This is a genomic window from Pseudoalteromonas sp. SWYJZ19, assembly GCF_015864375.1.
Lineage (GTDB): Bacteria > Pseudomonadota > Gammaproteobacteria > Enterobacterales > Alteromonadaceae > Pseudoalteromonas > Pseudoalteromonas arctica.
The window spans coordinates 57,672-173,014 of sequence record NZ_JADYXI010000001.1 but is presented as its reverse complement, the minus strand read 5'-3'; the positions used below and the strand labels follow the sequence as shown (position 1 = coordinate 173,014).

The 115,343-nt window shown below is 38.9% G+C and carries 104 protein-coding genes and 1 pseudogene (2 of these 105 cut by a window edge); 63 read left to right on the top strand and 42 right to left on the bottom strand.

Annotated elements, in window-relative coordinates:
* The 7 genes in view from I6F45_RS00805 to tcdA are tightly spaced (at most 60 nt apart) and all read left to right on the top strand, a layout consistent with a single transcriptional unit that may run on beyond the window.
* Positions 1–1,559, top strand: partial view of a DNA internalization-related competence protein ComEC/Rec2 gene (locus I6F45_RS00805; protein WP_197159440.1) — the 3' portion only. The gene continues 709 nt to the left of window position 1, outside the view; 1,559 of the gene's 2,268 nt are visible here — the last part of the coding sequence; the start codon falls outside the window, past its left edge; its stop codon occupies positions 1,557–1,559.
* A gap of 60 nt (positions 1,560–1,619) precedes the next feature.
* Positions 1,620–3,365 (top strand): lipid A export permease/ATP-binding protein MsbA, encoded by a 1,746-nt coding sequence (gene msbA / locus I6F45_RS00800; RefSeq protein ID WP_165740983.1) that lies wholly within the window; start codon positions 1,620–1,622, stop codon positions 3,363–3,365.
* The gene (lpxK, locus tag I6F45_RS00795; RefSeq protein WP_165740984.1) at positions 3,362–4,342 is read left to right on the top strand and encodes a tetraacyldisaccharide 4'-kinase; all 981 of its coding nucleotides are present in this window, start codon (positions 3,362–3,364) and stop codon (positions 4,340–4,342) included. The genes msbA and lpxK overlap by 4 nt, the downstream gene beginning before the upstream one ends.
* On the top strand, positions 4,332–4,529 hold the full coding sequence (locus tag I6F45_RS00790; protein WP_002961789.1) for a Trm112 family protein: 198 nt from the start codon (positions 4,332–4,334) through the stop codon (positions 4,527–4,529). The genes lpxK and I6F45_RS00790 overlap by 11 nt, the downstream gene beginning before the upstream one ends.
* Complete coding sequence (gene kdsB / locus I6F45_RS00785; RefSeq protein WP_010552668.1) at positions 4,517–5,278, top strand: 3-deoxy-manno-octulosonate cytidylyltransferase; 762 nt, start codon at positions 4,517–4,519, stop codon at positions 5,276–5,278. The genes I6F45_RS00790 and kdsB overlap by 13 nt, the downstream gene beginning before the upstream one ends.
* Complete coding sequence (locus tag I6F45_RS00780; RefSeq protein WP_165740985.1) at positions 5,275–5,955, top strand: TIGR01621 family pseudouridine synthase; 681 nt, start codon at positions 5,275–5,277, stop codon at positions 5,953–5,955. Before kdsB ends, I6F45_RS00780 begins: the two co-directional genes overlap by 4 nt.
* Positions 5,956–6,753, top strand: a complete 798-nt coding sequence (gene tcdA / locus I6F45_RS00775; protein WP_024603405.1) for a tRNA cyclic N6-threonylcarbamoyladenosine(37) synthase TcdA — start codon at positions 5,956–5,958, stop codon at positions 6,751–6,753. It begins immediately after the preceding gene.
* A 6-nt stretch (positions 6,754–6,759) separates the two neighbouring features.
* On the opposite strand, the gene I6F45_RS00770 is transcribed toward tcdA, so the two are convergent.
* The 3 genes from I6F45_RS00770 to I6F45_RS00760 form a co-directional block, all read right to left on the bottom strand.
* Positions 6,760–7,176, bottom strand: coding sequence for a SufE family protein (locus tag I6F45_RS00770; RefSeq protein ID WP_007586879.1), 417 nt, complete (start codon positions 7,174–7,176; stop codon positions 6,760–6,762).
* A 33-nt stretch (positions 7,177–7,209) separates the two neighbouring features.
* Positions 7,210–8,436: a SufS family cysteine desulfurase gene (locus tag I6F45_RS00765; RefSeq protein WP_165727882.1), complete on the bottom strand. Its 1,227-nt coding sequence runs from the start codon at positions 8,434–8,436 to the stop codon at positions 7,210–7,212.
* Between the two features lie 115 nt (positions 8,437–8,551).
* Positions 8,552–9,838 (bottom strand): citrate synthase, encoded by a 1,287-nt coding sequence (locus I6F45_RS00760; RefSeq protein WP_007586875.1) that lies wholly within the window; start codon positions 9,836–9,838, stop codon positions 8,552–8,554.
* Positions 9,839–10,258: 420 nt separating this feature from the next.
* Between I6F45_RS00760 and sdhC the strand changes: the two genes are divergently transcribed.
* The 8 genes from sdhC to sucD all read left to right on the top strand — a co-directional run bounded on the left by sdhC (position 10,259) and on the right by sucD (position 20,116).
* Positions 10,259–10,636 (top strand): succinate dehydrogenase, cytochrome b556 subunit, encoded by a 378-nt coding sequence (gene sdhC / locus I6F45_RS00755; RefSeq protein ID WP_076914908.1) that lies wholly within the window; start codon positions 10,259–10,261, stop codon positions 10,634–10,636.
* Positions 10,627–10,974: a succinate dehydrogenase, hydrophobic membrane anchor protein gene (sdhD, locus tag I6F45_RS00750; protein ID WP_007586873.1), complete on the top strand. Its 348-nt coding sequence runs from the start codon at positions 10,627–10,629 to the stop codon at positions 10,972–10,974. The genes sdhC and sdhD overlap by 10 nt, the downstream gene beginning before the upstream one ends.
* Entirely contained in the window at positions 10,975–12,747 is a 1,773-nt protein-coding gene (sdhA, locus tag I6F45_RS00745) for a succinate dehydrogenase flavoprotein subunit (protein WP_007375750.1), read from the top strand.
* Positions 12,748–12,757: 10 nt separating this feature from the next.
* Positions 12,758–13,474 (top strand): succinate dehydrogenase iron-sulfur subunit, encoded by a 717-nt coding sequence (locus I6F45_RS00740; RefSeq protein WP_007375751.1) that lies wholly within the window; start codon positions 12,758–12,760, stop codon positions 13,472–13,474.
* A 94-nt stretch (positions 13,475–13,568) separates the two neighbouring features.
* On the top strand, positions 13,569–16,388 hold the full coding sequence (gene sucA, locus I6F45_RS00735; protein ID WP_165727883.1) for a 2-oxoglutarate dehydrogenase E1 component: 2,820 nt from the start codon (positions 13,569–13,571) through the stop codon (positions 16,386–16,388).
* A 3-nt stretch (positions 16,389–16,391) separates the two neighbouring features.
* Positions 16,392–17,900, top strand: a complete 1,509-nt coding sequence (odhB, locus tag I6F45_RS00730; protein ID WP_165741166.1) for a 2-oxoglutarate dehydrogenase complex dihydrolipoyllysine-residue succinyltransferase — start codon at positions 16,392–16,394, stop codon at positions 17,898–17,900.
* Positions 17,901–18,077: 177 nt separating this feature from the next.
* Positions 18,078–19,244 carry an ADP-forming succinate--CoA ligase subunit beta gene (gene sucC / locus I6F45_RS00725; RefSeq protein WP_007586870.1) on the top strand — a complete coding sequence of 389 codons (1,167 nt, stop codon included), beginning with the start codon at positions 18,078–18,080 and terminating at the stop codon, positions 19,242–19,244.
* The gene (sucD, locus tag I6F45_RS00720) at positions 19,244–20,116 is read left to right on the top strand and encodes a succinate--CoA ligase subunit alpha (protein WP_010552674.1); all 873 of its coding nucleotides are present in this window, start codon (positions 19,244–19,246) and stop codon (positions 20,114–20,116) included. The genes sucC and sucD overlap by 1 nt, the downstream gene beginning before the upstream one ends.
* Before the next feature lie 59 nt (positions 20,117–20,175).
* Here the strand turns inward: sucD and I6F45_RS00715 are convergent, their stop codons facing one another.
* Complete coding sequence (locus I6F45_RS00715) at positions 20,176–21,246, bottom strand: DUF3083 family protein (protein ID WP_165741149.1); 1,071 nt, start codon at positions 21,244–21,246, stop codon at positions 20,176–20,178.
* A 218-nt stretch (positions 21,247–21,464) separates the two neighbouring features.
* On the opposite strand from I6F45_RS00715, the gene glnS reads away from it, so the two are divergent.
* Positions 21,465–23,123 (top strand): glutamine--tRNA ligase, encoded by a 1,659-nt coding sequence (gene glnS / locus I6F45_RS00710; protein WP_010552676.1) that lies wholly within the window; start codon positions 21,465–21,467, stop codon positions 23,121–23,123.
* A 109-nt stretch (positions 23,124–23,232) separates the two neighbouring features.
* On the opposite strand, the gene fur is transcribed toward glnS, so the two are convergent.
* The 5 genes from fur to I6F45_RS00685 all read right to left on the bottom strand — a co-directional run bounded on the left by fur (position 23,233) and on the right by I6F45_RS00685 (position 25,770).
* Positions 23,233–23,676, bottom strand: coding sequence for a ferric iron uptake transcriptional regulator (gene fur / locus I6F45_RS00705; protein ID WP_007586857.1), 444 nt, complete (start codon positions 23,674–23,676; stop codon positions 23,233–23,235).
* 186 nt (positions 23,677–23,862) lie between these two features.
* Positions 23,863–24,390 carry a flavodoxin FldA gene (gene fldA / locus I6F45_RS00700; protein ID WP_007586856.1) on the bottom strand — a complete coding sequence of 176 codons (528 nt, stop codon included), beginning with the start codon at positions 24,388–24,390 and terminating at the stop codon, positions 23,863–23,865.
* 14 nt (positions 24,391–24,404) lie between these two features.
* Positions 24,405–24,683 carry a LexA regulated protein gene (gene ybfE / locus I6F45_RS00695; protein ID WP_002962928.1) on the bottom strand — a complete coding sequence of 93 codons (279 nt, stop codon included), beginning with the start codon at positions 24,681–24,683 and terminating at the stop codon, positions 24,405–24,407.
* 2 nt (positions 24,684–24,685) lie between these two features.
* The gene (locus tag I6F45_RS00690) at positions 24,686–24,907 is read right to left on the bottom strand and encodes a DUF2788 domain-containing protein (protein WP_002962930.1); all 222 of its coding nucleotides are present in this window, start codon (positions 24,905–24,907) and stop codon (positions 24,686–24,688) included.
* A gap of 95 nt (positions 24,908–25,002) precedes the next feature.
* On the bottom strand, positions 25,003–25,770 hold the full coding sequence (locus tag I6F45_RS00685) for an alpha/beta fold hydrolase (protein WP_007586854.1): 768 nt from the start codon (positions 25,768–25,770) through the stop codon (positions 25,003–25,005).
* A gap of 220 nt (positions 25,771–25,990) precedes the next feature.
* Here I6F45_RS00685 and seqA point away from each other — a divergent pair, with 220 nt between their 5' ends.
* The 7 genes from seqA (at position 25,991) to I6F45_RS00650 (ending at position 33,972) form a co-directional block, all read left to right on the top strand.
* Entirely contained in the window at positions 25,991–26,587 is a 597-nt protein-coding gene (seqA, locus tag I6F45_RS00680) for a replication initiation negative regulator SeqA (protein WP_024589204.1), read from the top strand.
* Between the two features lie 9 nt (positions 26,588–26,596).
* The gene (gene pgm, locus I6F45_RS00675) at positions 26,597–28,234 is read left to right on the top strand and encodes a phosphoglucomutase (alpha-D-glucose-1,6-bisphosphate-dependent) (protein ID WP_165741148.1); all 1,638 of its coding nucleotides are present in this window, start codon (positions 26,597–26,599) and stop codon (positions 28,232–28,234) included.
* A gap of 121 nt (positions 28,235–28,355) precedes the next feature.
* Positions 28,356–29,408: a succinylglutamate desuccinylase gene (astE, locus tag I6F45_RS00670; RefSeq protein WP_165727887.1), complete on the top strand. Its 1,053-nt coding sequence runs from the start codon at positions 28,356–28,358 to the stop codon at positions 29,406–29,408.
* A 265-nt stretch (positions 29,409–29,673) separates the two neighbouring features.
* The gene (locus I6F45_RS00665; RefSeq protein ID WP_024596866.1) at positions 29,674–30,888 is read left to right on the top strand and encodes a thiamine pyrophosphate-dependent dehydrogenase E1 component subunit alpha; all 1,215 of its coding nucleotides are present in this window, start codon (positions 29,674–29,676) and stop codon (positions 30,886–30,888) included.
* Positions 30,888–31,865, top strand: a complete 978-nt coding sequence (locus tag I6F45_RS00660) for an alpha-ketoacid dehydrogenase subunit beta (RefSeq protein WP_197159439.1) — start codon at positions 30,888–30,890, stop codon at positions 31,863–31,865. Before I6F45_RS00665 ends, I6F45_RS00660 begins: the two co-directional genes overlap by 1 nt.
* An 8-nt stretch (positions 31,866–31,873) precedes the next feature.
* Positions 31,874–33,457: a dihydrolipoyllysine-residue acetyltransferase gene (locus I6F45_RS00655; RefSeq protein WP_197119331.1), complete on the top strand. Its 1,584-nt coding sequence runs from the start codon at positions 31,874–31,876 to the stop codon at positions 33,455–33,457.
* Positions 33,458–33,606: 149 nt separating this feature from the next.
* The gene (locus I6F45_RS00650) at positions 33,607–33,972 is read left to right on the top strand and encodes a DUF805 domain-containing protein (protein ID WP_197119332.1); all 366 of its coding nucleotides are present in this window, start codon (positions 33,607–33,609) and stop codon (positions 33,970–33,972) included.
* A 70-nt stretch (positions 33,973–34,042) separates the two neighbouring features.
* Here the strand turns inward: I6F45_RS00650 and I6F45_RS00645 are convergent, their stop codons facing one another.
* Positions 34,043–35,218, bottom strand: a complete 1,176-nt coding sequence (locus I6F45_RS00645) for a putative manganese transporter (protein ID WP_197119333.1) — start codon at positions 35,216–35,218, stop codon at positions 34,043–34,045.
* A 126-nt stretch (positions 35,219–35,344) separates the two neighbouring features.
* Positions 35,345–36,970, bottom strand: a complete 1,626-nt coding sequence (locus tag I6F45_RS00640; RefSeq protein WP_197119334.1) for a M28 family metallopeptidase — start codon at positions 36,968–36,970, stop codon at positions 35,345–35,347.
* Positions 36,971–37,083: 113 nt separating this feature from the next.
* Here I6F45_RS00640 and I6F45_RS00635 point away from each other — a divergent pair, with 113 nt between their 5' ends.
* From I6F45_RS00635 to I6F45_RS00620, 4 genes are all read left to right on the top strand, one after another.
* A complete protein-coding gene (locus I6F45_RS00635; protein ID WP_197159438.1) occupies positions 37,084–37,896 on the top strand; it encodes a DUF3025 domain-containing protein in 813 nt (270 codons plus the stop codon).
* Complete coding sequence (locus I6F45_RS00630; protein ID WP_007586825.1) at positions 37,893–38,681, top strand: ABC transporter ATP-binding protein; 789 nt, start codon at positions 37,893–37,895, stop codon at positions 38,679–38,681. The genes I6F45_RS00635 and I6F45_RS00630 overlap by 4 nt, the downstream gene beginning before the upstream one ends.
* The gene (locus I6F45_RS00625; protein WP_008171197.1) at positions 38,674–39,882 is read left to right on the top strand and encodes an ABC transporter permease; all 1,209 of its coding nucleotides are present in this window, start codon (positions 38,674–38,676) and stop codon (positions 39,880–39,882) included. The genes I6F45_RS00630 and I6F45_RS00625 overlap by 8 nt, the downstream gene beginning before the upstream one ends.
* A 326-nt stretch (positions 39,883–40,208) precedes the next feature.
* Positions 40,209–43,220 carry an ATP-binding protein gene (locus I6F45_RS00620; protein ID WP_442960970.1) on the top strand — a complete coding sequence of 1,004 codons (3,012 nt, stop codon included), beginning with the start codon at positions 40,209–40,211 and terminating at the stop codon, positions 43,218–43,220.
* A gap of 25 nt (positions 43,221–43,245) precedes the next feature.
* Here the strand turns inward: I6F45_RS00620 and I6F45_RS00615 are convergent, their stop codons facing one another.
* From I6F45_RS00615 to I6F45_RS00590, 6 genes are all read right to left on the bottom strand, one after another.
* Positions 43,246–44,079, bottom strand: coding sequence for a UDP-2,3-diacylglucosamine diphosphatase (locus tag I6F45_RS00615; RefSeq protein WP_165741799.1), 834 nt, complete (start codon positions 44,077–44,079; stop codon positions 43,246–43,248).
* 361 nt (positions 44,080–44,440) lie between these two features.
* A complete protein-coding gene (locus I6F45_RS00610; RefSeq protein ID WP_165741928.1) occupies positions 44,441–46,165 on the bottom strand; it encodes a proline--tRNA ligase in 1,725 nt (574 codons plus the stop codon).
* Between the two features lie 89 nt (positions 46,166–46,254).
* Positions 46,255–46,959: a tRNA (N6-threonylcarbamoyladenosine(37)-N6)-methyltransferase TrmO gene (tsaA, locus tag I6F45_RS00605; RefSeq protein ID WP_165741930.1), complete on the bottom strand. Its 705-nt coding sequence runs from the start codon at positions 46,957–46,959 to the stop codon at positions 46,255–46,257.
* A gap of 413 nt (positions 46,960–47,372) precedes the next feature.
* Complete coding sequence (locus I6F45_RS00600; protein ID WP_007586810.1) at positions 47,373–47,942, bottom strand: outer membrane beta-barrel protein; 570 nt, start codon at positions 47,940–47,942, stop codon at positions 47,373–47,375.
* A gap of 259 nt (positions 47,943–48,201) precedes the next feature.
* Positions 48,202–48,666: an acyl-CoA thioesterase gene (locus I6F45_RS00595; protein ID WP_007586808.1), complete on the bottom strand. Its 465-nt coding sequence runs from the start codon at positions 48,664–48,666 to the stop codon at positions 48,202–48,204.
* Between the two features lie 132 nt (positions 48,667–48,798).
* Positions 48,799–50,445, bottom strand: coding sequence for an electron transfer flavoprotein-ubiquinone oxidoreductase (locus I6F45_RS00590; protein ID WP_165741278.1), 1,647 nt, complete (start codon positions 50,443–50,445; stop codon positions 48,799–48,801).
* A gap of 221 nt (positions 50,446–50,666) precedes the next feature.
* On the opposite strand from I6F45_RS00590, the gene I6F45_RS00585 reads away from it, so the two are divergent.
* Together I6F45_RS00585 and I6F45_RS00580 are read left to right on the top strand one after the other, a co-directional pair.
* A complete protein-coding gene (locus I6F45_RS00585) occupies positions 50,667–51,416 on the top strand; it encodes an electron transfer flavoprotein subunit beta/FixA family protein (protein ID WP_165728683.1) in 750 nt (249 codons plus the stop codon).
* Complete coding sequence (locus tag I6F45_RS00580) at positions 51,417–52,343, top strand: electron transfer flavoprotein subunit alpha/FixB family protein (RefSeq protein WP_024589219.1); 927 nt, start codon at positions 51,417–51,419, stop codon at positions 52,341–52,343.
* Between the two features lie 140 nt (positions 52,344–52,483).
* Here the strand turns inward: I6F45_RS00580 and asnS are convergent, their stop codons facing one another.
* Positions 52,484–53,881, bottom strand: coding sequence for an asparagine--tRNA ligase (asnS, locus tag I6F45_RS00575; RefSeq protein WP_024612616.1), 1,398 nt, complete (start codon positions 53,879–53,881; stop codon positions 52,484–52,486).
* 297 nt (positions 53,882–54,178) lie between these two features.
* Here asnS and I6F45_RS00570 point away from each other — a divergent pair, with 297 nt between their 5' ends.
* A complete protein-coding gene (locus I6F45_RS00570; RefSeq protein WP_166419606.1) occupies positions 54,179–54,613 on the top strand; it encodes an AAA family ATPase in 435 nt (144 codons plus the stop codon).
* A gap of 218 nt (positions 54,614–54,831) precedes the next feature.
* Here I6F45_RS00570 and I6F45_RS00565 read toward each other — a convergent pair whose 3' ends face one another.
* From I6F45_RS00565 to bioA, 8 genes are all read right to left on the bottom strand, one after another.
* The gene (locus tag I6F45_RS00565; RefSeq protein WP_165728680.1) at positions 54,832–55,896 is read right to left on the bottom strand and encodes an HD domain-containing phosphohydrolase; all 1,065 of its coding nucleotides are present in this window, start codon (positions 55,894–55,896) and stop codon (positions 54,832–54,834) included.
* A gap of 40 nt (positions 55,897–55,936) precedes the next feature.
* On the bottom strand, positions 55,937–56,302 hold the full coding sequence (locus tag I6F45_RS00560) for a response regulator (RefSeq protein WP_010552738.1): 366 nt from the start codon (positions 56,300–56,302) through the stop codon (positions 55,937–55,939).
* The gene (locus tag I6F45_RS21560) at positions 56,277–57,467 is read right to left on the bottom strand and encodes a sensor histidine kinase (RefSeq protein ID WP_010552739.1); all 1,191 of its coding nucleotides are present in this window, start codon (positions 57,465–57,467) and stop codon (positions 56,277–56,279) included. The genes I6F45_RS00560 and I6F45_RS21560 overlap by 26 nt, the downstream gene beginning before the upstream one ends.
* A gap of 440 nt (positions 57,468–57,907) precedes the next feature.
* Positions 57,908–58,924 carry an ABC transporter ATP-binding protein gene (locus I6F45_RS00550; protein ID WP_182681269.1) on the bottom strand — a complete coding sequence of 339 codons (1,017 nt, stop codon included), beginning with the start codon at positions 58,922–58,924 and terminating at the stop codon, positions 57,908–57,910.
* Between the two features lie 14 nt (positions 58,925–58,938).
* Positions 58,939–60,438: an ABC transporter permease gene (locus I6F45_RS00545; protein WP_197159437.1), complete on the bottom strand. Its 1,500-nt coding sequence runs from the start codon at positions 60,436–60,438 to the stop codon at positions 58,939–58,941.
* The gene (locus I6F45_RS00540) at positions 60,438–61,478 is read right to left on the bottom strand and encodes an extracellular solute-binding protein (RefSeq protein ID WP_197159436.1); all 1,041 of its coding nucleotides are present in this window, start codon (positions 61,476–61,478) and stop codon (positions 60,438–60,440) included. The genes I6F45_RS00545 and I6F45_RS00540 overlap by 1 nt, the downstream gene beginning before the upstream one ends.
* On the bottom strand, positions 61,479–62,291 hold the full coding sequence (locus I6F45_RS00535) for a hypothetical protein (RefSeq protein WP_007586790.1): 813 nt from the start codon (positions 62,289–62,291) through the stop codon (positions 61,479–61,481). It abuts the gene before it with no gap.
* Between the two features lie 171 nt (positions 62,292–62,462).
* Positions 62,463–63,764 (bottom strand): adenosylmethionine--8-amino-7-oxononanoate transaminase, encoded by a 1,302-nt coding sequence (bioA, locus tag I6F45_RS00530; protein WP_197159435.1) that lies wholly within the window; start codon positions 63,762–63,764, stop codon positions 62,463–62,465.
* 95 nt (positions 63,765–63,859) lie between these two features.
* Here bioA and bioB point away from each other — a divergent pair, with 95 nt between their 5' ends.
* The 7 genes from bioB (at position 63,860) to I6F45_RS00495 (ending at position 71,180) form a co-directional block, all read left to right on the top strand.
* Positions 63,860–64,900, top strand: coding sequence for a biotin synthase BioB (bioB, locus tag I6F45_RS00525; protein WP_024594991.1), 1,041 nt, complete (start codon positions 63,860–63,862; stop codon positions 64,898–64,900).
* Positions 64,901–64,913: 13 nt separating this feature from the next.
* Positions 64,914–66,065, top strand: coding sequence for an aminotransferase class I/II-fold pyridoxal phosphate-dependent enzyme (locus tag I6F45_RS00520; RefSeq protein ID WP_197159434.1), 1,152 nt, complete (start codon positions 64,914–64,916; stop codon positions 66,063–66,065).
* Positions 66,062–66,925 (top strand): methyltransferase domain-containing protein, encoded by an 864-nt coding sequence (locus tag I6F45_RS00515; protein ID WP_197140614.1) that lies wholly within the window; start codon positions 66,062–66,064, stop codon positions 66,923–66,925. Before I6F45_RS00520 ends, I6F45_RS00515 begins: the two co-directional genes overlap by 4 nt.
* A gap of 28 nt (positions 66,926–66,953) precedes the next feature.
* A complete protein-coding gene (gene bioD, locus I6F45_RS00510) occupies positions 66,954–67,637 on the top strand; it encodes a dethiobiotin synthase (protein WP_197159433.1) in 684 nt (227 codons plus the stop codon).
* Positions 67,638–67,758: 121 nt separating this feature from the next.
* Complete coding sequence (locus tag I6F45_RS00505) at positions 67,759–69,342, top strand: FAD-dependent oxidoreductase (protein ID WP_197159432.1); 1,584 nt, start codon at positions 67,759–67,761, stop codon at positions 69,340–69,342.
* Between the two features lie 212 nt (positions 69,343–69,554).
* Entirely contained in the window at positions 69,555–70,418 is an 864-nt protein-coding gene (gene htpX / locus I6F45_RS00500; protein ID WP_007586783.1) for a protease HtpX, read from the top strand.
* Between the two features lie 246 nt (positions 70,419–70,664).
* Positions 70,665–71,180, top strand: coding sequence for a hypothetical protein (locus I6F45_RS00495; protein WP_197159431.1), 516 nt, complete (start codon positions 70,665–70,667; stop codon positions 71,178–71,180).
* Positions 71,181–71,248: 68 nt separating this feature from the next.
* Here I6F45_RS00495 and gloA read toward each other — a convergent pair whose 3' ends face one another.
* Positions 71,249–71,776, bottom strand: a complete 528-nt coding sequence (gene gloA, locus I6F45_RS00490; protein ID WP_165728670.1) for a lactoylglutathione lyase — start codon at positions 71,774–71,776, stop codon at positions 71,249–71,251.
* 253 nt (positions 71,777–72,029) lie between these two features.
* Here gloA and I6F45_RS00485 point away from each other — a divergent pair, with 253 nt between their 5' ends.
* Positions 72,030–72,572: a hypothetical protein gene (locus I6F45_RS00485; protein WP_165728669.1), complete on the top strand. Its 543-nt coding sequence runs from the start codon at positions 72,030–72,032 to the stop codon at positions 72,570–72,572.
* Positions 72,573–72,577: 5 nt separating this feature from the next.
* Here the strand turns inward: I6F45_RS00485 and I6F45_RS00480 are convergent, their stop codons facing one another.
* On the bottom strand, positions 72,578–74,167 hold the full coding sequence (locus I6F45_RS00480) for an MASE1 domain-containing protein (RefSeq protein ID WP_197159430.1): 1,590 nt from the start codon (positions 74,165–74,167) through the stop codon (positions 72,578–72,580).
* Positions 74,154–74,783 carry a response regulator transcription factor gene (locus tag I6F45_RS00475; RefSeq protein ID WP_197159429.1) on the bottom strand — a complete coding sequence of 210 codons (630 nt, stop codon included), beginning with the start codon at positions 74,781–74,783 and terminating at the stop codon, positions 74,154–74,156. Before I6F45_RS00475 ends, I6F45_RS00480 begins: the two co-directional genes overlap by 14 nt.
* 147 nt (positions 74,784–74,930) lie before the next feature.
* On the opposite strand from I6F45_RS00475, the gene I6F45_RS00470 reads away from it, so the two are divergent.
* From I6F45_RS00470 to I6F45_RS00460, 3 genes are read left to right on the top strand one after another with little or no spacing between them, the layout of a single operon-like run.
* Positions 74,931–75,383: a DUF302 domain-containing protein gene (locus tag I6F45_RS00470; RefSeq protein ID WP_197159428.1), complete on the top strand. Its 453-nt coding sequence runs from the start codon at positions 74,931–74,933 to the stop codon at positions 75,381–75,383.
* Positions 75,384–75,424: 41 nt separating this feature from the next.
* Positions 75,425–75,781 (top strand): hypothetical protein, encoded by a 357-nt coding sequence (locus tag I6F45_RS00465; RefSeq protein WP_231609580.1) that lies wholly within the window; start codon positions 75,425–75,427, stop codon positions 75,779–75,781.
* A gap of 34 nt (positions 75,782–75,815) precedes the next feature.
* Complete coding sequence (locus I6F45_RS00460; RefSeq protein WP_197159426.1) at positions 75,816–76,319, top strand: DUF421 domain-containing protein; 504 nt, start codon at positions 75,816–75,818, stop codon at positions 76,317–76,319.
* A gap of 92 nt (positions 76,320–76,411) precedes the next feature.
* Here the strand turns inward: I6F45_RS00460 and I6F45_RS00455 are convergent, their stop codons facing one another.
* Positions 76,412–77,029: a trimeric intracellular cation channel family protein gene (locus I6F45_RS00455; protein WP_197159425.1), complete on the bottom strand. Its 618-nt coding sequence runs from the start codon at positions 77,027–77,029 to the stop codon at positions 76,412–76,414.
* A gap of 445 nt (positions 77,030–77,474) precedes the next feature.
* Here I6F45_RS00455 and I6F45_RS00450 point away from each other — a divergent pair, with 445 nt between their 5' ends.
* From I6F45_RS00450 to I6F45_RS00425, 6 genes and pseudogenes are all read left to right on the top strand, one after another.
* Complete coding sequence (locus I6F45_RS00450) at positions 77,475–78,080, top strand: cold shock domain-containing protein (RefSeq protein ID WP_197159424.1); 606 nt, start codon at positions 77,475–77,477, stop codon at positions 78,078–78,080.
* Positions 78,081–78,262: 182 nt separating this feature from the next.
* A complete protein-coding gene (locus I6F45_RS00445) occupies positions 78,263–78,739 on the top strand; it encodes a YHYH domain-containing protein (RefSeq protein WP_197159423.1) in 477 nt (158 codons plus the stop codon).
* Positions 78,740–78,968: 229 nt separating this feature from the next.
* A complete protein-coding gene (locus I6F45_RS00440) occupies positions 78,969–80,150 on the top strand; it encodes a hypothetical protein (RefSeq protein ID WP_197159422.1) in 1,182 nt (393 codons plus the stop codon).
* 359 nt (positions 80,151–80,509) lie between these two features.
* Complete coding sequence (locus tag I6F45_RS00435; protein WP_197159421.1) at positions 80,510–81,190, top strand: tyrosine-type recombinase/integrase; 681 nt, start codon at positions 80,510–80,512, stop codon at positions 81,188–81,190.
* An 86-nt stretch (positions 81,191–81,276) separates the two neighbouring features.
* Positions 81,277–81,528 (top strand): annotated as a pseudogene (locus tag I6F45_RS00430) (transposase); the annotation flags it as partial.
* Between the two features lie 85 nt (positions 81,529–81,613).
* Positions 81,614–82,588 (top strand): transposase, encoded by a 975-nt coding sequence (locus tag I6F45_RS00425; RefSeq protein ID WP_197159420.1) that lies wholly within the window; start codon positions 81,614–81,616, stop codon positions 82,586–82,588.
* Between the two features lie 464 nt (positions 82,589–83,052).
* Here the strand turns inward: I6F45_RS00425 and I6F45_RS00420 are convergent, their stop codons facing one another.
* Together I6F45_RS00420 and I6F45_RS00415 are read right to left on the bottom strand one after the other, a co-directional pair.
* Positions 83,053–83,655, bottom strand: a complete 603-nt coding sequence (locus I6F45_RS00420; protein ID WP_197159419.1) for a thiamine biosynthesis protein ThiC — start codon at positions 83,653–83,655, stop codon at positions 83,053–83,055.
* A 346-nt stretch (positions 83,656–84,001) separates the two neighbouring features.
* Positions 84,002–84,703, bottom strand: coding sequence for a metal-dependent hydrolase (locus tag I6F45_RS00415; RefSeq protein ID WP_165728657.1), 702 nt, complete (start codon positions 84,701–84,703; stop codon positions 84,002–84,004).
* A gap of 226 nt (positions 84,704–84,929) precedes the next feature.
* Here I6F45_RS00415 and I6F45_RS00410 point away from each other — a divergent pair, with 226 nt between their 5' ends.
* On the top strand, positions 84,930–85,352 hold the full coding sequence (locus I6F45_RS00410) for a hypothetical protein (protein WP_165728656.1): 423 nt from the start codon (positions 84,930–84,932) through the stop codon (positions 85,350–85,352).
* A 31-nt stretch (positions 85,353–85,383) separates the two neighbouring features.
* On the opposite strand, the gene I6F45_RS00405 is transcribed toward I6F45_RS00410, so the two are convergent.
* The 3 genes from I6F45_RS00405 to I6F45_RS00395 are packed head-to-tail and all read right to left on the bottom strand — an operon-like array spanning position 85,384 to position 88,710.
* Positions 85,384–87,012, bottom strand: a complete 1,629-nt coding sequence (locus I6F45_RS00405) for a sensor domain-containing diguanylate cyclase (protein ID WP_197140652.1) — start codon at positions 87,010–87,012, stop codon at positions 85,384–85,386.
* Positions 86,999–87,445, bottom strand: coding sequence for a hypothetical protein (locus I6F45_RS00400; RefSeq protein WP_165728654.1), 447 nt, complete (start codon positions 87,443–87,445; stop codon positions 86,999–87,001). The genes I6F45_RS00405 and I6F45_RS00400 overlap by 14 nt, the downstream gene beginning before the upstream one ends.
* Positions 87,446–87,447: 2 nt before the next feature.
* On the bottom strand, positions 87,448–88,710 hold the full coding sequence (locus tag I6F45_RS00395; RefSeq protein WP_165728653.1) for a hypothetical protein: 1,263 nt from the start codon (positions 88,708–88,710) through the stop codon (positions 87,448–87,450).
* 473 nt (positions 88,711–89,183) lie between these two features.
* On the opposite strand from I6F45_RS00395, the gene I6F45_RS00390 reads away from it, so the two are divergent.
* From I6F45_RS00390 to I6F45_RS00375, 4 genes are read left to right on the top strand one after another with little or no spacing between them, the layout of a single operon-like run.
* Entirely contained in the window at positions 89,184–89,900 is a 717-nt protein-coding gene (locus I6F45_RS00390; protein ID WP_165726101.1) for an ABC transporter ATP-binding protein, read from the top strand.
* On the top strand, positions 89,900–91,348 hold the full coding sequence (locus I6F45_RS00385; RefSeq protein WP_197159418.1) for an ABC transporter permease: 1,449 nt from the start codon (positions 89,900–89,902) through the stop codon (positions 91,346–91,348). The genes I6F45_RS00390 and I6F45_RS00385 overlap by 1 nt, the downstream gene beginning before the upstream one ends.
* A complete protein-coding gene (locus I6F45_RS00380) occupies positions 91,345–92,658 on the top strand; it encodes a DUF3526 domain-containing protein (RefSeq protein ID WP_197159417.1) in 1,314 nt (437 codons plus the stop codon). Before I6F45_RS00385 ends, I6F45_RS00380 begins: the two co-directional genes overlap by 4 nt.
* A gap of 24 nt (positions 92,659–92,682) precedes the next feature.
* The gene (locus tag I6F45_RS00375; protein ID WP_197159416.1) at positions 92,683–94,794 is read left to right on the top strand and encodes a TonB-dependent siderophore receptor; all 2,112 of its coding nucleotides are present in this window, start codon (positions 92,683–92,685) and stop codon (positions 94,792–94,794) included.
* 84 nt (positions 94,795–94,878) lie between these two features.
* Here the strand turns inward: I6F45_RS00375 and I6F45_RS00370 are convergent, their stop codons facing one another.
* Both I6F45_RS00370 and msrA read right to left on the bottom strand, forming a co-directional pair.
* Positions 94,879–95,793 carry a 2OG-Fe(II) oxygenase family protein gene (locus I6F45_RS00370; RefSeq protein WP_197159415.1) on the bottom strand — a complete coding sequence of 305 codons (915 nt, stop codon included), beginning with the start codon at positions 95,791–95,793 and terminating at the stop codon, positions 94,879–94,881.
* Positions 95,794–96,019: 226 nt separating this feature from the next.
* Positions 96,020–96,619 (bottom strand): peptide-methionine (S)-S-oxide reductase MsrA, encoded by a 600-nt coding sequence (msrA, locus tag I6F45_RS00365; protein ID WP_166420300.1) that lies wholly within the window; start codon positions 96,617–96,619, stop codon positions 96,020–96,022.
* A 287-nt stretch (positions 96,620–96,906) separates the two neighbouring features.
* Between msrA and I6F45_RS00360 the strand changes: the two genes are divergently transcribed.
* Positions 96,907–97,101 carry a CPXCG motif-containing cysteine-rich protein gene (locus I6F45_RS00360; RefSeq protein WP_166420301.1) on the top strand — a complete coding sequence of 65 codons (195 nt, stop codon included), beginning with the start codon at positions 96,907–96,909 and terminating at the stop codon, positions 97,099–97,101.
* A gap of 61 nt (positions 97,102–97,162) precedes the next feature.
* On the opposite strand, the gene I6F45_RS00355 is transcribed toward I6F45_RS00360, so the two are convergent.
* Complete coding sequence (locus I6F45_RS00355; RefSeq protein ID WP_002962626.1) at positions 97,163–97,363, bottom strand: hypothetical protein; 201 nt, start codon at positions 97,361–97,363, stop codon at positions 97,163–97,165.
* 106 nt (positions 97,364–97,469) lie between these two features.
* Here I6F45_RS00355 and I6F45_RS00350 point away from each other — a divergent pair, with 106 nt between their 5' ends.
* The 3 genes from I6F45_RS00350 (at position 97,470) to I6F45_RS00340 (ending at position 99,643) form a co-directional block, all read left to right on the top strand.
* A complete protein-coding gene (locus I6F45_RS00350) occupies positions 97,470–97,952 on the top strand; it encodes a GNAT family N-acetyltransferase (RefSeq protein ID WP_197119842.1) in 483 nt (160 codons plus the stop codon).
* A 167-nt stretch (positions 97,953–98,119) separates the two neighbouring features.
* Positions 98,120–98,731, top strand: a complete 612-nt coding sequence (locus I6F45_RS00345; protein ID WP_024593948.1) for a MarC family protein — start codon at positions 98,120–98,122, stop codon at positions 98,729–98,731.
* Positions 98,732–98,761: 30 nt separating this feature from the next.
* Entirely contained in the window at positions 98,762–99,643 is an 882-nt protein-coding gene (locus I6F45_RS00340; RefSeq protein WP_010552777.1) for an alpha/beta hydrolase, read from the top strand.
* A 521-nt stretch (positions 99,644–100,164) separates the two neighbouring features.
* Here the strand turns inward: I6F45_RS00340 and I6F45_RS00335 are convergent.
* Positions 100,165–101,304 carry an MFS transporter gene (locus I6F45_RS00335; RefSeq protein ID WP_197152692.1) on the bottom strand — a complete coding sequence of 380 codons (1,140 nt, stop codon included), beginning with the start codon at positions 101,302–101,304 and terminating at the stop codon, positions 100,165–100,167.
* Positions 101,305–101,328: 24 nt separating this feature from the next.
* Positions 101,329–102,501 (bottom strand): MFS transporter, encoded by a 1,173-nt coding sequence (locus I6F45_RS00330; protein ID WP_197140664.1) that lies wholly within the window; start codon positions 102,499–102,501, stop codon positions 101,329–101,331.
* A 106-nt stretch (positions 102,502–102,607) separates the two neighbouring features.
* Between I6F45_RS00330 and I6F45_RS00325 the strand changes: the two genes are divergently transcribed.
* On the top strand, positions 102,608–103,531 hold the full coding sequence (locus I6F45_RS00325; protein WP_197159414.1) for a LysR family transcriptional regulator: 924 nt from the start codon (positions 102,608–102,610) through the stop codon (positions 103,529–103,531).
* Between the two features lie 87 nt (positions 103,532–103,618).
* On the opposite strand, the gene I6F45_RS00320 is transcribed toward I6F45_RS00325, so the two are convergent.
* Positions 103,619–104,827, bottom strand: coding sequence for a porin (locus I6F45_RS00320; protein ID WP_010552780.1), 1,209 nt, complete (start codon positions 104,825–104,827; stop codon positions 103,619–103,621).
* Between the two features lie 902 nt (positions 104,828–105,729).
* Here I6F45_RS00320 and I6F45_RS00315 point away from each other — a divergent pair.
* The 5 genes from I6F45_RS00315 (at position 105,730) to I6F45_RS00295 (ending at position 113,050) form a co-directional block, all read left to right on the top strand.
* Positions 105,730–107,319 carry an ABC-F family ATPase gene (locus I6F45_RS00315; RefSeq protein WP_076916407.1) on the top strand — a complete coding sequence of 530 codons (1,590 nt, stop codon included), beginning with the start codon at positions 105,730–105,732 and terminating at the stop codon, positions 107,317–107,319.
* A 161-nt stretch (positions 107,320–107,480) separates the two neighbouring features.
* Entirely contained in the window at positions 107,481–107,963 is a 483-nt protein-coding gene (purE, locus tag I6F45_RS00310; RefSeq protein ID WP_002962540.1) for a 5-(carboxyamino)imidazole ribonucleotide mutase, read from the top strand.
* Positions 107,964–107,965: 2 nt separating this feature from the next.
* On the top strand, positions 107,966–109,114 hold the full coding sequence (locus tag I6F45_RS00305) for a 5-(carboxyamino)imidazole ribonucleotide synthase (RefSeq protein WP_197159413.1): 1,149 nt from the start codon (positions 107,966–107,968) through the stop codon (positions 109,112–109,114).
* A 123-nt stretch (positions 109,115–109,237) separates the two neighbouring features.
* Positions 109,238–110,413 (top strand): endonuclease/exonuclease/phosphatase family protein, encoded by a 1,176-nt coding sequence (locus I6F45_RS00300; RefSeq protein ID WP_165728642.1) that lies wholly within the window; start codon positions 109,238–109,240, stop codon positions 110,411–110,413.
* Between the two features lie 132 nt (positions 110,414–110,545).
* Complete coding sequence (locus I6F45_RS00295; protein ID WP_197159412.1) at positions 110,546–113,050, top strand: S9 family peptidase; 2,505 nt, start codon at positions 110,546–110,548, stop codon at positions 113,048–113,050.
* 88 nt (positions 113,051–113,138) lie between these two features.
* Here I6F45_RS00295 and rrtA read toward each other — a convergent pair whose 3' ends face one another.
* Complete coding sequence (rrtA, locus tag I6F45_RS00290; protein WP_197119850.1) at positions 113,139–113,723, bottom strand: rhombosortase; 585 nt, start codon at positions 113,721–113,723, stop codon at positions 113,139–113,141.
* 97 nt (positions 113,724–113,820) lie between these two features.
* On the opposite strand from rrtA, the gene ggt reads away from it, so the two are divergent.
* Positions 113,821–115,343, top strand: the 5' portion of a protein-coding gene (ggt, locus tag I6F45_RS00285) for a gamma-glutamyltransferase (protein ID WP_165726052.1). 256 nt of this gene lie beyond the right edge of the window; the window shows 1,523 of its 1,779 coding nt (coding positions 1–1,523); the start codon lies at positions 113,821–113,823; its stop codon lies beyond the right edge, outside the window.

Here is a 115,343-nt window from a genome sequence, read left to right as displayed (position 1 = left end):
GGCTAAGTCATTTACTTGCTATATCGGGGTTACATATTGGTTTGATTTTTAGCTTCGGTTATCTATTTACTCGATTCATTTTTGCAAAGATTAATTCTTCGATTGGGCAATCATCCAACCTGACTCTTTATTACAGTTCATGCGGATTTTTAGTAGCCTTGGTTTATGTATACTTAAGTGACTTTTTAGTATCTGCAACGCGAGCGCTTATCATGCTGGGTTGTTATTTATTATTGTATTTTCTTGCTAAGCAGCCGCTGCGTTGGCGGAGCATTTTATTTGCCTTGGTTATTGTTCTTATTGTTAACCCATTTAATTTACTCAATCCAGGTCTCTACTTTTCATTTTTAGCTGTTGCTATCATTTTTACAGTTATTAATAAATTACCAATATTAAACACTCGCATAAAAAATAAAGTTATTTCACTGTTTGTTATTCAAATAGCGTTATTTATTGGTTTATTGCCACTTTCACTCTATTTTTTTAATGGGGTAAGTATTGCGGGTTTGATAATAAACTTAATTGCTATACCGCTGCTTTCAATCATTATCTTACCTTTTTTAATTGTTTTTACATTACTGAGTATTTTCTTAGATATAAGTATTTTAATAAACCTGTTTGATACTGGCTTATATGCGCTATTTAAATTGCTTAATGAAATACCAGAATCGTTAAGGTGGATAACGACTGGCAGAATTGACTCAATATTTGTCGTTTTTACTTATATTATTATGTTGATGGTTTATTTTCTTCCTTATAAATGGCTCGCTTTTATTCCAGCAATAACGCTTTTATTAAATTATTGGCTAACAGAAAAGTCTAAGTGGCAACTACATGTATTTGATGTAGGGCATGGACTGATGGCATTAATTGAAAAAGATGAACAAGTGCTTATTTATGATTTTGGCCCCAGTTATTTCAATCGCTTTAGCCGTACGCGAAGTATTTTATTGCCTTATATTAAAGCAAATAATTTAACAGTGAAAACGGCGATTCTAAGTCATGAAGATAATGATCATGCTGGAGGATTACAACATTTCATAGATGCTGGCTTTGGTGAAACATTACAACAATTTCATCCTAAAAATACACATAATGTATGTGAAGTCATAAACATTGATTTTGCTGGATTAAAAGTACAAAGCTTTAGTACAAAAGGGTTTGGAAATGAAAATGATGATTCATGCATTGTTAGGGTATCAGATAATACTCATAGCGTTTTACTTACTGGTGATATATCAAAAGCGCGTGAAGCATCGTTATTAGCGGATAATACATCATTAAAAAGTACAGTAATGTTAAGCCCGCATCATGGCAGCGATACATCCTCAAGTGTTAATTTTATAAATAACGTTGCTCCCCAAGTAGTCATTCATTCAAGTGCCTATAAAGGGCAATGGGAATTCCCCAAGGCCATTGTCGTTGAACGGTATAACCAAATAAATGCCCAGCAATTTACGACAGGCGTTGAAGGGCAAATTAGTATTAAATTTTATGCAAAGAATTTGGCTATAGAAACAGCAAGAGGGCAGGAAAGTTACTGGTTTATCAAAGATTGACGTTTAGTTTTATCTCATCGGAGGATACAATACAGATTGTTTCTGTATTTAGAGAGTGTTATGGATCAAAGTACTACACAAATTTATAAACGTCTTGTCTCATATGTTGGCACCTACAAAAGCGTCGCATTTGTCGCAATTATTGGGATGATAGGCTATTCAGCAATGGATGCTTTATTTATTCAATTAATGAAGCCGTTTATTGATCAAGGTTTGAACCAGCGTAATACAGAAGTTTTAAAGTACGCTCCTTTTGTCGTTATCGCGTTAGTTCTAGGGCGTGGTGTTTTTAACTTTATGTCTTCTTACTGCTTAAGTTATGTAGGCTCCCAAGTTGTACGCTCTTTACGCCAAGAGTTATTTGAGCACATATTGCACTTACCCGTTTCTTTTCATGACAAAAACTCAACGGGAGATTTAATTTCAAAAATCACATTTGATACAGAACAAGTTCAACAAGCGATTACTAAAGCCTTGCTAATAGTTGTACGTGAAGGGGCATTTGTTGTATTTTTACTTGCGGTAATGTTCTATACCAGTTGGCAACTATCACTGATATTTTTAGTGATCATCCCACTTGTTGCTATTATTGTCGCCGTCGTCTCTAAACGTTTTCGCCACATTTCTAAAAACATTCAATCTGCCATGGGGCAAGTTACCCGTAGCTCAGAACAAATGCTGAGCGGACATAAAGTTATTCATGGTTTTGGTGGTCAAGATCAAGAGATTAATCACTTCTCGAAAATTAATAATCATAATCGTCAGCAACGTATCAAAATGGACGCAACTAAAGCGCTTAGTGTGTCTATAATTCAAATTTTAGCGGCAAGTGCCATGGCAGTTATTTTGTGGGCGGTGTCGTTGCCATCAATGATTGATACGATTACATCTGGTGACTTCATGGCATTAATTGCCTCAATGATGATGTTATTGCGTCCGCTAAAACAACTTGCCAATGTGAATAGTGATATGCAACGTGGTATCTCTGCAGCGCAAAGTATATTTTTAGTTTTAGACGAAGAAATGGAAAAAGATACAGGCACTGTTTCGGTTGATAAAGTTAAAGGTTTAATTGAAGTTAAGAACGTAACCTTTAAGTACCCAACGAAAGATGAAGCCGTATTAAACGATTTGTCGCTAAAGATTGAGGCGGGTGAAAGTATTGCTTTAGTTGGGCGCTCAGGCTCAGGTAAGTCCACAATTTCTAACTTGTTACCACGCTACTATGACTTAGAGTTACCGAGTGAAATATTACTTGATGGTATAGCCCTGCAGGATTATAAATTAACTGATCTGCGTCGCCAATTTGCTTTAGTGTCTCAGCAGGTCGTGTTATTTAACGATACGATTGCTAACAATATTTGTTATGGCATAAAGCACGATGTGTCTGTTGAAGAGTTAGAACAAGTTGCCAAACAAGCGCACGTGTGGGAATTTGTTAAAGACCTGCCAGAGCAATTAAACACCATGGTAGGCGAAAATGGGGTAATGCTCTCAGGTGGTCAACGCCAGCGAATAGCGATAGCGCGTGCAATATTAAAAGATGCACCTATTTTGATTTTAGATGAGGCAACGTCAGCACTTGATACCGAATCTGAAAAGCTTATTCAGCAAGCGTTAGAAACGCTAATGAAAGATAAAACCTCTATTGTTATAGCACATCGCTTATCTACTATTGAAAACAGTGACCGAATTTATGTTATTGATAACGGTCGTGTGATAGAAAGTGGCGATCATAGTAGCTTATTAGCAAATGACGGTACTTATTCAGCACTTTGCAAAATGCAGTTTGGTGATCAGGCGTGAGCAAAATAGAGCAAAGCTGGTATAAACCATTTGGTCTAATTACTTTATTGTTATTACCATTAAGTGCTTTGTTTTGGGTTGTATCGGCATTTCGAAAACTCTTGTACAGCGCTAAAATACTTAAACCTTTTGAGTGCAAAACGCCTGTTATTGTAGTCGGCAATATAAGCGTAGGCGGCAATGGTAAAACACCTTTTGTTTTGTGGTTGTATAGTCATTTAACACAGCAAGGTTTATCAGTGGGTATTATTAGTAGAGGTTATGGTGGGCAATCAGATAATTACCCGCTGTTAGTCACTTCAGTTGTAGATGCTCAGCAGGCTGGAGATGAGCCTGTGCTTTTATACCATCGTTTAAAATGCCCAATAGCAGTTGGCCCTAATAGACAACACAATATCGATTTATTAGAAAAAAATCATACGCTAGATGTCATTATTTCTGATGATGGGATGCAGCATTATAAAATGCCTCGTAGCATTGAGTGTTGTATTGTTGATAGTGAACGCCGCTTTGGTAATGGTTTTGTTATGCCCGCAGGGCCACTACGCGAAACAACTAAACGCTTACAAAGTGTTGATATAGTAATTGAAAATGGCGGTCAGGCTAATAATAGCTACGTGCTGCAAGTAAGTAACCTTCGCTTAGTTAATTCAGGTGATGATGCAAAACATACGGTAACTCACGCACATGCAATAAGTGCAATTGGGAACCCTAAACGGTTTGAAAACTCATTAGAAGCACAAAATATTAAGCTATTGTCGACTCATCACTTTAGAGATCATTATGCTTATACAGCAGATGATTTTATTCAGTTTGGTGATGATTGCATTATAATGACCGAAAAAGACGCGGTTAAATGTAAGTCCTTTGCAAAACCTAATTGGTATTATTTACCTATAGATGCAGAGCCTTCCGATAGCGTAATAAACACATTAAATTCATTATTAAAAGAAAAAGGAATACTCAATGGCCTTTGATACAAAATTACTCGAGATAATTGCCTGCCCAGTTTGTAAGGGTAAACTACGCTTTGATAGAGAAAACAACGAACTAATTAGTACTGCAGCTAAGCTTGCTTACCCCGTTCAAGATGATATTCCAGTATTGCTTGAAAACGAAGCACGTGAGTTATCTTTAGAAGAGGTTGAAAAGTGGAATTCGTAGTTGTAATTCCTGCACGTTTTGCATCAACCCGACTACCGGGTAAGCCGCTTGCTGATATTTGCGGTAAGCCAATGGTTCAACATGTTTACGAAAAAGCATGTTTATCAGGTGCAAGTAAAGTGGTTATAGCAACCGATCATCAAAAAGTGTTTGATGCAGTAAGTTTATTTACTAGTGATGTTGTAATGACTCGCGAAGATCACCAATCGGGTACTGAGCGTTTAGCCGAAGTAGTTGATTTACTTGATCTCGACAGCGATACAATTGTGGTTAATGTACAAGGCGATGAGCCCTTACTTGCGCCAGAAAATGTATCCCAAGTTGCTGCACTATTAAGTGATTCAACAGCACCAATGGCAACGTTAAGTGTTGCTATTGAAGAGCGTGATGAAGTATTTAATCCTAATGCCGTTAAAGTGGTTAGCGATATAAATAAAAATGCGCTGTATTTTTCTCGTGCAAGTATTCCGTTTGATAGAAGCACAATGATGAATGACAGCAGTGCTCTTAATTTAGCGCCATTTCAGCGCCACGTAGGTATTTATGCGTACAGAGCGGGTTTTATTAAACAATATATAGAATTGAGCGTATCGCCACTTGAGCTACTTGAATCGCTTGAGCAGTTACGTGTGTTGTATCATGGTTATAAAATCAAAATAGAGCAAGCTCAAATAGCACCCCATGCTGGAGTTGATACGCCCGATGACTTAGCTAAAGTGATAGCGCATATTAAAAGTAAAAACGTGTGAGTGAGCAAGTAAGTAAAATATTAAAAATCATTTTTACACATAACGATTTTTATATTTTAGAAAAGCCAGCGGGTCTTAATTTTCATTCAGAAGATGGCCCCGGCTTTGTTGTGTTAGCCGAACAACAATTATCGCAAAAGCTTTATGCCGTTCATCGTTTAGATAAAGTGACATCAGGGCTGATTATTTTAGCGCGAAACAAAGCCGCTGCGGCCAGCTTTACTGTTATGTTTACTGAGCATGCGATTGCTAAATTTTATTTAGCGGTTAGTGACGCTAAACCGAAAAAGAAGCAGGGGTGGATCAAAGGCGATATGGCTAAATCTCGCCGTGGCTCGTTTAAGTTACTAACGAGTAAGCTGAATCCTGCAATTACCCGATTTTATTCGCTAAGCTATAAACCTGGGTTTAGAGGGTATATTTTAAAACCTTACTCAGGAAAGACGCATCAATTAAGAGTGGCACTAAAAAGTGTTGGCTCACCTATTTTAGGCGATGCAATGTATTCAGGCACGCCATCAAATCGTACCTATTTACATGCATATGCGTTGAGCTTTTTATGGCAAGGTGAACAAATACAGCTAACTTTATTACCCGGTAATGGTGATGAGTATTTGGCGTTAATTAAACATCAAGATTTTCAAGCATGGCAGTCGCCATGGCAACTGGATTGGTAAATGAGCGAAAAAGTTACAGATATACGTTTTGGTGGTATTAAACGTTTATATGGTCATCAACAGTTTGATTGGCTTCAAGAAGCACATTTTTGTGTAGTAGGGATTGGTGGTGTAGGGAGCTGGACAGCAGAAGCACTTGCACGTACTGGTGTTGGTAAAATAACATTGATTGATTTGGATGATATTTGCGCGACTAACGTCAATAGACAAATTCATGCGTTAACGGGCACTATTGGTCAAGCTAAAGTAGATGCAATGAAAGCGCGCTGCGAGCTTATTAATCCAGAGTGCCAAATTAATGTAATAGATGACTTTATTACGCTTGATAATATTCAAGAGCATATTCAAGGTTTTGATTATGTGATTGATTGTATTGATGCAGTTAAAGAAAAAGCAGCATTAATTGCTCACTGTAAACGTAATAAACTACCTATAATTACAACTGGTGGTGCTGGCGGGCAAACAGATCCTAGCCAAATAACTTTTGGTGATGTAGCTAAAACTACGCAAGACCCATTACTTGCAAAAGTACGTTATATTTTGCGTAAGCAGTATAATTTTAGTAATAATCCTAAACGTAAGTTTAATATTGATTGTGTTTACTCAACAGAGCAATTGGTTTACCCAGGAAGCGATGGCAGCGTATGTCATGCTAAGCAAAGTGCTGATGGCTCGATGAATATGGATTGTAATAATGGTTTTGGATCTGTGACTATGATCACAGGAAGCTTCGGCTTTTTTGTTGCGGCAAAAGCGGTGCGTAAATATCTAGATAAAAAACAACGCTCGCAAGCTTAGTTTTTGCTAACTAAGCTTTTGTTGTGCCATGGTTTGTATTTTATCAACCATGGCTTTAATACCATTACCACGTGATGCGCTTAAGTGGCTTATAAGGCCGAGCTTTTCAAATTCTTCATACGCATTTTTATTCACTACTTGCTCTGGTGTGAGGCCATTGTAAAGCGCTAAAATAATGGCTAATAATCCTTTTACTATACGTGTATCTGAGTCACCAATTACAACAAGTGTATTTTCTGTTAAATCAAATTCAACAAACATCCATACTTTGCTTTCACAGCCCGGTACAAGTGCATCATCAGTCTTCAAAACATCAGCTAAAACAGGTAAAGTTTTTCCTAAAAGCATTATCTCACGATATTTTTGCTGCCAAGCGGGCGCATTTTTTATAGATTCTGTGACTTTGTTAAACGTATTTGTCATGAGTTATCCTAATTAATTCTATTAAAGTGACGTTTAGTCCAGTAAAGCGATACATTTTTTAAGTGAATCAATGAATATATCTACATCTTCATAGGTATTATAAAAACAAAAGCTCGCTCTTAGCGTTCCATTAAGCCCTAAATGTGTCATTAATGGCTGTGTACAATGGTGTCCACTCCTTACTGCAACCCCGTACCCGTCAAGTAAAGTTGCCAAATCATAAGGATGTTCATCATTTAAGTTGAAGCAGAGTGTACCAATATTGTCAGATAGGTTGCTATATATTGTAATACCATCAACCTTTACCAATTTTTGAGCGGCATAACTAAACAATTTTTGCTCATATTGCTGAATTTTTGCGTGATCTAATTCATTTAAATAGTCTAATGCGGCACCAAAGCCTAAAACTCCAGAGATATTTGGTGTTCCAGTTTCAAATTTTGCAGGCGCAGGACGATAAGTACTGTGAGTTAAGTACACTTTATCGATCATTTCCCCACCTGATTGGTAAATATCAAGGGTATTTAATTGCTCATATCGACCATAAAGTACACCTAATCCTGTTGGGCCGAGCATTTTATGGCTTGAGCAGACATAAAAGTCACAGTTTAATTCACGTAAATCGGGTTTTAAATGCAGTGCACCTTGTGCACCATCGACTAAAACAAGAGAATTGACGTCTTTTGCAGCTCTAATTAGTGGTTTTAAATCGGTGATATTACCCAGTGTGTTAGATGCTTGTGTAATAGCTAATAGGGCTGGTTTTGTTTCTTTTATAAATTCACAGCATTCTTTGGTGTTCAGCGTGCCATTTTTATTTAGTGGAAGCGCTATTAATTTAGCACCCGTTTGTTGACTCACTATTTGCCAAGGCACTATGTTTGCATGATGCTCAAGCGGAGATATCATTATGGTATGACTTTCATTTAAGCGCTTTTTTAATCCGTTAGCGACCAAGTTAATGGCTTCTGTAGCACCTTTAGTCCATACAATCTCTTTACTAAATACATTGAAATACTGTGCAGTTTTATCCCGTACTTGTTCATATGAATAAGTTGCTTGCTCGCTAAGTGTATGGCGTCCACGGTGTACATTAGCGTTTTGAAACGTATAGAATTCAGTAATTGTATCTATAACTGATTGAGGCTTTTGTGAGGTTGCTGCTGAGTCTAAATAAACAAGCGGGCAGCCGTTTATTGTTTGATTTAATGTTGGGAAGTCGTTTCTAATTTTATTTATATCAAACTTTAAAGCAAGCATGGCTCATCTACATAGTGTTTTTAAGGCAGGAATTGTAATCGGTTTATGATAATTCTCAAGTGTTGTTAATAAAAAAGGCCGCAAAATGCGGCCTTTTTAAACTAACCAACGTTAATTAACGCTTGTCAGTTGATACGTAGTCACGTTGAGTGTAACCAGTATAAAGTTGACGAGGACGGCTGATCTTATGACCAGGTTGAGATAGCATCTCATCCCAGTGAGTGATCCAACCAACAGTACGTGCCATTGCAAAGATTACAGTGAACATGCTTGTTGGAATACCAATCGCTTTTAAGATAATACCAGAGTAGAAATCTACATTAGGGTATAGTTTTTTCTCTACAAAGTATGGGTCTTCAAGCGCAATTTGCTCAAGCTTCATAGCAATATCAAGAAGTGGATCTTGGATATTCAGCTCAGCTAAAACTTCGTGACACGTTTGACGCATTACTGTAGCGCGTGGGTCAAAGTTTTTGTAAACACGGTGTCCAAAGCCCATAAGGCGGAACGGGTCAGCTTTATCTTTAGCTTTAGCTACGTATTCATCGATACGGTCAACAGAGCCAATCTCTTCTAACATGTTTAAACATGCTTCATTAGCGCCGCCGTGAGCAGGGCCCCACAAAGATGCAATACCAGCTGCAATACATGCATACGGGTTAGCACCAGATGAACCAGCAAGACGAACTGTTGAAGTTGATGCATTTTGTTCATGATCTGCATGAAGCATAAAGATTTTATCCATCGCTTTTGCAGTTACTGGATTAACTTTATATTCTTCAGCAGGTACAGAGAACATCATGTGTAAGAAGTTTTCTGCGTAGCTTAAATCGTTACGTGGGTATACAAACGGTTGGCCGATATTTGTTTTATAAGCCATTGCCGCGATTGTTGGTAACTTAGCAACAAGCTTAACTGCGCTTGTTTTACGTTGTTCAGCATCAGTAATATCAAGGTCTTCATGATAGAAAGATGATAATGCACCTACTACGCCACAAAGCATTGCCATTGGGTGAGCGTCAAAGCGGAAACCTTGGAAAAAGTTAGCAATTTTCTCGTCAAGCATAGTGCTTGTAGTGATTTCATTCTTAAAAACTTCATATTGTTCTTTAGAAGGTAACTCACCATTTAAAAGTAAGTAACAAAGTTCAATGTAGTTTGAGTCTTCAGCTAATTGCTCAATTGGGTAACCACGGTGAAGTAGTACACCTTTACCACCATCAATATAGGTGATTGCAGATTCACAAGAACCAGTCGACATGAAACCTGGGTCATAAGTAAAGTGACCGTGTGAACCTAACGTACGTACGTCGATTACATCTTGGCCAGCAGTGCCTTGATAAATTGGAAGTTCGATTGGATCTAGTCCATCAATTTGGACTGTGGCTTTTTTATCTGCCATCGTTATGTATCTCCTATTAAGATATCTATTCTGATTTTTAGATTTTAAAGTTCTGAAATCTGTTTTAAGCACATCTTCTCATTTTAACGTGAAAGAGGGGGTTAAAGTCAATTTTTATAAACATTATGCATATATGTATAATAAATATTCGGTATTAATTAAATATAATACTATTGGCTAATTCGCAAACATCTCTAAATAAACAAGAATTGTAAAAAGCCCTGTGGGTATATATACTAACGGTGGTTTTAAACCGTATTGTATTTGGGTAAACATATTCTTAACAGCTTAAAATTTACAGGTTTGTGAACTTTAATTGTTTTGGTACGTTTATTTTGATAGTTCCATCAGTAATATTTGGTGGGTTTTTAGAAAAACAAGTAGATGAGCTCCACTGTGAGCAAAGATGGGCAAGTAACTGTGAAAAAGCAAAGACCTGTAAATCTAGATCTAACAACTATATCTATGCCGGCAACGGCTAAAGCTTCAATTTTTCACCGCGTCACCGGTGTTGCATTATTTTTTGCTTTAACGTTTGTCATTTGGGCTTGGTCTGAGTCTCTCTCTTCAGCTGAAAGTTTTGAATTCGTCAAGGGTCTGTTTAACGGATTCATTGCCAAATTTATAGCTTGGGGCACTGTTTCTGTATTAGGTTATCACCTTATTGGTGGTATCCGTCATATGATTATGGATATGGGACATTGGGAAGAACTTGAATCAGGTAACCTCAGCGCTAAAGTTTCAATGGCTCTTGGTGTTGTGTTTGCCGTATTGGCAGGGGTGTGGATATGGTTTTAAATCAAGCAACTCTAAAACGTGATGGTGTACAAGATTTCGTATCTTTACGTACCACGGCATTAATAATCAGCGCTTACGCGATTTTTATTATCGGCTATTTTTTAGCGACGCCAGAAGTCACTTTCGAAGCCTGGACAGGCCTCTTCTCTAACCTAGCAATGAAAGGGTTTACGTTAATTACCCTTGTTTGCATTATGGTTCATACCCGCATTGGCCTTTGGCAAGTTCTTACAGACTATGTTAAGTGCGCAAAGCTTCGTGCAGTTTTAGGTTTTGTATTAAACCTAATGGCCGTTGCTTACGTAGCTATTGGTCTAATCGTATTATGGGGTGTTTAAGTGAAATATTCTGTTCGTGAATTTGACGCCGTAGTAATTGGTGCAGGTGGTGCAGGTATGCGCGCTGCTTTAGCAATTACAGAATCTGGCAAAACGTGTGCATTAATATCTAAAGTATTTCCAACGCGCTCACACACTGTATCTGCTCAAGGCGGTATTACGGTTGCGCTTGGTAATTCACACGAAGATAACTGGGAATGGCATATGTACGATACCGTTAAAGGTTCCGATTTTATCGGTGACCAAGACGCTATTGAATACATGTGTCAAACTGGCCCAGAAGCTATTACCGAATTAGAAAACATGGGTTTACCATTTTCTCGTTTTGAAAATGGCCGTGTTTACCAACGTCCTTTCGGTGGTCAATCGAAAAACTTTGGTGGTGAACAAGCCGCACGTACTGCAGCAGCTGCTGACCGTACTGGTCATGCTTTATTACACCTTCTATATCAACAAAACGTTAAAAACAAAACAAATGTATTCTCTGAATGGTATGCACTTGATTTAGTTAAAAACGATAATGGTGATGTAGTAGGGTGTACTGCAATTGAGATTGAGACAGGTGAAGTTACCTTCTTCAAATCTAAAGCTGTTGTATTAGCTACTGGTGGTGCAGGTCGTATATTTGCATCAACCACTAATGCTCACATTAACACTGGTGACGGTGTTGGTATGGCAACACGTGCTGGTATTTCTATGCAAGACATGGAAATGTGGCAGTTCCATCCAACGGGTATCGCAGGTGCTGGTACGCTAGTAACTGAAGGTTGTCGTGGTGAAGGCGGTTATCTTTTAAATAAAGATGGCGAACGCTTCATGGAACGTTACGCACCAAACGCAAAAGACTTAGCGTCTCGCGACGTTGTTGCACGTTCAATGATGACTGAAATCCGTGAAGGTCGTGGTTGTGATGGTCCTTGGGGTCCACATCTTAAGTTAAAACTTGACCATTTGGGTGAAGAAACACTTAATTTACGTCTTCCAGGCGTATGTGACCTTGCTAAAACATTTGCTCACGTTGACCCTGCAAAAGAGCCAATTCCAGTAATTCCAACTTGTCATTATATGATGGGTGGTGTTCCTACTAATGTAAATGGACAAGCGCTACAAATCGATGCTCAAGGCAACGAAACAGTAGTTCAAGGTTTATTTGCAGTAGGTGAGATTGCATGTGTATCTGTACACGGTGCAAACCGCTTAGGTGGTAACTCATTACTTGATTTAGTTGTGTTTGGTCGTGCTGCGGGTAACTTCTTAGGTAAGTACCTAAATGACGTTGAAATATCTAAAGCTGCTTCAGAATCAGATTTAGAAGCGTCTCTTGCACGTTACAATCGTTGGGAAAATTCAACGGCTGGCCAAGGTGAAGATCCAGTTCAAATCAAAAAAGACCTACAACAATGTATGCAGCTTAACTTCTCGGTATTCCGTGAAGGTGACTCAATGGCTGCAGGTCTTCAAGAACTTAAAGAAATTCGCGAACGTCTGCAACATGCTCGTCTTGATGATAAATCATCAGACTTCAATACGCAGCGTATCGAATGTCTTGAACTAGATAACTTAATGGAAACAGCTTACTCGACTGCAGTAGCTGCAAACTTCCGTACAGAAAGCCGTGGTGCACATTCTCGCTTTGACTACCCAGATCGTGATGACGAAAACTGGTTATGTCACTCAGTATTCAATCCTGTAACGGATGAAATGAGTAAGCGTGATGTAAACTATGCGCCTAAAACGCGTGAAGCTTTCCCACCTAAAGCACGTGTTTACTAGGAGATAGACGATGGCACAAGTACAATTTTCAGTTTATCGTTATAATCCAGATGTTGACAACGCTCCTCGTATGCAAGAATACACCTTGCAAACAGAGGAAGGTCACGACATGATGGTGTTGGATGCACTTATTCTTCTAAAAGAACAAGATCCTACATTATCTTTCCGTCGTTCATGCCGTGAAGGTGTGTGTGGATCTGATGGTGTTAACATGAATGGTAAAAATGGTTTAGCATGTATTACTCCTTTATCTACGCTACAAAAAAATGGCAAAGGTAAAATCGTAGTACGTCCATTACCAGGTTTACCTGTGGTTCGTGACCTTGTTATTGACATGAGTCAGTTCTACACTCAGTACGAAAAAGTTAAACCTTATTTAATTAATGATCAGCCTGCAGCAGGCGAACGTCTTCAAACTATTGAAGAACGTGATAAATTAGATGGGCTTTATGAGTGTATTTTGTGTGCATGTTGTTCAACATCGTGTCCTTCGTTCTGGTGGAATCCAGACAAGTTCATTGGTCCAGCAGGCCTTCTTCATGCTTACCGTTTCTTGGCTGATAGCCGAGATACAGCAACTGAAGAACGTTTAGCGGATTTAGACGATGCGTTCAGTGTGTTCCGTTGTCACAGTATCATGAACTGTGTTAGCGTTTGTCCTAAGGGTCTTAATCCGACCAAAGCAATTGGACAAATCAAATCTATGTTACTAAACCGAGCGGTTTGATAGCTTAGTAAAGGTAAGATGGCTGATATTAAATTATATTAGCCATCTTGTTATAATAACTATTAATTTCTGCGCTAAAAAAAAGGGCTTATAAATGCACGAAGGTGTGATGAAGGCATGGCTAGAATCTTCACATTTAAACGGCGGCAACGTTGCTTATGTAGAAGAGCTTTATGAAGCGTATTTAGACGATGCGACTTCTGTGCCAGACGAATGGCGAGAAGTGTTTGAACAATTACCTAAAGTTGATGGTGTGGATGTTGAAGTAAAACATTCAGAGGTTCGAGCACAGTTTGCACAGCTTGCAAAAAACAAGCATAGAGAAGTAGTGGTAGCAGAGGGTAGTGGCGGTGACCTTAAACAGGTTAAAGTTCTACAACTTATTAATGCTTTCCGTTTTCGTGGACACCAAAATGCAAACCTAGATCCATTAGGTATTTGGCAACGAGAGCGTGTACGAGATTTAGAGCTAGAGTACCACGACCTATCTTCAAGTGATTTTGACCGCGAGTTTAACGTAGGGTCGTTTGCCGTAGGGCGCGATACTATGCCTTTAGGTGAACTATACCAAGCACTAAAAACTACATATTGTGGTTCAATTGGCGCTGAGTATATGCACATCACATCAACAGAGGAAAAGCGTTGGTTACAACAGCGTTTAGAATCTGTCCAGTCTAGGCCAAAATTCTCAAAAGATGAAAAGCTACGTATCCTAAAAGGTCTTACGGCTGCTGATGGTCTTGAAAAATATTTAGGGGCTAAGTTCCCAGGTGCTAAGCGTTTCTCACTCGAAGGTGGCGATGCGTTAGTTCCAATGCTAAAAGAGCTTATTCACCGCGCTGGTGAAAGCGGCCAACAAGAAGCTGTTATTGGTATGGCTCACCGTGGTCGTTTGAATGTTCTTGTGAATGTACTAGGTAAAAACCCATCAGAATTATTTGATGAGTTTGCCGGTAAACACAAAGAGACATTAAGTTCTGGCGATGTTAAATATCACATGGGTTACTCATCTGACTTTGCTACTAAAGGTGGCAACGTACATATGGCGCTTGCGTTTAACCCATCTCATCTTGAAATTGTAAATCCAGTAGTTATGGGCTCAGTTCGCGCTCGTCTTGATCGCTTAGGTGATAGCTCTGGTATTAAAGCTCTACCAATTACAATTCATGGTGACTCTGCAGTTACTGGTCAAGGTGTTGTACAAGAAACATTTAACTTGTCACAAACTAATGGCTTTAGCTGTGGTGGTAGTATACGCATTGTTGTAAATAACCAAGTAGGTTTTACAACGTCTAAACAAGATGATGTACGCTCAACTGTATATTGTACTGACATAGCTAAAATGGTTCAGTCACCAATATTTCATGTTAATTCTGATGATCCTGAAGCTGTTGCATTTGTTACACAGCTTGCACTTGATTTCAGAAACCAGTTTAAGCGCGACGTAGTTATCGATTTAGTGTGTTACCGTCGCCATGGTCACAATGAAGCTGATGAGCCTAATGCAACTCAGCCTGTCATGTACCAAAAAATTAAAAAACATCCAGTTCCACGTTTAATTTACGCTGATCAACTGATTGCAGAAGGCTCTTTCTCTGAACAAGAAGTTAAAGCTCTAGCAGATGATTACCGTAATGCATTAGATGAAGGCAACTGTGTTGTTTCAGAAATACAGCCAGAGACTTCGCATTCTTCAGATTGGGCTAAATATGTTGGCCACGAGTGGAATGTTGATTACGACGCGAGTGTTTCTGTTGAAAGACTAAAAGAACTGGGTGAAAAAATTGCAACTTACCCAGAGCAATATGTTGCTCAATCTCGTGTTAAAAAGATTTACGATGATCGTAAGTTAATGGCAAGTGGTGAAAAAGCGCTTGATTGGGGTATGGCAGAAACACTTGCTTATGCAACAATTGCGACAGAAGGCACTGACATTCGTTTAACTGGACAAGATTCTGGTCGTGGTACATTCTTCCATCGCCATGCTGTTGTTCATAGTCAAACTGATGGTGCTACGTACACTCCTTTAGAGCACCTAAGTAAAGACCAAGGTACTTTTCAAGTATTTGATTCGGTTTTATCTGAAGAAGCCGTTGTTGCTTTTGAGTATGGTTATGCAACAGCAGAGCCTACATCACTAATACTTTGGGAAGCGCAGTTCGGTGATTTCGCCAATGGTGCACAGGTTGTATTTGACCAATTCTTAAGTTCTGGTGAGCAAAAATGGGGCCGTTTATGTGGTCTTACAATTTTGTTACCGCATGGCTACGAAGGTCAAGGACCAGAGCATAGTTCAGCGCGTTTAGAGCGTTTCTTACAACTATGTGCTGATCACAACATGCAAGTGTGTGTTCCGTCTACTCCGGCACAAGTTTACGCTATGCTTCGTCGTCAATCAGTTCGACCACTTCGTCGTCCACTGATTGTAATGACACCTAAGTCGTTACTTCGTCACCCTCTTGCTACTTCATCACTTGAAGAGCTTTCACACGGTGTTTTCCATAATATGATCGATGAAATTGATGATATTAACCCGGAGAAAGTAGAACGTGTTGTATTTTGTAGTGGTAAAGTTTACTACGAACTATTACAAGAACGTCGTAAGCTTGAGCAAGATAATGTTGCAATTGTACGTGTTGAACAGCTATATCCGTTCCCGCACGATGAAATGAAAACAATTATAGAGCGCTACCAACACGTAACTGATTTTGTATGGTGTCAAGAAGAGCCACAAAACCAAGGTGCATGGTACTGTTCACAACATCACTTTATTGATGCAATCCCACAAGGTGCTAAATTAAAATATGCAGGACGTAAAGCATCTGCATCACCAGCGTGTGGTTACATGTCAGTACATACTAAAGAACAACAAGCGCTCGTTGCCGACGCGCTTACTATAGAAAATAAAGGATAAGCAATGAGCACAGAAATTAAAGTTCCTGTTCTTCCTGAGTCGGTTGCAGATGCTACCGTTGCTACATGGCATGTAAGTGTTGGCGACAAAGTAACTCGCGATCAAAACTTAGTAGACATTGAAACAGATAAAGTGGTTCTAGAAGTTGTTGCACAGCACGACGGTGTAATTACAGAGATATCACAAGAAGAAGGTGCAACCGTACTTGGCGATCAAGTTATGGGTTTACTTGGTGATGCTGATGCAGCGCCAGCAAGTGAAGGTTCAACTAAAGAAGAATCAGCACCAGCTAAATCAGAAGACGCGCCAGCGGCGCAATCAGCATCAGAAGGTAAAGAAGTGGATATTAAAGTACCTGTACTTCCAGAATCAGTTGCAGACGCAACAATTGCTACATGGCATGTACAACCAGGTGACGCTGTAACACGCGACCAAAACTTGGTAGATATTGAAACAGATAAAGTTGTTCTTGAAGTAGTAGCTCAAGAAGATGGCATCATGGGTGATATCATTCACGGAGAAGGTGATACTGTATTAGGCGAGCAAGTAATTGGTTCGGTTAAAGCAGGCGGTGCACCAGCGGCTCCAGCTGCAAAAGCAGACGCAGCGCCAGCAGATTCAAGCGAAAGCTCAGATGTGTTAACTCCATCAGTTCGTCGTTTAATCGCTGAAAAAGGCTTAGACGCTTCTAAAATTAAAGGCACGGGTAAAAATGGTCGTGTAACTAAAGAAGACGTTGATACTTTCTTAAAAGCACCAGCGCCAGCGGCTAAAAAAGCAGAAGCTTCTGCTCCAGCAGCACCGATGGGCGATCGTACACAAAAACGTGTACCTATGACTCGTTTACGTAAAACGATTGCGACACGTCTTCTTGAAGCTAAAAACTCAACTGCAATGTTAACAACATTCAACGAAGTGAACATGGGACCAATCATGAGCCTTCGTAAGCAGTATCAAGAAACGTTTGAAAAGCGTCATGGCATTCGTTTAGGTTTCATGTCTTTCTACGTGAAAGCGGTAACTGAAGCACTTAAACGTTTCCCTGATGTTAACGCATCAATTGATGGTGACGATATTGTTTACCATAACTATTTCGATATCAGCATTGCAGTATCTACTCCACGTGGTCTAGTTACTCCAGTACTTAAAGATTGTGACAAACTATCTGTTGCTGAAATCGAAAAAGGTATTCGTGAACTAGCACTTAAAGGTCGTGATGGTAAGCTAACGCTTGCTGATATGACGGGTGGTAATTTCACTATTACTAATGGTGGCGTATTTGGTTCATTGCTATCTACACCTATCATTAACTTGCCACAATCTTCGATTTTGGGTATGCATAAAATCCAAGATCGTCCTATGGCAGTAAATGGTAAAGTTGAAATACTTCCTATGATGTATTTAGCACTTTCTTATGACCACCGCATCATTGATGGTAAAGAATCTGTTGGTTTCTTAGTGACTATTAAAGAGTTACTTGAAGATCCAACTCGCTTATTGCTAGATGTTTAATCTAGTTGTATGAAATGTAAGCTGTGAATGAACATTCACAGCTTTTTTTTTGCGCCTTTGGTCGTACTGGGGTTTTCATGTTAAGCCTTGGGATCTATACTAGGTGCGCAATTTGGGATAGTTGTTTATTTGAAAAAATATTCAGCTCTTTTAGTATAAAAAATTGGATAAAGCATCATGAATTTGCATGAGTATCAGGCAAAACAACTTTTTGCCGAATATGGTTTACCCGTTTCTACAGGTTACGCTTGCGATACACCTGAAGAAGCTGCTGCAGCTGCTGAAAAAATTGGCGGCGATATGTGGGTTGTTAAAACTCAGGTTCACGCAGGTGGACGTGGTAAAGCTGGCGGTGTAAAGCTAGTTAAAACTATCGAAGAAGTAAAAGCGTTTGCAGCTAATTGGTTAGGTAAAAACCTAGTTACTTACCAAACAGACGAGAAAGGCCAGCCAGTAGCTAAAATTTTAGTAGAAAGCTGTACTGACATTGCTAACGAATTGTACCTAGGTGCAGTAGTTGACCGTGCATCTCGTAAAGTAGTTTTCATGGCGTCTACTGAAGGCGGCGTTGAAATTGAAACTGTTGCTGAAGAAACACCAGAGCTTATCCACAAAGCAGAGATCGACCCGTTAGTAGGTCCTCAAGCTTACCAAGCACGTGAACTAGGTTTCAAATTGGGTCTTAACCCAGTACAAATGAAACAGTTTGTTAAGATCTTTATGGGTCTTGGTAAAATGTTCACTGATTTTGATTTCGCACTACTTGAAATCAACCCGTTAGTAATTACAGATGAAGGCAACCTTCACTGTCTTGACGGCAAAATCGGTATTGATGGTAATGCACTTTACCGTCAACCTAAAATCCGTGAATTCCACGATCCATCTCAAGAAGATGCTCGTGAAGCACACGCAGCAAGCTTCGAGCTTAACTACGTTGCTCTAGACGGTAATGTTGGTTGTATGGTTAACGGTGCAGGCCTAGCAATGGGTACTATGGACATCGTAAACCTACACGGCGGCAAGCCGGCTAACTTCTTGGATGTTGGTGGCGGTGCTACTAAAGAACGTGTTTCTGAAGCATTCAAAATCATTCTTTCTGACGACAATGTTAAAGCTGTTTTAGTAAACATCTTTGGCGGCATCGTTCGTTGTGACATGATTGCTGAAGGCATCATTGGCGCAGTTAAAGAAGTTGGCGTAACCGTACCAGTAGTTGTACGTTTAGAAGGTACTAATGCTGAATTAGGTCGTGAAGTTCTTAAGAACTCTGGTCTAGATATCATTGCTGCTGAATCACTAACAGACGCTGCTGAAAAAGTTGTTGCTGCTGCGGAGGGCAAATAATGTCTGTATTAATCAATAAAGATACAAAAGTTATCTGTCAAGGTTTCACTGGTGGCCAAGGTACTTTCCACTCAGAGCAAGCGCTTGAGTACGGTACACAAATGGTTGGTGGTGTTAGCCCAGGTAAAGGCGGTCAAACGCACCTTGGTCTTCCTGTATTCAACACAGTTCGTGATGCTGTAAAAGAAACTGGCGCAACTGCTTCAGTTATCTACGTACCAGCTCCTTTCTGTAAAGATGCAATCTTAGAAGCTATCGATGCTGGCATCGAGCTAATAGTTTGTATTACTGAAGGTATCCCTACACTTGATATGGTTGATGTTAAAATTAAACTAGATCAAACAGGTACTCGTATGATCGGTCCTAACTGCCCAGGTGTTATTACTCCAGGTCAGACTAAGATTGGTATCATGCCTGGTCATATCCACAAACCTGGTAAAGTAGGTATTGTTTCTCGCTCTGGTACTTTAACGTACGAAGCAGTTAAGCAAACTACTGATGCTGGTTTTGGTCAGTCTACGTGTGTTGGTATTGGTGGTGATCCAATTCCAGGTACTAACTTTATCGACGTTCTAGAAATGTTCGAAAAAGATCCACAAACTGAAGCAATCGTAATGATTGGTGAAATTGGTGGTACTGCAGAAGAAGAAGCTGCAGAGTACATCAAAGCTCACGTAACTAAACCTGTAGTATCTTACATTGCTGGTGTTACTGCACCAGAAGGTAAGCGTATGGGTCACGCTGGCGCAATCATTGCCGGCGGTAAAGGTACTGCTGATGAGAAATTTGCTGCATTAGAAGCTGCGGGCGTAAAAACTGTACGTTCACTTGCTGATATCGGTAAAGCACTTAAAGAGAAAACAGGCTGGTAATCGCTTGTTTCCTTTGAAAAGGCCCGCACATGCGGGCCTTTTTGTTATTAGATGAAAATTTAGAACGGGTAACTAATATGCTGGAAAAAACGTACAGATAAGTCTTGGCGTTGTTTATTTATAGCCAGCTCATTACACAGAGTATAGATTGTTTTTTCTACTTGGTTCATAAATCGACCGTAGCCCATTTCATGTTTATCCTGCTGCGTTGCTACTACTACAAAATGCAGCGTTTCTACTAATTTACTTGCTTCAGAAAAGTGCTTAATTTGATTTTCATTAGATTCAATATCAAAACTTAACTTTTGAAGTTCATCATTGCCTTCACTCTTATCTATTTTACTATTGCGTATAATAGGCGTTGCGCCGTTAGCAACCATAGCGCCATGGTTTAAGTTGTTATTTTGACACGCACGTATAAATGCATATGCAAAGTAGTCATAAAATTTAGCATAGTCGTTTGTGTTCATTAGTGTTTGAAACTGCGTTTTAATTGCGCGCGAAACCGGTATAGTAAAAGTGGCGTAAGTCATCTCTGCATAATCATTGGGTATGCTGCATTGTCTTGATTGGTAGCGAGGGTAGAGACTTCTTAATTTGTAACCATAGCTTTCCTTGTTGCCTTTTTCTTTAGCAAATAGGTCATACGTTAAGTGTTGATGGTCGCGTAGTTTAAACTGGGGCTGATTTATTAAGAGTTGTCCTTGTAAAGTGTCTAACACTTTTTGAACTTTATTATGAAATTCTGCAGAGTTGGCTCGCAAATCATCGCCTGTTGCTAAAAATAGAATGCGTATTTTTTTACTCGGTGTACCTTCAGTGTAATAAATCTTATGCGCTTCGTGATAACGGGGATTATAAAAAAAGAGCATTTGTTTATCTGTTTCTAATTGATAAGACTCATCATTAAATCTTACAACGGGTAGTTTATCATTCGCTAATAAGTGCACATTATAAAGCTCGTACTCATCACAAGAAGCAAACAGCTGGCGTGCAATACGTTCATAGCAGCAATTTATATCACTAAAGCTTTTATAAAAATCCTGATTAGGGGTTATTTCAGCTAAAAGGTAGTGGTTAGCGCGTGCATTAGTTGGAATATATACACGATGTTGATTAAGTGTCGCCATCTTTAAATCCTTATAATGTAGGTTATTTACCTACTATAAACTGTTTAGATGACTTAAATATTGCGTTAAAACAAATTTTATTCATAAACAATGGTTCAGCTGAATTAAAGTTAAGCAATATCAAAAATAAACCTTAATCTAGTGCTGTATGTTAGTGTATGTTTTTGTAATAATGCATTAGTTTTGTTATTACGTAATATTTAGAGGACTACACTCCTATGGCGGAAATTGAGAATCGCCCAAGTAACTTTATTAGAACCCGAATTGATGAAGACTTAGCAAGTAAAAAGCATGCAACAACGCATACACGTTTTCCACCTGAACCAAATGGCTTTTTGCATATTGGTCATGCCAAATCAATTTGTTTAAATTTTGGCATCGCAAAAGATTATAACGGTTTATGTAACTTACGTTTTGACGATACAAACCCAGAAAAAGAAGACATTAACTACGTTAATTCTATAAAAGAAGACGTACAGTGGTTAGGTTTTAACTGGGATGGCGATATAAAGTATTCTTCTAACTATTTTGATACTTTATATGGTTACGCTGTTGAGCTTATAAATAAAGGCTTAGCGTACGTTTGCTTTTTAACAGCGGATGAAGCACGCCAATACCGTGGTACATTGAAAGAGCCAGGTAAAAATAGCCCGTACAGAGATACATCCGTTGAAGAAAACCTAGCGTTATTTGAAAAAATGCGTGCTGGCGAATTCAAAGAAGGCGAATGTGTCCTGCGTGCTAAAATTGATATGGCAAGCTCATTTATGGTGCTTCGCGATCCAATTATTTATCGCGTACGTTTTGCTCATCATCATCAAACAGCAGACAAGTGGTGCATTTACCCAATGTATGACTTCACGCACTGTATTTCTGATGCACTCGAAGGTATTACACATTCATTATGTACACTCGAATTTCAAGATAACCGTCGTTTGTACGACTGGGTACTTGATAACATTAGTTTAGAGTGTCACCCACAGCAAATTGAGTTTTCACGTTTAAATCTTGAATACACAATTATGTCTAAGCGTAAGCTAAGCGATTTAGTGGTAAATAACCATGTAGAAGGGTGGGATGACCCACGTATGCCTACAATTGCAGGCCTGCGTCGCCGTGGTTATACACCAGGTTCAATCCGTGAGTTTTGTTTGCGTATTGGTGTAACAAAACAAGAGAATATGGTTGAAATGGGTATGCTTGAAGCATGTATCCGTGAAGATCTAAACGAAAATGCACCACGTGCAATGGCCGTACTCGATCCTGTTAAAGTTGTTATTGAAAACTACGATGCAGACAAGGTTGAGGTTTTATCTGTGGCTAACCACCCAAATAAAGAAGAAATGGGTCGTCGTGATGTACCGTTTACTCGTGAAATCTATATAGAACGAGAAGACTTTAAAGAAGAAGCGAATAACAAGTTTAAACGTTTAGTGCTTGATAAAGAAGTACGCTTACGTGGTGCTTATGTTATTAAAGCACAGCGTGTTGAAAAAGACGAAAATGGTGAAATCACAACTATCTTCTGTACTTACGATACTGAAACACTTGGTAAAAATCCAAGTGATGGACGTAAAGTAAAAGGTGTTATTCACTGGGTTTCAGCACCAGAGTCTATTACGGCAGAAGTTCGTTTATACGATCGTTTGTTTAGTGTTCCAAACCCAGCAGCCGCTGATGAGTTTGAAACAACATTAAATCCAGAGTCACTGGTTGTTTTATCAAACGCTAAATTAGAGCCATCGCTTGCTAATTCACAAGCAGAGCAGGGCTTTCAGTTTGAGCGTACGGGTTATTTCTCTCGTGATTCTAAATCAGAGAATGTTGTATTTAATCAAACAGTGGGTCTTCGCGATTCATGGTCTAAAACTCAATAAATAATATCTAAATATCTCCAGTATTTACTGGGGATATTCATTACAAGCGTATTTTAGACACAAAAAAACCTGCACTTAGCAGGTTTTTTATTGCTTTTTAAAAGCGGTATTAGCTGTTAGCGTCGCTAAATTCTTTACACGCTGCTTTATCATTACACTCACCGTATAAATATAAAGAATGGTTTGTAAGTGTAATACCATTTTCTTCAGAAATTTCAAGTTGACGACGTTCAATCATCTCATCTTCAAACTCTACAACTTTGCCACACTTCAAACATACTAAATGATCGTGGTGTGTGCTTCCTGAAAGTTCAAATACTGATTTGCCACCTTCAAAGTGATGACGGCTTACAATACCCGCATCATCAAATTGGTTAAGTACGCGGTATACAGTTGCAAGACCAATTTCTTCACCTAGATCCAAAAGAATTTTGTAAACATCTTCAGCACTGATGTGTTGGTTATCTGGAGATTGTAAAATCTCTAATATTTTAATACGCGGTAAAGTTACTTTTAAACCGGCTTTTTTAAGTTCCAAGTTATGATCAGTCATTAAATCTGTCTCAATTTTATTTGGTTATACTAGACATCTTGCAAAGATGTACACGACACATTAGCAACAAACAGGATAACGTGCCTAAGCGTTAAGTGCAAAGAACAATTGATTTATATTGCCACTAAAGCTTAAAACGCTAACTGTTTGATAATTATTTAAACAGCTAGCGATATATGCAGTAAATTAGTCAGCTAATTCACTTAAACACATCTCTTCATATACTTGAGCAGACCATGCTTTAACACGTTGTTCTGTAAGCTCTGGTTGACGGTCTTCGTCGATACCCAAACCTACAAAATGCTTATCATCAGCCATGCCTTTAGATGCTTCAAAGTCATAGCTTTCGCTCGGCCAATGACCAACAACAATAGCGCCACGCTCAGTAACGATATCGTTGATCATGCCCATCGCATCTAAAAAGTACTCAGCGTAATCTTCTTGGTCTCCACAACCAAAAATAGCAACAAGTTTACCTTCAAAGTCTACTTCTTCAAGTTCTGGAAAAAAGTCATCCCAGTCACATTGTGCTTCACCGTAGTACCAAGTAGGGATACCGAATAAGATTAAATCAAATTCAGCAATCTCTTCTTTAGAGCTTTTTGCAATATCATGAACAGCCACTAGCTTCTTACCCAATTCTTTTTGGATCATTTTTGCTACGTGTTCTGTGTTACCTGTGTCACTTCCGAAAAAAATGCCTACACTTGCCATGGATTTAAAACCTTTTATGTATCAATAGCCAATCTTTCTTGTAAAATCGTTTCAATCAGCGCACTGCGGCTAATATTTTGTGCATCTGCCATATCACTCAATGCTTGATATAACTGCGATGAAACTTTAAATTCAACACGCTTTAAGCCACGTGCTTTATCTCTTTTTATTTGATTACGTTTATTTACCTTTAACTGCATATCCCGTGAAAGGGGATTGGTTTTAGGTCTGCCTGGGCGTTTTTCGTATTCAAATAAATCGAGTGTAGTTCTATCTGTTTCTGACTTCGCCATGCTTAACCTACACCTGCGCCTTGCCAAAATACTTGAATAAGACCTTTAGCAATAAAGCCTGAACAACCTAAAAAGAGCACACCCCAGACAATGTATTGTCCGAACTTAGGCACATTGCCACTTTTTAGTACGTCTTTAATTGCCATGCCGATGAATATGAAAATACCGGCTAAGCCAAAATACAACCCTAGGGTATCAAATTCGTTAATTAACTGACTGACCATCAACGTATAACCTTTAAATTAAACGGCGCGTACTATAGCATATAATTATTCATATATTTAGTGCGCAAAATCAAAAACACGCGATTAAAATTGCTTTAAACCGCAGTTAAAAAGTCGTTTATCGCTTTATTTACGGCAAGTGGCTTTTGAGCATGAAGCCAATGGCCTGCGCCATGAATTATTTTAGCCTTGGTATTTTTAAAGCGAGCTTTAATTGCAGTACGATGCTCGGGCAAAATATAGTCAGAATCATTACCTTTAATGAAAAGAGTATCGCATAAACAAGAATTGTTTTCATTAACATTGGATGTAATTGTAGAATATTTTTCGTCAAGCACATTTAAATTAAATCGCCATGCAAAATGACCTTCCTCATTTTTAGCGAGGCTTTTAAGTAGAAACTGTCGAACTCCCAGCTCTTCTATGTAAGGCTGCATTAGAGCATCAGCTTGTTTTCTATCGTCAATTGATTGTGCTGAAACCGCTTTTAATGCCTGTAATATTTTTGTGTGCCGAGCAGGGTAACTAACAGGTGCTATATCAAGTACAACAAGCTTATTTACAAGTTCAGGATGTGTAAGCGCTAATTCCATTGCCACTTTACCACCCATAGAGTGCCCAACTAAATGTGCTTTATCTATGTTCAAATGTGCTAATAACTCAACAATATCTTGTGCCATTGCTGGGTAGTTCATTTCATCACTATGAGGAGAAAGCCCGTGGTTACGTAAATCAACGTTAATAACAGTAAAGTGTTCACTTAATGGTTTTGCTATTACATTTAGGTTTTCTAATGATCCAAAAAGCCCATGTATCAAAATAACATTAGGACCTTGCCCTTGTTGCTTGTAATTTAACTGCATACCCGCCTCCTGAAAATTTCGCCATAGTTTGCCGAGCATTGCTCTAAAAAGCAAAAAATACAGCGACTATTTATTAAATTGGGCTTTTGTTTGTTAAATCAACAACAATGAGGTAAATATTAATATGTTTACGGGAGTGCTTGTTGTAACTCGCATTTCTGATTGGTTTGGGTATAATCACACGGGAGAAAAAAATGTGACCCGTAATGACAGGAAGAACATGAAACAAATCGACATAGACGACGAGTTATATCAATATATTGCTAGCAATACGCAAAGTATTGGTGAAAGTGCATCCACTATTTTACGTCGTTTATTAAATCTGAGCGGCGAAAAAATTCAAACCGCAAACGTAGAACTAACTCAAAATAATCAAACTGCGACTACGTCTACCGCCACATTAAAAAGCTCAGAGCCATCTGCTGCTGAGACTTCAAAAAAACAAACGCCTGTAGCTCACGCACCCGTGAAGCAAAAAAGCGATAATGTTTTTAATGTATTAAATAAAGAAGAGCTGGCAATGCAAAAAGGTGTTGTTGGACGCTTTTTGTTTATTTTAAGTGCATTTTACCGCACACATAAAACTGATTTTTCTGCGGTATTAGACATAAAAGGGCGTGACCGTGTTTACTTTGCTACTAGTAAAGAAGCTTTAGTAAATAGCGGTAGTAGTATGAATCCTAAAAACATAACCGATAGTGAATATTGGGTTATGACTAATTCTAATACAACGCGTAAAAAAATGATGCTTCATGAAGTTGCTCTTTGCCTTGGATATAGTGCAGAGCAAGCTGAAAAAATTCGCGATTACCTGTAAGGAAATATAATGGCTATTCACTCAGGCGCAGGCAAAACTGCTCCACAATCGGCACTGGTTAACGTACCTAAATTAGTATCTGCGTATTACTTAAATGAACCTGATCTTGAACAAAATCCAGAGCATTGTGTTGCCTTTGGTACCTCAGGCCACCGTGGTTGTTCTTACGATGTTAAATTTAACGAGTCACACATTCTAGCGATTACTCAGGCTATTTGTGATTACAGAAAACAAAATGACATATTTGGTCCGTTATTTTTAGGCAAAGACACACACGCATTGAGTGAAGCCGCATTTAACTCTGCAATAGAAGTACTTGTTGCGAATGAAGTGCAAGTGATCACACAAGAAGATGGTGATTTTACGCCAACACCAGTGATTAGCCATGCAATCGTTAGCCACAATAAGCTACACCCAAATGAATTAGCAGACGGGATTGTTGTTACGCCTTCGCATAACCCTCCTGAAGATGGTGGCTTTAAATACAACCCACCTAATGGCGGACCAGCAGATACCGACGTCACTAAATGGATTGAAGACAGAGCTAATCAACTTTTACTAGAAGATTTAGTTGAAGTTGAGTTATTCCCATTCGCTAAGGCATCGCGTTCTGGCTTTATCCGCTACGAAGATTTAATGACTCCTTATATTGATGACTTAGCAAATATCGTTAATTTAAAAGCAATTAGCGATGCAGGTATTAAAATTGGTATCGATCCACTAGGTGGTTCAGGTATTAATTTTTGGCCAGTCATTGCAAAAAAATATAATTTAGATTTAACCGTAGTTAATGATGTTGTTGATCCACGTTTTGCTTTTATGCCACTTGATAAAGACGGCAAAATTCGTATGGATTGTTCATCACCTTATTCAATGGCAAATCTTATTGCACTAAAAGATGATTTTGATGTGTCTATTGGTAACGACCCTGACTACGATCGTCACGGTATTGTAACGCCAGACGGCTTAATGAATCCAAACCACTTTTTAGCAGTGGCAATCGATTACTTACTTAAACACCGTGATTGGAATGAAACCGTAGAAATTGGTAAAACATTGGTTTCTAGCTCTATGATCGACAAAGTAGCTGCTCGTAACAACCGTAAGGTTAAAGAAGTACCAGTAGGCTTTAAATGGTTTGTTGAAGGCTTAAGCAAAGGCAAGCTTGCCTTTGGTGGCGAAGAAAGCGCAGGTGCTGCATTCTTACGTTTTGATGGCTCTGTATGGTGTACAGATAAAGACGGCTTCATTATGGGTCTACTCGCTGCAGAAATACTTGCTGTGACAGGTAAAACGCCATCAGTCCTTTATAAAGAATTAGAACAAGAGTTTGGTTCTCCAATTTATAAACGCCTAGATGCACCAGCCACAAGCGGTCAAAAATCACGTTTACAAGCATTGAGTGCTTCTGATGTAAAAGCAGATACACTTGCTGGCGAGCCTATTTTGCAAAAATTGACTCATGCACCAGGTAACGATGCTGCCATTGGTGGTTTAAAAGTGGTTACTGAAAATGGCTGGTTTGCAGCGCGTCCATCAGGTACTGAAGATATTTATAAAATATACCTTGAATCATTTAAAGGTGAAGAGCATTTAGCGTTACTTGAAAAAGAAGCTAAAAAGCTTGTAGATTCAGTTATAAGCTAACTTAATCTAATAATTTTAAAACGGCTGATTTATTCAGCCGTTTTCGTTTCTATACCTTGTGTATTTATAAAAATATATGCATAAGAGTCTACTCTCACATTATTTTTAAAGGGCTTATTATATGTCAGCCAATCCATCTTACTTAAATGAATTAAAACAAACAGGCGATTTTTTAACGCTTAGTCGTGACAACGAATGGCATTTAGATGCAGGTGAGTTTGTTTTAGATAATGGGACTCGTGTAAATATACACGATACCGGAGTCATTGAGTTTCAACCTGCTGTTATAACGTCAAAAGATGTAGTTTATTCAAGCGCTGTACACGGTAACGAAACTGCGCCAATTGAAATTTGTGATGCACTTATTAAACAAATTATAAAAGGCGAGCTGATACTTAAGCAGCGTGTTTTGTTTATTTACGGTAATCCACAATCAATTAATATTGGCCTGCGTTTTGTAGAAGAAAACTTAAATAGATTATTTAATGGTCACCATACAATTGAAGGTGTACCAATGAATAATGAGCGAAACCGCGCTGCAAAGCTTGAGCAGTACGTAAGCGATTTTTATACACGTGGCGAGCAAGGCAGTACGCGATGTCATTACGACTTACACACTGCAATTAGAGGCTCTAAAAACGAAAAATTTGCTGTGTATCCATTTTTACATGGTAAGCCATGGAAAAAGTCGCAGCTACAATTTTTATTGAGTTGTGGTGTAAATACCGTGCTTATGATGAAATCTCCTGCAACAACATTTAGCTATTATTCGTCATTTATACACGGTGCTGATTCTTTTACGGTAGAGCTGGGTCAAGTTAAGCCATTTGGTCAAAACGATATGGCTCGCTTTGAAAAAACAAAGCAAACCTTAACTGCATTAATTAGTCAAAATGAAGTTAAATATCCTGAATTTAATGCAAACGATTTTGAATTGTTTGCTGTCCATCGCACAATAAATAGAACGCAGAACGATTTTAGCTTTCCTTTTTCTGACGATGCCGAGAACTTTACTGGCTTTGCGAAAGGTGCACTACTTGCAACCGACGGTGATACAGCGATTTACGCTGACGTTGAAGGAGAGGCTATTATTTTTCCAAATGCGAGCGTAGCATTAGGGCAAAGAGCACTCCTTACTGTTATTCCAATGGATATTGATAGCAATTTCGTCTAATTTAACTCATCAGACCACTAGTAACTTAAAGTTAACTATATGATTACTATTAATTAAAGTAACCGTATCGTTAACTTGCCACTTATTTAACCAGTATTTGCTTTTGTTTCGTCCCAGATCTGTTGAATAACACTTTACGTTAACGTAAAGTGTTGGCAGCTTTAATTAAAGATAGTGCAGATGTTGCAAAGTTTAACCAGCAACAATCACCCACAATAATAATTTAAAGGGGCACTGTTTTACCGACAACAAAAGAAGGTAGGTTATGAGTAATCCAAATAACGTATCGCTGAATATTAACCACGAGCTTGAATTTATTGATGGTCAAGCGCTTAATATTCCAACCCTTAGTATTTTAACTGAGGACGGCGACATTCATCCTAGTGCAACCGCACCTGACATTTCAAAACATACCGCTATTAAGTTATATGAAACAATGCGTTTTATACGTTTGTTAGATGAACGTATGCAAGGCGCGCAGCGCCAAGGCCGTGTTAGTTTTTATATGCAATGCCTAGGCGAAGAAGCCGCAGTTACAGCCTCTGCTGCTGCACTGGATCAAGACGATATGATCATGGCTCAATATCGTGAACAGGCAGCCCTGCATTATCGTGGCTTTACTCTTGATCAATTTATGAACCAAATGTTTTCAAATGAATTGGATTTAGGCAAAGGCCGTCAAATGCCAATTCATTATGGGTCTAAAGCGCTAAACTACATGACGATTTCATCGCCATTGGGTACGCAAATACCACAGGCAACGGGTTATGCATATGGCCAAAAAATAAAGCACATCGACGCTAAAACAGGCGAGCTTGCCAGCACAATTGATAATGTGACTATTTGTTACTTTGGTGAAGGTGCTGCATCTGAAGGTGACTTTCATGCCGGTTTAAATATGGCCGCTGTTCACAAAGCGCCGGTTATATTTTTTGCACGTAATAACGGCTATGCCATATCTACCCCTGCTGATGAGCAGTTTAAAGGCGACGGTATTGCGTCGCGTGGTGTGGGTTATGGCATTAAAACAATTCGTGTTGATGGCACAGATGCACTTGCTGTTTATGCGGCAACTAAAAAAGCACGCGAAATAGCCTCAACACAAGGTGAACCTGTACTTATTGAATCGATTGCTTATCGTTTGGGTGCGCACTCTACGTCAGACGATCCAAGTGGTTATCGCTCTAAAGATGAAGAAGCGAATCATCAAACGTGTCCTATTGATAAATTTAGAAAATGGCTGGTCAAGCAAGACTGGTTAAACGAAGAAGACGATATAAAAGCAAAAGAGTCGATTCGTGAAGAAATTTTAGCAGCGCTTAAACGTGCTGAAGTTGTTGCAAAGCCCGCTTTAGAAGAACTGGTATCTGACGTTTACGATACACCAATTCCATTACTGCAACGCCAGTACGAGCAACTAAAAGAACATATAAAACAGCATCCAGATGCTTACCCAGTAACCGCAGGGAGAATTAAGTAATGGCTAAAATGAACATGCTCCACGCAATTAACTCTGCTCTCGATATTACGATGAATGAACACCCTCAAGCCTGTATTTTTGGTGAAGATGTTGGTTACTTCGGTGGTGTATTTAGAGCAACATCGGGCTTGCAAGAGAAGTACGGTAAACATCGTGTTTTTAATACGCCTTTAACCGAGCAAGGTATTTTAGGTTTTGCTAATGGTTTAGCTGCTTTTGGTGCGCCTGCATTGGCAGAAATTCAATTTGCTGATTATATTTTCCCAGCGTTTGATCAAATAGTAAATGAAGCCGCTAAATTTCGTTATCGCAGTGGTAATGAATTTAATGTCGGTAACTTAACTATTCGTACACCTTATGGTGGCGGTATTGCCGGTGGTTTATACCATTCACAATCACCCGAGGCGTATTTTGCGCACACACCTGGTTTGAAAGTAGTTGTACCGCGTAACCCTTATCAAGCTAAAGGTTTATTACGTGCATCAATTAAAGATGATAACCCGGTCATATTTTTTGAGCCTAAGCGTTTATATCGTGCATCAATTGGCGAAGTGCCAGAAGAAGATTATAGTATTGAATTAGGCACGGCTGAAGTAGTACAAGAGGGGGCCGATATTACGCTTTTAGCGTGGGGTGCTCAAATGGAGATTATTGAAGATGCAGCAAAGCAAGCAAGTGAGCAAGGTATAAGCTGTGAAGTTATTGATCTTCGTAGTATTTTACCATGGGATGTTGAAACGATTGCTAAATCGGTTATTAAAACCGGCCGTTTAATCGTGAGTCATGAAGCGCCTATAACCAATGGCTTTGGTGCAGAGATAGCCGCGACAATACAACAAGAGTGTTTCTTGCATTTAGAGTCGCCAATTTTACGTGTATGTGGTCTAGATACGCCATACCCGCTGGCACTTGAAAAAGAATACGTACCGAATGCACTAAAAGTGTTGGCTGCAATTAAACAATCAATGGATTTTTAGGGGTTACCATGGCTAAAGATTTTATATTACCCGATATTGGTGAAGGCATTGTTGAATGCGAAGTAGTTGAATGGCTAATACAAGAAGGCGATACCGTATCTGAAGATCAGCCAATTTGCGATGTTATGACAGACAAAGCATTAGTACAAATTCCGGCAGTGCATGATGGCGTTATTTCAAAGCTATATTATCTAAAAGGTGAGATTGCTAAAGTACATGCCCCTTTATTCGCTATGGATGTAGCAGGTGAAAGCATTAGCAATGAAGTAGTACAAGAGCCAGTACAAGCTGAAAATAAAACTAATGATGCAGCTGATGTGGTTGAGGACTTTATATTACCGGATATTGGTGAAGGTATTGTTGAGTGTGAGATTGTTGATTGGTTAGTTGCTGAAGGCGACGAAATAGAAGAAGACCAAGCGGTTTGTGACGTAATGACCGACAAAGCATTAGTACAAATTCCGGCAAAATATACAGGCACAGTAAAAAAACTATATTACCAGAAAGGTGAAATAGCAAAAGTACATAGCCCGTTGTTTCAAATGACAATTGCAGGCAGTGCAGCAAAACCAAATGTTGATATAAACCAAGCGGTCGTAAAGGCTCAAACTAATGCCGTCGCTGAAAAAGTTGCCCCTGTTAAAACACAGCAAACTGCTAAAGTTATCAATCAAAAAGCGGTTGCATCACCTGCGGTTCGTCGTAAAGCACGTGAGCTAGATGTTGATTTAACCTGTGTACCAGGTAGTGGTAAAAATGGACGTATTTACAAGCAAGATATTGAAGAGTTTGTAAAAGGCGAAGTGCCAAATACTATTGATACTTCACCGCTTAATAGCGATGCTTCTCAAAGTGCAGTACAAAACCAAACACAGAATCAAAGCGGTGGCGTACGAGTAGAGCAAATTAAAGGTATTAAAGCGGCCATGGCCAAGCAAATGGTAGCTTCGGTTTCAACTATTCCGCACTTTACGTTTAGTGATGAAATAGACTTAACACAGCTTATAGCTTTGCGTAGCGCTTTAAAAGAGCAGTATAAAGCACAAGGCGTTAAGCTCACCATGATGCCATTTTTTGTAAAAGCACTCTCGCTAGCAATGAAAGAGTACCCTGTACTTAATTCAAAAGTGAACGATGAATGCTCAGAGCTTACCTATTATAACGATCATAATATCGGTATAGCGGTTGATTCTAAAATTGGCTTGTTAGTGCCTAATATTAAATCGTGCCAGAGTAAAAGCATTGTTGATGTGGCAAATGATTTAACCCGTTTAACTCATTCTGCGCGAGAAGGCCGTGTTGCACCCGATGATTTAAAAGGTGGGACAATTAGCATCTCTAACATTGGTGCTATTGGCGGCACTATCGCGTCCCCTATAATTAATAAACCAGAAGTGGCTATTGTTGCGCTAGGTAAACTGCAGCATCTACCGCGTTTTGATGAAAGTGGGCAGGTTGTGAGTAAAGCTATTATGCAAGTGAGCTGGTCTGGCGATCATCGCGTTATTGATGGCGGCACTATTGCTCGCTTTAATAACCTATGGAAATCGTACTTAGAAAACCCATCGGCAATGATGATGGCTATGAGTTAATAGCTAAATTGTTAATATGTAATAAAAACCAGCTTTTAGCTGGTTTTTTGTTTTAATGTCAGCTGTTTTTAATTAAGATACAAATGTTACTAAAAAGTAATAAAGTTAACCCCGTTAGGGAATATAAAAAATAACACTAAGGAAATTTCATGGAACATTATATGAACGCGTTGCGTAGCTACGCAGATTTTTCAGGCCGTAATCGTCGTAAAGCATTTTGGATGTTTATGCTAATTAATATTATTTTTTCGCTTTTAACAAGTGTTATAGATGGTATTACAAACACAATGTTCGTAAGCTCAATATATAGCTTAGCTTTATTGATCCCTCAATTGAGTGCGGGTGCACGTCGTTTACACGATACAGGCCGTTCAGGATGGTGGCAGCTACTTTGGTTAGTGCCAGTAATCGGCTGGATTGTTTTAATTGTTTTCCTTGCTCAAGATTCACACGAAGGCGAAAATGATTTTGGTCCAAATCCAAAAGAATTAGCAGTAGAACCTGCAACTTTATAAGTAAGAATAACTTAACATGTTAAAAGCTCAGCAATTGCTGAGCTTTTTTGTGTTTTTTAAATCTCATTTTTTAAATTTCAGCAAAAAAATACAACCCATAACCAACTATTAATGCGGGAATAGATGTATAAAGTGTAGCTATAACTGCAGCTTTGGGCGCCATTGCTATTGCTGGAAATAACGCATCACCATCGTTAGAAATTGCGTTTCCTGCTAAAGCACTAAAGGGAATAATGCCTTGAATATAAAGCGTTGTAACAATTATTTGCGGGCCACAGCCGGGTAAAAATCCAATAAGCACTGCAATTAATGGGGCTAAATAGGCGTAATGTACAAACCACGTTTTTAAATCAAGTCCTGCAATATTAACCAAAATCTCAAATAGCATAAAAGAGGCTACAACCCATGCCGTTACAAAATGGGTATCTTGTAATACTTTTATTATTTTAGAAGGGGGGTTACATGCATCGTCTTCTGACGTTACTTCTTGATAGCTTTCACCTCTTGACGAAAGTGCCCAAATACTAACAATAAATAAAGCCATTAATGCACCAAATAGCGTAATTACAGTACTTGTGCTTGAACCAAACTGTGAAAAATCAACATTAAACGCAATCAAAAAGGCAATTATAAGGCTTGGGATAATTGCTGCCATCCAAACCGGTTTGCTGATTTTAATAATGTTAGTTGAGAGTATTTTAATTTGGTGGTTTTGTTCTTGCGCTGTTGGGCGTAAAAAGTCTTTTTTGTGTATTGTATTAACCAGTAAACCACTGAATGTACCCACAACTAACCCTATTCCCATAATTAACAAGCCTTCAGTAGGGCGGGTAGCAAGTAATAAAAATGCTGCATCTCCCATTGTAGCTGTTAGCACAGCAACAATAGCACCAAAGCTTGCTTGGCCTTTTGTAAATTGAGTAACCACAATAATAGCGCCACCACAGCCAGGTAATGCACCTAAAACCGCTGCAAAGCTAATTTCTAAAATAGGGGACTTGGCACTTAAATAACTAAGCTCTAATTGAGGTAAGTGTTCTATAGCGTAGTAATAAATTAAAAGGGTAGCAGCAACAAACACACTCACTTGAAAAAATGCATCACTCAGTGCGGTCATTGTTATTTCGCGTAATTGCGGTATTGCAAGGCAAGTTAAAATAAATAAAGGCAGCAGTAAGCGTTTATTTTGGCTCAAAAATCGTTTTGAGGCAGGAGTAATAAAACCAATGTGAGGGAGTGAAATCATACAATGCGACCTAATAAATTAACTAGGTCACACTGTATATTTTAATTAAATGATAATCAATATCATTTACATCCATTTAAATCGATTACTCACTTTGAATTTTTCGATAAGTAAACTCAAATAAGGCTACTTACGCTGAAATTCAGAGTTTGTATTCCATGTTGGCCACTGTTCTGTTTCAGAAATATCAAAACCTACTTTATAAAATAATTGTAAGTCTTGAACAGCACCCGATAAATCCCATTCATCACGGTAGCGGTCGCACGGTTGATGGTAACAACCGCGAAGTACTAAGCTCATGCGTTTACGATAATTAGCTGTTTCTTCATCAGCAGCCACAGTTCCACCGCCTGCATACATTGCCGGAATACCCATATTTGCAAATGCAAAGTGATCAGAGCGGTAGTAACCACCCGATGATGGTTTAGGATCGCCAGATATTGTTCTGCCTTGCTCTTTAGCTGCATTAGTTAAAAACTCATCCATTTGAGATTTACCAATACCAACCACGTTCATATCTTTTACTTTGCCTAATAAATTTAAGCTATCCATGTTTATGTTAGCGACTGTTTTATTCGCTGCAATCACAGGATTTGCCGCATAGTATTTAGACCCTAATAAGCCTTGCTCTTCAGCAGTTACCGCTAAAAAGGTCATCGAGCGGCTAGGATGCTTAGGTAATTTAGTAAAAGCTTCAGCTACTTCAATAAGACCCGCTGTACCCGTTGCATTATCGTGAGCACCGTTATAAATTTGATCGCCTTTACGTGTTTTATCTGTGCCTAAGTGATCCCAATGAGCTGAGTAAATAACATGCTCATCTGGTTTTTCACTACCAGGTAAAGTGGCGATAAAGTTATATGACACCGATTTTTTAATCGTGTTTTTAATAGTAACAGAAGCAGTTAAATCGCCCATATCAACATGGTAAGCACCTTTGGCAGCATTCGTTTTAACGGTATCAAAATCTAAACCTGCTTTAGTAAAGAGCTCTTTTGCTACGTCAGTTGTAACCCAGCCTTCAACAGCTACACGGTCCATGTTGTTGTTTTCTTTTTGAAAACCAAACTGCTCGCCGCTCCACGAGTTTTCAACAACCGACCACGGATAAGATGCAGGTGCTGTTTCATGAATGATAATTGCACCTGCGGCACCACGGCGACTCGCTTCTTCGTATTTATATGTCCAACGCCCATAATAGGTCATCGCGTCGCCAGTAAATAAAGCAGGGTCTTTTGTTGCAAAACCCGGATCGTTAACCAGCATTACAACCGTTTTGCCCTTAACGTTTAAACCTTCGTAATCATTCCAATTGTATTCAGGTGCATTAACGCCGTAGCCCACAAATACAAGTTCAGAGTTTTCTATGCTTTCTTGAGCACTTATCCGACTGCTACCCATAACCATGTCTTTTTTGTATTGGTAGTCTTTACCGCCAATACTAAGCACCATGTTCGAATCAGCTTCTAAAGAAACTAATGGCACTTCTTGTAAGTAACTGTCGCCATTACCTGGTTTTAAACCTAAAGCTTTAAACTGCGCAGTTAAATAATCAAGCGTTAGCTTTTCGCCTGGTGATGAAGGAGCACGACCACCAAATTCGTCCGATGCAAGTACTTTTACATGTTTAGCCAGTTCATCAGCTTGGATACTGTTATAACCATTTGTTACATCAGTAGGTGTAATACTTGTTGTTGCGCAACCTGCTAAAACAGCGGTAGCGAGGAGTGTGAGAGAGAAATAATGTTTCATGTCAGCTCTTTTTTTGTTTTAAGTTGTGATTAGTATATTAACTTCTATTAAGTAGAACCAGTTTTTGCGGTAAACTTCTCGTAAATTATAGGCATAAATTGTTAAAGGTTTAAATGAAGCGTTTTACTCCCCCCGAGCAGTGGCAAATCAGTAGTTTAGAAACAGGTGCATTTGCGCATTTACGTGAGCTGTTTAAAGTTAACGAACTAACAGATTGGCCGGCGCCGCAGTGGTTTTCTCCATTTTTAACCGCTATTAATGCGAATAATATTCCTATTACTTTTGAAGATGATGCAAAGGTAGATTTTGGCGATCGTTATTACGAACAAGTTATTTTTGAAACGGGTGTTGTACCTACACGCAGTGAGAACTGGCATGACTTATTTGGTGGCTTTATTTGGTGTTTATTTCCTAAAACTAAAGCACTTATAAACCAGCGGCATGTACAAGATATAGCTGAACATGGATTACAACAGCGTACCAAACATCGTAATGCATTAACGCTCTTTGATGAATGTGGTGTTGTATTAGCTATAAGTGAGAGTAAATGGCAGCAGTGGCTTTGCGATCATCAATGGAAAACAGCATTTGTTGAACACAAACATGAGTGGGGTAAAACAATAAAACCTTTTATGTTTGGCCATGCTAATTATGAAATGCTCACCAAACCTTATATAGGTTTAACGGGTAAAGCATTGTTAGTTTGTGTACCGGATGAAATATTTTGTAAAGATTTAGTTACTCAATATCAGTACCTAGACCAAGCCCTTTATGAGATGATTAATACAGATAACTGCTTAGCCGATAACAAACAGCTTTCACCACTGCCTTTATTAGGTGTGCCAGGCTGGCATGAAGAAAACAAAGACGACTCTTTTTACAACAATACAGATTATTTTAGAGCGAAACGAAGGATACGAACATGATAGAAGTTGCTGGGCTTAAAAAGAAATTTAAGCTAACTAAAGATCACAAAAAAAATAAAATAGACGACATCGACCCTCGTGAAGATAAAGATTATTTTCACTCAGTACGAGATGTGAGTTTTAGCTGCGCAAAGGGTGAAGTACTTGGATTGCTAGGCCCAAATGGTGCGGGTAAAACAACTACACTTAGAATGATTTCAACCGCGTTAAAGCCCGATGAAGGCTCAATAACAATTGCCGGAAACGACATTGTAAAAAAACCGCTACTGGGGCGTAAGTCTATCGGTTTTTTATCGGGCTCTACCGGTTTGTATGGCCGCTTAACTGTAAAAGAAAACATAGAGTATTTTGCAAAGCTCCACGGTATGAGCAAAAGCGATATTGCATCGCGTTGTGATGAGCTATTTACATTGCTTGATATGCATAAGTTTGTAGATAAACGCGCAGAAAACCTATCAACAGGTATGAAGCAAAAAGCAAATATAGCGCGTGCTGTTGTGCATCGCCCAGCAGTTGTTGTGCTTGATGAGCCAACAACGGGTCTCGATATAATGACCACGCAAACCGTTATTCAATTTATTAAGGGTTTAAAGGCGCAAGGTACTCCTGTTATTTTTTCTACCCATCATTTAGATGAAGTTGCACTTTTATGTGACCGAGTAGCTGTAATTAACGAAGGTATTAGCTGCTTTGACGGAACAGTAGATGAATTTAAACAAGCAGGTAATAGTGATGAGCTTAATCAAGCGTTTATGAACATATTAACGGAGAAACATGATGTTTGAGGTATTTAAAAAGGAATTAAGAGAGTTATTACGCGACAAAAAAACGCTATTATTTGTTGTTGCGCTTCCTGTCGCTATATTTCCGTTATTGTTTGCCGTAATGGCATTTATAAGCTCACAAGCAGCAATGGACGCAGAACAAAAAGTAAATACGTATGCCATTATTAATGGTGAATATGCACAAGAATTTACTGATAAAGTGTTTTATCACAAAAGTTTTGAGCTTTATAAAGGGGCTAAAACCTTTAATAACATTGAAGAGCTTAAAGCTGGTGTTATAGCTGGCGATATTGATATGGGTATTTATTTACCAAGCCATGCTGAGCAAACACTAGATAATGGTGAACAAAGTCAGTGGCAGGTTGTTTTTAACGATTCAAAATCTATTAACTTTTTATTCGAACGCGTCAAAGAGCTAGCAAAAGAATACAGTGACGTACTGCAAACTCAAAAGCTAATCAGTTTTGGTATTGAAGAGTCTGTTCAAAAATCTATTCTTAACCCAATTGAAGTAATTAAGGTGGATACAGCCGATAAACGTGAAAACCTTGGCGAAAAAATTGGCGGTTTTTTACCTTACTTACTTATACCATTAGTACTAATGGGGGCTACTTATCCCGCTATTGATTTAGGCGCTGGCGAAAAAGAACGCGGCACGCTAGAAACACTCCTACTTACACCTATTACGCGTACAGAGCTGGTGCTTGGTAAATTTATAACTTTGTTAACTACATCCATTGCCTCCACAACCATAACGGTCTTAAGTATGGGCTGCTGGATAGCACTGGCGTTAGCATTTGCCGATCTAGATTTTATTAAAGCGGCATTTAGTACATTAGCGGTAACCGATTTACTGATGATATTTGTATTGCTACTGCCTGTGGCTGCTATATTTTCGGCTTTGGCACTGGCTATATCTATTTATGCACGTACGTTTAAAGAAGCACAAAACTATATGGCCCCCTTAAGTATGGGCGTGTTTTTCCCTATTATTATTTCAATAATGCCAAATATGGAGCTTACTGCTAAAACAGCATTCATTCCTGTTACAAACGTGGCTTTAGCAATTAAAGAAATAGTAAAAGGGACTGTTGATTACACATTTGTAGGCTTAATATTTTTAGCAACTGCAATCATTGCAGCCGGACTACTGGCATTTTGCGTTAAATGGTTTAACAGAGAAGATGTGCTGTTTAGATAATAATATAGATTTAGCACTCTAAAAATATATAAAAGGTAGCATTGGCTACCTTTTATATTTTAAAGGAATGATTGCTTGAAAAAACTATTTTATAAGCTGCGTGAGTCGATATGGGTACTCTCATTCATTTATAATTCATATAGAGAGAGTGCTCTAAATAAAACTAATGATTTAGTCTTTTTATTATAAAAATTATAACGATAACCGATTAGTTAGGTGGTCCAATTCTTTCGTTAATGCTCTATACTAATAACAATAAAAATTTATGGTGAAGGTAAATGTTGAAAAAGAATAATTTTTTGAATGTGACAAAAAATAATAGACTAATGCTCGTTGCAACAATAATATTTGTTCTTATAGCTTTACCATCTCTGTATTTGTTTGACCAAAAAGTAAGAAGTGATGTTTATAATTCAGCCCAAATAGAATTAAAACGTGAGCTTGAAACAAAAAGCCTTTCACTAAAAAACCATCTTAAAGATAGTGTTACCGCTATTCGCTTTTTAGACGCAACGCCCCCGATTAAAGGCATTACTCGCGCCACTGAAAACAAGAAAATAGATCCCTTGTTAGGCACGCACATCGACGTTTGGGAAGAGCGCTTAGCGAGTATTTTTAGTGGTTTTATGCGCACAGACGACAGCATACTTCAGGCTCGCTATATTATTCTCGCAGATGGTGGGCAAGAAGTTGTCAGGGTTGATAGAAACCAACTCGGAGAAATTAATCGACTGCAAGGTCTGCAATTACAAAAGAAAGGCCAACGCGATTACATGATAAAAGCGAGTATGCTCGATAATAAAAGTGTTTATATTTCTCCAATTAACTACAACCGTGAAAATGGGCAGATACAAGAACCTTATATAAGTACTTTTCGTGTAGCTAAGCCTGTTTTTGATGAAAAAAATAAAATTTTTGCAATATTAGTCACTAACTACTTTGCTGATAAATTAATAAAAAGTTTAACGGTTGAATCTCCACAAGGAACACAAATTTACCTAATGAATAATGAAGGTGAATTTTTATATCATCCAAACTCTCAATTACGCTTCGGTTTTGAATTTAATAAAGCAAAAACATGGACTGAAGAATTTTCCACTGCAAGCACAATGGCAGAGCAAGGCACTTTACCGCTAAGTAATTACCCAATTGCTTACACGTTAAAAAAACGTATTTCGTTTGATGGTGATATTGCGATGTTACCTTTAGAGCTTGGTGTAAGTGTTGATACTAAAACGTTGTTTGCAAAGGTGAACGAAAGGCGTCAAAACTTTATTGCAATGCTAGTGGTATTCTTTAGCGTATTTTTAGTTATTGCCTTTTTATACCAACGTTTTATAAACCGTAAGTTGTTAATTAATTCTCTAAAAGAGCAAAACAATAAAGTAATAGAAAATTCTTTGGATGCTATTTTTACAATTGAGCAAAACGGCGAAATTGTTCACTTTAATAATACAGCTAAAGAGGTTTTCGGTAATTCAATCTCAGGCACTAGCCCTGACTTTGTTTCTTTATTTAACTTAAATGAAGCCGATAATAACTGTATAGAAGAGACTATTTCAAACGGATCAAAAATGCCGTTTGAAGCTATCTACACAGATGGTTATGGCAACAAACAATACTTTTCAATTACACTCAGTAGTATTTTTGATGTCTACAATAACCGTTATCAGGTAGCGGCTATTTTAAGAAATATTAGCTCATTAAAAAATACTCAATCAGAGCTTGAAGGCTTAAACAGTACTTTAGAGCTAAAAGTATCACAAAGGACTGTTGAGCTAGAGCGAGCAATTGATCAAGCATTAGCAGCGAGCCAAGCAAAAAGTGACTTTGTAGCAAATATATCTCACGAAATACGCACACCGATGAATGGCGTTTTGGGTATGCTTGAAATGCTCAAAGAAGATGGCTTAAGTGAACAACAATACCATTACTTAAAATTAGCTAATAGTAGTGCTAACTCTCTGATGAATTTGATTAACGATATTCTCGATTTTTCTAAAATAGAAGCGGGTAAGCTTGATATTGATAATCATACATTTGATGTTGTTACAGTATGTAGCGATATGATTAGCTCTTTAGCGTTACAGGGCCAGCGCAAAGGTCTTGAAGTGTTTTTAGATACAAAAGATGTAGTAGATAGAATGGTTATTGGCGACAGCCATCGACTTAAACAAATTTTAATTAACTTAGTTAATAATGCATTTAAATTTACTCACCGAGGTGAAGTAAGTTTAACTGTCGGCTCTAAGTACATTACCGACTCAAAGTTATTAATGAGCTTTACAATAAAAGACACGGGAATTGGTATAGCGCCAGAGAACATAGACAAACTATTTGAAGTGTTTACACAAGAAGATTCAAGTACAACCCGCCATTTTGGTGGTACAGGCTTAGGCTTATCTATATGTAAAAAACTTGCTCAGTTAATGGGTGGTAATATTACGGTTATAAGTGAAAAGGGTGCTGGTAGTACCTTTACCGCAACAGTTGAGCTACATGTAGCACAAGAGAAAAAATTAAACACAGGTATTGAGCTTGCTACAAGTATTAACGTAGCGGCATTAATAGCGCGCGATAACGTTTATAAAAACGTGTGCGATTTATTGCTACTAACCTGTAAAGTAAATGCAGAAAACATTGTAAGACTCGACTACTTTAGTGAGCATAAAGAGTTTGAAGCTGACTTATTATTGATTGACGATGAGCATCCTCAAATTGATGCGTTAATTGATTACTGTAAGCAGTTTAATAAAAAGTACGTCTTAATTTTACGCGACATGGTGACCGATAAACCGACTAAAATGATATTACCTGAGGGTAGCCACATTCTAAATAAACCGCTTACCCAAGATCAATTTAGCTATAAGTTAGCCAGCTTATTTGGTGCCAGTAATGATTGTATTATAGCGCCACCAAAAGGCTTAACAGAAGAACAAGTAGAGCCTGATTTGTCTGCTTATCATATATTATTAGTAGACGATAATATGATTAATATTGAAGTTGCTAAGGCGATTTTAAAACGCACTAAAGTAAAAATCACCTGTGCATCAGACGGTGTAGAAGCATTAGAAGCATTGAGAGAAAACACAGAGCAAGCTTTTGATGTTATTTTAATGGATTGCCAAATGCCTAATTTAAATGGCTACGATACAACAAGTGAAATCAGAAATAGTAAGGCCGGGGTAGACTACACTTACATACCTATTATTGCTATGACAGCAAGCGCAATGGAAGGTGATAGAGAACGTTGTTTAACTGCAGGCATGAACGACTATATTACTAAACCAATCAAACCAAGAACGCTGAAAGATAAGTTAATCACCTGGCTAAGTTAATCGTTATTAGATGAGAATCAGCTGCTTATGCAGCTGATTTTTTTGGTTTAGCATCCGTTGATATATTTAACCTTGTTATGTCGGCGCTATCGAGTACGGTTTGTGTGTCTGACCAATGTAGTAATTCAATTTTTCCATCTTGCTGCTCTACCAGCGCCGTACAACTCTCAATCCAGTCTCCATCGTTACAATACATAATTCCGTCATCTACTTTTATTTTGGGATGATGAATGTGTCCACAAATAATACCGTCTACGTTTTGCTTTTTAGCTTCATGAATTGCGGCATCTTCGAAGGCTTTAATTGCTTCACGTGCTTTGTGTACGCGAGCTTTTATCCATGATGCAAGCGAGTAGTAATTACCACCAAATAGCTTTCGAATACGATTGGTCCAGCGGTTTAAAAATAATAAAAAGTCGTACCCTGCATCACCTGCGATACTAATAAGTTTGTTATAGCGTGTCGCGGAATCAAAGTCATCACCGTGTACGAGTAAAAAACGTTTATTAGCTTTAGTGGTGTGAATAAATTGCTGGTGGATTTCAATACCAAATAACGTTTGATTTATATAGTTTCTAAACGTTTCGTCATGATTACCGGGAATATAAATGACGCGTGTACCGCTAGCTGCTTTTTTTTGTATAGAGTTTAATACTTGATAATGCGAAGGGTGCCAATAAAACTGACGTTTCATTGACCATAAATCAATAATATCACCCACTAAATAAAGTGTGTCGGATTCTACCGAGTTTAAAAAATCGAGTAAGTAATCTGCTTTACAGTCTTTGTAACCTAAATGAACATCAGATATCCAAATAGCAGGGTAGTGTTGCTTCTTAGTGTTTGCGCCATTACTCATTTTCATTCCCTAAAGTATCGAGTGTAATAGTTAAATAACCTGAACTCTGGTTAAGAGATTTACTAAGGTATTGAATCATGGTGATATTTAAATTTATTTTCTCTAGCCAGAGATTTTCAGTGAAAACAAGGCGAATTTACGCGTCAATAGCGAGCCTATTGCAAGTAAATTCAACGCAGTTAGCGCTGAAAATAGCTGCTCGAGATAGATTTATTATCCAGAGTTCAGGTTAAATACTTTAGGGAATAAAAATGACAATTATACGACAGTAATACTAAAGCTAAATGACACATGTAAAATTTAGATATAAAAAAACCGCTTTTAAAAAGCGGTTTTAAAATTACTTATAAGTATTTTTAGCTTAACCTTTAACGGCTGCTTTAATTGCATCAATTGCTGTATCGATATCAATCATTAGCTTTTCACCTGTACGGCGGTTTTTAAGCTCAATTTTGTTTTCGTCAAGGTTACGCTCACCAATTACTAGCGTAAATGGCACACCAATGAGTTCCATATCGTTAAACATAACACCAGGGCGCTCTTTACGGTCATCAAATAACACATCAAGACCTGCATCTTTTAAACCTTGGTAAAGGTTATTTGCAATATCAGGAATACGATGCGATTTGTGCATGTTCATTGGAACAATTGCTAAATCGAATGGCGCGATTGATTTTGGCCAAATGATCCCGTATTGATCGTTGTTCTGCTCAATAGCAGCAGCAACAATACGTGAAACACCAATACCGTAACAACCCATAGTCATGGTTTGGTTTTTACCACCTTCGTTTAATACACCCGCTTTCATCGCTTCTGAGTATTTAGTGCCAAGTTGAAAAATATGACCTACTTCAATACCACGTTTAATTTGTAAAACGCCTTGGCCACATGGGCTCATATCGCCTTCAACAATATTACGAATATCAGCAACTTCGTAATCAGTTACGTCACGATCCCAGTTAATACCGCTGTAATGCTCGTCGTCTTTATTTGCACCGGCAACAAAATCAGCAAGTATGTTAGCTGCTCTATCAACAATAATAGGCATTGATAAGCCGACAGGACCTAATGAGCCAGGTTTTGCGCCAATAGCAGCAACAATATCTGCCTCTGTTGCCATTTCAAGCGGAGAGTCTACTAATGGGTGCTTTTCAGCTTTTAGTTCATTTAATTCGTGATCGCCACGCAGTACTAAAGCTACTAAACCGCGTACTTCGTTTTCATCAGGCGTACCATAAACAATTAACGTTTTAACACCGCGATGTGGCTTAACACCGTAGTGTTTTTTAAGCTCGTTAATCGTTTTAGCGTCAGGAGTTGGAAACGCTTTAAGCTCTTTTGATGCTTCAGGGCGAGGCTCGCTTGGTGCCAGTGCTTCTGCTTTTTCAATATTAGCGGCGTAATCACTGCCATCACTAAACGCGATTGCATCTTCGCCCGACTCAGCAAGTACATGAAACTCGTGCGATACGCTACCACCAATAGAGCCTGTATCGGCTATAACAGGGCGGTAATCAAGGCCTAAACGCTCAAAAATATTACAATATGCTTTGTGCATCGCTTGATAAGTCGCATCTAAACACTCTTCACTTAAGTGAAAAGAGTAGGCATCTTTCATTGTAAACTCACGAGCACGCATTACACCAAAGCGAGGACGACGTTCGTCGCGTACTTTAGTTTGTACTTGGTATAAAGTAACTGGTAATTGCTTGTAGCTGCTTATTTCTTTACGTACGAAATCAGTTATTACTTCTTCGTGTGTTGGGCCAAGTGCAAACGTACGGTTATGACGGTCTGTAAAGCGCATAAGCTCAGGACCAAATTCATTCCAACGGCCAGACTCTTCCCACAAATCAGCAGGTTGAATAACAGGCATTAGCATTTCAATTGCACCCGCTTTGTCCATCTCTTCACGTACAATGTTTTCTACTTTACGTAGCACGCGTAAACCAGAGGGTAACCAAGTGTATAAACCCGAAGCGACGCGACGGATCATACCGGCTCTAAGCATTAACTGATGCGATACGATTTCAGCATCTGATGGCGTTTCTTTAAGTGTTGCGAGTATATATTGGCTTGTACGCATGTTTTTTCCGAAATAGAGTAATTATATTCTTTTAATAGAGCTTAAGTTTACCAGCGGATGCTTTTACACTAAAGCGCTAAGTGAGTTATTTAGTTTTTTTCTATGCTTGTTACTAAGTTATGTGCATCATTAACCTGCCAGCGAATATTAAAGTCATAGAGAGTCATCCCGTAGCTTTGCATTTCTTCTTTTTGTTTTTTATAAGCAGGGCGAGGATCTTGTTTTAAAACATTGGCTATAAAATCATGTAAGTCTGGGTATTGTGTTTGGGCATTAACAAACTCAATTGCCTGAGGGCTAAATTCAACCGTCATTTGTGTTTCAGGGCGCGTGTCAGCAAAGCCAGCACTTGCATCCGGCATAGAGTCTGAATACGGCAAATACGGTTTTATGTCAATAATCGGTGTGCCATCAAGTAAATCAATGCCAGCGAGTAATAAGCTAAGTTGTCCGTTTTTATATTCAATACCTTCAAGTTTTACGGCGCTCATTCCAATTGCGTTTGGTCTGAATGTAGCACGGGTCGCAAATACACCTTTTCGCTCATTGCCACCCAAACGAGGCGGGCGCACCATAGCAGAATAACCTTTATCAGCTGTTCCATGAAAACGAAATAACAACCAAATATGAGTAAATTCATCTAAACCACGTACAAACTCTTCGCGATTAAAATCGGGGGCAAATATAAGCTTTGCTTTAGCTTGTGGCACTAAACGTGGTTGCCTAGGTATAGCAAACTTTTGTTTATAAGGAGATTGAATGTGGCCAATAGCCGAAATGGTGTAATCGCTCATAGTACTCGGGTACAAATAAAATAGAGCGCTATTCTACCCGCATTTAGCATTTATGGCATTAATGTAAGCAAGTTTATTGCGTATACCAATTTTATTAAAAATATGATTATTCTACTGCATTAAATAGCGCACTTACTTTGTTAAAAATTATTCTTAGTTGACTGTATGGATGCAGGAGGTAGAACAATGCAGGGAGCAATTAGTGATAACAACTATATATTATAATTTTGCCTTGTTATTGCGCTATTTTCTTAGTGCTATAATAGAACACCTATTTAATGCACTTGGCATTATAGAGCAAACGGTTTAAAGTTTTTTATTAGACTGATTGGTTTATATTAATATATTTAAAAAGAGCCTAAAACAAAAAAGGTAAGCCCTTGGGCTTACCTTTTATACATGCTAAAGACTAATTAAAACATGTATTGAACTGATACAGACGCTACATCCATATCTGGGTCAATATCGTCATCAAGTTTATAGCGTTCGTACTCTAAACGAAACTGTACATTTGTTGTAAGCGCGTATTCAATACCAGCGCCGTAAAATGCATCACCACCATCTGTAGACGCTGATACGCCACCTACTGGTAAATCTTGTGTGTAATCTGCATCCCATTCAAGCCAACCGCCTTTTGCATACACAGAAAAGCTTTCTGTTATAGGGTAGCCCAAACGTGCGGCAAGCGATACGCCATCAATTTCAGCTTTGCTGTCTATATCACTTACTTCATCAAAGTTTTGATAAGCAAGCTCTAAGCTTAAGTACTCGTTAAATTGTGCACCAACGTAACCCTTAAGCATTTGTGCATCGTCGTCAAAGTCAGTGTCGTTGTCACTGTCTTCAAATTCAAAAGAATATTGACCGTAACCGATACCAGTATAAATACGTGGAGAATCGAAATCAGAAATGTCAGCGTGTGCTGCAGAGTTAAAACCCAGTGTTGCTAGTGCAATAGCTGAAAGAGAAAGTGTTTTAATCATTGAATAGCTCCTTTACAAAAAATAATCAAATGCTTGATTTCATTAATCAAACTTCAATTATCTACTTGCAGCGAGCGTGCCAATATTAAAATGAATTAAAAACACGCCTTAATTAATTCTTTTGTATTGGTTTTTACGGTGTTTAGCGTGTTTTATAATCAAAGTGAACTTTTGTGTAATTGAGTACTCTAAAATAAGTTGTATCTTTTACAAAGTATAATGAGTTTTTTACATAGCCTGACTTTATTTAAACTAGTAATTACACTGTATGAAGCAAGTTTTCTGTTTCAATTGCTATTTCTTTCATTTTTATAGCGTAATTTTCTAATTTAATATCTTCTTCTGTTACAGCTTTAAACGAAGGCACTTCTATTGGGTAGCCCGTTTCATCCATAGCAATAAAGCTGATAACACAATGATTTGTTTCAACCATATTTTGTGTTTTTGGATCGCCACAACGCACTTGTATAAATATTTGCATACTACTTCTACCCGTATGGGCAATTTTAGCTTCTACTTCGACTATTTGACCTACTAGAATTGGGCGTCTAAATTTAACACCCGCAACTGAAACCGTTACGCAGTAGTGACCACTCCAACCCGCAGCACATGCATAGCCTGCTTGGTCAATCCATTTCATGACGGCCCCACCATGAACTTTACCACCAAAATTAACATCGGTAGGCTCTGCTAAAAAACGAAAAACAACTTTTGACGACGGCATAGATAACACTCTTATTATTAAAACTACTATTAGCATAACGTAAAAAAGGGGCCGAAGCCCCTGCAATTTAGGATATGTTTATAATTTATATGTAAAAAAAGTGATTATATGTGTATATAACGCATAATTTAGTTACATATTAGGGTAGTTTGGCCCACCAGCACCTTCTGGGGTTACCCAAGTAATGTTTTGGCTTGGGTCTTTAATATCGCAGGTTTTACAGTGCACACAGTTTTGGGCGTTAATAACAAACTCTTTATTGCCTCCTATTTCTTGTACTTCGTAAACGCCTGCTGGGCAATAACGTTGTGCGGGTTCATCAAATTTAACTAGGTTTACGTTAATAGGAATTGACGCATCTTTGAGCTTTAAATGACAAGGCTGTGATTCTTCGTGGTTAGTATTTGATAAAAACACACTTGAGAGTTTATCAAAGCTAAGGTGTCCATCTGGCTTTGGGTACGCTATTTTGTCAGCGGCGTTAGCATCAACAAGGGTTGAATGATCGGGCGTATTATCTTTAAACGTAAAGGGTAAACCACCATTAAAAATGTTTTGATCAAGCGTGTTATACGCACCCCCTATAAACTTACCGAGTTTGTGCATTGCAGGGCCAAAGTTACGAGATTGATATAACTCTTTATATGCCCACGATTTCTCAAACGCAGTTTGATAATGAGTTAAATCGGTATTTGCCAACTCATTTTGCAATGCTTCAAAAATAACCTCAGCGGCAATCATTCCCGATTTCATTGCAGTGTGATTACCTTTGATTTTTGCAAAGTTAAGTGTGCCTGCATCACAACCAACAATTAAGCCACCCGCAAAATGCATTTTTGGTAATGAATGCAAGCCACCTTTAGCAATAGCACGTGCGCCGTAAGCAATACGTTCGCCACCTTCTAGTACGTCTTTAAATACTGGATGGTGCTTCATTCGCTGAAACTCATCGAACGGGCTTAAATGTGGGTTCGAGTAATTTAAATCAATAATCAATCCAACAACAACTTGGTTGTTTTCACTGTGATACATAAATGCACCACCATTAGTATCGCCGCTAAGTGGCCAACCTGTACCATGAACAACTTTGCCAAGCTCATGCTTACTTTCATCAATTTGCCAAATTTCTTTAAAGCCTAAACCGTAATGCTGCGGCGATGAATCTGCATCAAGTGCAAACTCATTAATTAGCTGCTTACCTAAATGACCTCGGCAGCCTTCTGCAAATATGGTGTATTTTGCACGAAGCTCCATACCTGGCATGTAACCGTCTTTTTCATTACCGTCTTTGTCGACACCCATATCGCCAGTAATAATCCCTTTTACTGCTTTATCTTCAATTATTAAAGAGTGAGCACTAAATCCTGGAAAAATCTCTACGCCTAAGCTTTCAGCTTGCTCTGCTAGCCATCGACATACATTACCCATAGATACAATGTAGTTACCATCATTATGAAATGTTTTTGGCGTAGCAAAGTGGGGGATTGATGTCGCTTTTTGCTCGTTATTAAACCAATAAATTTCATCGTTGGTTACTTTGGTTGTAACCGGTGCGCCAAGCTCCTGCCAATTTGGTAGCAGTTCATCCAAAGCTTTGGTTTCAAAAACAGCACCAGAGAGTACATGTGCACCCACTTCAGAACCTTTTTCGACTACGCAAATCATGCACTCTTGTTGTTTTTCTTGTGCTAGTTGCGCGAGTTTAATTGCACTTGAAAGCCCCGCAGGGCCAGCGCCAACAATTACTACATCAAATTCCATGGTTTCACGTTCGACCATAATAACCTCTTTATCTATGACGGACTTATTCGAATGTTTACTACGCATTTAAATAAGGTGTACAGCCTATTTTTAACCTTGCAAATTAAACGTTACAGACTGTGAATAGTTAAAGGTTATTTTAGGTTGACGTTTACGTCAACAGGAAGTAGTCTAATTTCATAAAATAAATAAGTTGACGTGCACGTTACCTTGTAGGTTTAAATAATTATGGAGTTCCTATGAAAGTTCTCGTACCAATAAAAAGAGTGATTGATTACAACGTAAAAGCACGCGTTAAAAGTGATAACAGCGACGTTGATTTAACTAACGTAAAAATGGCAATGAATCCGTTTTGTGAAATTGCCATAGAAGAAGCCATTCGCCTTAAAGAAGCTGGTACAGCCAGTGAAGTTATAGCTGTTACTATTGGTCCTAAAGCATCGCAAGAGCAATTACGCACAGCATTAGCACTGGGTGCCGACAAAGCCATTCACATCGAAACCGATGAAAAGCTCGAGTCACTCCATATTGCAAAGCTCTTGGCTAAAATTGTTGAGCAAGAGTCTCCTGAACTTATAATTTTAGGTAAACAGTCAATCGATTCAGATAATAATCAAACAGGTCAAATGCTTGCTGCGCTTACTAATCGTGGGCAGGGTACATTTGCATCCAAGGTTGTTATTGAAAATGGCAAAGTAAACGTGACCCGCGAAGTTGATGGGGGCCTGCAAACGGTAGCACTTAATTTACCGGCGGTTGTTACAACTGATTTACGCTTAAACGAGCCTCGTTACGCATCACTGCCAAATATTATGAAAGCCAAACGTAAGCCGCTTGAAGTAATAGCAGCTGATTCGCTTGGTGTTGATTTAACACCGCGTATTCAATTAATAAGTGTAGAAGAGCCAGCTAAACGTACCGCAGGAATTATTGTTGAAGACGTTGCACAGCTTGTAGAAAAATTAAAAACAGAGGCAAAGGTGATTTAAATGAAAACACTCGTAATTGCAGAGCACGACAACGGTGCCTTAAAACCAGAAACCTCAAAAACGATTAACGCTGCAGTAAAAATAGGTTTTCCTGTTGATGTGCTTATTGCAGGGAACAGCCTAAGCGCAATGAGCTCACAAGTGGCCAGCATTGATGGCGTAGCTAATGTTTTAGTTGCCGATAATAGTGTTTATGAACATCAGTTAGCTGAGAGCATGACCGATTTAGTTTTATCGCTTAGCGACACCTACAGCCACATTGTTGCAAGTGCAACGACAACAGGCAAAAACTTTATGCCACGTGTTGCTGCGTTATTAGATGTTGCGCAAATTTCTGAAATTATCGCAGTAGTGGACGCCGATACATTTAAACGTCCAATTTATGCAGGTAATGCAATCGCCACGGTTAAATCACTCGACAGTAAAAAAGTAATTACCGTACGTGCCAGTAGCTTTGATTTACAAGGTGAGCAATCAGCTGCTGCTATAACAAGCATTGATACAGTGTCTGATTCGCAATTAAGTAGCTTTGTAAGTGTTGAACAAACAGAGTCTGAACGACCTGAACTTACGGCTGCCACTGTGGTTATATCGGGTGGTCGCGGTATGCAAAACGGTGAAAACTTTGCACTACTTAATGGTATTGCCGACAAATTGGGAGCAGCCATTGGTGCGTCGCGCGCAGCAGTTGACGCAGGCTTTGTACCTAACGATATGCAAGTAGGGCAAACAGGTAAAATTGTAGCGCCTAATTTATACATTGCAGTAGGGATTAGCGGTGCTATTCAGCATTTAGCCGGTATGAAAGACTCAAAAGTAATTGTCGCGATTAATAAAGACCCTGACGCACCTATTTTTCAAGTTGCAGATTACGGGTTAGTGGCTGACTTATTTGAAGTACTGCCACAGCTCGAAAGTGCTTTATAGCGCTTAATTAAGCAAAATTTATTCTGGTTGAAAGCCGTGGTGCTCTTTGAGTGCTGCGGCTTTTTTATTCGGTAAATCAAAGACACAAAAAAACCAGCCAATTGGCTGGTTTTTAGTATTTATAAACGGCTAACTTAGTATTAGTAAGTTGCGCTGCCTTTAGTACGAGGGAAGGCAATAACGTCACGTACGTTGCCCATACCTGTTACATAAGCAACTAAGCGTTCAAAGCCTAAACCAAAGCCTGAGTGCGGCACGCTACCGTATTTACGTAGATCGCGGTACCAGCTGTAATCTTCTTTGTTTAAGCCCATTTCTTCTAAGCGTGCATCAAGTACATCAAGGCGTTCTTCACGTTGTGAACCACCAATGATCTCACCAATACCTGGTGCTACAATGTCCATTGCGGCAACGGTCTTACCGTCTTCGTTTTGGCGCATGTAGAATGCTTTAATGTCACGTGGGTAGTTTTTAATAACTACCGGTGCTTTAAAGTGCTCTTCAGCTAAGTAACGCTCGTGCTCAGACTGTAAATCTACACCCCATTCAACAGCGTACTCAAACTTTTTACCACAGTTTTTAAGGATCTCTACTGCTTCAGTGTAATTTACCTGCGCGAAGTCTTTTTCTACAAATTCTTCTAAACGCGTAATTGCGGTTTTTTCTACACGTTGTGCAAAAAATTCCATGTCATCACGGCGCTCTTCAAGTACGGCTTTAAACACATACTTAAGCATATTTTCAGCAAGTTTTGCGATGTCTTCTAAATCAGCAAACGCAACTTCAGGCTCTACCATCCAAAATTCTGCAAGGTGGCGTGATGTATTTGAATTTTCTGCACGGAATGTTGGGCCAAACGTGTAAATTTTTGACATTGCAGACGCGTAAGTTTCGCCATTTAACTGGCCAGATACAGTAAGGAATGCTTCTTTACCGAAGAAATCTTCGCTGTAATCAACTTCGCCTTTGTCTGTAAGCGGTAAGTTTTGCATATCAAGCGTTGATACACGGAACATTTCGCCAGCGCCTTCACAGTCACTTGCCGTAATAATTGGCGTGCTGATCCAGTAAAAGCCTTGCTCGTGGTAAAAACGGTGAATAGCTTGTGCTAAACAGTTACGTACACGAGTTACCGCGCCAATCATATTTGTACGAGGGCGAAGGTGAGCGTGCTCACGTAAGTACTCAATGCTATGGCGCTTTGCCGACATTGGGTAAGAATCTGGGTTTTCTACCCAACCTAATACAGTCACAGTATTAGCTTGAATTTCGAAAGACTGACCTTGGCCAGCAGATTGCACTAAAACACCAGTAACCGACACAGAACAACCGGCTGTTAAGCTAGTAACTTCATCATAATTATTCAGTGAATTAGGAACTACCGCTTGAATAGGATCAAAACACGAACCGTCATGAACGGCTAAAAATGAAATTCCTGCTTTTGAATCGCGGCGAGTACGGATCCAGCCCTTAATTGTTACTTGGCTGTCTACCGCAACATTGCCTTTTAATAGCTCTGAAATCGCTAAATGGCTCATCTTCACTCCAATGATATAAGTTGCCTAACTATTTTATTTTAACTGTGCGCAGCACTGTGGCATAAATTGCACATAAACGGCGCTGCACTTGAACCCTGTATCTTACCTAGTAAAGTTGAATAAAAAAACTATTGTGGGCAACTCTTTAAAAGTTTTTATGCATGCGGTTTATTTTTAAACAGTTTTTAGCGTTTAATTGCCACTATTGTTATTTGTTACTCTTAAATTTAATGATTTTGTGGCATTATTAACACACAAATTAAATTAATATTTATTCACACTTAAAAAATCGATGCTATGAAACAAGTTTTTATTTTACGAGGACTACCAGGAAGTGGTAAGTCTTATTATGCGCAAAGCCTTGCTGACGAATTAGGTGGAGTTGACGAAAGCCAATACCTAATCTGCTCAACTGATGATTACTTTATTAACGAGCAGGGCGAATATCATTTCGATAAATTTAAATTGTCGCAATTTCATAATTTAAACTTAGCGCGTTTTATAAATGCACTTGCTCAAAATATGCCATTGGTAATTGTAGATAATACCAATATTAAAAAGTGGGAATTTATAGCGTACTCGCAAGCCGCTATTGCTTTAGGCTATCAAGTAAAAGAAGTGATAGTGGGTGAAGTGAAAGACAAATCAATGCAGCACTTATATGCTAAACGTAACTCGCATAATGTCCCGCTTAAAACAATAAGTAAAATGGCCTACATGTTTGAGTGGTAGTGCTGAATTTTAGACAGCACGTCTAAATTATTTTGAGTTATAGTATTTAAATGAGCAGTGATTTTATCATTGCTCCAATCTCACCAAGATATATCTAGCAGCGTATTTATTGTTTTATCGTCAAATATAAAAACCTACTTGAGGAAAACCTTCCATTGGTGAAGGATTATTGGGGTTTGGTCCGTTCATTGGGTTTTCTCTAATTAATTATGGACGTGTTACTTTTCAGCATACTTTTGTTTAATTGCTAAAATTTCTTCTTGAACTGCAAAAAAAGCATCCACTACTGCGGGGTCAAAGTGCTTCCCACTACCTTCTTTAATAATGGCAAATGTTTTTTCTTGTGAGAATGATTTTTTATAAGGACGCTTTGACGAGAGAGCATCAAATACATCAGCAATAGCAACTACGCGTGCTGCAATTGGAATTTCACTACCTTTTAAGCCATCAGGATAACCAGAGCCGTCCCACTTTTCATGATGTGAGCGTGCAATAATTTCACCGAGTTTAATAACCTCAGAATCAGAACCCGAAAGTATGCTAGCGCCTACAACGGTGTGCTGTTTCATTATTTCCCATTCTGCAGCATCTAATTGTCCTGCTTTTAGCAAAATATGGTCAGGTGTAGAAATCTTTCCGAGATCGTGCATCGACGCTGAAAATAAAATATTTTCAACTGTTCCCTCATCTAACCCTACACTGCGTGCAACGGCCTCAGAATACAAACTCATGCGTTGAATGTGCGCACCCGTTTCTTCATCTTTGTATTCAGCAGCTTTGGTTAGTCTATTAATTGTTTCTAGTGATGCGGCTTTAATGCTTAGCATTGCTTGCTTTAATGATTCAGTTCTTTGAGCAACTTCAGCTTCTAATTGTTTCTGATAATTTGTTCTTAAATCGTTATAGTCTTTAATCTTAAGAAGGGACTTAACGCGCGATAATAGCTCGTTTTTATCTACAGGCTTTGTAATAAAATCATCGCAACCAGCATCAATCCCTTTAACTCGCTCTTTTGTCTCTCTTAAAGCAGTAATAAGGACGATAGGTAATAGCTTTAATAGGGCGTCTTCTCTAACACGGCGTGTTACTTCAAAACCGTTCATACCGGGCATCATTATATCAAGTAAAATAAGGTCTACAGGTTGTTGTGCTAAGATATCTAATGCTTGTTGCCCGCCAGTCGCTGTTACTGTTTTATATCCCTTGGGTTCAAGATAAGCTTGCATGAGTTCAATATTTTGAAGGTTGTCATCTACAACCAAAATTAAAGGGCTATCTTTCATTAACTGTTCCTGTGTATCAAGGTTTAAATAATTGTAGTCATTACTTTATATATAAACTTATTTGTTGAGCAAACGTGCGTGTATCTATAGGTTTAGAAATATACGCACTGTTAGGTATACACAGTAATTGGTCTATATCTGCGGGTAAAACAGAAGCGGTAACAAAAACAATAGGAATATCTGCCGTTTCTTTTTCATCACGCAAAATTTTTGCAACTTCTGTTCCAGACATATCTGGGAGTTGGACATCTAATATAATAATTTTTGGAGTTTCACGCTTTATTGTTAAAAGCGCATCTCTTGCATTCATAGCAGTGAATACTTCAAAATTTGCCATGAGTAAAAGATCTTCCTCTAGCAATAGGTTATTCGCATTATCATCAACTATAACTATTTTGGTTTTCATTATGCTTTACCACAGACTTTTGTTTAATTGGCAAAGTTATACGAACCGATGTGCCTTTATTAACACCTTCAGATTCAATAACAAACTCGCCTCCATGCAACTTTACTAGACTTTTTGCGATTGGCAGCCCAAGTCCTGTACCTTCTGTTAATCTAGAATAGGGGGTTTCTATACGGAAAAAACCTTCAAATATTTTTTCCATATTTTCAGCAGCAATACCTATACCCGTATCCCAAATTATTATTTCTATTTCTGTATCAGTATGTCGTGTTTTAACGCCAATTTGACCCTCATCGGGTGTAAACTTCACTGCATTTGAAAGCAAATTATAAAGTATCTGTTTAACCTTAAGGGAGTCAGCTTCAATTGGTGGCAAGTCATCAGCAATATCAAGACACATATTCAATTTTTTCTGGTTAGCTGTATCTGCTGTAAGCCCTGTAATTTCGTGCAATACTTGGCGTATCGGCAAATGAGATATGGTGAGACTCATTTTGCCTGCTTCAATCTTTGCCATATCCAGTATTTCATTAATAAGTAACAGTAAATGTTTGCCGCTCACCAATACATTTTTAACATACTGTTTTTGTTTGTCATTTAAAGTGCCAAATGTTTCATCGTAGAGCACCTCAGAAAAACCATTTATAGAATTAAGTGGGGTTCTCAGTTCATGCGACATATTTGCTAAAAACTCTGATTTAACTCGAGCAGCACTTTCCAAGTCACTCGTTAGCACTTCTAGCTCTTTATTCGCTTTTACGAGTCCTTCTTGAATCGCGTTACGTTCAGTAATGTCCTCGATAGACAATAAAATAATACGATCTTTTGACTGAGTACGTTTAATTTGCCTTGCGTTGAGCAGCATTGTACGCCAACCAATTGTTTTAAAATTGTGCTCAACTTTATAATCATCAAAACTCGTTTTTTGAGGCAATATGGTTTCTAATAATTCACGAAGCTTAGGAATGTTCCATTGATTATTACCAAGGTTGTATATTAGTTTCCCGACAGTGTCTTTATGGTTAGCGCGAAAAAATTCATAAAATGAGCGGCTTGCTGTAACTACTCTTAAATGTTGGTCTAAAACAATCAGTGGTTCTCGAACCGTGTTTACAATACTTTCGGAGTATTCTAAGAGTTCTTTCTTGGTACTTATTTTATTCACTATCTAGATCCTTTGTACCATTAAGGGCTGAACAACTTTATAAACGTTTAAAGGATAATTAAGTTCAGCAATGCTTGAATATAGCTTTATTTTTATAATATGTTCGCTAAAAGCAATGCTTAATAATGTGTTTTAATGTTTGTGTGTGGTTTTAACTAATATAAAAGGCGTAACCTGATAAGTGATATCTGAGAGGAACTATTTAACATTAATCTTTGTTCAGTAAACAGCAACAGCTGATTAATAGCAAGAGGTTCATAATTTAACCTGCATATTATTGTTGTTTATTGACTATAGTGAGTTTTTTAAAGGTAAAAAGTATTAGTTTTAAGCGAGATAGGGTTTTAACGGGGAACGTATTTAAACTGAATTTTGGGTCTAAATAGTAAGTATTGATGTAGGTATTAATGTTTAAATTAATGCCTACATCAATATTTTAATCAGTCTATAGATTTATAAACCGCTAATGGGTGCGAGGTACTTAGTGATACATGCACTTCGTCGCCAGGGTTTACAACAACTTCATGGCTTACTCGGCTAGTTACAACCGTAGAGCACGCAAGTTTTACAGCACACAAGCGGCTGCCACCTTCAAAACGTACCCAAATTACTTCGCCGTTATTGCCAACACTGCTTTGTACAAGTAACACATCGTCTGGTCGAAGTAGTACATCAACGTCGCCACTTTCACAGTCAACGCCATGAGCGGGCGCATTACCAATTGAGGTAGTGGCTTGTCCTTGGCTAAATTGGCCGCTAATAAAGCTGGCTTCACCTAAAAAACGTGCTACAAAGCGATTGTTTGGGGTACTAAAGCAGCGCTCAGGTGTATCGATTTGCTGAATTTTACCGCCTTTAAGCACACCAACACGATCGCCAACTGAGAGTGCTTCTTCTTGGTCGTGTGTTACCCAAATCGCCGGTACGCCAGCGGCTTTAAGTGCGTTTCTAATGTCCCAACGAAGCATGTCTTTAAGGGCGGCATCTAAGTTTGAAAGCGGCTCATCAAGCAATACAAAATCAGGTTGGTGGGCAAGGGTGCGCGCAAGTGCAACACGTTGCTTTTGTCCGCCAGAAAGCGTTGCTGGTTTTTTATCTCTAAAATCGCTCAGTCCAAGTAGGTTTATCCAATACTCAGCAGGGGCTGTATCTTTTAATCTAAAGCAAATGTTTTGCTGTACGGTTAAGTGCGGAAATAACGCAAAATCTTGAAACACCATACCTACACTGCGTTTTTCAGGAGGTAGTGTTAATTTGGGTGTAGCGCGCCATTTACCCGTGTTTATTTCGCCTTCGCTAATAGGTATAAGGCCAGCAAGGGCTTGTAAAATTGTACTTTTACCACAACCTGTTGGCCCTACAAGCATAAGGATTTCGTTTTCACCCAGCGATAAGTTTAAATCGCTTACTACGCGGTTACTGCCATAATCTATAGACAACTGACTTACAGATAGCATTGTTTCTTAAATCCTTAATGTTCAAACTGGTTGCGTTTTTCGCCAGACATCATAATAGCTAACCCGCAGGCAGATATCACTACTAACAATAATCCAGGAATAGCAGCGCGACCAAAATAGCCCGCTTCGTATACACGCCATAAATATGTAGAGAGGGTTTCAAACCCTGTTGGGCCAAGTAATAGCGTGGCTTCGAGTTCGCGCATTGACTCTAAAAACACCAGTGCTGCACCGGCAATAATACCGCGCATTGTTAAAGGCAGTGTTATACGAGTAAATACTTCACGTGGGCTTGCCCCTAATACGCGCGCAGACTTTACTAAGCTTGGGTCTAAGTGTTCGGTGCTTGTTCTAACAGAGCCCACAGCAAGTGGTAAAAATCGCAGCATATAAGCAATAATAAGCAATCCCAGTGTTTGATATAAAAACGGTAACTGCAAACCACCGTAAACAAGCGCTGTGCCCATTACTATACCCGGAATACCAAAACCAAAGTAAGTAACACGCTCCATTATACGACCCGCTTTTCCACTCAGTGCGGCATGTGCAACGGGGATCGCAACGATAACGGCTACAATTGCCGCAATACCCGATGCATACGTAGAGTTCCACGCAATATTAAAATCAAATGAGCTAAAACCATCACGAGCTAACCAAAGCGAAAATATAGCCAAAGGCAAGCCAATAGCGAGCAGTAAAACAGGTGCAAACGTAATAAATATTGCACTTAACTGTAGTTTGCTTGGGAATAAAATTAACGGGCGACCTTGGCGCTCAGGGGCTGTTTTTATTTGTGATTCAACTAAAAGTAAAAAGCCAACAATAACCATCAGTTGAAGCGAAAGCATGGCTGCGCGCCCTAACGCAAAAGCGTTGTATTCAACGTAAATTACGCGGGTAAACGTATCTAAGCGCATCATTGCGGGCGTGCCAAAGTCTGATAATGTATAAAGGGCGACTAACAAAGAGCCTGCTGCAATACCGTTAACTACGCGCGGTAATATAACTTTAAATATACTTTGCGTCATCGACATACCCAGCGTTCGTGCAGCATTAACCATGCTTGCATCAAGGCTTAGTAGGGATGAGCGAGTTGTCATCATTACAAACGGGAAAGTATAAAGCGTCATCACAATTGCAGCGCCTGTTAGGCCATACATTGATGGTGTTTCTATTCCTGTTAAGGTGTTTATTTCGCCACCGGGGCCAAAAGCAGCATAAAGTGTAAACGCGCCAATATAACTGGGGATTGCCAGCGGCGCCGCAAATACAACTAGCCAGAGTTTTTTAAATGGCAAATGCACATACGCGCTAATAAACGCCAGTGGCACACCAATTAAAATAGATCCGAGTACCGTCAAACCCATTAACGATAACGTGTTGCCTAAAATTTGCAGATTGTGGGTGTCAAATACTGAGCTTGCATCGCTTGCAAGCACTATTAATACATAAACAGGGGTAAGCACAACAAGCGCTGCAAGCAGCGCCATTGGATAAGAGGCAGGTATTCTCATTACAATACGCCGCTGCTACGCATCAAATCTATAGTAGGGCGTAAATCAGCAAGCTGTGTTAAATCTACTTTAGGTGGAGAAATATTAGCAAGTGATGGTAGACCCTCAGGTTGGGTAATACCATTTACTAACGGAATTTCGTACGCTTCACTGGCTAAGTAACCTTGTACTTCTTTACTAAGTAAGTAACGCATAAAGTTAGTAGCAAGCGGATCGTCGTTAAGGGCTAATACACCCGATGCATTAACTAAACAGCCCGCATCATTTTGTGTAAATGCTAAATCAAGCTTGGCATCAGGCTTGCCTGATTTTAAACGCAATGTGTAATAGTGATTAGCAAAACCAATATCAACTTCACCGCGCTCAACGCCCATAACAACACCTAATTCGCCAGCGTATGTTTTAGCACGTTTTTTAATCTTTTTAAGCCACTTAGCGGTTTTGTCGTCGCCTTCTAAAATTCGCATTGCGGTTACAAATGATTGAAAAGAAGCGTAGGCGGGTGCCCAGCCAATACTTAAATCGCTGTCGGCAATTTCCATAATACTTGTTGGAATTTGATCTTTGGTCAAACGCGACGTGTTATATGGCAATGTACGAATACGGCCAGTTACTGGAGCCCACTCTTTATATCTAAATTGTGGTTGTAACTGAGCAGATAAATCACTTGGGATAGGTTGTGCAAGGCCTGCATCGGTTACTAAACCAATCGCGCCTGAATCAACCGCCCAAAATAAATCAGCGCGGCGAACGCCGGCTTTAGCTTCTGCAACAATCGTATTTGCTAAAGCAGCAGTAGGACCTCGGCGTATACCGAGTTTAAAGTCTGGATTTTTTTTCTGGATTGCTTGCAATACGTTTTCATACAAACCACCTTCGCCTCGGCCTAAATAAAGAGTTAACTCGCCTTTAAGCTTTGGTAAATCATCAACAGAAACTGGGTTTGCTATATCAGCGGCTAGCGCACGAGAAAGAGGCAGTGGCAATGAGCCAACCACCCCTAACGCAGCTAGGCCTTGAATAAAGGTCCTACGCTTCACTTAAAATACATCCTTACGGGCTTTTTCGGCTTTTTCTATTAAAACCTTAGCGCGGTCTAATTTTGTTTGCATATCACTGATCACATCGCGTACTTCATCGACGCTTTTGCTGTTTTTAATTGCTAGTGGCAGTGTTACGTTAAAGTCTTTTTCCAGCACTTCAACTAGGTTAGCGTCTTGCTCAATAAGTGTACCTTCAACGCCTTCAAACAGGTGTAGATAAGTATCGTGAACAATTTCAGTTGCTTCGTCTTGTAAACGCTCAGCAAATTTAGCTACTACACGGTCTAATTTGTGCTTAATTTCATCAATTGTGGCACTTTGTGTCATTTCTTTTGTAGCGGTAGCTTTTACAGTGTCTAACAAGCCTTTTTGCTGGAATTTTGCAGCAAGCTTAACAGCCCCAAGGCCTTGCCACAAGGCTATGTTCATCGCTTTTTGTTGTTTACGAACTTCCTCAGCAGGCTGTTTATTATCAATGGCCATTTTTACGCCATAAAGACCCTGCCAAATAGAAGCGTATACCGGTACGAAGTTAGTTTCTATTGCGCTGTGAAACTTAACTGATTCCCAATATTCAATTAAATCATCAGTTTTTACAGCTTTTGCGCCTTTAGTGTCGTAGTCGCTTACCATGGTATCAACTTTGCCTACCATCCATTCTACTTCTTCTGCGTAACTTTTAAGGTTAGCTTGAAGATGATTAACATGCTCGCCAATAGGGCCGTTAGCTAATACTGGTTGAGCCATAAACGCCGAGGCTAGTAAAAGGCTTGCACCTAAAGTTTTGGCTGGTTTAAATAGTAATTTCATAGCAAAGAAGTCCAAAAAGGTAATTGTAAATGATAGACATTATCATATAGCTAATAGTTAACGAGATCAATAACCACAAACTCGCTTAATAGATAAAAACACTAAATGTAGCGGTAGGTTACAGAAAATAGCCCTATAACCTGTATTAGGATTAGTTATTGAGACCGGCTATTAAGCGTAATGCTTGCCTTTAATGGCATTGTAAATGGCATCACACAGTGTTTTTATACTGGTGTCGTCACTTATATACGGTGGCATAAGGTAAATTAGTTTACCGAATGGACGTATCCATACGCCTTGCTCTACAAAATAAGCCTGAATTTTAGCAACATCAACATTGCCAGCAGCCTCGTTTAGCTCAACAACACCAATAGCACCTAAGGTACGTACATTGGCAACCGCATCTAGTTCACTGCATTTATTAAGTTGTTGTAGTTGGGTATTTATTTGCTTTATTCGTTGTTGCCAGTTTTGCTCAAGTAATAAATCAATACTTGCGCAGGCCGCAGCACAGGCAAGCGGGTTGCCCATAAACGTAGGGCCGTGCATTAAAACACCTGCTTCACCTTCGCTTATGCCAATGGCTATTTTATCACTTGTTATAGTGGCCGATAGCGTCATTGATCCGCCAGTTAATGCTTTACCAATACACATTATATCGGGCTCTATATTGGCGTGCTCTACAGCAAATAATTTACCTGTACGGCCAAAGCCAGTGGCTATTTCGTCGCAAATTAGCAGTACATTATATTGGGTGCACAATTTACGAACGCAGGCTAAATAATCGGGGTGATAAAAGTTCATTCCACCCGCGTTTTGCACAATAGGTTCAATTATAAATGCAGCTACTTGGCTATGGTGGACTTTAAAGTATTCTTCAAGCTCGATGGCTTCTGCTTGGTTAAACTCGCTACCAAATTTACTCACCGGTGCAGGTACAAAAATATGCTCAGGTAAAAAGCCGCTATATAAACTATGCATTGAGTTAACAGGATCGCATACGCTCATGGCTGCAAACGTGTCGCCATGGTAACCCTTGTAGGGCGTCATTAATTTTTGTTTGGTGGTAATACCATGGCTTAACCAATATTGCAGCGCCATTTTTATTGCTACTTCAACACTTACCGATCCGCTGTCGGCTAAAAACACTTTAGTTAAACTCGGCGGCGTTATATTTACTATTTTTTTGCAAAGCTCTACCGCGCTGTTATGCGTAATACCGCCAAACATAATGTGGCTCATACTGTTAATTTGCTCAACCATCGCGTTATTTATAACAGGGTGGTTATAGCCATGTATTGCGCTCCACCACGAAGCCATGCCATCGATTAATTGCTCGCCAGTTTCAAGATGAATAATGTTGTGATTTGCGTGGGTAACGGGATAAACCGGAATTGGCTGTGTCATAGAGGTATATGGGTGCCAAATGTGCTGTCGATCAAAATCAAGGTCAATCGTATTCTTTTTAATCATATGTAAACTTTAACTTGGTGGGCTTCGTTGACAATGGTACTTCAACTCGTAGACTAAGCCAATATCACCGTTATGAAAAAAAATAAGAGAGTATTATGGAACTTGCACCTGTTCGTCACGATTGGACCCACGCTGAAGTTAAAGCATTATTTGAAATGCCATTTAACGATTTACTTTTTAAAGCCGCATCGGTTCACCGTGCTAATTTTAATCCCAATGAAGTGCAAATTTCTACGTTGTTATCAATTAAAACAGGCGCTTGCCCAGAAGATTGTAAGTATTGCCCGCAATCGGGGCACTACCGTACTGATTTAGAGCGCGAACGCTTAATAGAAGTAGAAAAAGTAGTAGAACAAGCACGCCTGGCAAAACAAAAAGGCGCAACGCGTTTTTGTATGGGTGCAGCATGGTCAGATCCAAAAGACAGAGACATGCCGTACATTTCGCAAATGGTTAAAGAAGTAAAAGAGCTAGGGTTAGAAACCTGCATGACGCTGGGTAAACTCACAAACGAAAAAGCTCATGAACTTCGAGACGCTGGGCTTGATTACTATAATCATAACCTTGACACGTCACCTGAGTATTACGAGCAAATTATATCAACCCGTACTTTTCAAGATAGATTAAACACCATTGATCACGTACGCGATGCCGGTATGAAAGTATGCTCAGGCGGAATCGTTGGTATGGGCGAGCAAGCAAGCGACCGCTTTGGATTACTGATGCAACTAGCTAATTTGCCACAACAGCCAGAAAGCGTGCCTATTAATATGCTGGTAAAAGTTAAAGGTACACCGCTTGAAAACGTAGACGACTTAGATCACTTTGAATTTGTACGTACCATAGCAACAGCGCGCATTATGATGCCACACAGTTATGTGCGTTTATCGGCAGGGCGCAACGCCATGAACGAGCAAATGCAGTCAATGTGCTTTTTTGCAGGCGCTAACTCAATATTTTATGGCGACAAACTTCTTACCACCGAAAACCCAGACGCTGATGCCGATATGAACCTAATTAAAAAATTAGGCATGAACCCAGAAAAGCGTCACGACTATTCAGACGAAGCAGTAGAAGCCTCGCTTTCATCGCAAGTGGCCGACAAAGCAACCTCTGAATTATTTTACGAAGCGTAGGCTTTTTATAACTATGCCTTTTGATTTTATAAACACGCATCTGCAGGCTCGCCTGCAAGATGCGCTGCTTCGTAAACGCCAAGTAGTAGAGCATGCAACCGCGCGAACTATTACGGTTAACAATAAAACCTACCTTAACTTTGCTAGTAACGACTACCTAGGTTTTGGTGATGTGACTATAAACCTAAATGGCTCCCAAGCATTAGGCAGCCACAGCTCCGCATTGGTTACAGGTTATCAGGCGCAGCAAAAAGGGCTTGAACAATATTTATGCGAGCAATTTGGTTATGGCGCAGGGATGCTATTTAACTCAGGGTTTAGCGCTAATAGCAGCGTAATTAAAGCGTTGTTTCAAGATAAAGCGGCTGCGCAAAACAGCGCTATTTTTCAAGATAAGTTAAATCATGCAAGCTTGATTGACGGTGCTCTGCATTGTAACGCGGCATTAGTGCGTTTTAATCACAACGACATGAACCATTTACGTTCAAGGCTCGAAAAATCAAAAGCGCAAAACAAGCTTATTATAAGCGAAGGCGTGTTTTCGATGGATGGCGATAGCGCGCCTCTTAAAGAATTACTCGCACTTGCAAAACAGCACAACGCATGGCTGATGATTGATGACGCACACGGCTTTGGTGCATTAGGTAAAACAGGTTTAGGCAGTTGCGAAGCATTTATTACTCAAACGCTGCCAGATATATTAGTCATTACCTTTGGTAAAACAGTGGCTAGTAGTGGCGCCTGTGTATTAGGCAGTAAACAGTTTATTGATTACATGCTGCAATTTAATCGCGATTACACGTATTCAACTGCTATGTCGCCGCTTATGGCAAGTCACACACTTGCGCGTATTAAAAGCATAAAAACAGCTGATGATAAACGCGATAAGCTAAATGCCAATATTGCGTTATTTAAGCAACTCGCTAAAACCCATAATATTGCTGTAATGGAGTCAAACACAGCCATACAGCCCATAGTATTAGGCTGCGCTGAGCAAACATTGCAAGCGGCAGATAAACTTAAACAACAGGGTATTTGGCTTACTGCAATTAGACCGCCCACGGTTGCACATAACACCTCACGTTTGCGCGTTACTTTAACCGCCGCACATACCGAGCAAGACATAACGCACCTAGTTAAGCATTTAGTAGGTGCAATAGCATGACTGCTCAGCCAGTATTAAAAACAGACCTAGTGCAAACACAACTTGTAAAACCGTGCCTAGTAAGTAGCGAATTGGATATAGAGTTAAACAAGGAGCTAAATAAGGAGCTTAAAAAGTCCACACAAAGTAAATTTTCAAAGGCGGCGGCGAGTTATAACACCCATGCAAATGTACAAAAACATGCTGCGAGCGATCTATTTTCACTCATAAAACCAGGCATTAATAAAAATAAGCTTTGTGTTGATTTAGGCGCAGGCCCACTTGTTAATACACATACCTTACAAAGCGTATTTGAAAGCGTTGTGGCAATGGATTTGAGCTTAAATATGCTGCAAAGTAGTGATTTAACCGCACCAAAAATATGCGCCGATATGGATAACTTACCGCTACAAGCAAACAGTGTTGATGTAATTTACAGTAATTTTGCAGTGCAGTGGTCTGCTAATTTTTCGGCTTTAATGCAATCACTTTACAGCATATTAAAACCAGGCGGGCAGGCGTACATAAGCGCTGTGGTAGAGGGCTCACTTAACGAAATAAAAACAGCCTTTGCAGCGCTTGATTCTAACAGCCACATAAATACCTTTAATAGTGAGTTGCATATAAACCAATCAGTCCAAAAAGCAGGGTTTACTATTAACAGCGCTCAAAAACGTATTTACACCGATGAATACACAACACCTTTAAAAGCTATTGCCTCAATTAAAGCTATAGGTGCAACTACGCAAAATCATACCAATACACGTCAAGGGTTACTTACTAAATCGGCGCTACAAAAAGTATGCAGTTCGTATCCGCTTATAAATAACAAAGCATGTGTGTCTTATCATGTGGTGCTGTTATCATTAGAAAAACACTAAATAAGCCCAAAGACATTAAAGGCAACGCATGAAAGAATTTTTTATAACAGGCACCGACACCGATGCCGGAAAAACCCACGTTACCAGTTTGCTATTAAAGTTACTTGCCCAACACAAAAAACAAGCCATTGGCTTTAAACCTCTTGCTGCTGGCTGCGAAATGGCGTTCGATCAACTAGTAAACGCCGATGCTCTAATACTAATGGAAAGTGCAACAGTGAGCGCTAAATACGACGTAGTAAATCCGTTTGCGTTTGCACCCCCTATTGCGCCGCACATAGCCGCTGAGAAAGTTGGGGTTAGTATTACTATTGATAAACTAAGTGATGCTTATAATGATGTAAAACAACAGGGTGCCAATTATATACTTACCGAAGGCGCTGGTGGCTGGGCGTTACCGATTAATAAAAACGATTATTTATACGACTGGGTTAAAGCAGAAAAAATGCCGGTAATACTCGTTGTTGGTATGAAACTAGGTTGCTTAAATCATGCATTACTAACTGCTACGCATATGCAAAGTATGGGTATAAACTGCGTTGGCTGGATTGCAAACCAAGTCGATAAAAACATGGACGAGTACCAAGCAAACCTTGATTCACTTAAAGCACGTTTACCGTTCCCAATACTTGCCATAAGCCCATACAGCGAGCAAACTCCTAAGTTACAAATATACAAAAGCTTGCTTAGTGCATTATCTATAAACACTTAAGTGGTTTTAAAAAAGTTACTTTTTTAGGTAAATCTTGAAATAGTCAGCCTTAGTACACATATAAACATTTATAAATACATAGCTTGCTTAAAGACAATGTTACTAAGGACATAACGACTATATGACGCACCCATTTATTGAAAGCTACGCCCCAGATGCGCACGTAAGCGCTGAGCCAAAAGCACTAAACTATGGCTTACCTAAAAAACGCGTAGGCATAATAGGTGGGGGCACCGCAGGCGCCACAATAGCCATTAGGCTTGCTGCGTTAGGGCTAGAAACTTATGTACTTGAAAAGAAAAAGTCGTTAATTGATGGTCCTCCAATGTGCCATTTGCACGCAGGTGGCAACTTATACCGTGAAATATCCGATGAAGACTGCATAGATTTACTCAAGCAATGTATAGATATTGCTCGTCTTTATCCCCACACCATCGATGTTCGCCCCACAGTATTTGCAGTGCCTAAACGAGATGACGACGCCCCGGAGGATTTATTTCCGCGTTTAAATAAATTAGTAAAAGCCTACAGCGAGCTTGTAGAGCAAGACAGCGCTAACAAAGTATTAGGCGAGCCAGAACATTATTATCAGTTATATAGTTATGAGCAAATGCTAAAGCTTGCTAAGCAAAAACAAGTAGCCAAGCCCACGTCGTTAGATGAGTGGATGATACCCGTTGCTAAGCATTTAGATTTAGATAAGCTAAAGTTTCCGCTTATTGTTGCACAAGAATATGGTTGGAATATATTTCGTTTATCGGCCAGTGCACAACTCGCCCTTGCACAGTACAAACACGCTCACGTTTTAACAAACACCAGTGTTAAAAGTGTATCGCCAGTTATAAATACCAATAATGATAAGCAAACACTTAAGTGGCGCATTGAATACCAATCAGAGCCAAGCCTTGATGAACAACCTGATACTCAAACCGATACACAAGTCGATACACAAACGATTGAGGTAGATTACCTTATTAATGCGTGTGGTTTTCAAACCGGTATTATTGACGACCTGGTTGGGGTAGATGTAAAACGCATGGTCGAATTTAAAGCCTCTTACATTACTCATTGGCAAGGTGTTGGTGGGCAAATACCCGAAATAATTATTTATGGTAACCGTGGTACGCCAGAAGGTATGGCGCAGCTGACGCCTTACCCTAACGGATATTTTCAAATACATGGAATGACTAACAACATTACATTGTTTAATGATGGGTTAGCTGATGCAACGCCAATGAGCGCACAACCTAAACTTCCCAATAAATACCTGCATTATATTAAAGATGGCTGGGATGAAGCAGCATTGCAAACACGTACCCAAACAGCAATTGATTATGTAGCCGAGTTTGTACCTGCGTTTAAAACTGCTAATAAACAAAATAATGCCTTGTTTGGCGGGCAACAAATCCCAGGGGATGACGACACTTTGCGCGTAGCCGATGTAAGTTTATATTCGCATATTAATTATGCGCGGGCCGAAAATGTTAAAGCATCGTCAACGTTAATAGCGGCAGATCAAATAGTGGGTGAGTTTATAAAATTGGGAATAATAAGCAGCGATCCTGCTGTAAATCATCACCGCAGTACCCACCAATGGTCGTACCTTAAACATAATAGCGGCGAAAAAATTGACGAAGTTGCACGCATATTGGCACACGAGCGTGGTTTTCCAATTGATATGGCAGAGCTAAATCATAGCTTGTAATAAGCTGATTTATAAAGAAACTTCAGTTTTAAAATTGCTGTAAAACTCTTCCTAAAAAAATTATCAATAAACACATAAATAACACTTGTGTTATGACATAGTTTGTCACAAAATAGCGCTAACGTTATGACATAGTGTGTCATAACGCAGTGATTGCTTTAACCTAATTTAATTTTATGTTCGGTGATCAAACCTATTTTTGTGAGGACAATATGAAACGTGTATTTTTGTTTTTATTAACTAACCTAGCGGTTATGTTGGTATTAGGTGTAGTGCTTTCAATAATCATGAGCGCGCTGGGCTTAAGCCATCGTAGCCTAGGCGGAATTTTACTTATAGCCACCGTATTTGGTTTTGGTGGATCGTTTATTTCGTTATTTATGTCGAAATGGATCGCTAAAAAATCAACAGGCGCGCATGTAATTACGCAGCCTCGAAACGAAACCGAACATTGGCTTGTACAAACGGTATCTGCGCAAGCACAAAAAGCAGGTATTAAAATGCCAGAAGTGGCTATTTACGACAGCCCAGAAATGAACGCGTTTGCAACCGGCCCAAGTAAAAACAACTCGTTAGTGGCAGTAAGCACAGGCTTAATGCACAACATGACCAAAGATCAAGCCGAAGCCGTACTTGCCCACGAAGTATCGCATATTGCTAACGGCGACATGGTAACGCTTACGCTAATACAAGGCGTGGTAAACACCTTTGTAATATTTGCCGCAAAAGTACTGGCAGGCATAGTAGATAACTTTATTAATAGCGATGAAGAAGAGGGTGGCAGTAGCTGGACATACTTCTTATTCGATATGTTATTCCAAGTATTATTTGGCGTGCTAGCAAGCATAGTAGTTGCAAGTTACAGCCGTAAGCGTGAGTTTGCAGCCGACAGCGGCGCAGCTAAATTAGTAGGTGCAGACAAAATGCGATCAGCCCTTGAGCGATTAAAGCAAAACCATCCTTCGCAATTAGAAGGCTCAATGATGGCCTTTGGTATTGCAAGTGGCAAAGGCATGGCTGAATTGTTTTCATCGCACCCGCCGCTTGATGCACGAATCGACGCACTACGTAAGTAGCTATGTAAGTAACTATATAAATTAGTAAATATACTAAGCCAGCTTAACCGCTGGCTTTTTTATGTTTACGTTAAAATGCTAAAAACAAGCGCACTGTGTTTATATACAGTTATTTTTAATGGGTGCTAAAATCGTTACTTATTTAAGCTATTTGTATTTACGGATATTCTTTGCATGCGTACACTTAAACTCCTTAAAAGTCAGCACTGCTGCTGGTTTTAATACTTAACAAGGATGCTTATTGTAATGGTAGATATTCAGCAAACTAAAGAATGCATTATGTGTTTTAGCTCAATTGATTCTCGCGCTAAAAAATGCCCGCAATGCACCTCTCTTCAAGCTAAGTACTCTAACTTAGAAAATAATCCCATAATTATTGGTGCATTGGCCTTAAGTATTGTTGGTATTTTTGGGTTTGTTTTTTATCAAAATATTTATGTAGCAGGGCTTGAAGAACAAGCACAAAAAAACTTAACTGCTAATGTAAGCCAAATAAGCACTAAAAATGAAACCGATGGTTTGTATGTTGCGTGTATAGGGCAAATAAAAAATGAATCAGACTTTTCGTTTAAAAATATAAAATTTAAAGTCGATTTTTTAACAGAGCAAAACGCACTCGTCGATACGCTATCAATAACCGACGAAGACCTAATAATAGCGAATGGCTTAACTAATTTTAGAGTAAGAGGCATAGCCCAAAAGTCTGCTACTAGTTACAACAAGTGCCAAGTGTTTATAACCGATGCTTGGGCTTATAAATAGAGATAAATTTTACAAGTAAAATAAAAAAACCAGCAAATAGCTGGTTTTTAATATAAACAAATCAGTAATTACTGAGAAAGAATAATTTCGGTAATTCCCTCAGCAGAGAGTATTTCAATCCAGTAGCCGTCAGGGTCTTTAATAAACGCAAGTCCTTTCATAGAGCCATCATCTGGCTTTTTAACAAACTCTACATCGTATTTTGCAAAGCGCTCACTAGCTTCGTAAACATCAGGCACGCTAATACCAATATGGCCAAAGCCTTTAGGTTCTTGATTGCCACTGTGGTAGCCCTCAAAACTGTCGTCGTTTTCAGTACCCCAGTTATGGGTTAACTCAATTAGCGCAGGGCGGCGAAACACCCATTCCGCTTTTGCTTTATCATCGCCTTCTGGCAGCTCTTGCTCGTAGCCTAAAAAGTAAAGCGTAAACTTCATACCAGGAAAGTCATACTTACCTAACAGCTTCATACCTAATACATTTTGGTAAAACTCTAAAGACGGTTTTGGATCCTTAATACGCAACATTGTTTGCTGCATTACATAGCCTTGCGTGGCTTGTTCAATTTGCTCTGGAGATTCGTTATAGCTAGACATGGCGATCCTTTCAAAATAATAAAGCGAAAACATAGATATAGTACTTAACTTATCATAATCAACCGTGCGATAAATTTAAACCACTGCTTAACATTTTAACCATTAATAATGGGTTTAAGCTCGTAAATGGTGTTTTATAAATAGCACTTGTTATTTACTAAGCCATTTTCCTAGATTGATTAGGAATATGGATGATTTTTTACTTTCATAATTACTAATAAACTCTTTACAACTAGGACGTAGAGATACAAATATGACTTTATTGGATGAAAGTACAAAAGAATTTGGCAGCATGAGCGTATTACTTCATAACATTAATACAGCAAGTTATTGTATAGAATGGTTTAGTAAAATGACTGGAGCGTCAATTACCTTAGCAAGAATGGAAGCTGGCAAGTATTTAGTTACCCGAAAGTGGGCAGCAGGGCGAGAGCTAGACGATGTTACAAGTGACTTTAGCCGCGCTAACCAAGCCATTATTCATTTTTTGAATAATGTTGATATAGCTAAAATGAACGAACAAAGAGTTGCCGCAGCTAAACTTTATTGCATAAATTTATTTGTAAAAGCAGAAGGGTTAAGACCTGTTACTAACCCTAATTTACCAAAGCCAAGGCTGCAAGACGCAATAGGCAAAAAGGTGGTTGTAAAATCAACCTTAGGCAATTGCCAAATAGCGACCGGGTTATTGCTACAGCTGGTGGGCAACCAAGTTGAAATACAGGTAAACCCCGATGACGCATTTGATGACCAACCAAGGCAAAAGTTTTACACTAAGCAAGTATCAATTTGTTAAAGCATTTAACGCCCAATATTTATAGGCAGTTTTACTTTAATGGTAAAGCCGCCTTGATCAGTAACCTTAAAGCTACCCCCTAGCGCAATAGCGCGCTCCTCCATAAACGCTAAACCATAGTGACCTGAGTTTTCACTCGGTTTTACTTTGCTTCCGTTATCACTAATTTCTAACTTTATAAACTGACTATCGGTTTTAATATTTATAACAAGATTGCCAGCATTACTGTGCTTAATACAATTGGTTACGGCTTCTTGGCAAATTCTGTAAACGGCAATTTCATGCTCTTTTGTCAGCGCATTATCTACATTAAAATTAACCTCGTAGCTAATATTTGCTTTGGTAAGTAAGCTTTTTAATCGCCCTTGGGTCATCGCATTTTGTAGCCCTAATTCGTCCAGTTCACGAGGGCGAAGGTAATGCATTAATTGATAAACAGAATCGTACATAGAATTTGCATTGCTTTTTAATGTGGCCACAAACGACTGCGTTTTTTCATCACTAAGGTGCGACAAAATAGCCAAATCGGTTTTTAAAGCCGTTAAGTTTTGCCCAAGTTCGTCGTGTAACTCTTGTGACAGATGCTTTCGCTCGTTTTCTTGCACGCTCACCATTTTAGCCCCAAGAAGCGTGTTGTGCTCAAGCTGCTTTTTAAGCGCGCGGTTAATTTTTTTTAATTCAGTATTTTTACGTTTAAGCTCTGTAATAGCCGCGCCTAATACCATACTGGTAATCGCATTAGCTAAAATAAACAACTGGCTAATATAGGTATTGCTAGGCTCATGGGTAATACTTGCTTCAACTATTATTAGTGCATTAATAAGTGTAGCGCTAGTTACCGCGCCTAATACGCCAAAGCGATACGAAAACCAAATAATAGGTAATAACGATGCAAGGCGGAGCAATGGGTAGGTATCAGGGCGTATCAAGTATACAAGCATCATAACAAGTAAAAGGGTAGCCAACGTAACCGTTAAATTAGTTATTTTAAGTAATGCAGGGCGCTTTAACGGAAGGTTTAAAGAGTGAAGTAGCATAATAAACGGCGCAATTAATAACGAGCCAGTTATATCGCCAAGGCACATATTTAACTGATACTGTAATATCTCTTTAGCAACCAATATGTTTGTAAATTCAAACGCACTGGAAAACAAAAACCACTTTATTGAAGTGCTTGCAACACACAATAAAATCAACGAAAGTATACCTAAACTATTATTAATACTCGGCGGCCAGCGGCTATGTTTAAATGCATACACAAGGGCAAAAAAGCAAAGCTCCTGCCAAAAACCATGCAGTAAATTAAACTCCCAAGCGCCGGTCATTGTATACCCTAAGTGAGCAGCCAAAGCACGAGACGATACCCACAACGTAATCCAATAACGAGTTGGCGAAAGTAAATAAAAGGCAATTTTTATCCCGGCAGGAATAAATATAGCGCTACTTTCGGGCACGGTTTCTAAATTAGCTCCTACCCAAAAAGCAGCAATGCAGGCAATAAAATAAATTACGCCAACTACAAACTGCTTTGTAATTTCTTTAACGGTCGCCGTAATAGTAAAGTTAAAGGCGGGCAGTGTACTAGGTAAGTTCATCTAGCTTTATTACTCCCGCATCAATAGCTATTTTTAATAGCTCAAACGAGGTTGTAACATTAAGCTTGGTGTAAATATTGGCCTTATGTACATGCGCTGTTTTAGGCATTATTTCTAATTTTTGCGCTATTTGCTTTGCATTAAAGCCCTTTGCTAGCAGTGGTAAAGCTTCAAGCTCGCGGTTAGTTAAAATAGTTAATGCTGAGTTTGGTGTATTTAAAGCAAAATTTACGTCTTCACTTATGTAGCGTTTACCTAATGCAACCGATTTAACGGCATCAATTAACTCCTCCGACGCAGAACGTTTAGACACATAACCAAGCGCACCTAGTCGTAGTGCATTACTTACATAAGGTTCGTAATCGTGCATAGAGGCAACAATAGTTTTAATTTCAGGGAAATTTTCGTTAAGGTAGGTTAAAAATGTAAGGCCGGTTTCTGATTCATTAAGTGATATATCAACAATAAATATATCGGGTTGTTCAAGCTCAACAGCCAGTTTTGCTTGGCTAACGTTGCAGGCTTCTATTATTACTTCCCAGTCGGCTTGTAGCTCTAGTAGTTTTTTAAAACTGTCGCGTACTAATTGATGATCTTCAATTATTCCAATGTGCATGTATTTCTCCCTTTAAATTTATTATACATTGAAAAACATAACCATCAGCCAAAAAAATTATTAAATTTAATTACCTAGCAAAAATGTACACTGTAAAAATTAAAGGAGCAATAACGCTCAGTATTTATATATTTAAACGGAGGCACTATGAAAACACTAAATATTATTTTTGGACTCGCATTACTCTTTACTATTACAAATGCTAACGCAGTAGAGGGACTAATTTCAGTAAAAAGCTCATTAAGTGCAAAAGCCACTATGGATAAGTTTGAGAATTTGGCAAAACAAAAAGGGCTAAATATATTTGCAAGAATAGATCACGCAGCGGGTGCTAAAAAAGTAGATCAACTACTACGCCCAACAGAAGTACTTATATTTGGTAACCCTAAAGGCGGCACACCACTTATGCAGTGCGCACAAACAATAGGTATTGATTTACCACTAAAAGCACTGGTATGGGAAGACGCACAATCGCAAGTGTGGTTAAGTTACAACGATCCTACTTATATAGCTGCGCGCCATAACGTACCAAACTGTTTAGTTGCTACAAAATTAAGTAAAGTATTAGCTGCACTGGCAGATAAAACCGTTGAACCATAAAACTAACTTTAACCTACACATTAGCTAAATTAAGGATGATTTTGAAACAATCTTCAATCGTATTTTTAGCCATAGCAAGCCTGTTTTTACAGGTTTTTTTGCTAATCTCACTGATTAGTTTTTTTACAGGTTTTCACTCTGCCTATACAGCATTTGCTGGTGGCGATCCTAAATTAATCGCAGGGCATATTTCATCTGGTATAGTAATTTCGTTAATACAAATGGTGCCAGCGTTGGTTGGTTATTTTATAAGTTACATGTTGATTAAAAATAAACGTGTAAACGATTTTGCATTACTTAAATCTGCTTTAAAGTTTTTTGCCTATCTATGGCTTTTATTCATCCCCATTGGTACTGTTTTAGGTGCGAAATTATTAACTAAATTAAACAAGGGTTAGATTTAATAGCGGCATTATATATAAAGGAGCCATTATGTTTTACGATGACATGCAGGGGTTATTACGCGTACTTATAATTGGTGTACTGGGTTATGTAGTACTGGTGTTTTGGTTACGTGTATCGGGTAAACGTACGCTTTCAAAGTGGAATGTGTTCGACTTTGTAGTCACCATTGCGCTGGGCTCTATATTAGCGTCTGTTATTATTTCTAAAAGTGTCCCGTTGTTTGAGGGCATTCTTGCCTTTGTAGTACTAATAGGGCTGCAATATGTTATTACGTGGCTTAGTGTGCGCTCGTCAAAATTTGCAGCGCTTGTAAAAGCAAAACCCACGTTATTATTAAGTAATGGCGAGTATTGTGATTCAGCCCTTAAATCACAACGCGTAACAAAATCAGAAATTCGCGCCGCTGTGCGAGGCGCAGGTATTATTGCAATAGAAGAGGTCGCCGCAGTTGTGCTCGAAACAGATGGCAGCTTTAGCGTAATGCCGCACAGTAACAGCGGCTCTAAAACCGCATTAAGCGATGTAGTGTGAGTACTAAATAATAAAGAGTAATAAAGATCATTAAAGAGAAGACAGGCTTTATTGCCTAGCAGATTCAAGCCTGTCTTATATAACTAATTTAGCTATTTAGCCGGTTCTAATAAACTAAACGTAGGTAAGCGCCATTTAAAGCGTATTGACGCCATACGTATTAAGTATCCCGCAACTAGGCTTACAATAATGCTTATGTTGTCGTCAATATTGTAATGGTGCAGCGCTAAATATAAGCACGCTACAATTAACGCTACGCTAGCATACAGCTCGTTGTGCAATACCAACGGAGCTTGACGACATATTAAATCACGCAATAAGCCACCAAATACGCCAGTAACAATGGCTGCCACAACACAAATACCATAGTGCAAGCCCATATTAAGCCCCACTTGGCAGCCAATAATACTAAATGCAGCTAAACCAAGGGCATCTAGGCGCATAAATATGCCTTTAAATTTAACCACCCATTTAGCAAGCCACGTAGTCACAATGCCTGCAATACAAGTAATTAATAAATACTCAGGATGCTGAACCCACGTAAGCGGGTAATTGCCAAGTAAAATATCTCGTACGCTGCCACCACCAATTGCGGTCGCACTAGCTACCAGCACTACCCCAAACCAATCCATTTTCATTCGCCCAGCGCTAAGTGCGCCAGTCATGGCTTCTGCGGTAATACCAATAATATAAACAACGGTTAGTAGCATGAGATAATCACTTGAAATACGTGCGTAAAAATAAGGTGTGGATTGTATAGATAAATTAAGTAAATAACGAATGAAAAATTACACTAAAAAAGCTTCATTCAGATAGAAATAACTAATAACAAAATCTAGTGTAAACAAGCTGTTAAGCTGGTGGGTGAGTGTACTGTGGTTGATGTGAATTAAAGGACATATGGCCGTAAATTATAAATAAAATAGGTTGAATTTTTTACTCAGCTTTGTTTAAAGGCTTACTTATTTAAGCGCTTAGTTAATAGTTAAATTTAATAACTTTTTATTAATTTGGTTTAATAGATAAAGCGTAAAATTAACGCAATATGAATAAATAGTTGCATGGTTTCAATTTAGGAACGTATAATAACAAGTGTTAACTAAATGAAACTAGCGTAAACGCAGTTTAAGCATTACAGGTTATTAAGGCACACATATGCACAAAGGATTGTTGAAGTCGTGGAAAACCGACAAAGGTTTTGGTTTTATTAAATCAGACACCCTAGAGCACGACACGTTTATACACATATCAGCGCTTAAACATATGAGCCGCAAGCCTAAAGTTGGCGACACCATTTACTTTGAAGTCGCTACACAGCCCGACGGTAAAACCAAAGCAATTAACTGCCGCATAGAAGGCGTTGCAGAGCTTAAAGCACCTTACCAAAAACACACACAACAGCCATACCGCATTGCCAAATCTAACTTTGCCAGTAGCTTTTTAGGTAAAGTTGCCTCAATAGCGCTTATTGCTGCACTTTGCTTTTATGCGATTGATAAATACAACACTCACTCAAGCAGCCAAACTCCCGTTATTACTAATGATGATTTAGCCACCAATGATGATTTAGCCACCTTTGATAAAAAACACCTAAAAGTCGTTATACCAAAAAGTACGCAAAATTTTACGTGTGATGGCAGGCAGCACTGTAGCCAAATGACATCTAAAGACGAAGCAATATTTTTCATTAATAACTGCCCGAATACAAAAATGGATGGCGATAGGGATGGTGACCCTTGTGAGAGAGATACAAGGTTTTAAAGGCTAGGGCTATAAAGCTTTCAGCTTTAAATAAAAATAGAATTAATTGCTGTGTATAAATACAGCGATGTAAGTTTTGTCCCATAACATTATTAAAAGTTGTTTTTGGGCGTTATAACCCGCCAAAGTGGGGTTCAATAAGCTGTTAGGTGAAAAGTCGCACCTTTAACTACGGATTCAACATGAAGTTTTATTTAGCAAGTTTTCTTTTAGTCGCTTTAATTCCTACTGAAGTATTATCACACTCTGGAGGAACCGATAGCAACGGTTGCCACGCAGGAAGTCAGCCTTATCATTGTCATAACAATAAAAATGATGGTGAAGCATCTATTGGTATGGGATCTTGGGATATAAATTTGGGTTATCAATATCAATTTGAGCAATCAGACTTTATTCCCTTTGTTGGGGCTTCAGTTGGGAAAAGTGATGAGAACGGTGATACCAACTTTGGGGTTAATCTAGGTTTAAAGCTCCAAAATGGATGGTATGCAAGTTATGTTTCTACCTCAAAAAGCTTTCAATTAGGCTATGAATTCGTTCATATATCAGCCAATTCGGATTATTTTGGTATAGGGGTACGTTATCCATTTGGTAATACAGATAGTAATAACTCATCAATATACACTAGCGGAACTATACTTTTTTCGGGTGATGAGTAGATAAATTTGGGGGGAAGATCATATGTACAATTTGTTTGCGTTCCGCGTATTTTAGCAAATTATTCAGGCTGTAGAATTACTCTTTTTTAAGAAATACAACCTGTTTTATGGGTTCCTGCATTACCTAATGCTTTTGAAGCGCTTAGAGTTGATTACAGGAGCTTGTTTTTTAATTTAATTTGGCTGTTGGAGTTATTCTACAGTCTAGTAATATTTTATTTGGAGTTGTATGCGTTATAGAAAAACCGAAAAATGGGATAACGTCAAGCAATCTGAAAACTTGCTTTTCTTTGCCCAGATATTTGATGAGCTATTTTTTGACTATTCTTTAGACACATATAAGCCATCCTCTATGAATACTAGTTTACTCTGCGAAGAGGCTCTAGAGGTAATAGAGGAGATAAATAAAGGAAATATTAAAGCTCCGAATCTAAAGCATGTAATAGAAGAATTAAGTGATAACTTATCTAGGGATCGAGTAGCTAAAGAATTGCTTTCACTTGAATTAAAGCAAATTAACTCTGTTTTACTTGAGCCTAATAAGCCTGTTGAAGAAAAGAAAACAGTTATTGAATTAATTCTTAGGCAAATATATTTAAAAAAATATAAGAAAAAGAATGAAGAACTGTTAATCGAAACTATAACTGGAAATACTGATTTTTCGAGTATTCGAAGCTTAGCTAGAAGCTATGCTACAACCTTATTAAATATTGGCTTTAGCTCTGAATATTTAGCTGAAATATCACAGAAATTTTTTCATTATAATAAAGATAGAATTGCTAGTAATAAAGCAATAGAAGACTTTATTAATATATTTACTGGTAAGCCAAAAAATTATCGATTGATTTTTAAATCTAAAGAAACGGTTAAACTTTATAAAGATTCAATGAAGGCTTTTAAGATTGAAATTCATAATGATTTAAAGGATATAAACTTCGATATTGGTAGCCATAAGTTTTTTAAAAATTCAGATGAGATCTACATTTGCATCAATGAATTAAAAGCTAGGGATAATTTTTCTGCAAAAGCTAAAGCAGAAGATAAACTTGAAATTTTAAGTACTATTTTTAGTCTTTTTCACCATAAAGAACAAATGTCCTGGGCTTCAGACTGCTTAATTATTGACGACACCAATAAAGAAGTTAATCGTTCTAAGATACGTATTAACTCAATGCACAAGTGTACCGATCAAAAACAATCTAGAGCAGCTATTCAGGCAAATAAATTTTTAACAGAATTTGGTTTAGAGCCTAACTCATTCCGTGTATTCACTAGGGCTGCAGAGCTGCATTCATTGGCTCTTAAAAGTGATTCTCATGAAAACCAAATGCTTAATTTATGGATTGCTCTCGAGTCAATTATTCCTTCTTGTACCGACCCTAAGTTATCAAATATTGAAAAAGAAATTTAACAAGACACCCATCTTAAATTTTGAAACTAAGATGGGTGTAAGTCTAAATGAATTGAATGGGTGTCATCCTAATTCTCGTAATAAATACAGTGGTTTGAGTTTTGTCCCATAACATTATTAAAAGGCGTTATGGGGTTAAATAACAAAGGCTACTGGGTAGCAATTGTTATTGTCTGATTATAAACGAGTTGTTTGGTGTGATTTTCAAGCAACGTAATATACGCCGTTTTGGGGTGTTATAACTCACCAAAGTGGGGTTCAATAAGCTGTTGAACAAAGCCGCTACGCGGAGCTAGCAACCTCCAGCATAATTGCCACACTTGTCATTGGGACTTCCCCCTATTCACAGGAGAAAACCAATGACCCCATTAAGACAACGCGTCATAGACGAGATCCGTTTAAGAGGCTACTCACCACGTACCGAAGAATCTTATATAAATGCACTTACTCAGTTAGCTAATTATTACGATAAATCGCCTGACTTAATTAATAAGGAAGAGCTTGAGGCGTATTTTAGGTATGTAAATCTAACACAGCACTTGTCGCGTGCAACGATTGCAGTAAAACTCAATGCCGTTAATTTTTTATATAAATATGTACTACAGCGCTCATTTACTATTGATATTGTATTGCCTAAAAAGGCACACACAATACCGATATTATTAACACGAGATGAGGTTCATCGTCTGTTCTTAAATACGGTATCTGCACAACAAAAAATCATGCTTTGTATTTGCTATGGGTGTGGGCTCAGAATAAGTGAATTACTGAATTTACGGGTTGTTGATATTGAATTTAGCCAAGACTGCCTATGGGTTAGAGCAGGAAAAGGCAATAAAGACCGTCGTGTCATATTACCTAAAAGTGCAGCAAGGCGGTTAAACGCTTACATAGCAGGCTTTTCCCTTGGCAGTATACTGTTTTGTACCAACTGGGATAAAGAAAAAGCGATTGATGCAAAAACGTTTAGTCGTGGATTAAAACGTGCGGTAGCACGGGCTGAAATTACAAAAAATGTATCCGCGCATAGCTTGCGTTAAATTAACAATGACACCCATCCTAAATTTTGCACTTTTCGAAGTTAGCAGCTAGCCTTTCTTTAGTGCAAAAAGTAAGCAGGTGTCTTATGGCTATAGCAAGAAAACGTCAAGTAAGTTTGGTTGATACAAAATACTACCATTGTATTTCGCGTTGCGTGCGACGTGCATTTTTATGTGGGGAAGACCGTTTTACTGGTCAATCTTACGAGCATAGACGAGGGTGGGTTGAAGATAAGCTGCTTGAATTAGCGAAGGTATTTTGTATTGATGTATGTGCTTATGCCGCAATGAGTAATCACACCCATTTAGTACTGTATGTAGATGATAAGAAAGCAGAATTAACAGTGACACCCATCCTAAATTTTGCACTTTTCGAAGTTAGCAGCTAGCCTTTCTTTAGTGCAAAAAGTAAGCAGGTGTCTTATGGCTATAGCAAGAAAACGTCAAGTAAGTTTGGTTGATACAAAATACTACCATTGTATTTCGCGTTGCGTGCGACGTGCATTTTTATGTGGGGAAGACCGTTTTACTGGTCAATCTTACGAGCATAGACGAGGGTGGGTTGAAGATAAGCTGCTTGAATTAGCTAAGGTATTTTGTATTGATGTGTGTGCTTATGCCGTAATGAGTAATCACACCCATTTAGTCCTGTATGTTGATGATAAAAAAGCGAATAGGCTAAATGATAAAGCGATTGTTATTCGCTGGCATAAACTCTGTAAAGGCACATTGTTAACGCAAAAATATGTACAAGGTGAAAAGCTAAGTAAAGTTGAACTCATCTTTTTCAATCAAACGGTTAAACAATACCGTGAACGCCTAGCAAGTATCAGTTGGTTTATGCGGTTACTAAATGAAGATATTGCGCGCAGAGCAAATAAAGAAGATAACTGCACGGGTAGATTCTGGGAAGGCAGATTCACATCGCAAGCATTACTAGATGAAGCAGCACTTGCAGCCTGTATGGCCTATGTCGATTTAAATCCCATTAGAGCTAAAATGGCTAACACACCAGAAGAATCAGACCATACCAGTGTACAAAATCGCTTAACATGCGCAGCAGAAGGTAAACAACCTAAGCAGTTACTACGTTTTTCAGGCATGCCACGTCAGATTATGCCTAAAGGGCTGCCGTTTGAACTTAAATCGTACCTTGAACTTGTTGAGTTAACAGGGCGAATAATACGAGAGGATAAACGCGGGCACATTGATAGTATGAACCTTCCTTTGTTAGAAAGACTTAATATATCCCCCGAAAACTGGTTAAAACTCACCACACAATTTACGCGCGTATTCCATGGTGCAGTAGGTAGGCCTACTTCACAAGCAAGTTACTGTGAAAACTTAAAGCGGAAACGGCGCTCAAATATCAGTAATTGCGAAAAGCTACTCACATAAAACTTAAGCTAATCAGTAAAACTATTCAGTAATAAATCACAACTGCATTATGCAGTTATTTTCATGCGTGTAATTTACGTTTAATAGGGCTAATTACTCATTTAACGGATGAAATAAAGTGACCCAGTCATAAAAGATAAATTTTGAACTTGAAGAGCGAATTTTTTGGTATAGTTTTGTTTGTTCAATTAAAGTGGCTGTCTAGTTTAGTCGTATGAACTTGAAGAGCGAATTTTTTGGTATAGTTTTGTTTGTTCAATTAAAGTGGCTGTCTAGTTTAGTCGTATATGTGAATTAGCCTTTAGATTAAGAAGAGGGCATTAACTTGGGATGCGGTAGTCGAACGTTTTAAGTTGAAAGTGGGCGTCACTTTAAACGTAAAACATCGGCGAATTAGCATCTCTAATACACGCCGATGTTTATAACTTATTTAAGTAACTACCTTATTAATATGGTATTTAGCCTTAGTCTTGTTTACGGTTAAGGCTTATTAAACATATTGCTAAAAGTAACGTTGCAATCATGCCCGAAGCACCAGCAACACCTGATGGCATAAATCCATCACGGCCAAAGATGATTAATATAGCATTGGCAAACATAGCAACCACACCAGCTAAGGCAGTAAGCCCTCCAATTGCTTTGCCACCTTTAGCTATAAAAGACAGGCCAAAAACAACTGCTGCTAATCCCAATAATAATTTAGCTGCGTAGTAAATCATGAATGACAACGAAACCACGCCACTAATTAAAGGTTGTGCGCCTTCTACGGTACCCGCTACTTTTCCAAATGTTGAAAACAAAGTAAGGCCAATGCTTACCTGCACTATGTTAAGAATCGCGCTAAATGTTATAGCCGACCATCCTAGCTGAGCGTTTTTTGCTTGCACCATAGCAGAACCCGCAAAGGCAACAAGTAGAGTGAAAACCACGGCTTCTAGTCCCCATGCATACTGCCTTGAAAAACTAATTTCTGCACTGTAAAGGGCAGTAAAAACAGCCTGTGTTATCGCTAACACCAACAATAAAGATGCCGTAATTAGCATGGTGCGTTTATTCGTAAATTCCATTATGTACCTCTTATAATTTTATGCTTTTAAAAGCTGTAATAGCTCTCATACTTGGGTAGAAGACAGGTAAAGCTATTTAATTATTTCACTCAAACCTACAAAAGTAATAATTAATAACAAATAGGCTCAAGCTACGGATTTTAATTAAAACTTAAATCGGCAAAGTCGTTGTGATTCAAGCCATTTATGCCTCTAAAAACGCTGGGTCTCACACACTCTTAGTGAATCAACTTTTAGATTACTAAGAGGGCATTTTACACGTATTCTAGCAATGGACATAAGTGACTTTGTAAAAGCCACTTATTGTAGTCGGGCAATGCTGTAAAATAGCTTAAAACCTACTTTGTTAAGATAGAAATATAAAGTGAGACCAATCACTTAACGCTGTGATAGTTTGTTCTGTAGGGGGCGCAACATAGATTAAACCTGCAATGGCAATAATTGAAGCTAGCGTAATTAACTTATTATCAAAGTCAGCTATTTTTAAAGCGGTGCCAAAAGAGCGTTTAATTCTGACATTACTTAAATCTACACTGTAAATTTCATCCAGCAATAAATGAATTAATCCGCCTAATAAAATAAACCCACCCGTTAACCAGGCAAAAACAGCAGCTTGTGTGGTTGATTGGTCATTCAGTTTCCATGTTACTTGAGTCGTTAATAGCGCGCATAACAGTATAAATAGTAAAGAGTGGCAACTACCTCTATGTACTGTGATCCATTCAAAAATGGGTCTAATAATATATTTCATAAATCCGTAAACCAATAATGGCACTACGATTAACTCGATAAAGCTAATTTCAATAATGAGCTCGGTGGTTATGTAATGCAGTACCAGTAATACAGCGCTCAGTGCAAATAAGTTAAAAATAGTATCGAGTGATGTTGAGTTATCTGAATCTATGTCGGGTAATAAGCCGCCAATTGAGCCTAAAAACCATAGCCAGAGTGCGCCGTTTAAATCAATATGGCCTGCAGATAATAAAGTGGCTGAACTTAAGCCGGTGATGATTACGGCAGTATTAAGATGAGTATTGAAGTTTGCCATTGTATCTCTTGATAGAAAAATAGGTTGGCATTCTATCAATTGAAAACTTAATTGTTCAATTTACTTTAAAGGTTTGGATGTAAATCTATGTTTTAGGGGTCTGGTTTATCACTTTTTACTAGTGTGGTTTTTTGTGGTCAATGAGGTAAGTTGTAATTGTTATTATAAAAATCAATAATAAGCGTAGTTATTTTAGCTTAGCATACTAAATGAAAGGTCACTTCTTATGAATCAAAATAGATATAAAGCATCGTTTCCTGCGCCTGACATTGGTAGTAACTATTTTGTCTCATCAACTTGGAGCAGTTATGGTTTCTGGGCTTTATTAGCACTGACTCCGCTCGCTCATTACATGATGTACTATACCGAAGATGGTTTAGCGTATGGGGAAGATTTAAACACTTTAGTGTATGTAATACTTGGTGCTATTACCTTGTTTGTTTTAAATATTGCAGCCCAATCTATATGTTGTTTAGGCAGGCTTTTGGCAGTGGTTTGCTTTAGCATTAGTCTGTTTTTTATATTATTGCTTATTTACCTCAGCGTATATTCACACTTCCCAATTGCTTATTTAGGTGTTATTTCGTATTTTGGGTTAGCGGCTTATTTTTATAATAAAGATTATTTGAAAGCCATAAATACGTTATAGCATTTACTATGTAGTTACTCATTCACGCCATCTAATTTTTTATATCGTCATAAAAGGCGACTTTTCCTCGGCCTGTTTCTTTTACGTGATAAAGGGTTTTATCACCGTTATGCATTAATTGGTGTAGTTCATTGCCATCATATGGGGCTACTGCAATACCTATGCTTGCACCTACTGCGCATGTTTTAGTGTTTGAAATACTAACCTGTTGTTGTAGCTCTTTAAGCAAAACAATAGATTGTTCACGCGTTGCTGCTTTGTGGTAGGTATTTACCTGTTGCGCAATTATAAATTCGTCACCGCCTAGGCGGATACAAATGTCGTTTTTTTCGTGGAAAAGTGTTTTAAATCTGTGCGCTGTTTCAATAAGTACTTTGTCACCGGCTTCGTGGCCGTAGGTGTCGTTAATGGGTTTAAACTTATCTAAATCAATCATCATTAGTACTAGGTGCTGATTGTGTTTAATACACTCGCGCAGCGCTTTTTTAAGTCGTTTTTCGCCGGCACGACGATTAAGTAAATCGGTAAGTGGGTCGTGATCGGCTTCAAAGCGGGTTTGAAATTCGCGTTCGGCGCGCTCAGTTACATCATGTAAAATTACTTCAACTAAGTGTTCTTGTTGAACGCTTCGCTTTGTTTCACGTTGCTCTGTTAATCTAACAAATAAACAGTGCAGCCAAATGGTTTTATGGCCCACTTTACACTCTATATCTAGGGTTGCTTGTGGTGGGTTTTTATCACAACGTATATCTGCAAGTAGGTTTTGTAATTCATCAACGTTATTTAACAGAGCAGGAAAGTGCAAGGTTGATAACTCTTCTTCGCCGGGTACGGTAAAGTAATGTTTAAACGCGGGATTAAAGGTGGTGATAATATTTTTGTCATCTAATAAACAAATACCGGCGCTGGCTTGTTCAAAAATAAGTCTAAATTTAGCTTCTAGTTCTTGAGTTTTTTTACGAAGGGATTGCTCATTACTAATGGTTAGCTTTAACTCATGCATTAAGGCATTTATACCTTGCGTCAGTCTGCTTATTTCGTCTCGCTTACCTTGCTTAAACTCTAGCATTGTCATGGTTTCGGGATTGGTAGGATCAATTGTCGCAAAGCTGTCTGTTAGGTTTTGAATAGGCTGAGTGAGCCATTTTCGTACAACCAGTGACACAAAAAAAGCGATGACGATTGATTGAATCAGCATTAAAATAAATTCTTTTATAAGTGATGACTGTGCTTGTTGTTCAATAAAGTTATCGTCGGGGTATATGGCCAGTACACCTATAAAAGTGTCTTCTATAAAGGGGTGAACTAATTTAATTAAAACAGCTTCTTTTTTCTTGTTAGTAGAGCCACTTGCAATAAATAAATCCATTTCTCCTTTTGGGTTTACCTCTCCTTCTAAGCTTGCGCCTTGCACTAAGTCGTTACTTAGCAAGCCATTAATAATTTCTTGGCTTAATTCACGATCGTTTAGGTAGGCTGCTATAGCGGCTGTTTTTCCCATTGTTTGTGCTAACTGCTGCACGAGTAGGTAATTGGTGTTTTTCTTTTCTTTAAGACCCGAGTAATAAGAAAGTGTTGACGACACTAACGTTACTACAATGGCGACAATAGCGATTGATAGAGCAACGCGTACGTAGAGTGCTTGGCTAATTTTTATCAAATGTGTATACCACTTTTACTGCGTCTGTAACCTGCGATTGAGGAATATAACCAATTGCAAATTGTGATGCAGCTATTTTGTTTAACGCGTCTTCAACGGATGTTGACGGTGATGGGGGCTTTGCGCGCCCTGAAAATAATAACCTTGCCCAATAAGCATTAATTTTTTGCTCATTTTTGTTGACCAGTTGCAGGTAAAAATCATTTTTTAATGCAGATTGCGCCGGTAAATCAAGTGGCTTAGAGGTTTCACCATCAGGAAACGTTAAATAGCGACCCATATAAATATCGATGACTTCGCGTTTGGATAAAGCGTTAATTGTATTGTTTTTATTTACCACCACTACAAACTCTGTAGATTTGGCATTAACACTAACAAGAAGCAGGCAAAGCGGCAGCAACACATAAAGGAGTGAGTTACGATAGCTCATCATTGTTAAAACACCATACTAGCGTTCAAACTTAGCATATGTACTTTGTGGCCTTTGTCTACATCTGCAGGATTACTAAGACTCCATAAACCCGCACCTTCGGGCTTTATATCAAAGCGGTCTAGTTGAGCTTTTAGCGCTAATCGCTCCGATAGTTGCCATTTTACACCTATGTTAATTGAATGCTGATGAACATAAGGCACCTTAATAGCAGCTTGTGTTGCAAATGCTAGCTGTTGTATTGGCTCTGAAATTTGATCGGGTATGCCTGGTGAAAAAACAGGTTCGTTTACTTGTATAACATCGTGACGATTTTTGGCTGCAGAAAAGCTCGTGTAAAATATTGCATTATTTACCCTATAACCAGCGCTAATATAAGTATTGAGTACTGATGGAGCTATTATCCAATCGGATTCCGAAATACCTACTTCAGATTGAATAAGCCAATTATTATGATCGTAGGTTAGTCCAAATGCCGCGTATTCTATACTGTGGCCTTTGGTATTAAATTTGTTAGATATCGTTTGTGCTTGTGGCCATATACTTTGTGGTACTGCGTCTAGTAAGGCTAAAAACTCATCTAATGAGGTTAACTTATAGCCACCAAAATCAGATTTAGATAAAGAGAAACGTGCGGTCCATGCGTCAAGTGAATAGGTTACACTAAAGGTGGTTAAATTATCAAAATCAATAAAAAAGTCGTCATTATCGGCTTTTAACTTTGCTGTAGAGCTTCCATATGCGAGCTTTAAACGTAAAAAACCTTCATCAATGGCTTTACTGTATTCAATATCCACACCGTCGTAATTTCCTGCAATGTTTGCAAAAGAGTAGTATTCATGAGGAGGGCGGATCCACAAATAGGCGTATCCTACATAAGGATATTCAGAGAGTAAGTAAAGATCGCTGTTTAGCCTGCCAGCACGAATAGCCCAATGGCGCGAGGGGCGATAACGAATAAAAGCGAGTTCTAAAAAGTTATCAAGACTTTTGAAGCTATGATCTTGTACTACTACTTGAACCACAGAGTCCCAGTTTTTTGAGAGCGAGATATTAGCTTGCCCACCTAAAATTGAATCACGCGTTACTGAAAAACCGGTATCGTTTTCGTTTAAATAATTTGATGCAAAGCCGATATCTGAATCGTCAGTGTAACTGAGTGTTAAAGATGCAAAACCACTAAATTGCACGTCTACTTCATTTGCATCGCTTTTATTAGCAGCAGAAATTACCAATATGGCTATGGCAATTGTACCTCGGAACAACATGTTAGCGCTTATTTTTATGATATGGATAATAAAAAGATAGCACATTTTTTAAAATTACCAACTTACTCGACATAAGGTTTTACCAAAGGCGTTAGCATGGCAAAGCTAAAAAAATTACACTCTTTATGCTTGGTTTATAATTTACGTTAAATTGTAAATAAGCACACATAACACCATCCTAAATTCCATATAAAAGGGGTAATTAAAGTTGCTTTAATTTTTACCTCCTAAAGTAATAATTTATTAACTAAGTAACCTATTAACTAAGTAACCGTAATTATCTTATTTGTTAATTATTGTGATGTTATATTGTTGCAATTGGCATTTGATATAGTATAACATACACGCCATCTAATTTTCCTAAATAGAGTTTGAGTGTGACAACACCTACCGCGATTAATAAAACACCAACAATTGCCCCTAAAACTTTTGATAAACAACTTAGCAATGCAGACGCCGTCCTAAGTGATGCGATGATTGAAGTGAGTTCTTTAAATTTTAGTATTAAAAATAACGCTATTTTAAAAAACTTAAGCTTTAGTGTGGCTGCAGGTGAGGTTTATGCGCTACTTGGTGGTAATGGTGCGGGTAAATCAACCACGTTAAAAACGCTACTTGGGTTTAATAAACCAACCGAAGGCTCTGTAAAAGTAGCGGGTAAAGAGGTGAGTAAAGCGCTTGATTTTGTGCGAGGTAAAACAGCGTATTTGCCAGAGTCGGCTACGTTATATCCGCATTTAACTGCTCGTGAAAATGTTGAATATTTTTTATCACTCGCTGATATTAAAAAATCAGATGAGCAAATTAACGCGGCTTTTAATCGAGTTGCATTGCAACACGATGCATGGGATCGCCACATGCAAACTTATTCAAAAGGTATGAGGCAAAAAACAGCAATTGCACTTGCGATACTGCGTGAAGCACCCATTTTTTTACTTGATGAGCCAACCTCTGGCCTTGATCCTGTTGCTATTGATGAATTTAATCAACTTGTACGTGAGCTTGCATTAACGGGTGCGACTATTTTAATGGTTACCCACGATGTATACGGTGCCTGCCAAGTCGCTAATCGAATTGGTTTACTTAAAAACGGTGAGCTGGTGGGAGAGTTTGATGCGCCCCAAAGTGGGCGTATTGATACCGAGCAAGTACACGCTGCGTTTGGGCATCACGCTAAAAGAGGTGCTTAATGAGTATAAATAACTTTTCAAAGGTGGTGATTGTTGCCAAAGATGAGTGGCGTTATTGGCTTCGCTCAAAATTAGCAATGACCGTGCTTGCTATAGGTTTGGTGCTCACGCTTGCTTCGGTAATTGTAACGGCTATTATCATGATGGAGCTAAGCCATGCTCGTCATGAGTTACAAACAACAAGCGATAAGAGCTTTGTTGATCAACCCGACCGCCATCCACACAGAATGGTGCATTACGGGCATTATGCATTTAGAACGCCTTCGCCACTTAGTACGCTAGACCCTGGTATTGACGCTTACACAGGCAACTCTATATTTTTAGAAGGGCACAGACAAAACAGCGCAATGTTTGCAGATAGTCGCCAAGGGACTGCATTAACTAAATTAGGCAGTTTAACGCCTGCATTTATTGTGCAAACACTCGCACCGTTATTATTAATATTAATTGGCTACAGCGGTATTAGCCGAGAGCGCGAATTGCAAACGCTTTCTTATTTGTTATCGCAAGGTACATCGGGTGTAACGCTAATTGCAGGTAAAGGATTGGCGCTACTTTCTGTTGTGGGCTTAATTTTAACTCCGCTTACGGTATCGGCTTTATTTACGGTTGCTGCGGGCGAAAGCTTACTGGCAGTTGTAAGTTTTGTTGTTGGCTACGCTTTATATTTAACTGTGTGGGTATTACTGATTTTACTGGCATCGAGCGTGTTTAGTAAAAACAGTGGCAGCTTTACCGCACTTGCCTTTGTGTGGATTTTACTGTGTATTGTTATGCCACGCGTAGCAAGTACCAGTGCTTCAACGGCTGTGCCATCTGCCGGTAAAATAGAAACAGACTTTGCTGTAAAAGCACAACTTAGAAAATTAGGCGACGGCCATAACGCAAACGACCCTGCCTTTATGCAATTTAAACAATCACTTCTTAAAAAGTACAACGTTAAAAGTATAGATGAGCTACCCGTTAATTTTAGAGGATTAGTAGCCAGCGAATCTGAAGCAAAATTGACTAACGTACTAAACAAATTTGCCGAGCAACGTATGCAAGCTGAGCTTAAACAAACGAAGGTATCTCGTTATTTTGGTTGGGTTTCACCTATGGTGGCTATTCGGTCGTTATCGATGATTGTAGTAGGAACGAGTATTGAAACTCATCACCGCTTTTTGCGTGAAACCGAACAGTTGCGTTTTGACTTTGTGCAAGGGCTTAACAAAGTTCATGTAGAAAAGCTTAGCTACCAAGACGATATGAACCGCAATACCAGTACCGAAGCAACTAAGCAAGCTCGTGTCAGTGCACAAAATTGGCAAGTACTGCAAAACTTTACTTTTAATGTAGATAGCGCACAAGTGAGAGCGCAGCGAAGTATCCCTGCATTTTTACAGTTATTTATTTGGATTGCAGTGCTGTTAGGCGGTATTAAATTTGTAGGGAAGCGTTTGTTATGAGTTATGTATTTTCACAGCTAATTCGTGAATGGCGTTTTTTACTTCGTCAAAAATATTTAGTGATATTACTAGCATGTACATTTGCTATATCGGGGTTTGCAGTTTTCAGCGGCCTTAGTGAAGTAAGCCAGCAACAACATACTATTGATCGTTTAAAAACGGCTGATTTAACTGAATTAGCTAACGTACAAAATAAATACAGTGATGCTGGTTCGCTTGCCTATTACAGCTTTCATTTAACGTATTCACCACCTTCAAATTTAGCGTTTGCTGCTTTAGGCGAGCGCGATATTTATCCGTGGAAACACCGCTTAAATTTACTTGCCCTAGAGGGGCAAATTTACGAGAGCGATTCACAAAACGCAGAGCTAGCGCAGGCAGGTAAAATTGATTTTGTATTTGTAATTAGTGCATTAGCACCGCTGATAGTTATTTTATTATTTCATGATTTATTTGCTAATGAGCGAACAAGCGCCAGGCATGACTTATTAGTGACTACGGCTAAGTCGTACTTTGCATTATGGGGGGCGCGTATAGCTGTAAGGTTGATAGCAGTAATAGTGTGTTTAATGTTGCCATTTTATTTAGGTACATTTCTTAGTCATTCGGCCCTTGCTGATGTGGGGTTTGTTACTTTTATATGTGTAATTTACATTGCGTTTTGGACTTTGCTCAGTGTGTGGTGGGGCAAAAATGCCAACAGTGCGCCGCGTGTTGCTTCAACATTAATCGGTTTTTGGGTGTTAGTTGCCTTTATTATTCCTATTTTAGGCGATTTAGTTATAAACAAAACGGTTCACTCACCAAAGGGCGGCGACATTGTGCTTACTCAGCGTGAGGCGGTTAACGATGCATGGGACTTACCAAAGAAAACCACAATGGATGCTTTTGTAGCGTCAAATCCACAGTGGAAAGATCATGTTGATATGCAAAGCGAGTTTGAGTGGAAATGGTATTACGCATTTCAGCAAGTTGGAGACGAAAAAGCAGGGGAACTTTCGCATGCTTATCGTGATGCAGCGCACACAAAGTATCAACTAGCAGGGATTGTATCGTGGTTTTCACCACCACTATTGCTACAACGCAGTTTTACCCGATTGGCGAGCACTGATGCTTTAGCTGCATTTAGATATGAATACCGTATGCGAGGATTTCATAAAAGTTTAAGGGAGTTTTACTACCCTTGGCTGTTTATAAAAGGCAACCCACCTAAAGCTGCGCTTAAGAGTATACCTAGCTTTAAAAAAACAATGCTTAATGAAACGGATGAGCCTGACGTTACAGGCGTTAAGCTAAAAGAAAATTTATGAGTCAACTAATTAACAAGGTTTATAATGAATACCAATAAAAATGGGCTAAAGCTCAGCTATTTAAGCGCATGCTTAGTCAGTTTGTTTAGCAGCCACGCTATGGCTGCTGAACAAACCCCAAAGGATGACAGCGTAAATAATAGCCCTATAGAAAGATTGGCAGTGATTGGCTCGCGCCAAGCTTATCAAGGCAATTTTAGCCCTTTAGAAACACCGCAATCAGAATTAAAAATAGATTTAGAAGCGCTTGAAAACGCAGGTGCTATAAATTTAAATCAAGCGCTTGATTTATCGGCATCGGTAGCGCGTCAAAATAACTTTGGCGGACTTTGGAATAGCTTTGCGCTACGCGGCTTTGTAGGCGATGAAAACTTGCCAAGTAATTACCTTGTTAATGGGTTTAATGCCGGGCGTGGTTTTGGTGGCTCACGTGATTTGTCGGGTATTGAATCGGTTGAGGTGTTAAAAGGTCCACGTGCTGCTTTATTTGGCCGTGGTGAACCTGGCGGTACAGTAAATCTCGTTACTAAGCGCCCAACGTTTGATACAAGCGGCGAGCTAAAGCTAAGCGTAGGCAGCTTTGACACCTACCGCGCTGATGTAGATTACACCACACCCCTTAGCGACGACGTAGCAATTAGACTGGTTGGTTTTTATGAAGACGCAAAAAGCTTTCGCGATACAATAGAGACAACTAAACAAGGCTTTAGCCCATCAATAACATGGAATATTAATGATAATAGCCAACTAATATATGAGCTTGAATACAGCGACCAAGAGGTCTCTTTTGATAGGGGCGTATTAGCCATAGATGGCGAACTTGGTTTAATACCACAGAGCCGCTTTTTAGGTGAGCCAGGTGATGGCCCAATAGAGGCTGACGTACTTGGCCATCAATTAGAGTTTATTCATGACTTTAATGATAATTGGAGCGTATTGCTGGGCGCTAACTACCGTGATACTTCGCTTGAAGGGTTTGCTACCGAAACTGGTTTTGCAGGTGTTGTTGATGGTGAAGTAAATCGCTTTAGGCGCTACCGTGATTACAATGCAAAATATCAGGTATTTAGAGCCGAAGTGACAGGTAATTTAGAGGTTGCAGGGTTGGATCACCGTTTAATAATTGGTGTTGATTCTGATAAGTTCGAAAATGATCAATTTGTTCTTCGTGTACGTGGCGATCAGTATATAAATGTTTTTAATCCTGTATATGGAGCATATGAGTTACCTACGCCAACGGCCAATACCGATAAGTTAGAAGTCCAAGAGTCGTTAGGTGTATTTATACAAGACCAAATAAGCCTAACCGATAAGTTTGATGTACGTATTGGTATGCGTTTTGATGACTACGAACAAACACTTAATAACCGCTTAGCTAATACTCAATCAAAGCAAAACGAATCGCGTGTTAGCCCCCAACTAGGTGTTGTGTATGAGGCGAGCGAGTTTGTATCTGTTTATGCCGCTTATGGCGAAAACTTTAGGCCTTTATCTGGCACTGATACAAATGGCGATGGGTTTGAACCAAATCAATCTACTTCAACAGAGTTGGGAGTTAAATTTACTTTAAACGATGGCGCTTTATTTGGCACTATCGCGATGTTTAAAGTAGAGCAAGACAACATGCTGGTGGTTGACGATCCCACTGCATTTACTTTTGCTGCAATAGGCGAAGCACAAAGCAAAGGCATAGAGATTGATATAAACGGTGAGCTAACGGATGATGTAAGCCTATGGTTATCGTATGCGTATGTTGATGCAACTATTGAAAACTCATTTTTTGATGCTAACTTTGGCTATACCGTTGAAGCGGGCAGTTCTTTATTAAATATTCCTAAACATCAACTTAGTTTACAGCTTGTTAAATCAGCCGAGTTATATGGCAAAGCAATTAAGTTTGGCGCAGGTTTAGTTTATGTAGATTCTCGAAACGGCTTTTTTGGTACCGACTTTGAGCTACCAAGCTATACAACAGCGCGTACTTTTATAGATATTGATGTAACTAAGGCAATTGGCTTGCGTGCAGAAGTAGATAACCTGTTTGATGAAACCTATTACACTAACTCATTTGCTGATGCCTGGGTTCAACCGGGCACACCCAGAAGTGTAAGGCTATCTGCAACGTATAAGTTTTAAACGTAAACTAAAACGATACTAACAAAAAGGCTGCTTAAATTAAGCAGCCTTTTTGCTTAGTTAAAAGCTTAGTTAAAAACTCGATTAAAACGGTGCATAGCCGTCGTTCGTCTTTTTAGGGTTAATCCAGCGCTGTTTAGCATCAATAGGAATGCGTGGTGCACCTTGTGCTGGTAATCGCCCGCGTTCTCCATACAACCACAAAACAAAGTTAGTTCGCTCACCACTGGTAATAGGCTTTGCTGCGTGTGCAATATTGCCACGATGTAACATGGCAGTGCCGGGCTTAAACGTAAGTGATTTAATGTCGCCTGTGTACGGGTGATAAAAGTCAACTTCTGACCCTGTAAACTCTTCGCCTGGTAAGTTTAAGTTAATATTAAGCGTTACGGCCGATGCATCGGTATGTGGGCGAATTGACGAATCTGTGTTTGGCTCATAATAAATTGAAAAACCAAACGTTTGTGTATCAAACCCCGTAACCTCCGGGAACAGCATACGCGAAATAGGGCGCATGTAAGTGTTTAGTATTTCGTTATAAAACGCTTGAAAGCTTGGCGCTGCTAAATAACCTTCTGATCGGCTATCAAGCATGGCACCACGGCGATTTAACACGATGCCATATGGTGGGCGCATAGGAATTTGCGAATTCCATACTTGTTCTAAATACCCGCGTAATACGGCAAGGCGCTCTGGATCAAAAAATTGAAATTGAAATACATCAGGCGCTACTTCGTGTAATAACGCTTTTACGGCCAGCTCTTTTGATGGATCTTCCCATGCTTGCTTTACTGCTTCACGTAGGTTTTTATCAAGTAGTGTGTCGTCAAGCGTAAACGTTGAGCCATCTATTGATGTTGTTTCCCATTCGCTCCACGCGTTTGTAATTAGGTCGGTGTTACTATTCCAAAAGTGTTGTACTGCTGGTTCACGGTAAAGCATGGCTTGGCGTGTAGGTAACTCTAGAGCACGCGCTAGCTGTAATTGATTGGCAAACATTTTGTGTAACTCCAGTTGTTGAATTTGGTTTATATCAATCTAGGAGTGCAATTTATTGCATTTGATTTAGTAGATAAACAGCCAGCTTTAGGAAACAGAATATACTATTTATTGATAATGAAGGTTTGTATACTTTTTGAAGCAGAGAAAGCTAGCTTTGTAGATATGTAAAAGGCTGCACAATATGCAGCCTTTTGTTGGTGTAATTTAAGTTGCTTAATAAATACTAGTGGGTTGCTCTGTCGCCCCAAATATCTTCTAGGCGGCTATCGCGACCACAACGCCAACGATAAGTGTTGTATCGGATTGGATTGTTTTTGTAATAATCTTGATGAAAGCTTTCCCTCCCTTTAATAGGGTAAAAGGTACTTGCGTTTAATATAGGCGTAACCACAGTTTGATTAGGAAACTCGGCTACCACAGCTGCTTTTGTTTTTTCGGCTAATTTACGTTGTTCGTCGTTTTCTACAAAAATAGCGCTTAAGTAACTCGGGCCTTTATCGCAAAACTGGCCTCTGGCATCAAAGGGATCAATATTAACCCAGTAATGATCAAGTATGCCCTTATAGCTTACTACATCCGGGTCGTAAGTGATTTCTACCGCCTCGTAATGGCCTTTATGGTTACCATTGTATGTTGGGTTTTTAAGTTTGCCACCAGTAAAGCCCGATATTACATCGGTTACACCTTCTAGTTTTTCAAAATCGCTTTCCATACACCAAAAGCAACCTCCAGCTAAAACAGCTTTTTCGGTTTTAGCTGCATGCGTAAACGTACTAAACAATATTGCGGCAGATGTTAATGCTAATGCGAGTGATTTTTTCATAAAATTATCCACCTGAGGTGTGAGTTTAAATACTTATAAAGTTAGACCCGCCAAGTGCTAATACTATTTCATTGTAGTGGCATAGTTTTAGCCGGTTAACTATTTATGGTGCAAAGTAATGTCATAAAAAGGTTTTATAAGCATCTCACTGGGAGTGAGATCACTTTTAAAGCAAGCAGTATGCTTTAATTAATTCAGTAAAATAAACGCTATTTGATACGCTGTTGTATTATGCGAGCTTGTTTATTAAAGTGGCAACATTCAAGATATAAATTAGCAGGTGATAAATGAACCAGTTAACCGAAAAATCAATAAGCTGTCCTTATTGTGGAGAAAGTATAGAAATATTACTTGATGCAGCAGATATTGATGAGCAATACATTGAAGACTGCCAAGTATGCTGTAAGCCAATTTCGTTTGTGGTATTTGAGGATGAAGATGAGTTAAATGTTAATGTATACAGTGAAGATGATACATTTTAAATTGGCATAAATTATAAAATAGGCTGCAACTCTGCAGCCTTTTTATTGTGTACGGAACTAACTAGCTATTTTGTTCGCGTGCTAGTTGGTTTGGCAAAAGCTCTTCTACTATTTCGCGCGCCGGGAGTGTGTAGCGTGTGCCGTCAAACATTACTGAGGTAAACTCGTTAATATTAGTAATGCCTGTTAAGGTCCAGCCTTCGCCGCGCTTTGGGCAATATACTGTGGTAGTGGGTTGTATTACTTTAAAATCGTCACTCATTACGTTATCTACTCTTTTTGCTTTAAAGATAATGCTTGTTAATGGGGTATGGTAAGTTAATAATGCGTGCCCATAAAGAGCTAATTTAACTAACTACTTAAATAAAATGTTTAATACCATAAAGCTTGAACGCGTTACGCTGCGTTTAATTACCCACAAACACGCTACGTGTTTATTTAATATTTTAAACCACCCGCATGTGTCAGAATTTAACGACTACGAAACACCGCTCAGCAAAACACAAATCAAACAATTAATACAAGATGATATTAGTGCCTACTACGAAGGCGAAGTGATTAGAGTTGCAATTGAACATAATACATCTGGAAAATTAATGGGTACTTGTGGGCTTTATAATTTAACGCCGTGTAAAAGTAGTGCGTTTATAGGATTTGAGCTGCACCCCGACTTTTGGGATAAAGGCGTAATGTTTGAAGTAGTCACTGGTTTTATTGAAACGCTACTTAAGGATATTGCGCTTAAACATTTATCGGCTGAGGTGAGTGCACACAATGCACGTTCCCATAATTTACTTATTAAGTTAGGTTTTAGCTTAAGAGAAAATTCTATTTGGCATAAATCACTTTAACGAATGACGGCAATTATAAGTGCTTATCTTTTTTCAATCCTGAAAGGTCAACGCCTCCAAGTGTAAATAAAATACAAAAAATAACGGCTTTCTATTATAGTTAAGCGTAAGCAAATGAATTTGTTACCCGTGTTTTATTAAATATTTACGCTTAACAAGGATTTTATATGCTAGAAAAACTATCTCAAGATGCGCTTGTTATTTGGGCTACCATTGACCCAATAGGTACTATGGCGCTGTTTGCTGCGCTTACTTCTCATTTAACAGATCAACAACGTCGTAAAACAGCCTTTAAAACGGTCCTTTATGCTGGTTGCGTACTATTGGGTTCTATTTTAATTGGGCAGCTAATACTTAATGCGATGGGAATTAGGTTGGTGTCGTTTCAGTTAGGGGGCGGAATTATATTGTTTTTGTTTGGCCTGCAAATGATATTTGGAAACGATTCTAACAAAGCTAAACAAGACCCCGATCACGATATAGCAGTGTTTCCGCTAGCTATACCTGCAACTGCGACTCCTGGCGCTATTTTGGCGGTGATACTACTTACCGACAATCATATTCACCCAATTACCACTCAAATAGGCACAGCGCTTGTTACACTTGGTGTGTTGGGTATTACTTTAATACTGTTGCTGCTTTCGGGGAAAATAATTAAGCTTATTGGTACTGGTGGCGCGTCTATTTTAACGCGTGTGATGGGGATGATTTTAGCCGCGTTTTCGGTTGAGCTTATTATGACCGCGCTTGAAATAAAACAATGGGTTAAGCTCGATTAAATAACTCTTAAACATTTGAAGGAATGCCGCATGGCAATAAAAATAACAAAACACTATTTTATTAATTTAAGTTTAGCCGTAGTCATTTTTGCTATCGGTATTTTAGCCATACGTTATTACAACCATTATGTATCGGCCTATACAGACGTAACAATTAACTCAAGCGTGCTTAATGAGTCGCGCAAGGTATTTATAAGATTGCCCGCTAATTACAATCCTAAAAAAGCGTATCCGTTAATTATTAAAACCGATGGAAACTTTAATTTAGATACATGGGATAAAGCACTTACAAAACAAGCTAAGAGCGAAAAAGGGGATAAGGCTATATTGGTGTCTATTCCTAATTTGTTTTTTACAGATACACGTAATCGCGATTTAGTGCCACCTTATGCTCGCCAAGATGTAAATACACAAGCGCGCCCTGAGGGCGAAACACTTATAGAGCCTAATGGTGAAGCCGACAAGTTTTTAGCGTTTATTGAAACTGAGTTATTCCCGTATTTATCGGCAAAATATAAGCTTAGTAATAACCGTGTATTAAGTGGTTTTTCGGCAGGTGGTAGCTTTGTACTTTATACACTGCATACGAGGCCTGAACTGTTTAATGGCTACTTTGCATTTAGCCCAGCGGCTTGGTATGACGACATGACAGTGGTTAATAATGTAGAAGCGTTTTTAACTACTCAAGCTAACAAAGTTAAGGCGCCTACTTATTTATATCTTTCGGTGGGTGGAGCAGAGCATCCGTTAATGTTAAAAGCGTTTAATAATTTAGAGTCTGCTTTAAAAGCAAACCCTAATAATAACCTTGCGTGGCAAAGCGCTATAAACGAAGGTGCTGAGCATTCAGATAATCCACCACTTAGTGTATCAAAGGCATTAGCTGGTTATAGTGCGTTTATTAAAAAGTAGGTTAGATAGGTTTAAATGGTAGCTGTATGTATATACAGCCACCGCTGTTTTATCTATTTATGATAACGAATCAGTTTTATAGCACTTTATTTAGTTTAATATTATTAACGACTTACAAAGGGAAGTTGGTTTAAGTTATTTTTGACAGGAAATATATTCACTGTTTTTATATACAGTATGCAGCTATTGAGATAGAATCCAGTCAGTACCTATGAGCATATACACATCTATTTGTTACTGCTTTTAATCAGCCTTACGCCTTTGTGATCAGCAATAATCAGTGTAAGTACTTTGCAATTTCAATATAATTTCACCATCTTTTTACACTCTTAATGCAGTTAATATAAATTAGCTGGTGGCTTTACAGTAAAAGAACACATCATACTGAATGTTGTTATAATGCTAAACTTAGCAATAGAGTCAAATTAAAAAAAAGTAATCAGTAAAGTAGTTCAAATAATAAAGCGAGAGGTTTAGATAAAAAAAGAGCATTTATAAAAATGCTCTTTTGTAAGTTACGACTACTTTGCTTTGATCGGTTTAAAAAACAATACCAGTGCAATTATAAATGCTGAAACGCTACAAATTATAAATACGTTTTTTTCACCACCAGGTATGTACTGCATAAATGAGGTAAAAAACTGACCCGAAAATACAGCCATCGTAAAGTACGATAAATTACGGCCGCGTACTTTCACATCGCTGAGCTCTACCGTCATATGGTTTAAAAGCGGGATACTAAAACCAAATCCTATACCTATTAATATTGCGCCTAAAATTAAAAGTAGGGTGCTTACTTGTGTAAAACAAATATACGATAAACTAAACGCTAAAAAGGCAAATGCCAAAACCTTGGGCTCACCAAGCTTCTTTGTTATTTTAGGCATAAAGCCTGCGGTAACTACAGCCACTAAAGATATAAATGCGAGTAGTTGGCCTATTTGTGACTCATTAAAGTTTTCCTCGTTCATTGTAATGGGCAGTAACACAGTAGACGTAAAAAATATGGTCATCGCGAGTGTTGAAATTACATAAACGCTTTTTAACGAGAGGCCATTGTTAGCTTTATGGTGTAGATGTTCTGACACTTCATCGCTATTACTAGCCAGTGAGTTTTTACTTGGCACAAATAATAAAAGCATAGCCAAAAATACCCACGCTATTAAATAAAGTGAAAATGGCAGCGCCCAAAATTGCGACGCTAATAATCCGCCTAAAAATAAAAATATAACACCGCCTAACTCTATCGCCATGCCTTGTTTTGCAATCATGCCAAGGCGTGCTTCGCCTGTGTACCAAGCAGAAATTAAAACCGTACAACTTGCCATTACCACAGCAGTTATACCGCCGAGTAAAAATCGATTAGCAAATACAAGCGTTGGGCCTTTTAAAAAGTAAGCGCTGGCACCTGCAACCCCATATAAAAATAATCCAATTACTAAAAGTTTATAAGCTCCGTATTTATCTATTAATTTTCCTGCTAGCGGCGCAAAAACCACAGCGCCTAACGATGGCAACGTAATTAAAAGTACGGTGTTATCGGTTATACCTAATCCTTGTGAAATACTTACTAAACCTGGCGCAAGTAGGGTTCCCACCATAATAGTTAAGCTGGCGATACACAGTAATGTAAAGCTACCCGCTGTTTTTAACATACCCATTTTTACTCCTTAAGTTTTAAGCGATTACTTTTTAGCAAATGAATTAAAAATGCCACTTAGCAAAATAAATATAATGCTTACAGCAACAACGCCAGGCCATTGATAAAGTGCAAATGCTTTAACACCAACCATTGAGCCAACAGCGCCTCCAAGGTAATAACCCAGCATGTAAATTCCATTTATGCGACTTTGCGCAGTGGGGTCAATACTAAAAACACGCACTTGGTTAGCCACTTGCGCACTAAATATGGCAAAGTCGATTAGAATAATGCCAATAACTAACGACGCTAAACTGCCATTAAACAAACCTGTAATAGCAAAGCCGATTGCCGCAAGCGTAAGTGCAATCATAATTAGAGCTTTAGATCCCAGTTTGCTGACCCATTTACCCGATGACTTAGCCCCAATTACGCCAGCCAATGCTATTAAACCAAATAAACCAGCTTGTTGAGCGTTGTAGTTAAATGGCTCGTTACTTACATAAATGGCAAGTGTTGCCCAAAGCACATTAAATGATGCAAACCAAAATGCGCCCGAAAGTGTAAAATGCTGCAGTGATTTATGTTTAATAAACAACGCCAACATACTTTTAATGAGAGGCCAGTAACGCAAATTAGTGTGTGGCTTATTGCTAGGTAAAAACACGCGCAGTAATATACCAAATAATGCTGCGAGTACTGCCGACATTAAAAATACACTTCGCCAACCAAATTGCTCACCTACAAACCCACTTAACGTTCTTGAAAGTAAAATACCGATAGTTAAGCCCATCATTAATGTGCCTAACGTGGCACCTTTTTGCTCGCTCGATACAAGCGATGCTGCAAAGGGTATTAATTGCTGGGTTATATTGGCGCTTACACCAATTAAAAATACCGATATAAGTAATAAAGGTAAGTTAGGTGCAAGCATTGCTGCACTACAAGCCACTACTAATAAGCACGACAAAATAGTAATTAAATGCCTGCGAGCAATCGAGTCACCCAAAGGAGAAATAAATAATAACGCAAACGCGTAACCAATTTGTGTAAGCGCGGGAATACTCCCAAGCTGCGAATCAGTTAAATTAAATTCGTTCGCTATAAGCGGTAAAATAGGCTGGTTGTAGTACAAGTTTGCTGCTGTTGCTGCAATTGCAGTGGTCATTAGTAATAAAATAAATCGACTTAATGACTGATTTTGTTTGGGTTTGGTCATAGCTGTCTTGTGTTGTTAACATATAGCTATGGTATGAGTTCTTTACCTATAACAAAAATGATATTATTTTATAGAATCTATACAGATAATGTATTTAAGGTGCATGATGGATATTAAAACATTAAAAAGTTTTGTCAGCGTGGCTAAGCATCAGAGTTTTTCAGAAGCGGCCAAAGAGCTACACACCGTGCAACCTGCAATAAGTAGGCATATTGCACAGCTCGAAAGCGAGCTTGATGTTGTGCTGTTTATAAGAAATTCACGCGATGTTGCAATAACTCAAGCGGGTGAGCAGCTATTAAAAGATGCACGCGCTATTTTGGCTCTAGCTGACAAAGCTAAAACTCAGGTTAAACGTGCCCACAACGGGCAGGTAGGTACACTTAATATTGCGCACTTAAGCTCGGCATGTTTAACCTTTATGGCAGCACTGGTTCGAGAATATAAACAGCAATACCCAAGCGTGCACGTTACATTGTTTGAAATGACTGCAACTGAGCAGATACATGCGTTTAAAAATGATTTAATTGATGTGGGTTTTTCACGGCCTTTACCTGATTCAATTAATGATGAATTTGTAAGTCATACTATTTATGTAGATTCATTGGTGGCCATCGTTAATCAAAACCATGCGCTGGCAAATTATAAAAATATTGATTTAGCTAAGCTAAAAAATGAACCCTTTATTATTTTTAATAGAGAGAAAGCACTTGGTCTTTTTGATGAAACCATTTTGCAATGCAAACAAGCTCATTTTTCACCTAACATTATTAGCCAACCTAGGCATATGCAAACATTAGTTACTGAAGTGGCTGCTGGCCTTGGTGTGGCCATTGCGCCTTATTGCGTACGTAAATTATATAGTGAAGGGTGCCATTTTATAAAACTGAGCGACGTACTCACGCAAATCCCGGTGCTATTACAAATTAAAAAAGCAGATACCAATGCGGCTGTTAATGCATTTGTTGAAATAGCCTTAAATGCAAAATTGAGTATTGAAAAAAGTATGGCAGAAAAAAAGCCCAGTTAAAAAAGTTAAAAGGGCTAAAAGGGTTGTGCTTAGGGAAGTTGTAGTCGTTTTTAACTTATATTTAGAGCTTATATTTAGAACTTATATTTAGAACTTATATCTAAAACCAAATGCTATACCGTCATCTTCCGACTGCTCCATTTGTGCTTGTTGATCGTCGTTATCACTTTCAAAGTCGCTAAAGTCTTTACGCGCTTCTACGTAGGCAATAGTGTCTTCGTCAATTAAGTAGTGAAGGCCAATAACAGCAAACTGACGCTTAAATACATCGTCTGGATCGGCGTTAAAGTTTGGCTGAATTACGTAGTCATCACCTGCATCAAACACGTTGTAGGCAATAAAAGGGCGAAAATCGTTATCAAAGCGGTAAGATGCAAATGTTTCTACACCTATTGCGTCATCAATTAAGCGACCAATATTATCGGTGTCGTGGTTTTTGTTTTTATTTATGTTGGCAGCAACGTAAAGGCCGGGCTTATCAATATTGCCCCACATAATGCCTGCACCGTAAATTAAATCTTCAACATTGCGAGTAGAACCATCGCCAAACGTTAAATCAAACTCGCCACGGTTAATACCCGCTGTAAGCGTGAGCATATCGGTAGGGGTATATGTTACAGATGCACCAAATGTGTAGTTAAATTCAACTTCTTGGGCTGCACTATCGCCAGAGTTCCATAGCGTTTCGCATTCTTCTTCTGAAATATCGCTTACGTCACAGGTATAAAATTCGCTGTTTTTAAGCTGCGCTTGTACTGCAAAACTAAAATCGTTATAGCTATTGCGGTACTGCACTAACTTATCGCCACGGCCAGTGCCATTTACAGCGCCATCGTCTTTGTTATAGGTGTAAACGCCAGCTGCATTACCATCCCATACAAAGCTATTATTTGTGCCATAAACTACGTCGTACCATGCACCCCATTGTTTACCAATGGTAAGTTGACCATACTTTTCGTGTGAAAGGCCTGCGTAACCTAAACGGTTATACAAAAACTCGTCCTGAATTGACTCAAAACGATTGTTATAAATTATATCGCTACTGCCTACAGGGTTTACACCCCATTCTACGAGTGCAAGGGCAGTCCAGTCTTTCTTGAGCTTTCGGGTAAAGCCAAAGTTAATGCGCGAAGTACCGTTAACAACTTCGGTTTCGTTTTGTGTGTTAATTACACGCACATCAAGATATCCACCTACTTTTAGAGTGTTTTTATCATCTTTGTATAACTCTACCGCCGAAACAGCGGGTGCTAATACAATACTTGCGCTAATCAGTGTCGCTAATTTTTTGCTCATCTTGTGTGTTGCCCTGTGTAAATTTCAGTGTTTTTACGTAGGTAAAAATTCAGGTTCGAAGATTAACAAAGCAATAAACGGCTCAAAAGTGAAAAAAAATCAACAAAATTGGACGGCAAACTTAATTGACATTCACTCGAGGTTAATTTTGTTTTTCAGGTGTTGCTGAGGTTTGTTTTTTTAGTTGTTTTGTAGGTAAAAAGGATTGGTAATAAGTGGTGTGTTAAAATTCTAATTTGAATTAATTTCATCTTGGTTAAAAAATAGCGACTAGTGCAAAAGCTCTAAAAGTGCTTTATTTTCATAAATATAACTTTTTATTGTTATAGGTTGTACAAAAATGAGTTAAGTAAACACACAAACACGTTAAAAGTGTTTTTACTCTAGGGTCTGTTGATCTTTGCGGATTGAAATTTGTTCAAACTAGGGGCTATTTAATTGCGGCGCGAAGTTTGTAACCTAGTGGGCTAAGTAAAAACCGAGCAACAAAGAGTAAATAGCCCCTAGGAAGAACCCTTTGGGCAGCGCCTGTTTGGCATTAATGCTACGTTATCGCCCATTTATGGGGAATAACCACACTGTATAGGCTCTGCCTTGCCTAAATACCAAACAGACTGCTGGAAATTCAACCTTAAAAGATCAACAGACCCTATTTATATACCAAATTCTAAACGCTCATATCGGTTTATTATGAATGTATTTATGAATTTTAATTTATCTAAGTTGAATAACAATTTGCAAAAACACTAAATCTAATTTGTTATTTTAATTACGAGTAGCTCAGTGATAATAATTGCCTTAAACGACGAGGTTTGCCTTTAAACTTTCATAGAAAAACAGGCCATTTTGGTTTAAACTGCGCGCAATTTAAATACATCATTACTCCTTTGGAGGGTAGCGCTATTATTAGTACAGCTAATGTCACCATGCAATTTGGTGCTAAACCATTATTTGAAAATATCTCAGCAAAATTTGGCGACGGAAACCGTTACGGTTTAATCGGTGCAAATGGTTGTGGTAAATCAACATTTATGAAGATTCTAAGTGGTGAGCTCGAAGCGTCTTCAGGTAATGTAAGTACTGATCCAAATGAACGTGTTGCTAAACTAAACCAAGACCAGTTTGCCTACGAAGAATACTCAGTAATTGATACTGTGATCATGGGTCACAAAGAGCTGTGGAAAATAAAACAAGAACGCGACCGCATTTACTCTTTACCAGAAATGAGTGAAGACGACGGTATGAAAGTAGCCGATCTTGAAACTGAGTTTGCTGAAATGGATGGTTACTCTGCTGAATCTAAAGCAGGCGAGCTTCTATTAGGCGTAGGTATTGGCACAGACCAACACTTTGGCCCAATGTCAGAAATTGCACCTGGTTTTAAACTACGTGTGCTACTTGCACAGGTGTTGTTTTCAGACCCAGATATAATGCTACTTGATGAGCCTACCAATAACTTGGATATTTACACCATCAAGTGGTTAGAAGACGTGTTAAACCAACGCGACTGTACCATGATAATCATCTCGCATGACCGTCACTTTTTAAACTCTGTGTGTACTCACATGGCCGACATTGACTACGGTGAGCTACGTATTTACTCAGGTAACTACGACGAATACATGTTTGCAGCAACGCAAGCACGTGAGCAACTACTTAGCGAAAACGCGAAGAAGAAAAACCAAATTGCTGAACTTCAACAGTTTGTATCACGTTTCTCTGCTAACGCATCTAAAGCTAAGCAGGCAACATCGCGCGCTAAACGTATCGACAAAATTCAGTTAGACGAAGTTAAAGCGTCTTCACGCCAAACGCCGTTTATTCGCTTCGACCAAGAAAAGCAGTTATTCAGAAACGCGCTTGAAATGAATAACTTAACGCAAGGTTTTGAGGACAATACGTTGTTTTCTGGACTTGAAGGTTTAGTAGAAGTTGGCGAACGTATTGCTATTATTGGTGAAAATGGTGTTGGTAAAACAACATTACTTAATACATTAGCAGGGCGCTTAGCTCCTAAAGCCGGTGAGTTTAAGTTCTCAGAAAATGCAAATATTGGTTACTACGCGCAAGATCACGCAGATGAGTTTGCAACCGACATGAACTTGTTTCAGTGGATGGAGCAATGGCAACAAGAAGGCGACGACGAGCAAGTGGTTCGTAGCTTCTTAGGTCGTATGCTGTTCTCTCAAAACGATATTAAAAAGTCAGTTAAAGTAATTTCAGGTGGTGAGCAAGGCCGCATGCTGTTTGGTAAAATTATGATGCATAAACCAAACATATTGCTAATGGATGAGCCAACCAACCACATGGATATGGAATCTATTGAAGCGCTTAACTTAGCACTTGAAGCCTACGAAGGCACATTAATGTTTGTATCGCACGATCGTCAATTTGTATCATCGGTAGCTACCCGAATTTGGGAAGTTAAAGATGGTAAAATCATTGACTTTAGAGGCAACTACGCAGAATACCTAGCGAGTAAAGAAGCTTAATTAGCTATTTACACGTTAGCCCTAAAAAGCCATGTTTAAACATGGCTTTTTTTGTTTTTGTGGCTTTGTATTAGTCGCAATTAATATGGCTTTGGGTATAATACCCGGCTTAAACAGGACATAAGTCCGCTATTTTAAAAATACATTACTGAGGAGTATTTATGACTGTTGGCATTATTATGGGTTCTAAATCAGATTGGCCAACCATGGAACATGCAGCACTTATGCTTGAGCATTTTGGCATTAAGTACGAAACTAAAGTCGTGTCTGCACACCGCACTCCTCAATTACTTGCTGATTACGCAAGTTCAGCCGCAGAACGCGGTATTAAAGTTATTATTGCTGGCGCTGGCGGCGCGGCTCATTTACCAGGTATGGCTGCTGCTTTTACATCGCTTCCTGTACTGGGCGTGCCTGTAAAATCAAAAGCATTAAATGGTGTTGATTCACTTTTATCTATTTGCCAAATGCCTAAAGGCGTTGCAGTGGGCACACTTGCAATTGGTGAGCCGGGCGCAGCAAACGCAGGTTTACTAGCCGCACAAATTTTAGGGTGTCAAAATCCAGAAATTTTTGCAAAAATTGAAGCGTTTCGTAAAGCTCAAACCGACACTATATTAGCTAATCCAAACCCTGCAGAGTAATAATGAATATTTTAATATTAGGTGCAGGGCAACTTGCACGTATGATGAGTCTTGCAGGCGCGCCGCTTAATTTAAACGTGGTTGCATACGATGTAGGCAGCAAGCAAATTAAGCATCCGCTAACTGGTGAGGTTTATAGCACGTCACTTGAGCAAGCAATATTAAACGCTGATGCAATTACTGCAGAGTTTGAGCACATTCCTGATGACGTACTAACACTTTGCTGTAACAGCAATAAGTTTTACCCAGGGAAAGCCTCTATTAAAACCGGTGGCGATCGCTCGCTTGAAAAAGCATTGCTTGATAAAACAAACGTAACTTGTGCGCCGTATCAATTAATTACTGAAAAAGCGCATCTAGAACACGCAGTTAAAACCCTCGGCAAGCCACTTGTTATTAAAACATGCCAAGCGGGTTACGATGGAAAAGGCCAATGGCGTTTAAAATCGGATAGTCAAATAGACGAAATTTGGTCACAAATGGCTGATTTTATTGCATCGGGCACCGAGCTTGCGCCACATACAATTATTGCAGAAAAAATGATCCCGTTTGATCGTGAAGTATCTATTATTGGTGCGCGCGATAAACACGGTAACGTTGCTATTTATCCGCTAACAGAAAACGAGCACACAAATGGTGTATTAACGCTTTCTATTGCTGGTAAAAATAATCACAGCGTTGAAGCGCAAGCAAACGATGCATTTACAAAAATAGCAAACGAGCTTAACTACGTTGGCGTATTAGCTATTGAGTTTTTTGATGTACAAGGTACGTTACTCGTTAACGAAATTGCACCGCGCGTACATAACTCAGGCCACTGGACGCAACAAGGCTGCCATTGCTCACAGTTTGAAAACCACATGCGTGCTGTTGCAGGTTTACCGCTTGGTAATACAGAGCTTAAACACATTACCGCGATGATAAACGTACTAGGGCAACCTAATATTCCAGCTGACGTACTAAAATATGCAGATGTGACTAGCCATTGGTACGGTAAAACTGCAAAACCAGGTCGTAAAATGGGCCATATAAACGTATCGGCCACTAGTATGAACGACCTAGCAGATAAATTAGGTGAGCTTACTGAATATTTACCTGAGCAAGACTACCCAGGTATTTTAAAAGCGGCGGCTAACATAATTCTTCATTAAATGGCTAAACGTTTTATTAAATGCCGAGCTTGCTCGGCATTTTTTTTGTACTTAAAAAAAGCGCAAGGTTACCCAGTTTGTGAAATAATGATTGGGTCTAAAATTTTACAGTGAAATTATTTAATGAAACTTAAAGCAATTTATAGCGCACTACTTGTTGCCGCTTCTTTTAGTCCTTTTTTTAGTAACAGTGCATTTGCATCAGACTCTCTTCGTGTTGCTACTTTTAATGTAAGTATGGATGCAACTAATCACACACCTAAAGGTGAGCAAGTTAAAAGTGATGCTTTAGTGAATGCACTTAAAGCAAACCACCAGCAAATTAAGAACATAGCGGAAATTATTCAACGTGTTCGTCCTGACATTATTTTACTTAACGAATTTGATTACATCCCAAAAGAGCAGGGTATTGAATACTTTAATAAGCATTATTTAAATGTAGGTCAACATAAACAAGCCGCTATTAATTACCCTTACTCTTATATTGCCTCGGTAAATACAGGCCTAGCCACTGAGTTTGATTTAGATAACGACGGCAAGAAAAATGGCGTGATGGGCGATGCACAAGGTTTTGGCTTTTTTGAAGGGCATTACGGTATGGCTATTTTGTCAAAATACCCAATCGATTTTGATAAAGTAAGAACCCTTCAAACCTTTAAATATAAAGACATGCCAAATGCACAAATGCCCGTAATGCCTAAAACAGGCGAAAACTGGTATAACGCACAAGAATGGCAAGCGTTAAGACTTAGCTCTAAATCGTTTTGGGATTTACCTATTAACGTAAATGATAAAACCATTCATGTTATTGCATCTCACCCAACACCCCCTGTATTTGACGGTGAAGAGGATAGAAACGGCAAACGTAACCACGATGAAGTAAGGTTAATTGCCGATTACGTTTCAAACGCTAAGTATATTTACGATGATAAAGGCGAAAAGGGCGGTTTAAAAACTTACTCTCGGTTTGTTATTTTAGGCGATTTAAATGCCGCACCAGAGGGCGATAAAGCCCGCACAAATACCACCGATCAACTGCTTAAAAATCCATTGATAAACGCTCACTTTGTTCCAAAAAGTGAGGGCGCTAAAGAGCAGTATGCTGTGCCTTATGCAAAAAATTACAGTGCTAATTGGCAAGCGCGTGTTGATTACGTTTTACCGTCAAACTATGGCCTAAAAATTAAAGACGGTGGTGTGTTTTGGCCAACTAAAACGAGCAATGAATATCGTTTAATTAAAGACAGAAACGCATCGAGCGATCATCGACTGGTGTGGCTTGATTTAATCGTTGAATAACGCCTATTAACAGGGGATCCGCTAGTAAACTGAGCTTTACCCTGTTTAATGGCTATTTATCTTAAAAAATTGCAATAACTTGAGTGCTTCTGCTTAAATACGGCTTAATTATAATAACCGTATAGAAGCACTATGATTTTTAATTTTTCTTCATCTAAAACGTTAGTGGCCTTAGCTGTTGCCTCAAGTGTTATGCTTGCAGGTTGTAGCGCGACCGCTAACACCTCATCAACACAGCAAAGTGCTTTACCAGCAACATCGGTTGCTGCGGTTGTAAACACGCCAGCAGATGCCGGCTCACAAAAAATAACGCTAGAACAAGCAATGGCCGATCCTGATTGGATGGGCAATCAGCCAGAGAACGCTTACTGGGCTAGCGATTCGGCTACTATTATTTATGCTCAAAAAGAGCAAGGTAATACACTACGCAATTTATTTAGCCAATCGGTTACTAGCCAAACAGCAGAGCAGGTAGCACTTAATAAACTTCATACTGTGGGTTCAAATAAAGTTGTTTATTCAAAAAATAAAACAATGGCGGCCTACACGTTTAAAGGCAATGTGTTTGTTAAAAACCTAAAAACCGGTGAACTTAAACAAATTACAGCGACATCAGCGAGCGAGTCTAAACCACAATTTTTAAATAATGGCGATTTAGTTTACCGCCAAGGCAATGTATTTTTTAAAGTTGATTTAAAAACAGGCTTAACGAGCGAGCTTGCTAACTTAAAACTTGCTGATGAGCCAAAAGGGATTGAAGAGCCAAGCACGTATATTGCTAAAGAGCAGCATAAATTGATTAAGTTTGTGGCGCTTCAACAAAAAAATAAAAAAGTTAAGCAAGCACGTAATGAGCAAATTAATGAACAAAACGATTCAATTGCTAACACAGCTTACTACTTAGGTGACGGTAATAAAGTTGCAGAAGCACAGCTTTCGCCAAATGGTGATGCGCTGTTAGTCGTTGTACAAAAGCAAACAGATTGGCGTGGTGATGGCGATATTATGCCTAACTACATTACAAATGACGCCACTATAGAACCTAAAAAAGCACGCCGCCGTGTAGCCGATGCTAAAGAAGAAACCTCAAAGCTTGTGTACATCAATTTAACTAACAAAGAGCAAACATCACTTAGCTTTAATACCTTACCGGGCTTTGATGAAGATGTTTTAGCCGCAGTTAAAAAAGAAAATTATGCACGTGATGGTAAAACATATAAGTCTAAAAAGGCGCCTCGTGGCATTAACCTTATTATGGACTGGGGTTTTGAGCAAAGCCCAATAGTATGGAACGATGACGGCTCGCAAGTAGCTGTCATGCTCGAAGCATGGGACAACAAAGACCGCTGGCTTGCTACCGTTGATTTTAAAAGCAACAAACTTGTGTCGCAACATCGCCTTCATGACGATGCATGGATTGCTTATGCGTTTAACGACTTTGGCTGGTTACATAACTCGAACACGCTTTATTACCTATCGGAAGAGTCGGGTTATAGCCAGCTTTATAAAAAACCAATTAACGGCAAAGCAACTGTGCTAACACAAGGCCAATTTGAGGTTTCTAACTTAACGCTTACCAGCGACGACAGCGCAATTTATTACAAAGCGAATGTTGAGCACCCAGGCCTGTACGAAATTTACCGTGTTAACCCGCAAACAGGTAATAGCGAGCAAGTTACTGACTTAAATGGCATGACTGATTACACGTTAAGCCCAGATGAAACTAAGTTACTCCTTAAGCACTCTACAATTACCAAGCCTAATGAGCTTTATGTAGCAGATGCTCAAGCCAATACGAAAGCAACGCGATTAACGCATACTGTGTCGGATGAGTTTTTAGCTAAAAAGCTAACAGCCCCTAAAATTGTTGCTGTGCCATCGAGCCATACTGATCAACCTATATACGCAAAAGTGTATTACCCAGCTGATTACGTTGAGGGTGAAGTAGGTAAAAACCGCAAAGCGGTTATTTTTAATCACGGCGCGGGTTACTTACAAAACTCACATATGGGGTTTTCGGTTTATTTTCGTGAATTTATGTTCCATTCATTGCTCGCTGATGAAGGTTACATAGTAATGGATATGGATTACCGCGCATCTAAAGGTTACGGCCGTGATTGGCGCACCGCGATTTATCGTCAAATGGGCACACCTGAAACACAAGATTTAGCCGATGGCGTTAAATGGATGGCGCAAAATGCCAACGTTGATACCAAAGCAGTTGGTACTTATGGTGGCTCATACGGCGGCTTTATGACCTTTATGGCATTGTTTACCGCGCCTGAGTTATTTCAATCGGGTGCAGCACTACGACCTGTTACCGACTGGGCACATTACAACACAGGTTATACGGCTAATATATTAAACCATCCTGATGTTGACCCGATTGCATATGAGCGCAGCTCGCCAATTTATTACGCTGAGGGTTTAAACAAACGTTTATTAATTAACGCACCCATGGTTGACGATAACGTGTTTTTTCAAGACTCAGTGCGTTTAGTACAGCGCTTAATAGAGCTAGAAAAGCAAAACTTTGAAACAGCGATATTCCCTGTTGAACCACATGGTTTTGTACAGCCTTCAAGTTGGTTAGACGAATATCGCCGTATTCATAAATTATTTAAAGAAACGCTTTAATCTCTAATTCTTAAAGTATAAAAAAAAACGCCGCATTAGTTTAGTTAACTAATGCGGCGTTTTTATTAGAGGAGCAATAGCTTATGCGCTATTTTTGCTTTTTTAAGAGTTCTATAGCCAGTGGTATGGCAAGTATAGTCCCACCTATAACTCCAATTAAATGTGCATCAATGGCCACTGTGGAGTTAATAAGTTTTCCTATATCGGCATTTGGGCCGCTAAATTGCTCAAACGCTATTTTAATCCATACGCCTATAAATAATAAATAACCCGATTTAAGCCCTACAGTTATATCTTTAACTGCCCCCCAAATAATTACGCCATGAAGTAAAGCACTTAACCCAGTGTAAATATGTATGCTTGGGCAAAACCAATACACACCGAGTCCACACCATAATGCCAGCAAGCATATATTAAACGCATAACGAGTAGGGGATGTATATTCACCATGCAAAAGCCATATTAATAAAACACCACTGGCATTTAATCCCAAATGAGCCCAATTAGCATGAACAAATTGGCTGGTGAAAATTCGCCACAGCTCACCTTCATCAATTAAGCTTCGGTTAAATTCAAGTAAATTATTTAAATCAAATGCAGCAAAAATGGTACTAAAAAGCAGCAAAATTATAGGCGGTAATATATAACGAGGTTGAATAGGTAAATTAAGCATTTTATTATATTTTTTTAGTCAAAATTTTTGCATATTGTGCCCGTTTAACTTTAAGATGCCAAATACAACTACGTAATTAAGTGTTTTTAGTATTTTTATGCATTTTAAACTTAACTCATTATTTGCCATTGGACTGTGCGCAGTATCACTGCCTTCATTTGCACAGCAAGCAACTCAAATTGAAACTCGCGAACCTGAAGCCGCTACTGGATTAATCCATAAAAAAGTAGTGCAAGGTGATAAATACATGGTTGCTGCTGCAAATCCATATGCCTCAAGAGCCGGTCAACAAATTTTAGCCCAAGGCGGCAGTGCCGTAGATGCTGCCATTGCTACTCAACTAGTGCTTACTTTAGTTGAACCGCAATCGTCAGGTATTGGCGGTGGTACATTTATGATGTACTACAACAAAGCAAACAATAAGCTGACTAGTTTTGATGGCCGTGAAACAGCACCTGCAAATGCAGACGAAACGCTGTTTTTAGATAAGCACGGTAAAGCCGTTAAATGGATTGAAGCAGTAGTAGGTGGGCGCTCTGTTGGTGTGCCTGGTATTTTACATGCCTTTGCAAGCGCGCATAAACAATACGGTACCTTGCCGTGGGAAGCGCTTTTTAAACCGGCTATTGAACTTGCAGAGCAAGGCTTTGTAATTTCGCCGCGTTTACATGGCTTATTAGCACGCCAGTTAAACCCAGGCGTACTGAGCATGCCGATTATTAACGAATACTTTTACCCAAATGGTAAATTAATCGAAGCGGGTAGCGTTAAAAAGAATCAACCACTTGCTGATTTATACAAAGACATTGCAAAGCAGGGCATTGATGCATTTTACAAAGGCGAAAACGCTAAACAAATGGTTAATGCTGTACAGCACTCTAAAATTGCCCCTGGTAAATTAAGTGTGCAAGATTTAGCAGATTACAAAAGTAAAGAACGCGATGCGGTATGTATACAATACCGTGCTTATAACGTGTGTTCTATGGCGCCACCAAGTAGTGGCGGTGTAGCAGTACTACAAATGCTTGGCCTACTTGAGCATAAAGATATGAGCGCACTTAAACCAAATGGCGAAAAAGCGATTCATTACTTTAGCCAAGCTTCGCGTATTGCATTTGCCGATCGCGATATGTACATGGGCGATCCCGATTTCACTCAAGTACCTACAAAAGAGCTTTTAAATAAAGATTACATTGCCTCACGCGCTAAATTAATTACCGAAACAGACCAAAAAGCCGTAGCCGGTAATCCAGTAGGGTACTTAAGTTATGCAATGGATGATTCATACGAGTTACCTTCTACTTCGCATGTCTCTATTGTAGATAGTAAAGGTAATGCAGTTTCGATGACCAGTTCAATTGAGATGGCGTTTGGCTCTACGGTTATGGTTAATGGCTTTATTTTAAATAACCAACTAACTGACTTTTCGTTATCGCCACGTAAAAACGGTAAGCTAGTAGCAAACCGTGTAGAGGCTGGTAAACGCCCGCGTAGCTCTATGTCACCGGTAATGGTATTTAATAAAGACGGCAGCTTACGTTTAATTGTAGGCTCACCTGGTGGTAGTCGTATCATAGATTACGTTGCACAAGTTGTTGTGGGTGTTATTGACTGGAATTT

Bases quoted from the DNA above. Each gene is read 5' to 3' on its own strand.
- I6F45_RS00335 (WP_197152692.1), bottom strand. From the start codon at position 101,304: ATGGGTATGTTAAAAACAGCGGGTAGCTTTACATTACTGTGTATCGCC.
- I6F45_RS00595 (WP_007586808.1), bottom strand. From the start codon at position 48,666: ATGCCGTCGTCAAAAGTTGTTTTTCGTTTTTTAGCAGAGCCTACCGAT.
- I6F45_RS00790 (WP_002961789.1), top strand. From the start codon at position 4,332: ATGGCCTTTGATACAAAATTACTCGAGATAATTGCCTGCCCAGTTTGT.
- sucD (WP_010552674.1), top strand. From the start codon at position 19,244: ATGTCTGTATTAATCAATAAAGATACAAAAGTTATCTGTCAAGGTTTC.
- I6F45_RS00580 (WP_024589219.1), top strand. From the start codon at position 51,417: ATGAAAACACTCGTAATTGCAGAGCACGACAACGGTGCCTTAAAACCA.
- I6F45_RS00305 (WP_197159413.1), top strand. From the start codon at position 107,966: ATGAATATTTTAATATTAGGTGCAGGGCAACTTGCACGTATGATGAGT.
- pgm (WP_165741148.1), top strand. From the start codon at position 26,597: ATGGCTATTCACTCAGGCGCAGGCAAAACTGCTCCACAATCGGCACTG.
- I6F45_RS00585 (WP_165728683.1), top strand. From the start codon at position 50,667: ATGAAAGTTCTCGTACCAATAAAAAGAGTGATTGATTACAACGTAAAA.
- I6F45_RS00760 (WP_007586875.1), bottom strand. From the start codon at position 9,838: ATGGCAGATAAAAAAGCCACAGTCCAAATTGATGGACTAGATCCAATC.
- I6F45_RS00320 (WP_010552780.1), bottom strand. From the start codon at position 104,827: ATGAGCAAAAAATTAGCGACACTGATTAGCGCAAGTATTGTATTAGCA.
- asnS (WP_024612616.1), bottom strand. From the start codon at position 53,881: ATGAGCCATTTAGCGATTTCAGAGCTATTAAAAGGCAATGTTGCGGTA.
- I6F45_RS00535 (WP_007586790.1), bottom strand. From the start codon at position 62,291: ATGAAATTACTATTTAAACCAGCCAAAACTTTAGGTGCAAGCCTTTTA.
- msrA (WP_166420300.1), bottom strand. From the start codon at position 96,619: ATGAAAAAATCACTCGCATTAGCATTAACATCTGCCGCAATATTGTTT.
- seqA (WP_024589204.1), top strand. From the start codon at position 25,991: ATGAAACAAATCGACATAGACGACGAGTTATATCAATATATTGCTAGC.
- ybfE (WP_002962928.1), bottom strand. From the start codon at position 24,683: ATGGCGAAGTCAGAAACAGATAGAACTACACTCGATTTATTTGAATAC.
- I6F45_RS00660 (WP_197159439.1), top strand. From the start codon at position 30,888: ATGGCTAAAATGAACATGCTCCACGCAATTAACTCTGCTCTCGATATT.
- tcdA (WP_024603405.1), top strand. From the start codon at position 5,956: ATGAGCGAAAAAGTTACAGATATACGTTTTGGTGGTATTAAACGTTTA.
- I6F45_RS00685 (WP_007586854.1), bottom strand. From the start codon at position 25,770: ATGCAGTTAAATTACAAGCAACAAGGGCAAGGTCCTAATGTTATTTTG.
- I6F45_RS00550 (WP_182681269.1), bottom strand. From the start codon at position 58,924: ATGCTATCTGTAAGTCAGTTGTCTATAGATTATGGCAGTAACCGCGTA.
- I6F45_RS00770 (WP_007586879.1), bottom strand. From the start codon at position 7,176: ATGACAAATACGTTTAACAAAGTCACAGAATCTATAAAAAATGCGCCC.
- I6F45_RS00380 (WP_197159417.1), top strand. From the start codon at position 91,345: ATGAGTTATGTATTTTCACAGCTAATTCGTGAATGGCGTTTTTTACTT.
- I6F45_RS00665 (WP_024596866.1), top strand. From the start codon at position 29,674: ATGAGTAATCCAAATAACGTATCGCTGAATATTAACCACGAGCTTGAA.
- I6F45_RS00300 (WP_165728642.1), top strand. From the start codon at position 109,238: ATGAAACTTAAAGCAATTTATAGCGCACTACTTGTTGCCGCTTCTTTT.
- I6F45_RS00545 (WP_197159437.1), bottom strand. From the start codon at position 60,438: ATGAGAATACCTGCCTCTTATCCAATGGCGCTGCTTGCAGCGCTTGTT.
- I6F45_RS00640 (WP_197119334.1), bottom strand. From the start codon at position 36,970: ATGAAACATTATTTCTCTCTCACACTCCTCGCTACCGCTGTTTTAGCA.
- I6F45_RS00740 (WP_007375751.1), top strand. From the start codon at position 12,758: ATGGCACAAGTACAATTTTCAGTTTATCGTTATAATCCAGATGTTGAC.
- I6F45_RS00505 (WP_197159432.1), top strand. From the start codon at position 67,759: ATGACGCACCCATTTATTGAAAGCTACGCCCCAGATGCGCACGTAAGC.
- I6F45_RS00515 (WP_197140614.1), top strand. From the start codon at position 66,062: ATGACTGCTCAGCCAGTATTAAAAACAGACCTAGTGCAAACACAACTT.
- I6F45_RS00690 (WP_002962930.1), bottom strand. From the start codon at position 24,907: ATGGTCAGTCAGTTAATTAACGAATTTGATACCCTAGGGTTGTATTTT.
- I6F45_RS00610 (WP_165741928.1), bottom strand. From the start codon at position 46,165: ATGCGTACAAGCCAATATATACTCGCAACACTTAAAGAAACGCCATCA.
- I6F45_RS00590 (WP_165741278.1), bottom strand. From the start codon at position 50,445: ATGGTCGAACGTGAAACCATGGAATTTGATGTAGTAATTGTTGGCGCT.
- I6F45_RS00645 (WP_197119333.1), bottom strand. From the start codon at position 35,218: ATGATTTCACTCCCTCACATTGGTTTTATTACTCCTGCCTCAAAACGA.
- I6F45_RS00410 (WP_165728656.1), top strand. From the start codon at position 84,930: ATGAATCAAAATAGATATAAAGCATCGTTTCCTGCGCCTGACATTGGT.
- I6F45_RS00570 (WP_166419606.1), top strand. From the start codon at position 54,179: ATGAAACAAGTTTTTATTTTACGAGGACTACCAGGAAGTGGTAAGTCT.
- bioD (WP_197159433.1), top strand. From the start codon at position 66,954: ATGAAAGAATTTTTTATAACAGGCACCGACACCGATGCCGGAAAAACC.
- I6F45_RS00485 (WP_165728669.1), top strand. From the start codon at position 72,030: ATGACTTTATTGGATGAAAGTACAAAAGAATTTGGCAGCATGAGCGTA.
- I6F45_RS00655 (WP_197119331.1), top strand. From the start codon at position 31,874: ATGGCTAAAGATTTTATATTACCCGATATTGGTGAAGGCATTGTTGAA.
- gloA (WP_165728670.1), bottom strand. From the start codon at position 71,776: ATGTCTAGCTATAACGAATCTCCAGAGCAAATTGAACAAGCCACGCAA.
- I6F45_RS00650 (WP_197119332.1), top strand. From the start codon at position 33,607: ATGGAACATTATATGAACGCGTTGCGTAGCTACGCAGATTTTTCAGGC.
- I6F45_RS00445 (WP_197159423.1), top strand. From the start codon at position 78,263: ATGAAGTTTTATTTAGCAAGTTTTCTTTTAGTCGCTTTAATTCCTACT.
- I6F45_RS00345 (WP_024593948.1), top strand. From the start codon at position 98,120: ATGCTAGAAAAACTATCTCAAGATGCGCTTGTTATTTGGGCTACCATT.
- I6F45_RS00420 (WP_197159419.1), bottom strand. From the start codon at position 83,655: ATGGAATTTACGAATAAACGCACCATGCTAATTACGGCATCTTTATTG.
- I6F45_RS00390 (WP_165726101.1), top strand. From the start codon at position 89,184: ATGATTGAAGTGAGTTCTTTAAATTTTAGTATTAAAAATAACGCTATT.
- I6F45_RS00715 (WP_165741149.1), bottom strand. From the start codon at position 21,246: ATGGCGACACTTAATCAACATCGTGTATATATTCCAACTAATGCACGC.
- htpX (WP_007586783.1), top strand. From the start codon at position 69,555: ATGAAACGTGTATTTTTGTTTTTATTAACTAACCTAGCGGTTATGTTG.
- I6F45_RS00355 (WP_002962626.1), bottom strand. From the start codon at position 97,363: ATGAGTGACGATTTTAAAGTAATACAACCCACTACCACAGTATATTGC.
- I6F45_RS00330 (WP_197140664.1), bottom strand. From the start codon at position 102,501: ATGACCAAACCCAAACAAAATCAGTCATTAAGTCGATTTATTTTATTA.
- I6F45_RS00385 (WP_197159418.1), top strand. From the start codon at position 89,900: ATGAGTATAAATAACTTTTCAAAGGTGGTGATTGTTGCCAAAGATGAG.
- I6F45_RS00520 (WP_197159434.1), top strand. From the start codon at position 64,914: ATGCCTTTTGATTTTATAAACACGCATCTGCAGGCTCGCCTGCAAGAT.
- I6F45_RS00625 (WP_008171197.1), top strand. From the start codon at position 38,674: ATGTTTGAGGTATTTAAAAAGGAATTAAGAGAGTTATTACGCGACAAA.
- sucC (WP_007586870.1), top strand. From the start codon at position 18,078: ATGAATTTGCATGAGTATCAGGCAAAACAACTTTTTGCCGAATATGGT.
- bioB (WP_024594991.1), top strand. From the start codon at position 63,860: ATGGAACTTGCACCTGTTCGTCACGATTGGACCCACGCTGAAGTTAAA.
- I6F45_RS00360 (WP_166420301.1), top strand. From the start codon at position 96,907: ATGAACCAGTTAACCGAAAAATCAATAAGCTGTCCTTATTGTGGAGAA.
- msbA (WP_165740983.1), top strand. From the start codon at position 1,620: ATGGATCAAAGTACTACACAAATTTATAAACGTCTTGTCTCATATGTT.
- I6F45_RS00765 (WP_165727882.1), bottom strand. From the start codon at position 8,436: ATGCTTGCTTTAAAGTTTGATATAAATAAAATTAGAAACGACTTCCCA.
- I6F45_RS00400 (WP_165728654.1), bottom strand. From the start codon at position 87,445: ATGATGAGCTATCGTAACTCACTCCTTTATGTGTTGCTGCCGCTTTGC.
- I6F45_RS00470 (WP_197159428.1), top strand. From the start codon at position 74,931: ATGAAAACACTAAATATTATTTTTGGACTCGCATTACTCTTTACTATT.
- purE (WP_002962540.1), top strand. From the start codon at position 107,481: ATGACTGTTGGCATTATTATGGGTTCTAAATCAGATTGGCCAACCATG.
- bioA (WP_197159435.1), bottom strand. From the start codon at position 63,764: ATGATTAAAAAGAATACGATTGACCTTGATTTTGATCGACAGCACATT.
- I6F45_RS00480 (WP_197159430.1), bottom strand. From the start codon at position 74,167: ATGAACTTACCTAGTACACTGCCCGCCTTTAACTTTACTATTACGGCG.
- I6F45_RS00415 (WP_165728657.1), bottom strand. From the start codon at position 84,703: ATGGCAAACTTCAATACTCATCTTAATACTGCCGTAATCATCACCGGC.
- I6F45_RS00350 (WP_197119842.1), top strand. From the start codon at position 97,470: ATGTTTAATACCATAAAGCTTGAACGCGTTACGCTGCGTTTAATTACC.
- I6F45_RS00425 (WP_197159420.1), top strand. From the start codon at position 81,614: ATGGCTATAGCAAGAAAACGTCAAGTAAGTTTGGTTGATACAAAATAC.
- I6F45_RS00395 (WP_165728653.1), bottom strand. From the start codon at position 88,710: ATGTTGTTCCGAGGTACAATTGCCATAGCCATATTGGTAATTTCTGCT.
- astE (WP_165727887.1), top strand. From the start codon at position 28,356: ATGTCAGCCAATCCATCTTACTTAAATGAATTAAAACAAACAGGCGAT.
- I6F45_RS00295 (WP_197159412.1), top strand. From the start codon at position 110,546: ATGATTTTTAATTTTTCTTCATCTAAAACGTTAGTGGCCTTAGCTGTT.
- I6F45_RS00565 (WP_165728680.1), bottom strand. From the start codon at position 55,896: ATGAAAGATAGCCCTTTAATTTTGGTTGTAGATGACAACCTTCAAAAT.
- odhB (WP_165741166.1), top strand. From the start codon at position 16,392: ATGAGCACAGAAATTAAAGTTCCTGTTCTTCCTGAGTCGGTTGCAGAT.
- fur (WP_007586857.1), bottom strand. From the start codon at position 23,676: ATGACTGATCATAACTTGGAACTTAAAAAAGCCGGTTTAAAAGTAACT.
- tsaA (WP_165741930.1), bottom strand. From the start codon at position 46,959: ATGAGCGATTACACCATTTCGGCTATTGGCCACATTCAATCTCCTTAT.
- sdhD (WP_007586873.1), top strand. From the start codon at position 10,627: ATGGTTTTAAATCAAGCAACTCTAAAACGTGATGGTGTACAAGATTTC.
- I6F45_RS00435 (WP_197159421.1), top strand. From the start codon at position 80,510: ATGACCCCATTAAGACAACGCGTCATAGACGAGATCCGTTTAAGAGGC.
- I6F45_RS00615 (WP_165741799.1), bottom strand. From the start codon at position 44,079: ATGAGTAATGGCGCAAACACTAAGAAGCAACACTACCCTGCTATTTGG.
- I6F45_RS00370 (WP_197159415.1), bottom strand. From the start codon at position 95,793: ATGTTTGCCAATCAATTACAGCTAGCGCGTGCTCTAGAGTTACCTACA.
- fldA (WP_007586856.1), bottom strand. From the start codon at position 24,390: ATGGCAAGTGTAGGCATTTTTTTCGGAAGTGACACAGGTAACACAGAA.
- I6F45_RS00450 (WP_197159424.1), top strand. From the start codon at position 77,475: ATGCACAAAGGATTGTTGAAGTCGTGGAAAACCGACAAAGGTTTTGGT.
- I6F45_RS00560 (WP_010552738.1), bottom strand. From the start codon at position 56,302: ATGAAAACCAAAATAGTTATAGTTGATGATAATGCGAATAACCTATTG.
- I6F45_RS00340 (WP_010552777.1), top strand. From the start codon at position 98,762: ATGGCAATAAAAATAACAAAACACTATTTTATTAATTTAAGTTTAGCC.
- glnS (WP_010552676.1), top strand. From the start codon at position 21,465: ATGGCGGAAATTGAGAATCGCCCAAGTAACTTTATTAGAACCCGAATT.
- I6F45_RS00600 (WP_007586810.1), bottom strand. From the start codon at position 47,942: ATGATTAAAACACTTTCTCTTTCAGCTATTGCACTAGCAACACTGGGT.
- I6F45_RS00620 (WP_442960970.1), top strand. From the start codon at position 40,209: ATGCTCGTTGCAACAATAATATTTGTTCTTATAGCTTTACCATCTCTG.
- sucA (WP_165727883.1), top strand. From the start codon at position 13,569: ATGCACGAAGGTGTGATGAAGGCATGGCTAGAATCTTCACATTTAAAC.
- I6F45_RS00375 (WP_197159416.1), top strand. From the start codon at position 92,683: ATGAATACCAATAAAAATGGGCTAAAGCTCAGCTATTTAAGCGCATGC.
- I6F45_RS00630 (WP_007586825.1), top strand. From the start codon at position 37,893: ATGATAGAAGTTGCTGGGCTTAAAAAGAAATTTAAGCTAACTAAAGAT.
- I6F45_RS00475 (WP_197159429.1), bottom strand. From the start codon at position 74,783: ATGCACATTGGAATAATTGAAGATCATCAATTAGTACGCGACAGTTTT.
- I6F45_RS00440 (WP_197159422.1), top strand. From the start codon at position 78,969: ATGCGTTATAGAAAAACCGAAAAATGGGATAACGTCAAGCAATCTGAA.
- I6F45_RS00455 (WP_197159425.1), bottom strand. From the start codon at position 77,029: ATGCTACTAACCGTTGTTTATATTATTGGTATTACCGCAGAAGCCATG.
- I6F45_RS00495 (WP_197159431.1), top strand. From the start codon at position 70,665: ATGGTAGATATTCAGCAAACTAAAGAATGCATTATGTGTTTTAGCTCA.
- I6F45_RS00635 (WP_197159438.1), top strand. From the start codon at position 37,084: ATGAAGCGTTTTACTCCCCCCGAGCAGTGGCAAATCAGTAGTTTAGAA.
- I6F45_RS00325 (WP_197159414.1), top strand. From the start codon at position 102,608: ATGGATATTAAAACATTAAAAAGTTTTGTCAGCGTGGCTAAGCATCAG.
- rrtA (WP_197119850.1), bottom strand. From the start codon at position 113,723: ATGCTTAATTTACCTATTCAACCTCGTTATATATTACCGCCTATAATT.
- I6F45_RS00460 (WP_197159426.1), top strand. From the start codon at position 75,816: ATGTTTTACGATGACATGCAGGGGTTATTACGCGTACTTATAATTGGT.